115 protein-coding genes, 5 tRNA genes and 1 pseudogene (2 of these 121 running past the window's edge) are annotated in these 113,274 nt (G+C 65.6%); 92 read left to right on the top strand and 29 right to left on the bottom strand.

Annotated features, from left to right (window positions below):
• Window positions 1-315: the 3' portion of a cytochrome C oxidase subunit IV family protein gene (locus ACOQPH_RS15060; protein ID WP_420622160.1), read on the top strand. Its footprint begins 54 nt before the window's first position; 315 of the gene's 369 nt are visible here — the last part of the coding sequence; its start codon lies off the left edge, out of view; the stop codon is at window positions 313-315.
• Window positions 316-354: 39 nt separating this feature from the next.
• Here the strand turns inward: ACOQPH_RS15060 and ACOQPH_RS15055 are convergent, their stop codons facing one another.
• Window positions 355-2,076, bottom strand: a complete 1,722-nt coding sequence (locus tag ACOQPH_RS15055) for a UGSC family (seleno)protein (protein ID WP_420622159.1) — start codon at window positions 2,074-2,076, stop codon at window positions 355-357.
• A 72-nt stretch (window positions 2,077-2,148) separates the two neighbouring features.
• Between ACOQPH_RS15055 and serS the strand changes: the two genes are divergently transcribed.
• On the top strand, window positions 2,149-3,402 hold the full coding sequence (serS, locus tag ACOQPH_RS15050; protein WP_420622158.1) for a serine--tRNA ligase: 1,254 nt from the start codon (window positions 2,149-2,151) through the stop codon (window positions 3,400-3,402).
• Window positions 3,403-3,423: 21 nt separating this feature from the next.
• On the opposite strand, the gene ACOQPH_RS15045 is transcribed toward serS, so the two are convergent.
• From ACOQPH_RS15045 to orn, 10 genes are all read right to left on the bottom strand, one after another.
• Window positions 3,424-5,301: a hypothetical protein gene (locus tag ACOQPH_RS15045; protein WP_420622157.1), complete on the bottom strand. Its 1,878-nt coding sequence runs from the start codon at window positions 5,299-5,301 to the stop codon at window positions 3,424-3,426.
• A 42-nt stretch (window positions 5,302-5,343) separates the two neighbouring features.
• On the bottom strand, window positions 5,344-5,673 hold the full coding sequence (locus ACOQPH_RS15040; RefSeq protein WP_420622156.1) for a CrcB family protein: 330 nt from the start codon (window positions 5,671-5,673) through the stop codon (window positions 5,344-5,346).
• Entirely contained in the window at window positions 5,670-6,083 is a 414-nt protein-coding gene (locus ACOQPH_RS15035; RefSeq protein WP_420622155.1) for a FluC/FEX family fluoride channel, read from the bottom strand. The genes ACOQPH_RS15040 and ACOQPH_RS15035 overlap by 4 nt, the downstream gene beginning before the upstream one ends.
• Window positions 6,084-6,093: 10 nt before the next feature.
• A complete protein-coding gene (locus ACOQPH_RS15030; protein ID WP_420622154.1) occupies window positions 6,094-6,792 on the bottom strand; it encodes a poly-gamma-glutamate hydrolase family protein in 699 nt (232 codons plus the stop codon).
• A 6-nt stretch (window positions 6,793-6,798) separates the two neighbouring features.
• Window positions 6,799-7,716, bottom strand: a complete 918-nt coding sequence (locus ACOQPH_RS15025; RefSeq protein WP_420622153.1) for a cytochrome c biogenesis CcdA family protein — start codon at window positions 7,714-7,716, stop codon at window positions 6,799-6,801.
• Window positions 7,717-7,797: 81 nt separating this feature from the next.
• Window positions 7,798-8,601 (bottom strand): TlpA family protein disulfide reductase, encoded by an 804-nt coding sequence (locus tag ACOQPH_RS15020; RefSeq protein WP_420622152.1) that lies wholly within the window; start codon window positions 8,599-8,601, stop codon window positions 7,798-7,800.
• 217 nt (window positions 8,602-8,818) lie between these two features.
• Window positions 8,819-9,163 (bottom strand): WhiB family transcriptional regulator, encoded by a 345-nt coding sequence (locus ACOQPH_RS15015; RefSeq protein ID WP_420622151.1) that lies wholly within the window; start codon window positions 9,161-9,163, stop codon window positions 8,819-8,821.
• 128 nt (window positions 9,164-9,291) lie between these two features.
• Window positions 9,292-9,537: a hypothetical protein gene (locus ACOQPH_RS15010; RefSeq protein WP_420622150.1), complete on the bottom strand. Its 246-nt coding sequence runs from the start codon at window positions 9,535-9,537 to the stop codon at window positions 9,292-9,294.
• 168 nt (window positions 9,538-9,705) lie between these two features.
• A complete protein-coding gene (locus tag ACOQPH_RS15005) occupies window positions 9,706-10,794 on the bottom strand; it encodes an MBL fold metallo-hydrolase (protein ID WP_420622149.1) in 1,089 nt (362 codons plus the stop codon).
• Between the two features lie 31 nt (window positions 10,795-10,825).
• Window positions 10,826-11,449, bottom strand: coding sequence for an oligoribonuclease (gene orn / locus ACOQPH_RS15000; protein WP_420622148.1), 624 nt, complete (start codon window positions 11,447-11,449; stop codon window positions 10,826-10,828).
• 51 nt (window positions 11,450-11,500) lie between these two features.
• On the opposite strand from orn, the gene ACOQPH_RS14995 reads away from it, so the two are divergent.
• Window positions 11,501-12,565 carry a potassium channel family protein gene (locus tag ACOQPH_RS14995; RefSeq protein WP_420622147.1) on the top strand — a complete coding sequence of 355 codons (1,065 nt, stop codon included), beginning with the start codon at window positions 11,501-11,503 and terminating at the stop codon, window positions 12,563-12,565.
• Between the two features lie 88 nt (window positions 12,566-12,653).
• On the opposite strand, the gene ACOQPH_RS14990 is transcribed toward ACOQPH_RS14995, so the two are convergent.
• The 3 genes from ACOQPH_RS14990 to ACOQPH_RS14980 all read right to left on the bottom strand — a co-directional run bounded on the left by ACOQPH_RS14990 (window position 12,654) and on the right by ACOQPH_RS14980 (window position 13,644).
• On the bottom strand, window positions 12,654-12,947 hold the full coding sequence (locus tag ACOQPH_RS14990; RefSeq protein ID WP_420622146.1) for a hypothetical protein: 294 nt from the start codon (window positions 12,945-12,947) through the stop codon (window positions 12,654-12,656).
• Window positions 12,948-13,086: 139 nt separating this feature from the next.
• Window positions 13,087-13,521, bottom strand: coding sequence for a dUTP diphosphatase (gene dut, locus ACOQPH_RS14985; protein ID WP_420622145.1), 435 nt, complete (start codon window positions 13,519-13,521; stop codon window positions 13,087-13,089).
• A gap of 50 nt (window positions 13,522-13,571) precedes the next feature.
• Window positions 13,572-13,644: transfer RNA gene (locus ACOQPH_RS14980), tRNA-Lys, on the bottom strand.
• 80 nt (window positions 13,645-13,724) lie between these two features.
• Between ACOQPH_RS14980 and ACOQPH_RS14975 the strand changes: the two genes are divergently transcribed.
• A complete protein-coding gene (locus tag ACOQPH_RS14975) occupies window positions 13,725-13,907 on the top strand; it encodes a hypothetical protein (protein ID WP_420622144.1) in 183 nt (60 codons plus the stop codon).
• A gap of 39 nt (window positions 13,908-13,946) precedes the next feature.
• Here the strand turns inward: ACOQPH_RS14975 and ACOQPH_RS14970 are convergent, their stop codons facing one another.
• Complete coding sequence (locus ACOQPH_RS14970; RefSeq protein WP_420622143.1) at window positions 13,947-14,651, bottom strand: histidine phosphatase family protein; 705 nt, start codon at window positions 14,649-14,651, stop codon at window positions 13,947-13,949.
• A gap of 51 nt (window positions 14,652-14,702) precedes the next feature.
• Between ACOQPH_RS14970 and ACOQPH_RS14965 the strand changes: the two genes are divergently transcribed.
• From ACOQPH_RS14965 to hemL, 11 genes are all read left to right on the top strand, one after another.
• Window positions 14,703-14,945, top strand: coding sequence for a MoaD/ThiS family protein (locus ACOQPH_RS14965; protein WP_420622142.1), 243 nt, complete (start codon window positions 14,703-14,705; stop codon window positions 14,943-14,945).
• Window positions 14,942-15,955 carry a hypothetical protein gene (locus tag ACOQPH_RS14960; RefSeq protein WP_420622141.1) on the top strand — a complete coding sequence of 338 codons (1,014 nt, stop codon included), beginning with the start codon at window positions 14,942-14,944 and terminating at the stop codon, window positions 15,953-15,955. Before ACOQPH_RS14965 ends, ACOQPH_RS14960 begins: the two co-directional genes overlap by 4 nt.
• A gap of 87 nt (window positions 15,956-16,042) precedes the next feature.
• Window positions 16,043-17,362: a glycosyltransferase gene (locus ACOQPH_RS14955; protein WP_420622140.1), complete on the top strand. Its 1,320-nt coding sequence runs from the start codon at window positions 16,043-16,045 to the stop codon at window positions 17,360-17,362.
• A 19-nt stretch (window positions 17,363-17,381) separates the two neighbouring features.
• Window positions 17,382-17,858 carry a YbjN domain-containing protein gene (locus tag ACOQPH_RS14950; protein ID WP_420622139.1) on the top strand — a complete coding sequence of 159 codons (477 nt, stop codon included), beginning with the start codon at window positions 17,382-17,384 and terminating at the stop codon, window positions 17,856-17,858.
• A gap of 229 nt (window positions 17,859-18,087) precedes the next feature.
• Window positions 18,088-18,879, top strand: coding sequence for a pyrroline-5-carboxylate reductase (gene proC, locus ACOQPH_RS14945; RefSeq protein WP_420622138.1), 792 nt, complete (start codon window positions 18,088-18,090; stop codon window positions 18,877-18,879).
• A 31-nt stretch (window positions 18,880-18,910) separates the two neighbouring features.
• Window positions 18,911-19,735: an SAM-dependent chlorinase/fluorinase gene (locus ACOQPH_RS14940; RefSeq protein WP_420622137.1), complete on the top strand. Its 825-nt coding sequence runs from the start codon at window positions 18,911-18,913 to the stop codon at window positions 19,733-19,735.
• 140 nt (window positions 19,736-19,875) lie between these two features.
• The gene (locus ACOQPH_RS14935; RefSeq protein ID WP_420622136.1) at window positions 19,876-21,189 is read left to right on the top strand and encodes a glutamyl-tRNA reductase; all 1,314 of its coding nucleotides are present in this window, start codon (window positions 19,876-19,878) and stop codon (window positions 21,187-21,189) included.
• Between the two features lie 11 nt (window positions 21,190-21,200).
• Entirely contained in the window at window positions 21,201-22,088 is an 888-nt protein-coding gene (gene hemC / locus ACOQPH_RS14930; RefSeq protein ID WP_420622135.1) for a hydroxymethylbilane synthase, read from the top strand.
• The gene (locus ACOQPH_RS14925; protein ID WP_420622134.1) at window positions 22,081-22,848 is read left to right on the top strand and encodes a uroporphyrinogen-III synthase; all 768 of its coding nucleotides are present in this window, start codon (window positions 22,081-22,083) and stop codon (window positions 22,846-22,848) included. The genes hemC and ACOQPH_RS14925 overlap by 8 nt, the downstream gene beginning before the upstream one ends.
• A 137-nt stretch (window positions 22,849-22,985) precedes the next feature.
• Complete coding sequence (locus tag ACOQPH_RS14920; RefSeq protein ID WP_420622133.1) at window positions 22,986-23,363, top strand: clan AA aspartic protease; 378 nt, start codon at window positions 22,986-22,988, stop codon at window positions 23,361-23,363.
• Between the two features lie 162 nt (window positions 23,364-23,525).
• A complete protein-coding gene (gene hemL / locus ACOQPH_RS14915) occupies window positions 23,526-24,806 on the top strand; it encodes a glutamate-1-semialdehyde 2,1-aminomutase (RefSeq protein WP_420622132.1) in 1,281 nt (426 codons plus the stop codon).
• A gap of 288 nt (window positions 24,807-25,094) precedes the next feature.
• Here hemL and ACOQPH_RS14910 read toward each other — a convergent pair whose 3' ends face one another.
• Window positions 25,095-25,343 (bottom strand): hypothetical protein, encoded by a 249-nt coding sequence (locus ACOQPH_RS14910; protein ID WP_420622131.1) that lies wholly within the window; start codon window positions 25,341-25,343, stop codon window positions 25,095-25,097.
• Window positions 25,344-25,364: 21 nt separating this feature from the next.
• Between ACOQPH_RS14910 and ACOQPH_RS14905 the strand changes: the two genes are divergently transcribed.
• The 7 genes from ACOQPH_RS14905 (at window position 25,365) to ACOQPH_RS14875 (ending at window position 32,043) form a co-directional block, all read left to right on the top strand.
• Complete coding sequence (locus tag ACOQPH_RS14905; RefSeq protein WP_420622130.1) at window positions 25,365-26,414, top strand: UvrD-helicase domain-containing protein; 1,050 nt, start codon at window positions 25,365-25,367, stop codon at window positions 26,412-26,414.
• Between the two features lie 87 nt (window positions 26,415-26,501).
• A complete protein-coding gene (locus ACOQPH_RS14900) occupies window positions 26,502-27,410 on the top strand; it encodes an IS982 family transposase (RefSeq protein WP_420622129.1) in 909 nt (302 codons plus the stop codon).
• A gap of 45 nt (window positions 27,411-27,455) precedes the next feature.
• Window positions 27,456-28,178 (top strand): UvrD-helicase domain-containing protein, encoded by a 723-nt coding sequence (locus ACOQPH_RS14895; RefSeq protein ID WP_420622128.1) that lies wholly within the window; start codon window positions 27,456-27,458, stop codon window positions 28,176-28,178.
• Between the two features lie 6 nt (window positions 28,179-28,184).
• Window positions 28,185-28,790 (top strand): 3'-5' exonuclease, encoded by a 606-nt coding sequence (locus ACOQPH_RS14890; RefSeq protein WP_420622127.1) that lies wholly within the window; start codon window positions 28,185-28,187, stop codon window positions 28,788-28,790.
• Between the two features lie 166 nt (window positions 28,791-28,956).
• Window positions 28,957-29,181 (top strand): antitoxin, encoded by a 225-nt coding sequence (locus ACOQPH_RS14885; RefSeq protein ID WP_419551246.1) that lies wholly within the window; start codon window positions 28,957-28,959, stop codon window positions 29,179-29,181.
• Between the two features lie 2 nt (window positions 29,182-29,183).
• Window positions 29,184-29,576: a TA system VapC family ribonuclease toxin gene (locus ACOQPH_RS14880; protein WP_420622126.1), complete on the top strand. Its 393-nt coding sequence runs from the start codon at window positions 29,184-29,186 to the stop codon at window positions 29,574-29,576.
• Between the two features lie 313 nt (window positions 29,577-29,889).
• Window positions 29,890-32,043: a 3'-5' exonuclease gene (locus ACOQPH_RS14875; protein ID WP_420622125.1), complete on the top strand. Its 2,154-nt coding sequence runs from the start codon at window positions 29,890-29,892 to the stop codon at window positions 32,041-32,043.
• A 189-nt stretch (window positions 32,044-32,232) separates the two neighbouring features.
• Here ACOQPH_RS14875 and ACOQPH_RS14870 read toward each other — a convergent pair whose 3' ends face one another.
• From ACOQPH_RS14870 to ACOQPH_RS14860, 3 genes are all read right to left on the bottom strand, one after another.
• Entirely contained in the window at window positions 32,233-32,460 is a 228-nt protein-coding gene (locus ACOQPH_RS14870; protein WP_420622124.1) for a type II toxin-antitoxin system HicB family antitoxin, read from the bottom strand.
• Between the two features lie 51 nt (window positions 32,461-32,511).
• Entirely contained in the window at window positions 32,512-33,783 is a 1,272-nt protein-coding gene (locus ACOQPH_RS14865) for a geranylgeranyl reductase family protein (protein WP_420622123.1), read from the bottom strand.
• An 88-nt stretch (window positions 33,784-33,871) separates the two neighbouring features.
• Window positions 33,872-34,645, bottom strand: a complete 774-nt coding sequence (locus tag ACOQPH_RS14860) for a c-type cytochrome (RefSeq protein WP_420622122.1) — start codon at window positions 34,643-34,645, stop codon at window positions 33,872-33,874.
• Between the two features lie 331 nt (window positions 34,646-34,976).
• Between ACOQPH_RS14860 and ACOQPH_RS14855 the strand changes: the two genes are divergently transcribed.
• The 25 genes and pseudogenes from ACOQPH_RS14855 to ACOQPH_RS14735 all read left to right on the top strand — a co-directional run bounded on the left by ACOQPH_RS14855 (window position 34,977) and on the right by ACOQPH_RS14735 (window position 60,258).
• Complete coding sequence (locus tag ACOQPH_RS14855; protein ID WP_420622121.1) at window positions 34,977-35,411, top strand: hypothetical protein; 435 nt, start codon at window positions 34,977-34,979, stop codon at window positions 35,409-35,411.
• Window positions 35,412-35,423: 12 nt separating this feature from the next.
• A complete protein-coding gene (locus ACOQPH_RS14850) occupies window positions 35,424-35,840 on the top strand; it encodes a 4Fe-4S dicluster domain-containing protein (protein WP_419551238.1) in 417 nt (138 codons plus the stop codon).
• Between the two features lie 148 nt (window positions 35,841-35,988).
• The gene (gene extP, locus ACOQPH_RS14845; protein ID WP_419554789.1) at window positions 35,989-36,705 is read left to right on the top strand and encodes a selenite/tellurite reduction operon b-type cytochrome ExtP; all 717 of its coding nucleotides are present in this window, start codon (window positions 35,989-35,991) and stop codon (window positions 36,703-36,705) included.
• A gap of 28 nt (window positions 36,706-36,733) precedes the next feature.
• Complete coding sequence (locus ACOQPH_RS14840; RefSeq protein ID WP_420622120.1) at window positions 36,734-37,498, top strand: menaquinol-cytochrome c reductase cytochrome b subunit; 765 nt, start codon at window positions 36,734-36,736, stop codon at window positions 37,496-37,498.
• A gap of 12 nt (window positions 37,499-37,510) precedes the next feature.
• Window positions 37,511-38,398, top strand: coding sequence for a ubiquinol-cytochrome c reductase iron-sulfur subunit (locus ACOQPH_RS14835; protein WP_420622119.1), 888 nt, complete (start codon window positions 37,511-37,513; stop codon window positions 38,396-38,398).
• Between the two features lie 67 nt (window positions 38,399-38,465).
• Window positions 38,466-39,533, top strand: coding sequence for a c-type cytochrome (locus tag ACOQPH_RS14830; protein ID WP_420622118.1), 1,068 nt, complete (start codon window positions 38,466-38,468; stop codon window positions 39,531-39,533).
• A complete protein-coding gene (locus ACOQPH_RS14825; RefSeq protein ID WP_420622117.1) occupies window positions 39,530-40,357 on the top strand; it encodes a hypothetical protein in 828 nt (275 codons plus the stop codon). The genes ACOQPH_RS14830 and ACOQPH_RS14825 overlap by 4 nt, the downstream gene beginning before the upstream one ends.
• A 69-nt stretch (window positions 40,358-40,426) precedes the next feature.
• A complete protein-coding gene (locus tag ACOQPH_RS14820; protein ID WP_420622116.1) occupies window positions 40,427-40,972 on the top strand; it encodes an NADH-quinone oxidoreductase subunit A in 546 nt (181 codons plus the stop codon).
• Window positions 40,973-41,019: 47 nt separating this feature from the next.
• Window positions 41,020-41,478, top strand: a pseudogene (locus tag ACOQPH_RS14815) (NADH-quinone oxidoreductase subunit B); the annotation flags it as partial.
• A 143-nt stretch (window positions 41,479-41,621) separates the two neighbouring features.
• Complete coding sequence (locus tag ACOQPH_RS14810) at window positions 41,622-42,152, top strand: NADH-quinone oxidoreductase subunit C (protein ID WP_420622115.1); 531 nt, start codon at window positions 41,622-41,624, stop codon at window positions 42,150-42,152.
• A complete protein-coding gene (locus ACOQPH_RS14805) occupies window positions 42,149-43,522 on the top strand; it encodes an NADH-quinone oxidoreductase subunit D (protein ID WP_420622114.1) in 1,374 nt (457 codons plus the stop codon). Before ACOQPH_RS14810 ends, ACOQPH_RS14805 begins: the two co-directional genes overlap by 4 nt.
• Entirely contained in the window at window positions 43,523-44,161 is a 639-nt protein-coding gene (nuoE, locus tag ACOQPH_RS14800; RefSeq protein WP_420622113.1) for an NADH-quinone oxidoreductase subunit NuoE, read from the top strand.
• Entirely contained in the window at window positions 44,161-45,597 is a 1,437-nt protein-coding gene (gene nuoF, locus ACOQPH_RS14795) for an NADH-quinone oxidoreductase subunit NuoF (RefSeq protein WP_420622112.1), read from the top strand. Before nuoE ends, nuoF begins: the two co-directional genes overlap by 1 nt.
• Entirely contained in the window at window positions 45,590-48,085 is a 2,496-nt protein-coding gene (gene nuoG, locus ACOQPH_RS14790; RefSeq protein ID WP_420622111.1) for an NADH-quinone oxidoreductase subunit NuoG, read from the top strand. The genes nuoF and nuoG overlap by 8 nt, the downstream gene beginning before the upstream one ends.
• Window positions 48,082-49,356, top strand: coding sequence for an NADH-quinone oxidoreductase subunit NuoH (gene nuoH, locus ACOQPH_RS14785; protein WP_420622110.1), 1,275 nt, complete (start codon window positions 48,082-48,084; stop codon window positions 49,354-49,356). Before nuoG ends, nuoH (ACOQPH_RS14785) begins: the two co-directional genes overlap by 4 nt.
• Window positions 49,356-50,057, top strand: a complete 702-nt coding sequence (nuoI, locus tag ACOQPH_RS14780) for an NADH-quinone oxidoreductase subunit NuoI (RefSeq protein ID WP_420622109.1) — start codon at window positions 49,356-49,358, stop codon at window positions 50,055-50,057. The genes nuoH (ACOQPH_RS14785) and nuoI overlap by 1 nt, the downstream gene beginning before the upstream one ends.
• Complete coding sequence (locus tag ACOQPH_RS14775) at window positions 50,057-50,665, top strand: NADH-quinone oxidoreductase subunit J (protein ID WP_420622108.1); 609 nt, start codon at window positions 50,057-50,059, stop codon at window positions 50,663-50,665. The genes nuoI and ACOQPH_RS14775 overlap by 1 nt, the downstream gene beginning before the upstream one ends.
• Window positions 50,666-50,676: 11 nt before the next feature.
• Window positions 50,677-50,976, top strand: coding sequence for an NADH-quinone oxidoreductase subunit NuoK (nuoK, locus tag ACOQPH_RS14770; protein WP_420624362.1), 300 nt, complete (start codon window positions 50,677-50,679; stop codon window positions 50,974-50,976).
• Between the two features lie 4 nt (window positions 50,977-50,980).
• Window positions 50,981-52,903, top strand: coding sequence for an NADH-quinone oxidoreductase subunit L (gene nuoL / locus ACOQPH_RS14765; protein ID WP_420622107.1), 1,923 nt, complete (start codon window positions 50,981-50,983; stop codon window positions 52,901-52,903).
• A complete protein-coding gene (locus ACOQPH_RS14760) occupies window positions 52,900-54,519 on the top strand; it encodes a complex I subunit 4 family protein (RefSeq protein WP_420622106.1) in 1,620 nt (539 codons plus the stop codon). The genes nuoL (ACOQPH_RS14765) and ACOQPH_RS14760 overlap by 4 nt, the downstream gene beginning before the upstream one ends.
• On the top strand, window positions 54,519-56,063 hold the full coding sequence (locus tag ACOQPH_RS14755) for an NADH-quinone oxidoreductase subunit N (protein WP_420622105.1): 1,545 nt from the start codon (window positions 54,519-54,521) through the stop codon (window positions 56,061-56,063). Before ACOQPH_RS14760 ends, ACOQPH_RS14755 begins: the two co-directional genes overlap by 1 nt.
• Before the next feature lie 89 nt (window positions 56,064-56,152).
• Window positions 56,153-57,838 carry an RNA-binding domain-containing protein gene (locus tag ACOQPH_RS14750; protein ID WP_420622104.1) on the top strand — a complete coding sequence of 562 codons (1,686 nt, stop codon included), beginning with the start codon at window positions 56,153-56,155 and terminating at the stop codon, window positions 57,836-57,838.
• 79 nt (window positions 57,839-57,917) lie between these two features.
• Window positions 57,918-58,175: an antitoxin gene (locus ACOQPH_RS14745; RefSeq protein ID WP_420622103.1), complete on the top strand. Its 258-nt coding sequence runs from the start codon at window positions 57,918-57,920 to the stop codon at window positions 58,173-58,175.
• Window positions 58,172-58,597 (top strand): type II toxin-antitoxin system VapC family toxin, encoded by a 426-nt coding sequence (locus ACOQPH_RS14740; RefSeq protein WP_420622102.1) that lies wholly within the window; start codon window positions 58,172-58,174, stop codon window positions 58,595-58,597. The genes ACOQPH_RS14745 and ACOQPH_RS14740 overlap by 4 nt, the downstream gene beginning before the upstream one ends.
• Before the next feature lie 1,382 nt (window positions 58,598-59,979).
• The gene (locus ACOQPH_RS14735) at window positions 59,980-60,258 is read left to right on the top strand and encodes a hypothetical protein (RefSeq protein ID WP_420622101.1); all 279 of its coding nucleotides are present in this window, start codon (window positions 59,980-59,982) and stop codon (window positions 60,256-60,258) included.
• Between the two features lie 14 nt (window positions 60,259-60,272).
• On the opposite strand, the gene ACOQPH_RS14730 is transcribed toward ACOQPH_RS14735, so the two are convergent.
• A complete protein-coding gene (locus ACOQPH_RS14730) occupies window positions 60,273-61,001 on the bottom strand; it encodes a recombinase family protein (RefSeq protein ID WP_420622100.1) in 729 nt (242 codons plus the stop codon).
• Window positions 61,002-61,220: 219 nt separating this feature from the next.
• Here ACOQPH_RS14730 and ACOQPH_RS14725 point away from each other — a divergent pair, with 219 nt between their 5' ends.
• From ACOQPH_RS14725 to ACOQPH_RS14620, 22 genes are all read left to right on the top strand, one after another.
• A complete protein-coding gene (locus ACOQPH_RS14725) occupies window positions 61,221-62,441 on the top strand; it encodes an NADH-quinone oxidoreductase subunit N (protein ID WP_420622099.1) in 1,221 nt (406 codons plus the stop codon).
• Between the two features lie 173 nt (window positions 62,442-62,614).
• Window positions 62,615-62,845, top strand: a complete 231-nt coding sequence (locus tag ACOQPH_RS14720) for a CopG family transcriptional regulator (protein WP_420622098.1) — start codon at window positions 62,615-62,617, stop codon at window positions 62,843-62,845.
• Window positions 62,842-63,234 (top strand): type II toxin-antitoxin system VapC family toxin, encoded by a 393-nt coding sequence (locus ACOQPH_RS14715; RefSeq protein WP_420622097.1) that lies wholly within the window; start codon window positions 62,842-62,844, stop codon window positions 63,232-63,234. Before ACOQPH_RS14720 ends, ACOQPH_RS14715 begins: the two co-directional genes overlap by 4 nt.
• 48 nt (window positions 63,235-63,282) lie before the next feature.
• Complete coding sequence (locus ACOQPH_RS14710; RefSeq protein WP_420622096.1) at window positions 63,283-63,603, top strand: hypothetical protein; 321 nt, start codon at window positions 63,283-63,285, stop codon at window positions 63,601-63,603.
• A 134-nt stretch (window positions 63,604-63,737) separates the two neighbouring features.
• Window positions 63,738-64,316: an HAD family hydrolase gene (locus ACOQPH_RS14705; RefSeq protein ID WP_420622095.1), complete on the top strand. Its 579-nt coding sequence runs from the start codon at window positions 63,738-63,740 to the stop codon at window positions 64,314-64,316.
• A gap of 73 nt (window positions 64,317-64,389) precedes the next feature.
• Window positions 64,390-67,464, top strand: coding sequence for a hypothetical protein (locus tag ACOQPH_RS14700; protein WP_420622094.1), 3,075 nt, complete (start codon window positions 64,390-64,392; stop codon window positions 67,462-67,464).
• Between the two features lie 139 nt (window positions 67,465-67,603).
• Window positions 67,604-67,969, top strand: coding sequence for an NADH-quinone oxidoreductase subunit A (locus tag ACOQPH_RS14695; RefSeq protein WP_420622093.1), 366 nt, complete (start codon window positions 67,604-67,606; stop codon window positions 67,967-67,969).
• 13 nt (window positions 67,970-67,982) lie between these two features.
• Window positions 67,983-68,564 (top strand): NADH-quinone oxidoreductase subunit B, encoded by a 582-nt coding sequence (locus ACOQPH_RS14690; RefSeq protein WP_420622092.1) that lies wholly within the window; start codon window positions 67,983-67,985, stop codon window positions 68,562-68,564.
• Window positions 68,565-68,566: 2 nt separating this feature from the next.
• Window positions 68,567-69,289 (top strand): NADH-quinone oxidoreductase subunit C, encoded by a 723-nt coding sequence (locus ACOQPH_RS14685; RefSeq protein ID WP_420622091.1) that lies wholly within the window; start codon window positions 68,567-68,569, stop codon window positions 69,287-69,289.
• Window positions 69,286-70,500 carry an NADH-quinone oxidoreductase subunit D gene (locus ACOQPH_RS14680; RefSeq protein ID WP_419551214.1) on the top strand — a complete coding sequence of 405 codons (1,215 nt, stop codon included), beginning with the start codon at window positions 69,286-69,288 and terminating at the stop codon, window positions 70,498-70,500. Before ACOQPH_RS14685 ends, ACOQPH_RS14680 begins: the two co-directional genes overlap by 4 nt.
• A gap of 5 nt (window positions 70,501-70,505) precedes the next feature.
• On the top strand, window positions 70,506-71,543 hold the full coding sequence (gene nuoH, locus ACOQPH_RS14675; protein ID WP_419554788.1) for an NADH-quinone oxidoreductase subunit NuoH: 1,038 nt from the start codon (window positions 70,506-70,508) through the stop codon (window positions 71,541-71,543).
• Entirely contained in the window at window positions 71,544-72,188 is a 645-nt protein-coding gene (locus ACOQPH_RS14670) for a NuoI/complex I 23 kDa subunit family protein (RefSeq protein WP_420622090.1), read from the top strand.
• A gap of 9 nt (window positions 72,189-72,197) precedes the next feature.
• The gene (locus ACOQPH_RS14665; protein WP_420622089.1) at window positions 72,198-72,692 is read left to right on the top strand and encodes an NADH-quinone oxidoreductase subunit J; all 495 of its coding nucleotides are present in this window, start codon (window positions 72,198-72,200) and stop codon (window positions 72,690-72,692) included.
• A gap of 16 nt (window positions 72,693-72,708) precedes the next feature.
• Window positions 72,709-73,008, top strand: coding sequence for an NADH-quinone oxidoreductase subunit NuoK (gene nuoK / locus ACOQPH_RS14660; protein ID WP_420445516.1), 300 nt, complete (start codon window positions 72,709-72,711; stop codon window positions 73,006-73,008).
• A 10-nt stretch (window positions 73,009-73,018) separates the two neighbouring features.
• A complete protein-coding gene (gene nuoL, locus ACOQPH_RS14655; RefSeq protein ID WP_420622088.1) occupies window positions 73,019-75,238 on the top strand; it encodes an NADH-quinone oxidoreductase subunit L in 2,220 nt (739 codons plus the stop codon).
• Between the two features lie 56 nt (window positions 75,239-75,294).
• Window positions 75,295-76,857 (top strand): complex I subunit 4 family protein, encoded by a 1,563-nt coding sequence (locus tag ACOQPH_RS14650; RefSeq protein WP_420622087.1) that lies wholly within the window; start codon window positions 75,295-75,297, stop codon window positions 76,855-76,857.
• 2 nt (window positions 76,858-76,859) lie between these two features.
• Window positions 76,860-78,497 carry an NADH-quinone oxidoreductase subunit N gene (locus tag ACOQPH_RS14645; RefSeq protein ID WP_420622086.1) on the top strand — a complete coding sequence of 546 codons (1,638 nt, stop codon included), beginning with the start codon at window positions 76,860-76,862 and terminating at the stop codon, window positions 78,495-78,497.
• A 42-nt stretch (window positions 78,498-78,539) separates the two neighbouring features.
• Window positions 78,540-79,565, top strand: a complete 1,026-nt coding sequence (locus tag ACOQPH_RS14640; protein ID WP_420622085.1) for an SAM-dependent methyltransferase — start codon at window positions 78,540-78,542, stop codon at window positions 79,563-79,565.
• Between the two features lie 141 nt (window positions 79,566-79,706).
• Entirely contained in the window at window positions 79,707-81,710 is a 2,004-nt protein-coding gene (acs, locus tag ACOQPH_RS14635; RefSeq protein ID WP_420622084.1) for an acetate--CoA ligase, read from the top strand.
• 6 nt (window positions 81,711-81,716) lie between these two features.
• On the top strand, window positions 81,717-82,220 hold the full coding sequence (locus ACOQPH_RS14630; RefSeq protein WP_420622083.1) for a hypothetical protein: 504 nt from the start codon (window positions 81,717-81,719) through the stop codon (window positions 82,218-82,220).
• 38 nt (window positions 82,221-82,258) lie between these two features.
• Complete coding sequence (locus tag ACOQPH_RS14625) at window positions 82,259-83,362, top strand: hypothetical protein (RefSeq protein WP_420622082.1); 1,104 nt, start codon at window positions 82,259-82,261, stop codon at window positions 83,360-83,362.
• A 119-nt stretch (window positions 83,363-83,481) separates the two neighbouring features.
• On the top strand, window positions 83,482-84,336 hold the full coding sequence (locus ACOQPH_RS14620; RefSeq protein WP_420622081.1) for a zinc metalloprotease HtpX: 855 nt from the start codon (window positions 83,482-83,484) through the stop codon (window positions 84,334-84,336).
• Window positions 84,337-84,397: 61 nt separating this feature from the next.
• Here ACOQPH_RS14620 and ACOQPH_RS14615 read toward each other — a convergent pair whose 3' ends face one another.
• On the bottom strand, window positions 84,398-84,853 hold the full coding sequence (locus ACOQPH_RS14615) for a YajQ family cyclic di-GMP-binding protein (RefSeq protein ID WP_420624361.1): 456 nt from the start codon (window positions 84,851-84,853) through the stop codon (window positions 84,398-84,400).
• A 135-nt stretch (window positions 84,854-84,988) separates the two neighbouring features.
• Here ACOQPH_RS14615 and ACOQPH_RS14610 point away from each other — a divergent pair.
• A tRNA-Tyr gene (locus ACOQPH_RS14610) sits at window positions 84,989-85,073 on the top strand.
• Window positions 85,074-85,080: 7 nt separating this feature from the next.
• Here ACOQPH_RS14610 and ACOQPH_RS14605 read toward each other — a convergent pair.
• Complete coding sequence (locus ACOQPH_RS14605; protein WP_420622080.1) at window positions 85,081-85,857, bottom strand: SDR family NAD(P)-dependent oxidoreductase; 777 nt, start codon at window positions 85,855-85,857, stop codon at window positions 85,081-85,083.
• Window positions 85,858-85,925: 68 nt separating this feature from the next.
• Window positions 85,926-86,438 carry a MaoC family dehydratase gene (locus tag ACOQPH_RS14600; protein WP_420622079.1) on the bottom strand — a complete coding sequence of 171 codons (513 nt, stop codon included), beginning with the start codon at window positions 86,436-86,438 and terminating at the stop codon, window positions 85,926-85,928.
• Between the two features lie 75 nt (window positions 86,439-86,513).
• Here ACOQPH_RS14600 and ACOQPH_RS14595 point away from each other — a divergent pair, with 75 nt between their 5' ends.
• Window positions 86,514-87,422: a phytanoyl-CoA dioxygenase family protein gene (locus ACOQPH_RS14595; protein WP_420622078.1), complete on the top strand. Its 909-nt coding sequence runs from the start codon at window positions 86,514-86,516 to the stop codon at window positions 87,420-87,422.
• A 77-nt stretch (window positions 87,423-87,499) separates the two neighbouring features.
• Entirely contained in the window at window positions 87,500-87,904 is a 405-nt protein-coding gene (locus ACOQPH_RS14590) for a DUF1330 domain-containing protein (protein ID WP_420622077.1), read from the top strand.
• A 48-nt stretch (window positions 87,905-87,952) separates the two neighbouring features.
• On the opposite strand, the gene ACOQPH_RS14585 is transcribed toward ACOQPH_RS14590, so the two are convergent.
• A complete protein-coding gene (locus ACOQPH_RS14585; protein ID WP_420622076.1) occupies window positions 87,953-88,078 on the bottom strand; it encodes a hypothetical protein in 126 nt (41 codons plus the stop codon).
• Window positions 88,079-88,189: 111 nt separating this feature from the next.
• Here ACOQPH_RS14585 and ACOQPH_RS14580 point away from each other — a divergent pair, with 111 nt between their 5' ends.
• Together ACOQPH_RS14580 and ACOQPH_RS14575 are read left to right on the top strand one after the other, a co-directional pair.
• Window positions 88,190-88,807, top strand: coding sequence for a hypothetical protein (locus tag ACOQPH_RS14580; RefSeq protein ID WP_420622075.1), 618 nt, complete (start codon window positions 88,190-88,192; stop codon window positions 88,805-88,807).
• 99 nt (window positions 88,808-88,906) lie between these two features.
• Window positions 88,907-89,683, top strand: coding sequence for an enoyl-CoA hydratase-related protein (locus ACOQPH_RS14575; protein ID WP_420622074.1), 777 nt, complete (start codon window positions 88,907-88,909; stop codon window positions 89,681-89,683).
• Between the two features lie 25 nt (window positions 89,684-89,708).
• On the opposite strand, the gene ACOQPH_RS14570 is transcribed toward ACOQPH_RS14575, so the two are convergent.
• The 3 genes from ACOQPH_RS14570 to ACOQPH_RS14560 all read right to left on the bottom strand — a co-directional run bounded on the left by ACOQPH_RS14570 (window position 89,709) and on the right by ACOQPH_RS14560 (window position 92,744).
• On the bottom strand, window positions 89,709-91,007 hold the full coding sequence (locus tag ACOQPH_RS14570; protein WP_420624360.1) for an FMN-binding glutamate synthase family protein: 1,299 nt from the start codon (window positions 91,005-91,007) through the stop codon (window positions 89,709-89,711).
• Between the two features lie 89 nt (window positions 91,008-91,096).
• Window positions 91,097-91,831 (bottom strand): hypothetical protein, encoded by a 735-nt coding sequence (locus tag ACOQPH_RS14565; protein WP_420622073.1) that lies wholly within the window; start codon window positions 91,829-91,831, stop codon window positions 91,097-91,099.
• A gap of 13 nt (window positions 91,832-91,844) precedes the next feature.
• On the bottom strand, window positions 91,845-92,744 hold the full coding sequence (locus tag ACOQPH_RS14560; RefSeq protein ID WP_419551191.1) for a hypothetical protein: 900 nt from the start codon (window positions 92,742-92,744) through the stop codon (window positions 91,845-91,847).
• 163 nt (window positions 92,745-92,907) lie between these two features.
• Between ACOQPH_RS14560 and glnT the strand changes: the two genes are divergently transcribed.
• Genes glnT through ACOQPH_RS14545 form a run of 3 tightly spaced genes read left to right on the top strand, consistent with a single transcriptional unit; the run spans window position 92,908 to window position 96,241 of the window.
• On the top strand, window positions 92,908-94,287 hold the full coding sequence (gene glnT, locus ACOQPH_RS14555) for a type III glutamate--ammonia ligase (RefSeq protein WP_420622072.1): 1,380 nt from the start codon (window positions 92,908-92,910) through the stop codon (window positions 94,285-94,287).
• 11 nt (window positions 94,288-94,298) lie between these two features.
• A complete protein-coding gene (locus ACOQPH_RS14550) occupies window positions 94,299-94,931 on the top strand; it encodes a cysteine dioxygenase (RefSeq protein WP_420622071.1) in 633 nt (210 codons plus the stop codon).
• 41 nt (window positions 94,932-94,972) lie between these two features.
• Window positions 94,973-96,241, top strand: coding sequence for a rhodanese-like domain-containing protein (locus ACOQPH_RS14545; protein WP_420622070.1), 1,269 nt, complete (start codon window positions 94,973-94,975; stop codon window positions 96,239-96,241).
• A 166-nt stretch (window positions 96,242-96,407) separates the two neighbouring features.
• Here ACOQPH_RS14545 and ACOQPH_RS14540 read toward each other — a convergent pair whose 3' ends face one another.
• Window positions 96,408-97,286, bottom strand: a complete 879-nt coding sequence (locus ACOQPH_RS14540; protein ID WP_420622069.1) for an LLM class F420-dependent oxidoreductase — start codon at window positions 97,284-97,286, stop codon at window positions 96,408-96,410.
• Between the two features lie 115 nt (window positions 97,287-97,401).
• Between ACOQPH_RS14540 and ACOQPH_RS14535 the strand changes: the two genes are divergently transcribed.
• The gene (locus tag ACOQPH_RS14535; protein ID WP_420622068.1) at window positions 97,402-98,316 is read left to right on the top strand and encodes a 1,4-dihydroxy-2-naphthoyl-CoA synthase; all 915 of its coding nucleotides are present in this window, start codon (window positions 97,402-97,404) and stop codon (window positions 98,314-98,316) included.
• 23 nt (window positions 98,317-98,339) lie between these two features.
• On the opposite strand, the gene ACOQPH_RS14530 is transcribed toward ACOQPH_RS14535, so the two are convergent.
• Window positions 98,340-98,855, bottom strand: a complete 516-nt coding sequence (locus ACOQPH_RS14530; protein ID WP_420622067.1) for a GNAT family N-acetyltransferase — start codon at window positions 98,853-98,855, stop codon at window positions 98,340-98,342.
• Window positions 98,856-98,939: 84 nt separating this feature from the next.
• On the opposite strand from ACOQPH_RS14530, the gene ACOQPH_RS14525 reads away from it, so the two are divergent.
• The 14 genes from ACOQPH_RS14525 to fusA all read left to right on the top strand — a co-directional run.
• Window positions 98,940-99,012, top strand: a tRNA-Thr gene (locus tag ACOQPH_RS14525).
• A 23-nt stretch (window positions 99,013-99,035) separates the two neighbouring features.
• Window positions 99,036-99,112 (top strand) — tRNA-Met (locus ACOQPH_RS14520).
• Window positions 99,113-99,300: 188 nt separating this feature from the next.
• Window positions 99,301-99,374, top strand: a tRNA-Trp gene (locus ACOQPH_RS14515).
• An 82-nt stretch (window positions 99,375-99,456) separates the two neighbouring features.
• The gene (secE, locus tag ACOQPH_RS14510; RefSeq protein WP_420445489.1) at window positions 99,457-99,765 is read left to right on the top strand and encodes a preprotein translocase subunit SecE; all 309 of its coding nucleotides are present in this window, start codon (window positions 99,457-99,459) and stop codon (window positions 99,763-99,765) included.
• 21 nt (window positions 99,766-99,786) lie between these two features.
• The gene (gene nusG, locus ACOQPH_RS14505; protein ID WP_420622066.1) at window positions 99,787-100,569 is read left to right on the top strand and encodes a transcription termination/antitermination protein NusG; all 783 of its coding nucleotides are present in this window, start codon (window positions 99,787-99,789) and stop codon (window positions 100,567-100,569) included.
• A gap of 61 nt (window positions 100,570-100,630) precedes the next feature.
• On the top strand, window positions 100,631-101,083 hold the full coding sequence (rplK, locus tag ACOQPH_RS14500; protein WP_420622065.1) for a 50S ribosomal protein L11: 453 nt from the start codon (window positions 100,631-100,633) through the stop codon (window positions 101,081-101,083).
• A gap of 23 nt (window positions 101,084-101,106) precedes the next feature.
• Window positions 101,107-101,793, top strand: a complete 687-nt coding sequence (gene rplA, locus ACOQPH_RS14495; protein WP_420622064.1) for a 50S ribosomal protein L1 — start codon at window positions 101,107-101,109, stop codon at window positions 101,791-101,793.
• 369 nt (window positions 101,794-102,162) lie between these two features.
• Window positions 102,163-102,684 (top strand): 50S ribosomal protein L10, encoded by a 522-nt coding sequence (gene rplJ, locus ACOQPH_RS14490; RefSeq protein WP_420622063.1) that lies wholly within the window; start codon window positions 102,163-102,165, stop codon window positions 102,682-102,684.
• Window positions 102,685-102,722: 38 nt separating this feature from the next.
• Window positions 102,723-103,073, top strand: coding sequence for a 50S ribosomal protein L7/L12 (gene rplL / locus ACOQPH_RS14485; RefSeq protein ID WP_420624359.1), 351 nt, complete (start codon window positions 102,723-102,725; stop codon window positions 103,071-103,073).
• Between the two features lie 257 nt (window positions 103,074-103,330).
• On the top strand, window positions 103,331-106,960 hold the full coding sequence (locus ACOQPH_RS14480; RefSeq protein ID WP_420622062.1) for a DNA-directed RNA polymerase subunit beta: 3,630 nt from the start codon (window positions 103,331-103,333) through the stop codon (window positions 106,958-106,960).
• 54 nt (window positions 106,961-107,014) lie between these two features.
• On the top strand, window positions 107,015-110,959 hold the full coding sequence (gene rpoC, locus ACOQPH_RS14475; protein WP_420622061.1) for a DNA-directed RNA polymerase subunit beta': 3,945 nt from the start codon (window positions 107,015-107,017) through the stop codon (window positions 110,957-110,959).
• 159 nt (window positions 110,960-111,118) lie between these two features.
• Window positions 111,119-111,490 (top strand): 30S ribosomal protein S12, encoded by a 372-nt coding sequence (gene rpsL, locus ACOQPH_RS14470; protein ID WP_419554762.1) that lies wholly within the window; start codon window positions 111,119-111,121, stop codon window positions 111,488-111,490.
• Window position 111,491: 1 nt separating this feature from the next.
• Window positions 111,492-111,962 (top strand): 30S ribosomal protein S7, encoded by a 471-nt coding sequence (rpsG, locus tag ACOQPH_RS14465; RefSeq protein ID WP_420622060.1) that lies wholly within the window; start codon window positions 111,492-111,494, stop codon window positions 111,960-111,962.
• Between the two features lie 25 nt (window positions 111,963-111,987).
• Window positions 111,988-113,274 carry the 5' portion of an elongation factor G gene (gene fusA / locus ACOQPH_RS14460; protein ID WP_420622059.1) on the top strand. Its footprint extends 798 nt past the window's final position, so only the first 1,287 of its 2,085 coding nucleotides appear in the window; its start codon is at window positions 111,988-111,990; the stop codon falls past the right edge of the window.

Genomic DNA, 113,274 nt, shown 5'->3' with positions numbered 1-113,274 from the left:
CACGAACACGGCCTGAGCGACTTCGGCTACATCAAGGTCGCCCTGCTGCTGGGTGCGCTGACGGCAGCGGAGGTGATGACGTACTTCGTGGACTTCGGTCCGGTGGAGGTTCCGGCGCTGCTCATCCTGATGGTGGTGAAATTCCAGATCGTCGTCGCTTATTTCATGCACCTGCGGTTCGACAACAAGCTCTTCACGTGGCTGTTCGTGGGGGGCTTGGTGCTCGCCGTCGCCGTCTACGCGGCGATGGGCACCTCGATGGTGTTCTGGACCGACCCAGCAGGCTGCGATCTCAGCCCCAACCCGAGCTGCTGATCGTCGTCCAGCGACGCGGGTCCCTATACGGCCGCCTCGTCAGACGCTGTTGAGCCGCTCTATCGCCGAAGCGGTGTAGTCGCCATGGGGCCCGTCGTGGCTGAACACGTACGCGTTCGTGCGGTTCGCATCGCCCGCCACGGCAATCACGAATTTCGACGGCTCTGACACGATCGGCACCAGCCGATCCGGATCTTCTGAGGTTGCAAACTGCGGCGGCAGCTTGCCGGCGGCGACGACGTCGGTGAGCCGGGGACGACCTGCAGTCAGGTTCGTCCACTCGCCGATGAGCTTCTCGAAGCGCCACGCCGGGATGCGGGCGTGGTCGAACAAGGCCTCAGCCAAGCGCGCCTTGGTCCACCCTGCCGCAGCACAGGTGCGTGCCAAGATCGGTGAAAGCACCAGCAACGGCCGGTAGTGCAGGTGGCCAAGGCCGTACAGGTGGCCGAGATCCCAGCCGGTGATGCGAGCCAGTCCGTCGCTCAGGTAGGGCACGATCTCGTCCGGTGTCGAGCCGAACACGCTGCCGACGATCGCGCCGCTGTTGAAGCGGGCCATGGTCAGCACGTCGTCGTCGGGGCCAAAGCCGAACTCGGAGCTGACGGGTTCCCAGCCGATGTCCGCCAGCGTCGCGGCGTCCTCGCACAGCACGACGCGGAATGTGTTCCCGAACGTGGACTTGTCGTGTTCGGTGGCGGTGAAGCCGAAGACGTTGCGCTGGTACAGCCGCAGCCACCGTCCGACGCTGGTGTTGGAGCGCACGCCGTCGCGCAGCGCCCCGACGCCGGAGTTGAAGCCGAGTTCTGCCGCCCGCGGCCCGTCGAGGATCATCAGCGCATCGGCGCCGGTCGTGTTGCCCGAGTGCTCGGCGCCGTAGTGCGAGTCCGCCAGGATGCGGGCCGCGGCGAGCAGCATCGGAAGGTGCTGCGGTTCGCAGCCCGCCATGACGGCGTTCGTCGCCACTGACCACACGGTCATGGCACGGCCGGCCGTGCGAGCGAGGCCCAGCGACTGCTGTGGATCCAGGCCGGTGCCAGCTAGGAAAGCCTCCACGCGGTCGCGTGTCGGCGGCACGATCGGCAGGCCGTCGGACCAGCCTCGGCTGGCAAAGACGTCGTTGATCTCGTCGATGGATCCGCTGGCCACTGGGTCGTAGGGGAGCGGATCGATGCGGGAGGCCGCGCCGTTCGTGCCGTTGCTGACCGCCGACTCGCCGGTGAGGCCCTCGATAACCGCGTCGACGGTGTGAGCAATGAAATTGGCCGCCATCTCGGCGGCGGACTGGGCATCGACGTGCCCCACGGTGAGGGCCACTGGCAGTCCGTCGAAGCCGTGTCCTCGCGCGGTGGCGATGGCCTGGCCGTCGAAGCTCTCGCACACGACCGAGACCGACGGCACCCCGGCGGCCTCGGCCACCACTGCTGCCCGCGCCACGGCGGGCGTGCAGCTGCCTCAGCAGCCCATTCCCGACACCACCGCGTCCACGGCTCGTGAACGCAGCGAATCGGGCAGGCGGTCGATCACCTTGGCTTCATCGGGGCCGTGGGTGTTGCCGAATGTGTCGTAGCCGATGAACTCCACGTTCTCGAAGCGGTTGGCGAGCTCGCGCTCGAGGATCGGGAACAACTCGTCGCCCCGGAACAAGTAGTCCCACAGGAACCCGATGCGCTTGCCGGCCAGCGTGTCGAGCCGCGGCGCCAGTTCCCGGTGTTCGATTCCCGAATGGGATCCAGGCCAGACGACGTCGTAGGAGGGTTCCATGGATGTCCCTTCGCAGTGGGTGAATGCCACAGTTTGCAGTGTGGCTCGTGTCCCTGGGTAGCTTCACCCGGCGTGATCGATCTTCGGCGGCTCCGTGACGACGCTGCGTATCGCGACGGCGCGATTCGCAAGGGCGCCGAGCCCAGTCTTATCGACGAAGTGCTCGCGGCCGACGAGACGTGGCGGTCGGTGACCCATCAGGCCGAGCAGGTGCGTGCCGCCCAGAATGCCGCCTCACGCGAGATCGGCCGTGCGGCACCCGACGATCGCCCGGCCAAGATCGCCGAGGCGGGGCGCCTCAAGGAAGAGGTGGAGCGCCTTGAGACCGAAGAGCGCGCAGCTGCCGAGCAGCGCACCGAATTGGCGCTGCAGGCTCCGAACCCTGCGGCGGCCGATGTGCCGTCGGGTGGCGAGGAGGATTTCGAGACGGTGCACGAGGTGGGGGAGTGCGGCGAGCCGCCTGCCCACGATCACGCCGAGATCGGAGCGTTGACCGGCCTCGTCGACTCGGAGAGCGGGGCCCGCAACAGCGGTTCGCGGTTCGCCTACCTCAAAGGCGCCGCAGTGCGGTTGGAGTTCGCCCTCGTGCAGTGGACGATGGACTTGCTGGAGCGAGACGGTTTCGTCCCGGTCGCGCCGCCGGTGCTGGTACGCGAGGAGATGATGATCGAGGCCGGGTTCTTTCCCGCAGACCGTCATCAGGTGTACGAGATCGCCGGCGATGATCTGTTTCTCATCGGGACATCTGAGGTTGCGTTGGCTGGCCTGCACCGGGGCGAGCGCCTGGGCCGGGCTGAGCTGCCGCTGCGCTATGCCGGGTTCTCGTCATGCTTCCGCCGCGAGGCCGGCACCTACGGCAAGGACACCCGCGGCATCTTCCGGGTGCACCAGTTCGACAAGGTCGAGATGTTCTCGTTCTGCGATCCGGACACGAGCTGGGACGAGCTGGAGGCCTTGCGCACCATCCAGGAGGAGATTGTCGGTTCGCTCGATTTGCCCTACCGGGTCATCAACGTGGCGGCCGGCGATCTGGGTGCAGCAGCCGCCAAGAAGTACGACCTGGAAGTGTGGCTGCCATCGGAGCGGGCGTACCGCGAGGTCACGTCGTGTTCTAACTACACCGACTACTCGGCTCGTCGGCTGGCCACCCGCTGGGTGGACGATGACGGCACCGGCCTGGTCCACACGCTGAACGGCACGGCCTGCGCCATCGGCCGCACCCTCGTCTTCATCATGGAGAACCACCAGCGCCCCGACGGCTCCATTGCGGTGCCCGAGGTGCTGCACCCATGGCTCAACTTCACCGAGATCGGTGCGCCTGCGTAGGTCACCGACCAGCGACAACCCTCAGGGCGTCTTGGCCACGAACCACATGGGATCGCCCTCCGATGGCGTGACCGATGCGATCACGAAGTCGCGGCCCACAGCGATTTTGACGTTGCCTGGCTGCGTCTCGAGCCCGAACGCGTCCGTCGCGTCCTGCCAGTTCCAGTCGACGCCGTTATTCGACCAACCCATCCACTTTGTTCTTGACGCATCCTCGTAGTGGAAGTGACGTGCGCGCATCGCCCCCGACACGACGGACAGATCCTCCATGGTGAACGTGACCAGATCCTCCCCGGTATCAGGCGCTTCGAATGTCACTTGGTACGCCTGATCGGCGCCGGTCTCGCGAACCCCGGATGGTGTCTTCCCGGAGTACGCATCAGCCCACACATACACGGGCGCATTCTCGGCGCTATCCCACAGCGTTATGCCCCCCATGGGTTCGCCAAGACGCAACTCGTAGATCCCTTTCGCGACCGTTCCAAAGGGACTGCCGACGGCGTTGACGGGGTCGATGCCGAACAGCAACCGGAACTCTTCGACGGGTTCTGCTACTGCAGCGAAACCTGCTCGCCCGGCGTGAATTCCCGGGCCGGACACATGTGAGAACTGGATGCCGTCGAGCGTGGCTACGGGGGTTGGCGCTTGACCGCACCGCATCTTGGTCAGCACGTTGCGAAAATGGACTTCCGAGAGCACGGCCCAGGCTTCGCCATTGGCGTCGATTCCCGAAAGCGGGAAGCCGAAGTTCGGGCTGGCCGGGTACAGCTCGCCCCACTCGCGAGCATCCGGTGATGCGAGGTAGCGCCATCCGCCTGGTTCGTCGCGATCAACAGCGACAACGAAACCGTCTCTAGTCGCCACTCCGTGGGCCGATCCGCTGTTGAGCTCAGATGCGACTTCGAGACCGTCCTGATCGCCTGCGTACAGACGGATGTAGCCAAGGTGATTGGCGTCGATGTGCTCCCAACGATCAATGATTTCCTTCTCCCGGTCGGCCAGGTCGAGATCTTCAAGAGAGAGCTCGACGTGCACGTAGTTGCCCTCCGCATCCGAAGACCGGACCAGTGCCATCACCGTGTCTTCCCGGAAACCGCCGAAGACAACATCGTCACCGGGTTCGGCAAGGCCATGTTCGACGAACGGATCGCGCACTTGCATTTCGGGCCGTACGACGGACATGAGCACAATGCGATTTCCCGACACCATGAGATCGACCGTGGCGATGTGCTTGTCCCGGAAGAGGGGCGGTGTCTGTGGATCGATGGGTACCTCAGTCCAGGTCGCGCCCCGATCGTCGGAAACGACCACGCGGTCAAGATCAAACCGGTTCTCGTCACCGACCTCGTCACCGACCTCGTCACCGAGTGCGCGTCCGGCGATCACCCAGCGATTGCCAGAGACACCGATGTGCTGGGGCTGGACGTTTGGCGGTAGGGAGAGTTCTTCCCAGTCTGTGCCGTTCGATGTCACCAGCAATCGTCGGCGTCCGCCGTCGTTCACCCTGACGAAAACGAGTCCGTCTGGCGCGGTCATGAAAGCCGAGACGAGGTTGGTGCGCCACAGGGTGCCATCGTCTCGCGTTCGAGTTCGGTAGAACTGATCGACTGGTGGATCGATCTGCGTCCACTGCAGCGCTGGTTCGGGTGACAGGGTTTGGCGCATTCCTGCTGGGGCGGCGGATTCGATCGATCCGGCTGGAGTCTCTACGCCGCAAGATCTTGGCCCCGAATCGAAGAATTGGAATGCATCGTCGCCTGCGGCCAACACGGTGGCACCGATGAAGACGGCGACGACGATGAGCGCGGCCACGATCGTCCGCAGGCGCGACGGCCGCTGCTGTGTATCCGGCGGGTCTGTGGCACCGCTGGACGCTTCGTGAGCGGTGGCGTCGGCCATACGATCGAGCCTAGATATGCACTGCTGGCTGGTTGATCTCCGTTAGGTGAGGCTGAGACCGACGAAGGCGGCGGCGGTTGCGCCGGTGATGGTCAGCGAGACGTAGCCGAGGGCGAGCAGCGGGCTGGCTCGGCTGAGGCGAGCGCTCTCAGAGAGGATGCCTGACACTGTGGTGAGGGCGCCGAGGCCTGCCGTCCCGACGATGGTTGCAGCCGCGCCTGCGGTGCTCGCGAGCAGGCCCAGCGCGCAGGCTCCGGCGATGTTGACGATCAAGGTCCCGCCCGGTCCGAGCGTGGTGCTCGCCCGCCAGCGCAGAAGCGTGCCCACGGCCGCTGCGACGCCGAAGCCGACCGCCACGGTGAACGCGGTCATGATTGTCTCCACCTGGCGACGACAACGACGCGGCATCCCACGAATGCCGCGGTGCAGGCGGCAATCGCCAGGCCCAGCCATGCTCCCGCGGTCCCGATGCGGCCGTCGTCGAGGTGCTGGGCGAGCTGCAGCGCGAGCGCCGACATGCTGGTCAGCGCCCCGCAGAAACCGGCTGTCAGCCACGGCGACGGGCCGGCTTCCCGCCCGCCGGCGGGGGAGGGTCCATAGCGAGCATGCCGGTGGAGACGGATCCCTTCGTGACGAGCTGTGGCCCAGCCGACGACGCCGCAGCCGATGACGTTGACGATGAACAGCGCCCAGTTCTCGTTGACTTGAGTGGCGACGCCCCACCTGATGCCAGCACCGACGATTCCCGCCGCTGCCACCGTGGCCGCGACGCGCCTCACCATCGGGGATGCCTCAGTCGGCGATCGAGGACACGGCCGCCGGCTCGCGGCTGTCGCCAGCGTGATCCTGCGACAGCGTCCACGCGCGAGCTGCCGCTGCCAGGCCCTCGATGAGCGCTTCGTGATGGGGTACCCGGCCGGGCCCTCGGAATCCCGTCCACATCGGGCTCTTGCCGCGGATGCGTGGGGGCAGCTCGATCTGCACGCCGCCATCGCGGGGCAGGTTGCAAGGGTTGCGCGGATGCTGCCCTGCCAGGGAGCGGGGGATGTCGTCGAGACGGTGAAGGATCTCGTAGTGCGGCAGCCGTCCGATCAAGTGCACGGCAACGTGGGACGCCAGCGTGCGATTGCGGCCGCCCAGCAGCACCGCTCGCAGCAGACGTGGGCTGCCGAAGCCATGGACCGCCACCACGACGTCCACATGGTCGAGAAACTGTCGCAGCACCGGCGAGTCGGTTGGATCGAAGCAGTGGCTCGGCAAGTGCCACTGGTCGTCGGGGCCTTGGAGGCAGGCATATACCGAGGCGCCGCTGCGCTCGGCGGCGGACGTGGCGATGTCGTCGGTGATCTCCTCGAGCCATCCGCCATGGAAGGCCATGAAGCCGAATCGCGAGCGCAGTCGCAACACCTCGGTCACACCTGGCCGGCCGAGAAGCTCAGCAAAGGGCCGCTCGGCATCGAGAAGCGTGCGGTCGGCCAGGTGCAGTGCCACAGTGGCTCAGTTCAGCATCTCGGCGGCACTGCCCGCTTGGTCCGTCCCAGACAGTTCATCGATGTCGGCTGTCGCCGTATCAGCGCCGTCGCCGCGACCCGTCATCAGCATCGCCATACCTCCGACCGCAAGCACGATGCTCATGACAAGGCCCAGTCGCACGCCGCCCACCGAGGCGACCCAGTTGCTCAGGCTGCTGCTCCAGCGCTCGACGGTCACCACGAGTCCGTCACCGCTGCGGTCAGTCAGATCGTTGATCCAGTACCAGATCGTGAAAGCACCTGCTGCAATCATCAGCACCGCGGCGATGTTGTCGGTGTGGCGCATCAGCACGCGCAGCTTGCCGAGCAGCCAGCCGCGAGCCAGCGCCAGGCTGACTGCCAGCGAGGTGAGCACCATGCCCATGCCCAGCGCATAGAGCACGAACGACACGAATCCGCCCACGAAGCTGTCGTTTCCAGCCGATGCGGTGACCACGACCAGGAACGTCGCCAGCCCGCACGACACTGAGGCCACGGCGTAGCTGACGCCGAACAGGAACAGCGAGCGCACGTCCCGACCGGAGGCTCCGCGCTCGAATTTGGGCAGATACGCCGTCAATCGGAACCCGGCGAGTATCGCGACACCGAGTGCGATGAGCCCCACGCCGATGACGATGGCCGCCCACGGCACGTAGTCGCGCAGGGCGCTCAACCCGGCCGACAGAGCGATGCCGACGATGCCGAACACTGCGACGATGCCGGTGGTGACGACGGCGCCGGTCGCCAGCGCCCGCCCGACGCCGGCGCGGGAACTGCCTTCGGAGGCCCGGCGGTCGATGCCCAAGAAGAACGACAAGTAGGCGGGCAGCATCGCAAAGCCGCACGGGTTGACCGTCGCGACGATTCCGGCCGTGAAGGCGAAGGTGAGGCGTGCGCCGTTCACAAGCCACCGTTGGGGTGTGGGAGAGACCTGACTGCCGTCACTGCTGCCATCCGACTCATCATTGTGCCTCTCACGACGTCCTTAGAGTCCGAAGTGTTCATCGGCACGGCTCGTGATGTCGTCGAGGGTCAACAGGCCGCTGTGTGTCTCGAGAATCTCGCCGTCGGGCGACACGAAGACCGTCGTGGGCATGCCCAGCCCGCCGAAGTCGATGAACAACTCGCCCTCGTCGAGCCCGGTGGGGTAAGTCACACCGCGCTCGACCACCGTGGCGATGGCGTCTTCGAGCCGATCGTTCGCCGCGAGGCCCAGCACCGCAACCGTGGCGCCGTGAGTATTCCAGAAGCGTTCGAAGTCCGGCATCTCGGTCACGCACGGCGCACACCACGACGCGAAGAAGTTCACGATGAGTGGGCAGCCCGCGTAGCCAGCGAAGGCGGCCGGTCGTTCATCGAGCGTCACGAAGCCCAAGGCGTGAACGCCGCCCAGGCTCGAGTCGACACTGTGTTGTGAGGGGTCGGTGTCACTGCACGCCGGAGGCGATTCCGCCGCGGCGGCCACGGTCGAAGGGGATTCAGTCGCGTCGAGCGCAGCTCCCTCGAAGATGGCTGAGTCGTCCGGGCCGGTCCGATCGGTGTCGTCCCCGGTATCGCCGCTTTCCACCTCGGCTTCCATCGCTACCAGCGAGGTCATCGCGGGCCGAGCGCCGCCCGCGAGCAGGAACACCGTTGCACCCAGCGCGTACGCGCTAAGCACGCCAAACAAGATTCCGCGCCATTGATTCTTGATGAAGAGGCCGATTCCCCGCTTGGAGCGATAGCGGACTGGTGCTGCGAGCAAACGTGTCAGTCTTGTGCGCCAACGCGGCTGCGGACGTGACTCCATGCAGCGGCGAGGCTACTTGCGCTTGTTGAGGCGCCAGTTTCAGGACAGGTGACCGTGGGGCCACTCAGTCAGCAGCCGTAATCGCCGCCGGCTGACGGCCTGCCCCGGGGCTGCCAGCCGCCCATTTCGGGCAACCTCAGTCCACCGGGACAGGCCGTGTCTGATGGGCCTGTCTGGGGACAGGCCGTCTCGAGGACGCGCCTGAGCGGGGGAAGACTCAGGCGCGAACCAGATCGGGAGGCAGTGGCACCTCCTCGATGATCAGCTGCGGCCGCGGCCGTTTGGGCGGTCTGCCGCGTGGGCGTTTGTCTCTGCAAACTCGGCCGTTCTCGAAGAGCTCGCCGCCCCACACGCCCCATGGCTCGTGGCGCGCCTTGGCGGCCTCGAAGCACTCGTTCATTACTGGGCAGGCCGAGCAGATGGCCTTGGCCCGAGCGATCTCGTAGAAGTTCTCCGAGAAGAACAGCGGCGTCAGGGTTCCCACGAGGTCGCGGCAGCGGCCCCGAGCGCGCCAGGCCTCATTGGTGAGGCTCGGTGGGTTGTCGACGATGAGTTCCAGCATGTGTGTGCTCCTCTGTGATGCCGGTTTGGCGTGGTGGTCGGTGGTGGATTTCGCGCTAGCGCTGAGAACGCAAAACGGCCGCCGGGTTGTCCCGGCGGCCGTTCGGAGAGTTCTGGTGTCTCAGTGGACTACATCAGACACTCCGAAGGCCGCAGGCGGTGGCGCTTGTTGGTTGCCGTCGGGTGGGTACCGCAAACGCGCACGACGTGCCGGAACACCGTCGGCATGGGGCCCGTCGCAATGCGAACGCCCATGGGCATGCCGCGCTCGCGACGCCACATGACGGGCTGCTGGTCGCAGCGCGCGCCGAGTGCAGGCACCCGTACGCGGCCGTTACAGGCACGCGCCGTGTTGTAGGTGCCGAAGTCGGACATCCGGAGATCCAATCGAGCCAATGGTCGGGGCAGGTGATCAGCTGCGGTCACCCGACGATACGCCGCAGCGCCGCCAAGAGCACCACGTCGCTGCGGGTCGTGTCAAGTTATTTTCGGCCCGTCGCGCAGCGTCGCCCGCGCCTAGCGGGCTTCGCCATGCGCGGGCGCTCAGCTGAACTCGTATTCGAGGACGTTGTCGGGTCGGCGGGAAACCTTGACTTCGCCGATGTAGCGGAGGTGCTCGAGATGGGCGAAAGTCTCTGACTCGGCCATCGGACCCCACGAGCGCTCCTTGAACAGCTGTTTCATGTAGTCCTGCACGGGGGCACGTCCGAGCCGGTCAGATGAGGTGCGGAGCAGGTCCAGGCGCTCGTTGTGGTGGCGCTTGATGTCGTCAACGCGACTCGCGAGATCGGTGAAGGGCTGGCCGTGAGCCGGCAAGCCCATCGTGACGCCGTCGAAGGTGGCGACTCGATCGAGGCTGGAGAAGAAGTCCTTCAGCGGATCACGCGCCGTCGTGATGCCTGAGATGTGCGGTGTGATCGTCGGCAGCACATGGTCGCCGCAGATCATCAGCCCGCCCTCAGGATCGAACAGGCACAGATGGTCGATGGTGTGCCCGGGCGTGTGGATCGCCACGAATTCGCGCCGCGCCAGCTTGATCCGGTCGGCGTCCTCCACGCGATGGGTGGGATGCGGCGTGGCGAACCAGCGACCGCCCCAGCCGTTGCGCATCGCGAAATACCCGACCTTGGCGCGCAGCGGCATTTTGTAGCGCTGACCACCCCAAGGTGTAGGTCCGGCCGGACCGGTATCGCGCCCGCTGTACACCGGGTCGGCGACAAGTTCGTTGTTCTCGCCGTCGGACGACACCGTTTCGAGCGCTTCTTCGTCCTCATCGGCCGTGTCCCACCACAGCCGAAACCGTCGATGGGTCACCAGGTCCGCTCCGAACTCGCGAGCGAAGCGCCCCGCTGCTCCGAAGTGGTCCGGGTGGCTGTGGGTGACGATGATCGAGTGGACTGTCTCGGGCGGAACTTCGGCTTGCGCCAGCCCAGCCATCAGTGCCTTCCAGTTCGCCGGACCGGGCAGGCCCGGATCGACGAGAGCGGCGCCGCGGTCGTCGTCGAGGATGTAGCAGTTGACGTGCCCGAGGCCCGGCATCGTCATGGGCAGCTGCAGCCGGCGCACGTCCGGTGCGAGCTCGGCGATCTTGCCGTCGGGCGGCATCTGCTCCTCGCGGGTGGGACGCGACACGGGCTGCAGGCTAGCGAGCTATTTGATCCTTCTAACGAGCGTTCGATTCTGGGTCAGGACCCCGAACCGATCCGGCGACTGATCCGGCGGCAGGCTCGGTCACGTCCGATCTCAGCCACTGCTCGCGGTAGAAGCGGAGCTCGTCAATGCTCTCGAGCACATCGTCGAGGGCCCGATGCTTGGTCGTGCCGGCACGGGATCTGCTCAGATCGGCCCACGCCTCGGCGACCTCGGGCCGCCAGCGCTTTGCGAGCTCCTTGACCGACGACACGTCGATGACTCGGTAGTGCAGATGTTGTTCCAGCGCGGGCATGTACTGGTCCAAGAAGCGGCGGTCGGTCCCGATCGAGTTGCCGCACAGCGGCGTTGTGCGGGGCTCGGGAACGTGCTCGGTCACGAACGCGAGCGTGCGTTCTTGCGCTTCGGCGACGGTGATCTGCGATGCCCCGATCTCATCGAGCAGCCCGGTGGCCGTGTGCATCTTGTGCACCTCAGGGTCCATCGCCTCCAGGTCTGCCCGCGATGCTCCGATCACCAGCGACGGACCCGTGGCAACGACGGTGAGCTCGTCATCGGTGATGACCGTCGCGATCTCCACGATGCGATGGCGGCGATGATCCAGCCCGGTCATCTCGAGGTCCAGCCAGACCAGCACGGCTGCATCGTAGGCACGACCTGGACCGCTGACCGCAATAGCGTTCAATCGATGAAGGGCGTGTATCGCAGGAGGTTGTCCCGCCGCGGTCCACGTGGGCGGCTCACGTCGCCAGGTCTCGAGCCCAGCGAGCGACTCCTCGCAGGACTCGCAGTCCTCTTCGCGATCCTGGTCGCCGGCACGACGGGATATGTGCTGCTGGGCCTCGACGTGCTCGACGCGCTCTACCAGACCGTCATCACCATCTCGACCGTCGGCTACGGCGATCCCGAGAACGTGGGCGGCCGCTATCAGCTCTTCACCATTGTGCTCATCCTGCTCGGCACCGGAACGTCGCTCTACACCGTCGGCGTTGTCATTGAAATGCTGTTCGAGGGACGGCTCGACGACCAGCTCAGGAGGCGACGCATGCAGCGCTCCATCGACAATCTTTCCGGTCACGCGGTCATCTGCGGTTACGGCCAGGTCGGCCGGGCCATCGCCGCGGCCATGGTCGACGCAGGAACCGAGGTGGTGGTCATCGACCGGGACCCCGGCGTCGACCCCGGCGATCGTTTTCTGGTACGCGGCGACGCCACCGACGACGGTGCGTTGCGCAATGCCGGGATTGAGCGAGCCAGTTCGTTGGTGCTGGCCCTGGACTCCGACGTCGACAATCTCTACGTGTCCTTGAGCGCCCGCGCGCTGTGTCCAGGGCTGTTCATCGTGGCACGGGCGAATTCGCTCAGTGCGCTGCCGAAACTGCACCAGGCAGGCGCGAACCGTGTCATCAACCCGCACCACATCGGCGGGTCGCGCATGGCCGCAATCGCCCTGCAACCAGGCGTATCCGACTACTTCGAGGAGGTCACCCGCCGGACTGATCAAGATGTCCGCCTGCTCGAACACCAAGTCCCCCAAGGCAGCCCCTATGCGGGCAGGCCGCTGTCAGAACTCGAGCTGGCTCAGAAGACGGGCTGCGCGACGTTGGCGATCCGTCGCGGCGGACGTTGGTTCACGAATCCGCAGGGAGGTCACCAGCTCGCAGAGCACGACCTGTTGGTGGTACTTGGCACCGAGGAGCAGCTGAGCCTGGCACTGGCACTGTTCGAGAGCGAGTTGTCGTCAGGCGGTTGATCGTCAGGTGGGTAGCGCGCCGAACCTCGACCCTCCACGTTCCCGACGCAGCGCGCTCGTCCAACGTTGCTGGCTCAATCGGCTTGGCTCAGTCGGCCACGAGGTGCAGCCCCCGGCGGGCTTGCTCGATGCGTTCGTAGCGCTCGGTGTCGGCGAGGTACCGACGCTTCGCCAATCGTGCCCGTGCACGCTGCCGGCGGGCCTTCGCCGCAGCGACGTTCGTACCGACCCTGCGGGTAGCAACAGCGGCGGCAAAGCCGCTGACCTGTGGACTCCGGGCCGCAAGGCGAGCCGGCGTCTTCGTGTCGCGATGAATCTCGAACTCGAACTGCGAGACATCGAACAACGTGAGCGGCGGCTGTGTCGGCGGGGTCGTCGTCATGCCGTCATGACTACCGATGGGGTGTGACAGACGCTCCCTCGTCAAGCGGCGAGTGTGAGGGCTGGTGTTTGCGGTCGGGTCGGGCGCCACTCACCGACGACGCGGTGACGCGTCGAGCCGGGAGCACTCCCGGCCGGCTTCAGCGCCCCGAGTGTCCGAAGCCTCCGAGACCACGCTCAGTCGCATCGAGCGCATCCACCTCTTCCCACTCCGCCCTCTCGATGCGCTGTATGACCAACTGCGCGATCCGGTCGCCGCGCTGGATCTCGTACGGCTCGGTGGGATCGGTATTCAGCAGCAGTACGCGCAGCTCATCGCGGTAGCCGCTGTCGATCAGGCCGGGCGAGTTCACGCATGTGACCCCGTGCCGCATCGCCAGCCCGCTTCGGGGCTGCACGAAGCCCGCATAACCGGGCGGGATCGCCACGGCGATGCCCGTCGGGACCATGGCCCGGCCCCCGCCCGGAGCGAGCGTGACCGTCTCGGCGGCAAGCAGGTCGCATCCCGCGTCACCCGGCTTGGCATAGGCCGGCAGCGGAAGGTCGGGGTCGAGGCGTCGAATCGGCACAGCCACCACGGCGAGCACTGTAGGTGAGGCTCCAGCTACTGCCGTGGTCGTTGCGGTAGGCCGCCCGGGGCTCGAACCCGGCACCTTGGGATTAAAAGTCCCCTGCTCTACCCGATGAGCTAGCGGCCCGACGTCCGCAGGCACCGATGCGGCGCTCCGGCACTCGTGTCGAGGCTACTGGCGAGGATTCTCGCTCTAGCCTGACGTCGGTGCCCGAAGAGTCGTCTCCACTGGTCTCTGCGCAGACTTCGCCGACAGGGTCGGAGCTGCTGAACGACGCTGAGCTCGACGCCATGGAGGACGACCTTGCACGAGCTGAACGGACCTTGGGCCTGCTGGCGGACGCCAATGTCGACCCCGCAGCTGCAACGTCCTGGCTTGTTGAGCGCTGACGACAGGTCCCGAGCGCGCGCCGAAGCAAATGGGCGCAGCTACTCGATCATGAGGTCGACGTCGGAGGACACCAACTCGACTCTGTTGCGGGGCTCGAGCTGATCCCACGACCACTTCGCATCTGCAGCGGCTCCGTCAAGCCAGAACCACCGTCCTGCCAGATTCGGCATCCGCTCGTCGCCGAGACCGACGCGGGCATCGATGGTCTTGAGCACGCCGGCGTGTCCGACGAGCAGCACTCGGCCGCAGACCGACAGGTGTCGCTGCAGCGCGGGCAGCAGGCGTCGGGCGATGCTGTCCTCGGACTCGAAGCCGGGCGGCCACCGCCGGGCAGCGATGTCGCCGGGCCAGCCTTCGTCGATCTCGGTCCGGGTGAGGCCCTCCCACGGTCCGGCACTGCGCTCACGCAATGCTTCGTCGGCCACGACGTCGCTGACGCTGAGCTGCTTCGCGATGATCTCGGCGGTCCGGCGTGCCCGCTGCAGGTCGCTGGACACGATGAGGTCGAATGTCGGCAGATCGAAGGCCCCTCGACCGGTGTGCAGGTCGCGACCACCCATCACCGGGGTGCGCCAACTGTCGTCCTCAGCTGCGAGCGCTGTTGCCAGGGCGTCGGCGGCAATCTCCGCTTGCCGCTCTCCGAGACCTGTCAGGGGCGGGTCGGCCTGTCCCTGCCAGCGACCGCGCAGATTCCACTCGGACTGGCCATGGCGCACCGCCAGCAACTCTGAATGCTGTGTCACGGCGCCTGACCGTAGCGGGCCGTCGCAGAGACGATCGGTAGCATCGCGGCGATGCCGACGGTGACGATCCGCCTTTTTGCGGGGGCGCGCGAGGCAGCCGGCGTCGGCCGCACCCAGACCGAGGCGTCGTCGGTTGCCGACGCGCTCGACTGGGCCAAGGCGAACTTTGGCGAAGGTTTCAGCGCCGTATTGGCAGCCAGCCGCGTCTGGCTGAACGGCGAACCCGCAGATCCCGAGTCGCGTCTCAGCGCCGGCGACGAGATTGCCATTCTGCCGCCGGTGTCGGGCGGTTGAGCGGCGGCGACACGGTGGCGACGCCTCACCGAGCACCGGCGCACATCCCGGCAGCCGTGCTGTGGCTCGGTCCCGCAGCGGCCTTACGTGACGCCAGCATCGGTGCGGGAATCCTGTGGTACGCCGCGCAAGTGGCAGCCATCTGGGCAGGGGCGTTGACGTTTGGGCTGTTCATGACGGCGATTGCCGTGCTTGGGGCCTGGCAGGCGGCAAGCGTTCGCGGCCGTGCCGACGCAATGTCCCAGCCGCACGGCGATGACACACGTGCCGCGCCGGCCACGCTCGAGGTGAACCATCGATTGCCGGCTGCCGCGCTCGCTGGTGCAGTTGGATTCGCGGGCGTCCTCGACACACGGCTCGCGGGCGCGGTGCTCGGAGCGGCGGTCATTGCCAGCTTCATCGTGGTCGGGGCGTTGCGAGCCAGACGCGGCGGCGCCGACGCAACCGCCAGCGAAAATGCACTGCCACCGGCTGTTCTGGCTCGTGCAGGGCTGTTGATTCGCACCTGGATGCACGTCGGGGTCGCCGCCGCGTGCTCGGCAGCGATTGCTCGGTACTCGCTCGGTGCGGTCCTGGTGCTGGTAACTGCTGCGGCTGCCTACGACGCGGCCGCTCACCTCACCGCGGCGGGGCGGCCACCGGGAGTGCGGGGCCCCTTTGTGGGACTGGTCGCGGCCGTGATCGCCATCTTTGCGCTGACCGGTCTGAGCGTGCCGCCGTTCGCACCCTCTGACGTCATCGAGTTCGGTGCTCTTGCCGCGCTGACACTGGCGATCGGACCCGCCGTAGCCCGGCCCATCACGGCTTTCGCGGCGCGGCCGCGGCGCCGGCCGGCGGATTCGCCGAACTCCGCGAACCAAGCACCGGCCGATTCCCGAGCAGGCCAGCGCCCCCGAGCGCGTGAACGGGCGTGGCTGCGACTGAGTGGGGAGTGGGCAGTGCGCAGGATCGATTCGCTGAGCGTGACCGCGCTGGTTTGGATGTGGGGGCTGGGTCTGCTTGCCATCTGAGCATTCGAATCGGCGCGAACCGGGCGAGACCGCTAACACTGCCGACCCGTTAGTGCTGGACGGACGATCTGCGTAGCGTTGTCGGCTGTGGCCCCCACCGCATCGGACGATTCCGGGTATCCGGCGACTCGGCTACCCCGCAGCGATGCCCCGGATCGGCGGGCATCTCGCGAACCTGGACGCGTCTCATCGGTAGCGGTGCTGTGCATGCACACCTCGCCGTTGCACCAGCCCGGCAGCGGCGATGGCGGCGGTTTGAACGTCTACGTGCGTGAACTCACCGCGGCGTTGGCGCATCTCGGCGTCGAGTGCGACATCTACACCCGGCGCACCGATCCGTCACAGCCCGATGCGGTGGATGTGGAACCTGGGGTGCGCGTCACCCATGTCGATGCTGGCGCTCCCTCGCTCGACAAGGACGACATGCCAGCGGTGGTCGCAACGTTTGTTGACCAAATCGCCGAGCATCTCGTTCGCCGACCGGTCGATGCCATCCACGCGCACTACTGGCTGAGCGGCATGGCGGGACACGAATTGAAGCACCGCCTCGACGTGCCCCTCGCGGTCACCTTTCACACATTGGGGCGCGTCAAGACGAGCACCGGTGATGCCGAACCGCGCCACCGCGGCGATGCAGAACAGCGCATCATCGACTGTGCCGACGCCGTGTTCACCTCGGGAGACGCCGAGGCCAGCCAGCTGCAGTCGCTGTACGACGTTCCGTTTGAACGGGTCCATGTGCTGACCCCCGGCGTAAACCGGGCCATGTTCGCGCCCGGTCAGCGCCACGCGGCGCGGGCGGCGATCGGGCTTCCGCCCGGACCGGTGCTCCTGTTCGTCGGCCGTCTCCAGCCGCTCAAGGGCGCCGAACTGGCCGTCGAGACCCTTGCAGCCACAAGAGTCGCTTCTTCCGACGGAGCCCAAGCCCAGCTGGTCATCGTGGGAGGACCCAGCGGTCCGCAAGGCGAGTCCACGCTGGCTCGGTTGAGGGCCATGGCTGACGATCTGTCGGTCGCTGACCATGTGCGGTTCGTCGAGCCGCTCCCGCATCACCTGCTGTCGACCTACTACCGAGCAGCCGATGTGTGCCTGGTGCCGAGCCGCTCGGAATCGTTCGGCCTGGTTGCGCTCGAGGCCGCTGCCTGCGGGACACCCGTGGTCGCGTCCGATGTGGGCGGCCTGCGCGACAACGTCGTCGAGAGCCAGACCGGGTATCTCATCGCCGGCCGTGACGCCGACGCGTACGCCCGCCGGGTCACCGACATCCTCACCGATCCGCTGCTGGCGCTGCGCCTCGGCGATGCCGGCTCTCGCCGCGCGGAACGCTTCAGCTGGCGCGCGAGCGCGACTGCGGCTCTCGAAGCACTTGACACCGCGGCGCGCCGCGAACTCGTTGCCTGCGTGTGAGTCACCCGGGCACCAACTCATGACCCGTCGCCCGGCCACCGACGCCGAACTTGATCAGCTCGAAGCTCGCATGGATGCCTGGCTGGCGCAGTGGGCTCGCTCACAGGCCGAAGGCGCTCCCGACGAGCGCCCCATGTTGATTGACGTGACCCGGGACGATGCAGTGCCGCGCCGCTGGTACGTGCGCCTGGCGGGGGAGTCCCGTGACGTGATTGCCATTTGGCTGACGCTGCGTCAACGCACGTTGGCCTACGAGTCCTACGTGCTCCCAGCTCCTCCGCAGCGACCAGACCAGGTGGCCGACTTCGTCCTGCGCCGCAATTACGCGCTTGTGGGCGCCCAGTACGGCATCGGCGCCGAAGATGCGCTGTACCTGACGGGTGAGCTGCCGACGCATTGCGTCGACGAGGACGAACTGGATCGGATCGTCGGGTCACTCTGGGCGTACATCGAGCGCGACTTCACGACGCTGCTTCGCCTGGGCTTCCAGAAGTAGATCCCGAAATTCATTTGACGGCTTTCATTGTCTTCTGATTGATTTAGCCCTTGCCGGGGCATTCGCCAGCAGGCATGCAGGGAAGTGCCCCACTCACGGCGAGTGCCCCGGCACCGTGTGTTCAGGCCCCTCGTGAGATCCCGGAGATCGCCTGAGCCCGACATTCGATGCTGACGACATCGGAAACCTCGGCGGAAGAGGTTCGGATGCGGTCCGGTACCTTGATCCCATGGCTGAGGTGGTCGAACTGCTCATCGTGGGTGGCGGCAAGATGGGCGAGGCGCTGCTCGGCGGACTGCTCGCGGCTGGTCGCAGCGCTGAGACAATCTGCGTAGTCGAACCGATCTCGGCTCGCCGGGATGAACTGGCCGGCCGCTACGGCGTGTCGACCTCGGACGACGTCGTGGCTTCGACCGGTGCCATTCTGGCAACCAAGCCCGACGTGATCCCGGCTGTCGCGGGTGCCGTCACTGCTGTCGGCACCGACCGCATCCTCTCGATTGCCGCCGGGGTCACTCTGAGGTCGCTGGGCAATGCTGCTGGCAGCGACACCCCCATCGTGCGTGCGATGCCCAATACGCCTGCGCTGGTGTCGCAAGGTGCGGCGGCAATCTGCGGAAACGATCAGGCAACCGATGCGGACTTCGCATGGGCCAGCGAGATCCTCGGCTCAGTGGGCAGCGTCGTGCGAGTTTCGGAGCACTTGATGGACGCTGTCACCGGCCTGTCTGGCTCCGGTCCGGCGTATGTCTTCCTTGTCGCCGAGGCGATGATCGAAGCGGGCGTGCTCATGGGCCTGACCCGCCCGGTGGCGGCCGAGTTGGCCAACCAGACCTTGCTGGGCGCTGCGACGTTGCTGGCCGAAGGGCGTTCGCCTGCCGACCTACGGGCCGACGTGACCTCGCCTGGCGGCACGACTGCGGCCGGGCTCCGGGAACTGGAACGCCATGGCGTACGGGCCGCGTTTGCTGCGGCCGTCGAGGCGGCGACCCGCCGGTCGGCCGAACTCGGCAAAGCGTGATCGAAGGCCGAACGAGGACCGGCGACCCGAGATGACGGGCTTCGACACCGTCACCTGCCTGAGCGATCTGGGTACCACAGACGAATCGGTGGGCGTCATCCATTCGATCCTGCGCCAAGCCGCGCCTCACGCGGCTGTCATCGACCTGTGCCACGAGATCGACCCGGGCGACACGCGCACGGCGGCGTTGATGCTGGTGCGCAGCGTGCAGCATCTCGCCCCGGGCGTTGTGTTGGCATCTGTGGGTCGGCTGCTGGACCGACCCGCAATAGCGGTATCGGTCGGCGGCGGCCAGTCGATGCTGGTCGGCCCTGACAATGGCGTGCTGGCTGCAGCCACTGCAGCGGTGGGCGGCGCGGACGCAGCAGTCCGGATCTCCGATGGCGGCGACGCGGACCACCAAGCGGTGCTGCACCCGGCCCGTGACGTGCTTGCACCCGCAGCGGGCCGGCTCGCAGCAGGGGAGCCCATCGAGGCGCTGGGATCACCGGTCGACCCGGCGTCGTTGCTGCCCTCGCTGGTTGCCGTGCCACGCATCTCCGACGACGGTTCGGTGGCCGCAGAGGTCCTCGCAGTGACGCGCTGGGGCACGGTGCAGCTCAATGTGGACCGCGACACGCTGGCACCCCTCGGCCAGCAGCTCGTCGCGGAATGGATTGCCAGCGCCAGCGTCGGGGTTTCGGCGGCGGCCAACTCCCAATCGGTCGAGCTGGCTGAGCCGGGCACCGCAGGCACGGGCAGCCTTGCACTGTCGGATGATCCCTACGGCCTGCTCGAGCTCACCGTCGCGGGCGGGAGCGCACACCATCTCGGCTTCGATGTGGGAACCGAAGTGCGTCTGCGGAGGGTGACATGAGACCCCGCACCGCCCTCGTGCTGGCCATGCTCGCTGCACTCATCCTGCTCACGGCCACGATCCGGTTGGTCTTTTTCTTTGCCTGAGCGCCCCAGATCCATATTTCTTACGCGACATTTGCCCGATCGCGTGGAAACGGGGTGTCTGATCGGCGAGACTGTGCAGGCCGCATTCCCGACCCCGGGGTAGTCCTCGTGTCCATCGTTGTCATGGGCGTGAGCCACCGCAGCGCACCTCTCGAACTGTTGGAGCGGTGCACGGTTGCCACCGCCGACGTGCCGAAACGACTTGGTGATCTCGCCGGCTGCCCCAACGTCAGCGAAGCCGTCGTGGTGTCCACCTGCAACCGCACCGAGGCCTACGTCGTTGCCGAGAAGTTCCATGCGGCCTTCGGGGAACTGCGCGACTTTTTTTGCACGCTGTCGGGCGCGGCGCCCGCCGAGCTGTCCGACCATCTCTACGTCCTCTACGACGACGACGCAGCGCGGCACCTCTTCCGTGTGGCCAGTGGCTTGGAGTCGGCGGTGCTCGGCGAGCACGAGATCTTGGGTCAGGTGCGCACTGCGTGGGACACGGCGCGTGCTGAGGGCACCGCAGGCACGGTGCTCAACCAGCTGTTCCGTCACGGCATCAGCGCCGGCAAGCGCGCACGCACCGAGACCGGGATCGCACGGGGCACCGCTTCGGTCAGTCACGCAGCGGTCAGCATGGCTATCGAATACCTCGGCACGCTCGAGGACTGCCGGGTGCTCGTCGTGGGAGCGGGCGAGATGGCCGAGGGGATGATCGTTGCCGTCGCAGCCGCGGGCCCGGCGGCGGTGCAGGTGGCAAATCGAACCCCGTCGCACGCCGAGGCCCTGGCCGCGCGTGTCGGCGGTCACCATCTGCCGCTCGGGAACCTCGAAGACGCCCTCGTCGAGGTCGATCTGCTGCTGACCTCGACCGGAGCGACGTCGGTCATCGTGGACCACGCCAGCGTGGGAGAGGTCATCGAGCGACGTGCCGGACGCCCCCTGCTGATCGTCGACATTGCCGTGCCACGCGATGTCGACCCGGCCGTGGCTCGCATTCCGGGTGTCACCCTGCTCGACATGGACGACCTGTCACGCTTCGCCGACGCGGGCCAGATCGGCAGGCAAGCGGAGGTGGCGGCGGTCGAGTCCATCCTGGCCGCCGAGACGGAGCGCTTCTCGGGGGATCGCACCGCCCGAGAGATGGCGCCGCTCATCGAATCGCTGCGCGGCAAGGCAGAAGCGGTGCGCAAGCGGGAAATCGAACGTGCGCTGGCCGCGCACCCCGAAATCGACGACGACGCTCGCGAAGCGCTCGAACGTGCGACAACGGCCCTCGTCAACAAGCTGCTGCATCAGCCCACCGTCGCCCTGCGGTCTGCGGCGGGCAGGGCCAAGGGCGACCGGCTCGCCGACTCAGTGCGCGACCTGTTCGATCTGTAGAACCTGACCGCGTGAGGATCGCGACACGATCGAGCCCGCTGGCACTATGGCAGGCGCGCGCCGTCGCGACAGCGCTGACGGCAGCCGGATCATCCCCTTCCGACATCGAGCTCGTGCCGGTCTCGACGAGCGGCGATCTGGATCTGTCCACACCAATCTCGCAGATGTCCGGTCAGGGTGTCTTTGTGACCGAGGTGCAGACGGCGGTGCTCGATGGACGGGCCGACGTGGCGGTGCACAGTGCGAAGGACATGCGCTCAGAGCCGACCCCGGGCTTGACGCTGGCGGGCTGTCTTGGCCGAGGCGACGTGCGCGATGCGCTCGTGGGTCTGGCTCTCGACGCGATTCCCCGCGGGGGAGTCGTCGCGACCGGATCACAACGACGCGAGTGCCAACTGGCGGCGCTGCGGCCCGATCTGCGTTTCGCCGGCCTGCGCGGGAACATGGCCCGCCGCATCGCCGCCGCGGAAAATCCAGACATCGACGCCGTGATCGTTGCCGCAGTGGCGCTGGAGCGTCTCGGCGAGTCACACCGCATTGCGCAGCGATTCAGTCCCGATGAGCTCGTTCCCCAAGTCGGGCAGGGCGCCATCGCAATCGAGCATCGGGACGGCGACGTTGCCACCGCTGCCGCAGTTGCGGGGATCATCGACCAGATCACGACACGTTGCGTGCATGCAGAACGCTCCTTTCTGCGAACGCTCGGCGGCGGTTGCGAGCTGCCCACCGGGGCCTACGCCACCACCGGCGCTGACGGGAGCATCGAGATGACGGCACTACTGGCAACACCCGACCACTCCGAGATTGCGCGCGCCTCTGGCAATGACCTCGACGGCGAAGCGCTCGGCGAGGCGCTCGCACGCGAGCTGCTCGCTCGGACAGGGACAAGCGGTGACTGAGAAGCGCCTCGACGTGCTGGCCGACCGCACGGTCGTCGTGACGCGGGCGTCGCACCAGGCCAGCGGGTTGGTTGAAGCCCTTCGCCGTCACGGCGCACGTCCGGTGGTTGCCCCAGCCATAGCGGTGGTGCCGCCGCTCGATGGCGGCCAGCCGCTCGACGACGCTCTGCTGCGGCTCGAGCAATTCAGCTGGGTCGCTTTCACGTCACCGAATGCGGTCGCAGCAACGCTCGCCCGTGCCGATCGTCGCGGTGTGCGGAAGCGCTTCGCACGGGTCCGCGTCGCGGCGGTCGGACCCTCGACGGCAGCGCGCATCGAGGCCGAGCTGGACCGTCCGGCCAACCTTGTGCCCGACCGCAACGACGCAGTCGGGCTTGCCGCGGCCTTCGGAGATCCACGCCCGGGCGATGCGTGCTTCGTGCCGCACTCCGCGCAGGCCCGCCCTGAACTCGTCGACGGCTTGACAGCCCGCGGCTGGAATGTCACGGCGGTGAGTGCGTACCGCACGGTCACACCGACGCTGTCGGACCACCTCATCGCCGATGTGGCCACCGCAGATGCGGTGATCTTCGCCTCGCCGTCTGCGGTGCAGGGCCACCTGACCCAGATCGACGGTGAGCCGGTGAGAGGTGCGGTGGTGTGCATCGGCAGCACGACTGCCGCTGCGTGCACCGAGGCTGGCCTGCCGGTCGCCGCAGTCGCCGCCCGCCCCTCCGACGACGGTCTCATCGAAGCAGTGATTGCTGCTGTGAATGGCTGATAAGAGCGCTCTGCAACACTGGTGCCGTGACTCGCACACCAGAAAACCATTCGAACCCCATAGACGCCGCGCGTGAGACTCCCCGCCGCGGACGACGGATGCCGTCGTTCCGCGTTGCAAACAAGAGGAGGCTCACCGTGGGCGCAACACATGTGTCTGTCATCGTCAAGAACCCGGCCGAACCCGATCGGACGTGGGAAGGCGAGTTCTTGGTGGACACGGGGGCCATAGATTCCCTTGTGCCGCGCCAGCACTTGGAGGCCATCGGCATCACGCCGAGAATCAAGCGCACCTTCGAGCTCGCCGATGGCACCTCGAAGGAGTTCGATGTTGCCCACGCTGAGTTCGAGTTCATGGACCAGACCGTCTGGGGCTCGGTGATCTTCGTAGACGACGACACAGAGCCGCTGCTCGGCCTGACAGCGCTCGAATCCGCCGGCATCGAGGTGGACCCGCGGAACCAGCAACTGAAGCGATTGTCCGCGGTACGGCTCAAGTCGCTCGCGCCTGTCTGAGACCGGCGCGCCCGGCGGGCGGGTGCCAAACCGGTCAGCAGACTGCGGTAGACGCGGCGAGTCACAGTACGTTTGGTGCGCTTCTGAATCCGTGATTGTTCGTTGCTCGCCCCATGATCAGCCGGTGATTGCGTGCTGAGACATGGCCTACGCTGCGGGGCCGTGACGCAGCCGCACCCGACGAATGCAGCACTGTTCGAGGCTGCGCAGCGGGTCATTCCCGGCGGGGTGAACTCGCCAGTGCGAGCCTTCGGGGCTGTCGGCGGCACCCCGTACTTCGTGGCACGGGCCGAGGGGCCGTATGTCTTTGATGTCGAAGGTCGCCGGTATCTGGACTTTGTGCAGTCCTACGGGGCGATCATTCTGGGTCACGCACACCCGGCGGTCACTGAAGCGATTGCCGCGGCGGCTGCTCAAGGCACGTCGTATGGCGCGCCGACCGAGCGGGAGGTTCGGTTGGCGAGCCTGATCGCCGAGGCTGCACCCGGTGTGGAGCAGGTGCGGCTGGTGAACAGCGGCACCGAGGCCACGATGACTGCGGTGCGTCTGGCTCGCGGGTACACCGGACGACCTCGCATCATAAAATTCGCCGGCTGTTATCACGGCCATGCAGATGCGCTGCTGGCTGCGGGCGGCAGCGGAGTCGCCACGCTCGGGCTGTCGGGTTCAGCCGGAGTCCCGCCGAGCGCGGTGGCCGACACGGTCGTCGCGCCCTACAACGTGGTGCCCGAGCTCGACGACCAGATTGCTGCCGTGGTCGTCGAGCCAGTGGCGGCGAACATGGGCTTGGTGCCCCCGGCTCCTGGCTTTCTGGAGGGCCTGCGACAGGCCTGCGACGAAGCGGGAGCGCTGCTGATCTTCGACGAGGTCATCACCGGATTCCGTCTCGGCCCCGGCGGCGCAGCCGAGCGGTACGGGGTCACGCCCGACATCTCGTGCTTCGGCAAGGTCATCGGCGGCGGCTTGCCCATCGGCGCGCTCGGCGCGCGTACCGAGATCATGGAAACGCTGGCGCCGACCGGTCCCGTGTACCAGGCAGGGACACTGTCGGGGAACCCATTGGCGACTGCAGCGGGGCTGGCAGCTCTCGAACAGCTCACGCCGGCGGCCTATGCAGAGCTGGAAGCGCGGGCCAGCCGATTTGCCGACGGCGCGCGCGACGCGCTGGCTGACGCTGGCTTCGATGCCGCGGTGTGCCAGGTCGGCACACTCGTCGGTCTGTACTGCGGCGCGGGGCCCGAACCGGGCTGGGTGCCGGCGGACTACGACGACGCTCGCACCACCGACGAGCAGGCCTATGCACGGCTCCACGCCGAGTTGCTGACACGCGGCGTGGCGTTCGCCCCTGGTGCCTACGAGGCGATCTTCGTCAGCCTCGCCCACACCCCCGACATCATCGAAGAAGCCTTGGCTGCCATCGCCGCTACTGCTACTCCAATCTAGGGTTGGGATCGCAAGCAAATGGACACATTCGAATCAACCGCGTCCAAGTTCGAGTCGTTCATTCGGCAGAATTGGAAGCCCGGTCAAGCTGAGCAGGCAGAAGAATATCTGCAACATGTGATACACAATCTCGAAAGATTAATCATCGGGAGTGTAGTTGGTAGCTTCTTTCGGTACCTAAAGCAAAACCTCACGCCCGCCGAGTATGCTTCATTGCCGTCACTTGGCCGCCAAGTGTTGCAAGGAAGATCGATACATTTCCGTAGCGATGACGAGCGAAGGCAATAACTAGAGGTAGAGCAGCAGGAACGGCACCGACGGGAAGCGATCAGACGCCGAGAAGCAGAGGAGCAGGAACGACTGCAGCAACAGCGACGCCAGCGAGAGTTCGAGGATGCAGCAGCACGGCTGGCTGAGGTTCGGACATTGCGAGGTAAGCTTGACGCTCTTCGTGGTGCTAGCAACGGCCATATTCGTTCGCTGGAGTGCGCAATCGAGAAACGGGTCCACGATGACTTTCTCGAATTCGATAAACATGTAAGCGAGAATTGGTCGTCGTTGCCGCTCATTACTCGGTTCTATCGACGCGAGAGGGCGAACTTCGTTAGTCGTTGGGCGGAGCGGAGCCATGGTCTGTCGCTGGACAATGAGCAGGGAGCGGCTGTCGGTGCAGTAACTGGCAATGTTCTGGTGACGGCGAGGGCTGGCTCCGGAAAGACACGGGTACTGACTGCGCGTGCGCTGTTTCTGCACAAGCACTGCGGAGTGCCGGTACATCGCATCATGTTGTTGGCGTTTAATCGTCGCGCGGCATCGGAGATGGAGAGTCGTTTACGGGAGTGGCTTGGTGATGACATTCCGCATGTGATGACGTTCCATGCTCTTGCGTACGCTTTGGTACACCCGTCGGAGAAGCTGTTGTTTGATGACAAAGATGAAGGCAAGCAGCATTTGAGCGAAGTGACTCAGCAGGTCATCGACGAACATGTTAGGTGCCCAGATTTTGCGAATCGTATCCGGGATTTGATGTTCGAGCACTTCAGTGCAGACTGGTCTCGAATCTTGACTGGTGGTTATCATCTATCCGGACAGGAGTTTCTCGATTATCGGTACTCGCTGCAGCATGAAACGCTCCGAGGCGATCGTGTCAGCAATTTTGGTCAAAAGGCCATAGCGAATCTGCTTGCCGAGCACGGCGTGAAGTATTGGTTCAAGCGAACGATTCGCTGGGGAGGCCGGCGGCTGCGAGCCGATTTCTCCGTTCCACGCGACGCACAACGGGATCTGTACATCAGATTTGCCGATTCGACACACAGCGACGACGATGCTGCTTGGAAGAAGCTCGCCGATGCGGTCAAGGCCGGCAAGTTCAAGGGTGCGCTGCTGGAGTACGGTCCCAGCGAACTGCAAGCGCTGGGCAAAGCGGGATTCGCCCAGCGTTTGTGCGATGATCTGCGAGAGCACGGCCTGAAGCCCCGACGCCTCGACGCAGACGAGCTGTGGAAAGCAGTACGCGATCGCGCGGTCGACAGCTTCACTCAGGCCATGGTCAATTTCGTTGGGCGGTGCCGGCAGCGTGCATGGTCCCTTGAGGAACTAGATGATTAGTTCCAAGGGGTCGGGTCCACCGGTTGTGGGGTGAGGGTGTCCAAGCTCGGGGTGTGTATTCACGCTTCGATCTTGGAGGTTCTCAGCATGGGCCCGGACTTGGACACCCTCGCGACCGCACTGTATGTGAGGATCGATGACCTGTTGGCGCAGAACCCTGGGTGGGCTCCGCGGCGGCCTGTGGTGGGGTTCGCCCCGAAGCTGTCGGACGCGGAGCTGGTCACCTTGGCGGTGATCTCGGCGCTGCTGGGCTATGACAACGAGTCGCAGTTCGTGCGCTACGCGAGAGCGCATCTGGGGCCGTGGTTCCCGTATCTGCCCAACCGCGACGGCTACAACAAGCGGCTGCGGCGCAGCGCCGAGATGATCGCTCGTGTCATGGGATGGCTCGCACGCGAGTGCGAGTCGTGGCACGACGACGTGTGGCTGGTGGACTCCACCCCGGTCGAGTGCGGCACCAGCCGCGAGACCCAAAAGCGCTCTGACCTCGCGGGATGGGCCCAATACGGCTACTGCGCGTCGCATTCCCGCTGGTTCTGGGGCTTGCGGCTGCATCTTGTGGCCACCCCGGCGGGGCTGCCGATCGCGTTCGCTCTCGCCGGCGCGAAAGCCGACGAACGCGACGTCTGCGCCGACATGATCGACGCCGCCGGGATCGCCCGGCCGGGCCAGACCCTCATCGCCGACAAGGGCTACCGCTCTGCTGCGTTCGAAGCCGACCTCAACGACGTCGGCATCACCGTGCTGCGCCCCGCCACCCGATCCGAGGCCCCACGGCCCGGCGCCAGATTCCTGCGGCCCCTGCGCCAGATCATCGAATCGATCAACCAGACCCTCAAAGGTCAGCTCAGCCTCGAACGCCACAAAGGCCGCACCAAAGCCGGCGTCGCCGCGCGCATCGGCGCCCGGCTCCTCGCCCTCACGGCCGCCATCTGGCACAACGAGACCTACCACCGAACACGCCCCAGCCGCTCACTCACCGCCTACGACCACTAAACCCTTGGAACTAATCATCTAGATCAGCATGCCATTCAGCGCAAGATGAACGAGGACCCATCAGACTACGAAATCGAGTTCTACCGTATCGGACGGCATGTGTATGCGGCTTACTTGGCACGGCTGGAACGTGACGAGCTGGAAGACTTCAACGGCCTCATGCTGAAGGCAGCGGAGAAGGTCAAGGGCGGGACGACCCGGTTCGAGCGCAAGGGAAATGCCGGCGACATCAGGGACATCGATCATCTGCATATCGATGAGTACCAAGACTTCTCGCGATCGTTCTACGAGCTCACGTCTGCCATGCGCCAGGCAAATCCCGACATGACGGTCTTCGCGGTCGGAGACGATTGGCAGGCGATCAACGGCTTCGCAGGATCTGATCTCGCCTACTTCCACAATTTCGACGAGCATTTCCCCCATGCTCAGCACTTGTCGATCACGCAGAATTATCGCTCGCAGAAGCAGATCGTCAACGCCTCGAACGCTCTGTTGGCCGACGATGACGAACTCGCCGAAGCTGTCAACAAAGATGATGGACTGGTGGGAGTTTGCAACTTGGACAAGTTTGACCCAACGCCGTTGGAACGTGAAGCTCTGCGTGCGCGTAAACGCAGTAGCAGTTCGGGAGCTGACGAGCACGAGATCGCTGTGGCGAGAATTGCGCAATGGCTTGCCCAAAAAGGCGAAGTCGCGCTGCTGAACCGGACCCGAGACCCCGATGCGCTCCCCGGCCGGACACCGAAAGCAGCCCAGGTGGCGCTCTGAGAGTCCATGATCGAGGAGCTGCGTGATCACATCATTGTGGACACAGCCCACAGCTACAAAGGACTCGAATGCGATTCGGTGGTCATCCTGGATGCAGTCGCGAATCACTATCCCCTCATCCACCCACATTGGATATTCGGCCAGATTTTCGGCGACACGCTGGAATACATCGAAGCGGCTGAACTGCGTCTCTTTTATGTGGCAGTCAGTCGCGCAAAAGATCGGCTGATCATTTGCACACAAGACTCCAAGCGAAGCCCATTTCTTGATACGATCCGATCGGCGCGCGATGTCCCGACGCTTGACCTCAACAAACTGCCTTCCGTGGTACGGAAGGACTCGCATCGCTACGAGGTGCGAGTCCTCAACTCATACGAAGTCCGGAAACTGTTGAAGGATGATGGCTTCACCTTTGTCCCTGAGTCGGACTCCCGGCTGCCCTACTGGTCAAAGGTGATACCCGCTGAAGAGGTATCGGCTGACTGGATCGATAAGGCCCTGTGGAACGACGGCAACGTGATCATTGAGGTGTACGACCAAACCAACAAGCGCATCTGGTCGTCAACAGATGGTGGTGATGCGTCAGCATTGGCGCCCGCCGACCCGTTCTGATTTACCAGTCCCCGTGTCGCTCGACAATGGCGCCCGCTTCGAGGTCGTTACCTTCTCAGTCGTGACGGGCGAGCCTGTGACGCTCGTGGCGGGGAGCAGGGTGGCTGTCCGTCGCTGTTGCGCAGCGGCCTTGCGTATCATTGCACATCGATGTTATGATGCGGTGATGCGCACCACCGTCGATTTGCCCGACGACCTGCACGCTCTCGCCCGCGAGCTGGCCCATCAGCAGCACAAGACCCTCAGCGGGGTCATCGTGGAGATGCTCCGTAAGGCCACCGGAACCGGAAGCGCCACCCGTGACTCATCCCACGAAACTGGGTGGCCCACGGTAAACCTCGACCGACCGATCACCATCGAGGACGTCAGGTCGCTCGAGGACGAATGGTGAACGTGGCGCTGGCGGACAGCAATCTGCTGATCGCACTGACGGTGCCGAGTCATGTGCATCACGGCATGGCGCACTCGTGGCTCGCGCAGCATCAAGGTGTGGTTGCCACATGCCCGATTACCCAGGGAGCGCTGTTGCGACTGTTGATCCGAGAAGGCAGATCCGCAGAAGCTGCTCTCACGGCACTCGAAGCCATCTCACGGCAACCGAATCATGTCTTCTGGCCCGACAACCTCGGCTACGGGGATGCGTCACTGCGTGGGGTCATCGGCCACCGGCAAGTCACCGACGCCTACCTTGCGGCGCTGGCCGAGCACCACGGCGGCGTTGTCGCGACCCTTGATCGCGGCCTCGCGCTGCTCCGCCCCGACGCGACGCTGCTGATCGGGGCCTGAGCGCACGAACCGAAATCCTTGCCGCATCGAGCACGGCTGGCAACAACGGGTGGGCCTAGCCTCATCGCTCGTGTCGAGCACGACTGTGCATGTCGCACGCGATCTGCGACTCGCGCCTGGGTTTCGAGACTCGGTGCACGAACTCACCAGGAACGAGCAGACCAGCGTCTGGGATGCAGTGGGGCAACTCGCCGAGGACCCATCGCATCCCGGATTGAACCTCAAGAAGCTGAACGTCAGGAGTTCAGTCGATTGGCTGTGGTCCGCGCGGGCATCTAAAGATCTGCGCATTTTGCTCCGGCGCCTCGGAGCAATGAGCGAGCTGGTTCACGCCGGTCATCACGACGCGGTCTATGAGCGGGCCGAGCGCATCAGAACCCTGCCGACTGCGCCGCCACCGAGCGAGGCGATGCCTGCAAGCGAGCCGGCTGAAGACGGCCTTCCGTCGACAGAACGCCACGCCAAGCCAGACTCGTACGTCCACGAGCGTCGAGAGCAACTGTCGACGAAGGACGAGCCGCAACGACCGCTGCTGTGGATGTGGTCTGCCGCAGACGTGCTGGACATGTTGAAGGTGCGAGACGAATTCGGTGGCGTGAGCGCCGATCAGGTGGAGGCGCTGGTTCGTGCGACCGACCTTGACGGGGACGACGTGCTGCTGCGTCATTGGCCGGGCGACGACAACATCGCCTTGCGACTTTCGCTGCTCGAACTTTTGTTTGAACTGCACGAGGTTCATCCTGACCAATGGCGCAGCGATCAACTGACCACAGCAGAGCAAGCGGCTGTCGAGCAGTTCGCTCGAGATATCACCGAGCGTGGTGCCGCGGCCGCGCTGTCGATCACGCTGAACGCCGACGAAGTCAAGCGCCTCGCCGAAGCTCCGATCGAGGACTGGATGATCTTCCTGCACCCCTCGCAGCGCGACATCGTCGAACGCGACTTCACTGGCCCTGCCCGGGTAAGCGGATCAGCGGGTACCGGCAAGACCACCGTGGCACTGCATCGAGCGGCCTGGCTGGCCAAGCGCCCGTTGCAAGAAGAGATATTCGGCGAGGAACTCCGGCCGATCCTGTTCACGACCTTCATCCGAAGCCTGCCGCCCGTGCTCGAGAGTCTGTATTCGAGGCTGCCCACGTCCGTCTCGGGATCGGTCGAGTTCGCGAATATTGACCAGCTCGCGGACCGCCTGTGCCAAGTGATCGACGAGCATCGCCGTGGCCCTCAGGCGAGCGTCAACATCGCGCAGTCGAAGAGCACGTTCGCGCGGGCGAAGCGCGACGTGGTTCGCCCCGGTTCGCCGTTGCACGCGCTGGGACTCTCCGACGACTACCTCATCGACGAGGTGACCAAGGTCATCATCGGGCGTGACATCGGAGACTTGGAGACCTATCGCAAGATCAGGCGCCATGGCCGCGAAGTTGCGTTCCAGCAACCCGTGCGCGACCAGATGTGGGACCTCCATCTCGCATGGCGCGAAATGATGGCGGATAAGGGCCTCGAACACTTCGATGACCGCATCCGCCGAGCGCGTGACTACGTGCGATCGCTCCCGCAGCCTCGATACCGCGCCGTGCTTGTCGACGAATCGCAGGACCTGACCCAGATTGGCCTAGAGCTGCTGAGCGCGTTGGTGGCCGAACGCGTCCCTTACGAGACCGGCGAAGGGCACGGCTTCGTGCTTGGCCACAACTCGCTGCTGATTGTCGGCGATGCCGCCCAGCGTGTCTATCCCGGAGGCTTCGCACTGAGTGATGCGGGCATTGAAGTTCGAGGCCGCAGCGAAGTGCTGGTCGTCAACTACCGAAACACGCGTCAGATCATCGGGGCAGCCATGGCCTGTACCGGCGCGCAGGAAATTGGCGATCTCAGCGACGAGACAGACGACGAACCGTCTGGCTCAGCATCTGCGGTGCCGACATCAGCGCGGCCGCGGCGACGCGCTGATGCGCAATGGGAAACTCACCGTGACGGTGTGACGCCGCGCCTCGTGATCGCCGCAGATCAAGGCGATGAGCGCCGGTACGTGGTGGAAGAAATCACCTTGCTCGCCGCAACGAACCCAGCGCTGAGTCTGGGTGACTTCGGCGTCTTTGCGGTCACGAACAGCCAGGTCGACGCCGCGATCTCAGTACTGGAGCAGGCCGGCCTGAGCTGCATCAACCTGAAGGAATTCGCCGGCAAGACGACCGAAGAGGTCAAGGTGGGGACGTTCGATCGGGCGAAGGGCCTGGAGTTCAAGGTCGTCTTTCTGCTCGGCGTGTCGCACGGCGCATGGCCGTTCACGGCCTCCAACAAGTTTCCTCCCGCCGAACGCGCGGATGCTGAGGCGCTCGCCGCCACGAAGCTCTTCGTGGCTATGACACGCGCCCGGGACGCGCTCTACGTCGTGTGCAGCGAGAAGCCTCATTCGCTGATCGACGCAGGCCGCGATCACTTTGAGGCCATCCGCGTCCCGGCCACCTAGAAACTCAGCTGTCAATCGCTTGGCAGGCCGAGCTGCTTGATGATCTGTCTGGCTAGTCGCTCATTGATCTCGTTATGGCGCACCGCCTGATACGCGCCGATATTGGGGCGCGATACCAGTCGTGTCTTGAGCCATGCCGAACCAAGATCGACCCTGTCGCGCGAATTCGCCTGACCAGCTCAGCCCGCTTCACGCCAGCGTGAGATCGGCGACGCGGCGCATTCCGGACAATTCACCGCTCGTCAGATCCGCGTGGAGATAGCGCAGATGCTCCTCGAGGTCGTCCAACGTCTTGCCTTGCGTCCAATAGTCAGGGAATTCCTCGAGGTAGCCGAGCCACCACTCGTCCTCTTGCCAGTAGACGATCTTCGTGGTCCGCACGCCCACATCTCCCAGCTGGCCGTTTGCGTTGAACATAGCGCTCGTGGAGCGCTAAACCCGGCGCGGAATCGGCGTCGGCCGCGGGGCTCAGGTGCGGTCTCGCCAGAGCCGCGCCACCGAGGAGGCAAGCCGGTAGATCTGCCTGTCCGCACGGGGTCCATTGGGGCTCGCCAGCAGGTCGGTCGAGACGCGCATGGCCAGGTTCCCCATCCGGGGGGAGCGAATCGCTAGCTGCGTCAACTGCCGCATCAGTCCGGGCTGGCCGAGCGCGCGCGTCGCCAGCCGGCCGAGGTGGTGGTACCGCTGCCAGCGGGCAGCCAGTGCGGCCTCGTAGTGCCGCAGCTCGAGGCCGTCGTCGGCGTCGAGTGCTCGGCCGATCACCTCAGCAGCCAGCCGACCCGTTGTCAGCGCCGGGCCGATGCCATCGCCGCTCCAAGGGTTGACGCTGCCGGCCGCATCGCCGGCCACCACCCAATTCGGCCCCGAGCGCGGCCGCACCGATCCTCCCATTGGCAGCCTGCCACCCGCCGGCGCGCAATGCGGTCCTGCGGGGTCAATCTCCCAACGATCAGGAATTTGGGTGGTCCACTGCTCGAAGAGGCGTTCGAGCGAGATGGCCTCGTTGCCGTAGTGATGGCTGAGCAGGCCCACGCCCACATTCGCGGTGCCATCGCCGACCGGGAACACCCAGCCATAGCCCGGCAATTGACCGCCTGCATGATCGGTGAGTGCGAAGACCGACTCGATCCACGGCTCGGCATGACGGGGCGTGGGGTAGTACGCGCGCATCGCCCAACCCTGCGCGTACGTCCGGGTTCGCACGGTGCCGAGCGCCCGGCCGAAGTTCGAGCGCGGCCCGTCAGCGATCACCACATAGCGGGCATGCGCGACCACCGGCCCTTCGGGCCCACTGCCCGCACCGGTGGCGATGGCAGTGCATCCCCGCAGGTGACCATCGGTGATGAGCGGCGCTGTGACCTCGGTGCCCGTCAGCACGCGTGCCCCCGCAGCTTGCGCTCGGGTCGACATCAGCGCGTCCAGCCTCGGTCGGCGCACGACGACGCCATAGCCAGGCCACTGCTCGCCTTCGGGCCACGGCACCTCGAGGCTCTGACCGTGGGCGGTGATGCGCAGCCCACGGTGCCGGTGCCAGCGCGCGGCGCCGGGATCGCAGCCCATGTCGATGAGCTCGCCCACCGCGACTGGAGTGAGCGCATCGCCACACACGCGCTCGCGTGGATGGCTCGCGCGCTCGATGAGCACGACGTCGCGCCCCGCGCGTGCCGACCAGTAGGCGGCAGCACAGCCAGCAGGTCCGCCGCCGACGACGAGCACGTCGCACGCCAGTGTCTGGGTCAAGGTGTCTGGGTCACGGTGTCTGGGTCACGGCCACAACGTCCGGCGGAACGGGGCCCGGCAGGTGCGCCGCAGCATTGGGAACTGGGCCTCAGTGGCCGCCGCCCTCACCGGAATCAGAGCCTCCGCCGCGGTGTTCCCACTCGGCGTCACGCTCAGCCGCGACTTCATCGCTGATTTCTTCACCGCCGATGACCTCGCGGACATAGCGCGCGACCGAGTACAGCTGGTGCTCGCTGAGCACATCGCCAAATGCTGGCATGTTGGCCGCGTTGTCGCTACCGCCGGCTATGTGTGCGCCGCCGGGGCGGTTCGAGTCGCCATAGGCCTGCCCCAAGCCGGTCCCCTCAGAGCCGACCGAGATCCACTCGATGAACGAATCGTCCAGGCTCGGGAACGTCAGCAGCACCTCGCCGTTCCACAGCGGTCGGCCCACGGCACCGCCTTCGGAACCGGAGCCATCGCCGCGATGACAGCTCGCGCAGCGCACTGAGTATGTGGTTGCGCCTTCGGTAATCGCCGTGATCGGCTCGGGCGGCGGCTCGGTCAGCTTCACGTATACGAACGCCCACAGCGGCAGGCAGAACAGCACGGGCAGCACCCAGATCGGAATCCGGTGACGGGTCTGGGCCGCGACCACCCATGCAGCATCAGGCGGCGGTGCGGGTTCAACTTCGAGCTTCGCCGCTTCGCGCGCCGCAGCGATCATCTCAGCCTGGCCTGGCGTTGCCGCCGGAACTCCACCGGCCGCCGGCGCCGCCGCAGCAGCGGCGCCACCGTCCTCGCTGCCGTCGTCCTCGAGCACCCCTAAGGCAATGCGACGTTGTCGCGAGCGCTCCAGCAGGTACTCGGGAACATCGGTCACGGGATCCTCCGCGGGGTTTCCCCCAGGGGTTCTGGCATTGCCGGCGGGGCCAAGTTCGCAGGGCACGATACGCGCCCGAGCGCACCGAGGCGCAAGTCTGCCACGCAGTCACTCCAATGGCGCAGTAGAAGTCAACTCGGATTGCGATGACGGATTGCGGTGACACGGTGGCGACCGCAGGCTGTCGTGCTAGAACATCACGCGCCATAGCCGGGGTGCCGGTAATCTTTGCTCCGGTCTCGTTGCGGCTGACGCACTCGGTACAGCATCGAAAGCGTCAGCTTGCGGCAGTCCTGACACGCCGACGACCGAACGCGGGAGGAACGAAAGAGTGGTTGCACTCATCACCTCGATCCTCGTCACCGCGCTGATGGTTGCGGGCTTCATGTGGTACGGCAAGCGCCGTCCCACTGACCGTCCCACCACTTGGGGCGAGGCCATGTTGGGGGCGGCCTACGTGTTCATGATGATGCTGCTGGTCTTCGGGATCGTGCCCGACCGCTGGGTCCGCCTCACCGACAACGAATGGGGCTGGTCGGTCGAGCGTTTCCTGGTCACTGAGGGGCAGTTCATGACGTCTCCGATCACGTTCCCGCCGATGCGCATCGACCTCAAGAAGGTCAGCGACACAATGGTCGTGATCGAGCACCTTGCGGCCCTCGTCGCCATTCCGCTGCTGTCGAAGTGGTGGCAGCGGCGCGACAAGGCCCAGCCCACCGCCGAGGCGACCTCGGACTACGGCCGTCCCCTCATCAAGGGCAACTGAAAGCGCGAACCCATGGCTGCGAACGACGCAAACCCACCGATGCCCAAGTTCCGGGACGACTACGTCCTGCATCAAGTCGATGCCGCGTACCTCGACGCCGCGGTCAAGCCGAAGCAGTTCATCAATATCGACCAGTCCGAGTGCATCCAGTGCGAGGGCTGCGTAGATATCTGCCCATGGAAGTGCATCTGGTACGTGTCCACCGAGGCGGTCGACGAGGCCGTCGGCGTGGACCTGCCGGGGCTGGATCCCACCGACAACGCCATCTTCATCATCGACGACGACGTGTGCACCCGCTGTGCGCTGTGTGTCGACCGCTGCCCGACCGGCGTGATCACGCTCGGCAGGGTCAGCAACACCCCTCCGCCGTCGGGCGATGTCCACGGCCGGACCCACACCCACGGCTACGCCTACGGAATGCGTCTGTAGCGCGAGCCCCGATGCTTGAACTGCTGCGACAGCGAAGGACCCGGTCTAGGTAGACCGAACACATATGGCGAACACTCTCGAGTCCCCCAAATCCAAGCCGAACCTGCCGCAGCGTCTGCAGAACGCGCAATCGCAGGCGGCCGATTGGATGCAGGACAGCCAGTTCTGGACGTCGGTCTTCCGCCCCGGTTCGATCTTCCGCAAGGGCTACACCGACAGCCCCCGGAACCGCTCGTACGTAGTCATGAACAGCGTCCTGTACCACCTTCACCCGGTGAAGGTGAAGCGGCACGCGGTGAAGGTCAGCTACACGCTGTGTCTGGGCGGTCTCAGCTTCTTCCTGTTCATCCTGCTGACGATCACGGGCATCTTCCTGATGTTCTTCTACCGACCCACCGACACGGCGGCTTGGGCGGACATCGAAAGCCTCCACACGCAGGTTGCGTTCGGCCTGCTCGTACGAAACATGCACCGATGGGCCGCGCACCTCATGGTGCTCACGGTCTTCTTGCACATGGCCCGGGTCTTCTACCACGGTGCCTACAAGGCACCCCGGGAGTTCAACTGGGTCGTCGGCGTGATGCTGCTGCAGCTGACATTGCTGCTCAGTTTCACGGGCTACTTGCTCCCGTGGGACCAGCTCTCACTGTGGGCGGTGACGGTGGGCACGAACATGATGGGGTTCACGCCCGTCTTTGGTGACCAAGTGCGCTTTGTGCTGCTGGGGGGCCAGCAGATCGGAGCGGAGACGCTGCTGCGGTGGTACGTGCTGCACGTCTTGATGCTTCCTTTTGTGATCGTCATCTTCATGGCGATCCATTTCTGGAGAGTGAGAAAGGACGGAGGTATATCGGGACCCCTGTAGGAACCCTGAACGTCCCGCAACGAACAGCATGACCGAGATTCCAGAACACCTCCTGAGGCGCAGCGCCGAAGCCAAGGCACGCGCCACCGGCGCGCCCACGCCTGGCGACGCCGCGTCCTCGGCTGCCGCGCAGCCCGATGACGACGACGGTGTCACGATCCCGCGCTCACTGCTGGAAGCCAGCCAGCAGCCCGGCGGCGCGCCCGCTGTTGCGGGCATGGCCGCGGACGGCCCAGCAGCTGCCGGCGGGGGCGTGGCCACCACGCTGCCGCCGCTCATGGCGGGGCCGGCGGGAAACACCCACCGCCTGCTGACGGTGGTCAAGTCGGGCTCGATCCAGGATGTCAAGGCCAGCCCGGGCGACAAGGTCCATGTCTGGCCGCACTTGCTGGCAGCAGAATTCACCGCCGCGCTGTTCATCACGGCCTTCACGCTGGTCTTCTCGCTGTTCATCAACGCGCCGCTGCTGGAGCTCGCCAACCACAACGAGACGCCCAATCCCTCTAAGGCCCCCTGGTACTTCCTGGGCCTGCAGGAACTGCTCACGATGTTCGATCCGATGATCGCCGGTGTGACGATTCCCGGCGTCGCTCTCGTGCTGCTGGCCTTCGCTCCTTACATCGACAAGAACCCGTCCATGCGGCCGGAGGACCGCAAGTTCGCCATGTCTATCCAGACGATCCATCTCATGTTCTGGGCGGTGCTGGTGATCATCGGCTCGTTCTTCAGGGGGCAGGGCTTCAACTTCACCTACCCGTGGGACACCGGTCTGCACGGCATCTTCCACCTGTAGGAGCACGTCGGCATGTCCACCGGAACGATTCTCGCGATTGCCATCCCGGTCATCGTCGTGCTGGGTGCGGTGGTCGCGTTCGTCTCCCTGAGTCGCCGGGATGCCACCGGCCTGGGGCACCTGTCGCGCGAGACACGTCGGCGTGACGAACTGGCGGCCGCCGCGGCGGGTGAGGCCGCTGCGGGCGATGACGCCGGCGCGTTCGGAGTCAGCTCACAAGCCCGGGAGCTGGAACGCTCAGTTGCACTGGAGCGCCGCCCGGCACCCGTGGCGGTCGACGAGCCTGAGCTGCCGCAGGACTGGGCACCGCCGCCTCCCAACGAGGTGGGCGTCACGCGCCGGCAGTTCCTGAACCGGTCCTCGGTCATTCTGATGGCGACCGGTCTGGGCACCTTCAACGCCGCCATGATTGCCTTCCTGTGGCCTCGTCCGACGCGCGGCTTCGGCTCGAAGGTCAAGATCGGCACGATTGCATCGGTGGACGAGGCCATCGCCTCGTCGACCCCGGCGGCCAACTTCTCGTACTTCTCCGAGGCGCAGAGCTACATCCAGCCGTATCCGACTGACTCCGCAACGCAGTCCAATGCCGAGGCGACCTATGGGGGTGTGGTGCTCGAGGGCATAAGGCTGGGGTACGTCGCACTGTGGCAGAAGTGTCCGCATCTCGGCTGCAAGGTGCCGGTGTGCGGCAGCTCGCAGTGGTTCGAGTGCCCCTGCCACGGCTCGAAGTACAACCGCGTCGGCGAGAAGAAGTCTGGCCCAGCGCCTCGTGGCATGGATCGGTTCCCGGTGACCATCGAGGAGGGCAACGTGTACGTGGACACTGGGAGCGTGTCGCAAGGTCCTGCAATCGGCACCGACACCACGGGGCAAGGCCTCGAGGGCCCGCATTGTGCTTGACGTAAGCGGGCCCGGAGCCCTTCAGTTGCTGGCCGCCAGTACGGAGCGGTCGATCGCGATCGTACTCATGGCCATCGTGGTGATCGGCTGGGCGATCTATGTCTTCGTCAACATCCGTCAGGCAAAGGCGGAGGTGGGCAGCGAGATCGAGCTGGCGCCGAACCGCGGCGTCATGCCCGACGACGAGGAGCTCGAGGGCCGCCGGCTGGAGAAGGTGCAGGCCTTCGGTGTGCTGATGCTGCTCATCATGGCGCTGGTGCTCCCGGTGTACTGGATGCTCGAAGGCGGTCGCCGTTCGGGTGCGGAGACGGCATTTTCCGAGGCCGCCGAGAACCGCGGTGAAGCACTGGCAGCCGAGCAGGAGTGCACCGACTGCCATGGCGCTGACCTGGGAGGTGCGCGCTTTGCACCGGTGGTGCTCGACATCGGCCACCAGTTCTCGGACAAGGAGTCCTACGTCATCAACACGACGTGGGAGGCCCCGTCCCTCGACGACGTCTTCACTCGATTCGATACTGATGCCGAGACGCTCGACGAGGTCAGCGAGGTGCGGCAGATCCTCGTGTACGGCCGAGGCGTGATGCCGGCGTGGGGCCTCGACGGCGGTGGCCCCCTCAACGACCAGGAGATCGACGACTTGGTGGCCTGGCTGTGGCGGGAGCGCCTCAGCGACGAAGAGGCGCAGGAGCGCGCGGCGGCGCGCCTCGCCATCGAGTTGGCCGCGAACCCCGACAGGTCCGAAGGTGCAGTCCTGTTCGATTTGCACTGCGCGCGCTGTCACACGCCTCGCTGGCCAGGGCGTGGTCCGGCGCAGCTTCCGAACAACGGCGGAACGGTCGAGGTATTGCCCGGTCCCGACGGCGCCGGTCGCTACGGTCCGCCCCTCAACAGCGTGAGCCTGGAACGGCTGTTCCCCGAAATCGAGGACCACATCTCGTTCATTTCCGACGGCGCGGCCGACAATGTGCCCTTTGGCGAGTTCGCTCGGCTGGGCAACTACGGCATGCCGGGCTTCGGCCGGGTTCTGGATGAAGACGAGATCCGGGCCATCGCAGAATATGAGCGCAGCCTCGACCAGGAGAGCCAGGCTGCGGTCGGCTTCGAGCTGCTGGACGAAGCGGGAGATGACGAATGACCGCCTCGAACCTTCTCGGGATCGTCCGCTGGGATCCGGTTCTCACCGGCTACCTGGCCGTCATCCTCGCCGTGTCCGTGCTGTGCGGTTCGGTGTACCTGCTGCTGGCCACCAACCTCGGCGTACGTCTCGGATTCCTCGTCGCTTGGACCGGCCTGTGGGGCTGGATGCTGCTGATGTCCATCGTGTGGTGGGTGTTCGGCATTGGGTGGATCGGCAGCCAGCCGGGCTGGAATGTCCTGCAGGTGGCGACCAATCCAGCCGTCGTGCCCACAGAAGAGGTGCAGCAGTTGTCGGCGTACGGGCTCGATCAGATACCCCCCGACTGGACCGTGGTCGACGAAGCCGACGCCCGCTCGGCGGCCGACAGCCATGTCGTCTGTAACGACGCCGACCCTCGGCGCTTGCTGGCCGTGAACTCGTGCCTCTTCTCTGCCGCCACCGACTACTTCACCCACCGGGTAGTCGTGACCGGGGGCGAGCGGTATCGCCCGCTCAGCATTCCCGACAACGTGATCACGCAGTACTTCTTCCCGAGTCGTGGACGGCCCAACTACGCGGTCGTGCAGATCCAGCCATTCGCGCCGGTCGCCGACATCGACCCGAACCAGCTCAACGAAGAGGGCGAGGTCATCCTGCCGCAAGCCGAGATTGACGACGACGCGCCGGTGTACTCGGTCGTGATGGTGCGCGATCACGGCAGTGTCCGGCTCCGCCCGGCCTTGCTGTCGATCTTCGCCGCGCTGCTGTTCGGCTTGGGCTGCTATCACCTGCATCGACGGGACCAGGCGATCTGGGCGGTACGCGAAGCTGCGGGCCAGTGACCGGCTGGCCTTTCTTGGGCCAGACTGGGACCGGCATCGAATCGACGACACGCTGAGGGGGTCAGGGGCATGAACAGCGGCTTGGCGGAATACCTGCCGGTGTTGGTGCTCGGCGTTCTCGCTGTCTTGTTCGTGCTGCTCAGCATCGTTGCGTCGCGCTTGCTGGCACCGCAGCGCAGCACTAAAGCCAAGCTGGCGCCGTACGAGTGCGGCATCGTCGACCAGGCCGCCATCCCGGAGCGATTTCCCGTCCGCTTCTACCTCGTGGCGATGCTGTTCATCATGTTCGACATCGAGATCGTCTTCCTGTACCCGTGGGCGGTCGCGAACGCCAGTCTCGGTCTCTTCGGCTTTGTAGCGATGCTGATCTTCGTCGTGATTTTCTTCCTGTCGTTCGTCTACGAGCTGGCAATGGGCGGGCTGGAATGGGGCCCGCGCAAGCGCCGCGTCCTCCCACTGCCCCCGGCGACTCGCAGCGGGGTGACCGCCGTGCGCACCGTCGGGCTGACGGGACGTGAGCACGTGCCGGCTGGCGCCGCATGGAGCGGCGCCCCGCAGCACGGCGCCGCATGGAGCGGCGCAAGCCAACACGGCAGCGGGACGGGAGCGGGCTGATGGCGGGCATCGACGACCTCAAGGCGAAACTTGGCATCGACGACGGCCTGGCAGGACTCGGGCACAACGTCTTCACCGCACCGGTGGAAGAACTGGTGAAGTGGGCGCGGCGCCGCAGCCTCATGCCCGCCACCTTCGGGCTGGCGTGCTGCGCGATCGAGATGATGGCGACCGGTACGGCTCACTACGACCTGGCTCGCTTCGGCATGGAAACGTTCCGAGCGTCGCCCCGCCAAGCCGACCTCATGATCGTGGCCGGACGCGTCAGCCAGAAGATGGCACCGGTGCTGCGGCAGATCTACGACCAGATGATGGAGCCCAAGTGGGTGCTGTCGATGGGTGTGTGCGCATCCAGCGGCGGGATGTTCAACAACTACGCCATCGTGCAGGGCGTCGACCAAGTCGTGCCGGTCGACATATACGCGCCCGGCTGCCCGCCGGGTCCTGAAACGCTGCTGCACGCCATCCTTGCCCTTCATGAGAAGATTCGCACCGGCGAGCTGACCCAGCGACGCGCCGACCGCGGTGGCGGAGCTGCAGTGGCCCTGGCGGCACATGGAGTGACGCAATCGGCTGCGGCGGCACATGGAGTGCCGCAATCGGCGCAGGCGCATGGGGTTGGCCAGTCGAGCTCCGTGGAGACGCGCTGATGGCAGACGAAGGCGTAGAAGCCGACGACACCGCGCCGCCCGCAGGAGCGGCTGAGCAGCCGACGATGTTCGGCGTGCCGCGCACTGACGAGCGCGGCCAGCAGGTCGTGCATCCGAGCCGTGACGAGTACCTCGATGTAATGGGCATGGCCGCTGCCGACGGTTTCGAGCTGTGCGTCGACGTGTGCGCCACCGATGGGCTCACGAACCGCAGCCGGACCCTGCCGCCGGGCGTTGAACCGGAGCGTTTCGAGGTCGTGGTGAACCTGCTGGATCTCCGGGACCGTCGCCGGTTGCGCGTTCGCACCCAAGTGCCTGCAGACGACCCGCAGGTGCCCTCGGTGGTCGGTCTGTACCCGGGGGCCGAGGCTCCCGAGCGAGAAGCTGCCGACTTGTTCGGCATCAGCTTCAGTGACCACCCCGATCCCAGCCGCATCCTTATGCCGCCGGACTGGGAAGGCCACCCGCTGCGCAAGGACTACGCCATCGGCGCCATCCCGGTGCAGTTCAAAGCGGTCGAAGGCCGATGAGCGCCACGACGGAGACCGCCATCCGCCGGCCGGCCGATGCCGTGCTACGCATATCCGAGGAGGCGGCTCTGGCTGCCGCCGATGTTTCATCGGCGCAGGCAGGCACAGCCGATGTTTCGTCGGCGCAGGCAGGCACAGCCGATGTTTCGTCGGCGCAGGCAGGCACAGCCGATGTTGACGAGGGCACTGTTGTTGCCCAGAGCGGCGACGAGCCGATGCTCATCAACATGGGCCCGCAGCACCCGTCCACCCATGGCGTGCTGCGCATCGCAATGGAACTGCAGGGAGAGACCGTGCTGCGGTCCAAGCCGATCATCGGCTACCTGCACACCGGGATGGAGAAGACCGCCGAGGACCTCACCTACCTGCAGGGGCCGACGAACGTCACCCGCATGGACTACGCCTCGCCGCTGTTCAACGAGTTGGTGTTCTGTCTCGCTGTCGAGGATCTGCTGGGAACGGAGATCCCACCGCGAGCCACCTGGATCCGCATGCTCATGTGCGAACTGAACCGCATGAGCTCGCACCTGCTGTTCCTGGCGACGAATGGCATGGACCTCGGCGCAGTCGGGATGATGCTCTATGGCTGGCGCGAGCGCGAGGAGATCCTTCGATTCTTCGAGAGCGTCACCGGCTTGCGGATGAACCACAACTACATCCGCCCTGGCGGTGTGGCGGCCGACCTGTCCGACGGCTGGCAGGACGACGTGGAGCGCATCTTGACGGTGCTGCCCGGACGGCTCTTGGAGTTCGACACGTTGATGACCGGCCAGCCGATCTGGCGAGACCGCACTCAAGGCGTCGGCGTCATCACTGCCGACGAGGCCATCGCCATGTCGGCCACGGGGCCGCTGCTGCGCAGCACCGGCGAGGCGTGGGATCTGCGCCGCACCATGCCGTACTTGGCCTACGACGAGGTGGAGTTCGACGTCGTCGTAGGTGCCTACGGCGACACGTTCGACCGCTTTTCGATCCGCCTGAACGAGATCCGCGAGTCGATGCGCATCGTCGAGCAGTGCCTCGACAAGATGCCGAAGGGTCCCTACCGCACCGAGGACCGCAAGATCACGCCGCCGCCTCGGGCTCGCATCGACGAGTCCATGGAAGCGCTGATCCACCACTTCAAGCTCTTTACCGAGGGCTTCAAGGTGCCACCCGGAGAGACCTATGTGGCGGTCGAGTCGCCGCGCGGCGAGCTGGGCTGCTACCTGGTGTCCGATGGCGGGCCCAAGCCGCAGCGGGTGCACATCCGGGCCCCTTCGTTCGTCAACCTGCAGAGCCTCCCGCACCTCATGTACGGCGGCCTGCTCGCCGACGCCATTGCCGTCATCTCCTCAATCGACCCGATCATGGGGGAGGTCGACCGGTAAATGGGTTTCTTTAGTGAGGAGAATCGCTCGCTGGCGCGCGAAATCATCGGCCGCTACCCGAAGCGTCGCTCGGCGATGATCCCGCTCCTGCATGTCGCGCAGGCACAGGCCGGCTGGGTCTCCGAAGAGGCAATGGTCGAAGTCGCTGAACTCGTCGACACCACGCCGGCCGAGGTGCTCGGCACCTGCTCGTTCTACGAGATGTTCAAGCGTGAGCCCGTCGGCAAGTACCTCGTCAACATCTGCGCCACGATGTCGTGTGCACTCGCCGGTGCTGCCGATCTCATGGAACATGCGGAGGAACGCCTAGGCGTGCGGATCGGCGGCACCACTCCCGACGGCATGTTCACGCTGGCCTCTGCAGAATGCCAGGCCGCCTGCACCGAGGCGCCATGCCTGCAGGTGAACTACCGGTACCGCTATCGGTTCGACGCGGCGCAGTTCGATCAGCTGATCGACGATTTGGCGTCGGGTGCCCTCGATGACGAGATCCCGTCGCACGGCGTCACCGCACGCATTCGGCAGCGCATCCCGGCCGAGCGAGCGGTCAGGGCCGTGCCGCCAGACGAAGTCCACGAAGCACCCGTATGGCTGGCGCCTTCAGCAGCAAATGGAGCGTCCGGCGGGGGAGCGGGCTGATGGCGTCGTACACGATTCCTCATGCACCCGGATTCGTGGCGAACGACGCGCCGCGCATCGTCACCGAGCGCTTCGACCATCCCGACAGCTACACGCTCGAGCGCTACCTGGCCACGGGCGGCTACGAAGGTTTGCGTGCTGCGCTGGAGCGGGCGCCGGCCGATGTCCACAGCGAGGTACGCGACGCGACCTTGCTGGGCCGTGGTGGTGCTGGCTTCCCTGCGGGGGTGAAGTGGGGCTTTTGTCCGCCAGGCGTGTGGCCCCGCTACCTCGTCGTGAACGGCGACGAGTCCGAGCCAGGGACCTACAAGGACCGCCTGCTCATGGAGCTCGATCCGCACCAGCTCATCGAAGGTTGCTTGATTGCCTGCTACGCAGTGGGACTGTCGCAGTGCTTCCTGTACATCCGCGGCGAGATGGCGCTGGCGCAAGAACGTGTCGCGCGGGCTCTCAACGAGGCCTACGACGCCGGCTGGGTGGGCCGCAACATCTGCGGCACCGATTTCTCGGTGGACATCGTGCTGCACTCCGGCGCCGGTGCGTACGTCGTGGGCGAAGAAACCGCCCTCATCGAGAGCCTCGAAGGCAAGCGGGGCATGCCGCGGCTGAAGCCCCCGTTCTTCCCGGCCGCGATCGGGCTGTACGGCCAACCCACCATCGTCAACAACGTCGAAACCCTCGCGAACCTGCCGTGGATCCTGCGCAATGGAGCGGCGGCTTTCACCGCCATCGGCACCCCCACCTCGCCCGGCACACGGATGGTGGCCGTGAGCGGGCACGTCCAGCGCCCCGGCGTCTACGAGATCACTAACGGCACCACCACGTTCCGCGATCTCATCTATGGCCCCGACTACTGCGGCGGTCTGCGCCCGGGCAGGGAACTGAAAGCCTTTGTGCCCGGCGGCGGTTCCGCGCCGTGGTTCACGCCCGCGCAGCTGGACCTGCCCTTCGAGGCGTCCGAAGTGGGTCCGCAGGGATCGATGCTGGGTTCGGGAGCGGTGATGGTGATGGACGACACCACCGACATCTGTGCCGCGGCGCTCACGCTGACGAAGTTCTATGCCCATGAGTCATGCGGCAAGTGCGTGCCGTGCCGGGAAGGAGCGACCTGGTTGGAGCGGGTGCTGCGGCGAGTCTGCGACGGCACAGGCACGCCACGCGATCTCGACCTGCTGTTCGAGGTCGGAGCCTCGATCTCCCCCGGCGATTTCCCGCACGCTGCCGTGCCTGAACGCGGCCTCGAACCGAAGCCGTTCCCGTACCAGATGACGACCATCTGTTTCGTGGGCCCGTCGGCATTCGCACCGGTGCACTCGGCGATGACGCTGTTCCCGGAGGAATTCGAGGCCCGGGTGGCGCCGAACGCCCACCTCGACGCTGAGTTGTCGGGCAGCCCGCAATCGAACTCAGTCTCGGAGGTGGCCATCCGTGTCTGACGCCACTGCTGCCCGAGCGGCACCGAGCACGGTCGAGGTGACAATCAACGGCATCGCCGTCGATGCGCGGCCCGGCGAACTCGTCATTGCGGTTGCGGACCGCGCCGGGGTGCACATCCCGCGGTTCTGTTACCACGAGCGGATGAGCCCGGTGGGCATGTGCCGCATGTGCCTCGTCGAGATCGACACCGGTCGTGGGCCCCAGCTGCAGGCCTCCTGCATGGTCCCGGTCTCGCCGCAGATGGTGGTCGACACCACCAGCGAGCGCACGCAGCGAGCGCAAGAAGGCGTACTGGAGCTGCTGCTCATCAATCACCCGCTGGACTGCCCGGTCTGTGACAAGGGCGGCGAATGCCCGTTACAGGACCAAACCATGGCCTACGGCCCGGGCGAGTCCCGCTTTGTTGAGGAAAAGCGACACTTCGAAAAGCCGATCCCTATCTCCGACCTGGTGCACCTGGACCGGGAACGCTGCATCCTGTGCGACCGCTGTACCCGCTTCGCAGACGAGGTGGCGGGCGAACCGCTCATCGATTTCACCGAGCGTGGCAACGAGACCCAGGTGCTCACGTTCCCCGGCGAGCCCTTCTCGTCGTACTTCTCGGGCAACACGGTGCAGATCTGTCCCGTCGGCGCGCTGACCGCAGTGCCGTACCGCTTCAAGGCGCGGCCGTGGGATCTGGTCCAAACCGAGTCCACCTGCACGACGTGCGCAGTCGGCTGCCGGATTGCGGTCCAGTCGTCGCGAAATGAACTGGTGCGCTATCTGGGGGTTGACATCGACCCGGTGAACCATGGCTGGCTGTGCGACAAGGGCAGGTTCGGCTACGGCTCGGTCGCAAGCCCCGATCGGGTGACGACGCCGCTGGCTGCCCGTGCGCCATCGGCTGCCGGTACTTCCGAACTCGCCGATGCTGAGCCGCTGCGTCGCTTTCAGCCGACCGACTGGGCGAGCGCCCTTGGCGCTGTGGCCGCCGCCGTGACCGCCGCCCGACCCGGAACGATTGCCGTTCTCGGCGGAGCCCGCGGCACCAACGAGGACGCGTACGCATGGTCGAAGCTGGCACGCACGGTGCTGCGAACCGATCACCTCGACGCTCAGCTGGGCGACGGTTTGCCCGCGGAGCTTGTCGTCGGCCTGCCGGGCGCGACGATCGACGACGCATGCAGCGCTGACACCACGCTGCTGGTGTGCGGCGACCTTCGCGAGGAGCTGCCGGTGCTGCACCTGCGGTTGCGCGGCGCAGCACGAGCGGGCACGACTCGCCTGGTCGAGATTGCTCCGACCGAAACCGGTCTGACCCGCAATGCAGCGCGGAGCGAGGAGTGCCGCGGCGGCGAGGCCGCATCGGTGCTGCGGGACTTGCTCGACGGCGACGATCCGTTGGCTGCCGAGCTGGCGTCGGGATCGGTCGTGGTGGTGCTGGGCCGCTCGTCGGTCGCGGAGTCCGCCGAGGCAACGGCCGAGGCGGCTTCGGTCATCAGTGCTCGCGTCCCCCACGCCCGCTTTCTCGTTGCTGCACGCCGCGGGAACGTTCGTGGCGCGCTCGACATGGGCCTGGCGCCAGGGCTGCTTCCGGGGCGCACGCTGAGCACTAGCCCGTCGCCGACTTTGACGGCGGCGTGGGGCGAGCTGCCCACTGAACGCGGGCACGACGCAGCGGGGATCCTCTTGGCGGCCGCTTCAGGAGAGATCGACGTGCTCTTCCTGCTCGGCGCGGACCCCCTGACCGATTTCCCCGACAGCATGCTGGCGCGCCTCGGCGTGGCGGGCGCGGGCACGGTCGTGGCGGTGGATTCGTTTGTGAACCAGTCCGTAGCAGAAGCCGACATCGTTCTGCCTGCCGCTGTGTTCGGAGAGAAGTCGGGCACTACGACCAACCTGGAGGGACGCGTCTCGGCCGTCGGCGAGTTGGTGACTGCACCCGGCTCGGCCCGTCCCGACTGGATGATCGCCGCCGAGCTGGCGGTGCTCTGCGGGGGGGACCTGGGCTTTTTGTCCACAGAGGACGTCACCGCCGAGATTGCCGCCCTGTGCGCCACGCACGCTGGAGCGACCGGCGCTGAGCTTGGGGCTGACGGCGTGGTTGCATCGGGAGCGGCTTTCGAGCCCGAGTTCCCGGCTGAACACGTCGCACCACCTCGAGACGCATATGGCCTCCGATTGGTGTGCGGCCGCAAGCTCTACGACGGAGGGGTGGCTGTCAACCAGACGCCGGCGTTGGCGTCGCTGCAAGCCGACACGGTCCTGCGCGTGCACCCGGTCGACTTGGAGCGTGTCGGCGTCGACTCGGGAACTGAGGTCGAAGTTCACTCTGAGCGCGGTGCGCTGCGGTTGCCGATCGTGGCTGATTCCGGCGTCGCCCGTGGGAACGTCGTGCTGGCGTTCCCCTCGTCTGATGTCGACGTGGGCGCTCTGATCGACGCGACTGCTCCGATCACCGACGTGCGGGTCGAGACCCGAGCGGACGGTGGGGCCTTGCGATGACGGGTGACCCTCTGTTCGCGGACGGGGTCGACTGGGGCGACATCGCCGTCATGGGCGTCAAGGTCCTGGTGGCCTTCGGTGCCCTGCTGGTCGCCACCATGTTCATGATCTGGTTCGAGCGCAAGCTGATCTCGGACATGCAGCACCGCATCGGTCCCAATGTGGCCGGACCGTGGGGCCTGCTGCAGGCCTTCGCCGACGGTGTCAAGTTCTTCTTCAAGGAAGATTTGCACCCCGCCAACGCCGACCCGCTCGTGTTCCGGCTGGCGCCCTACATTTCGGCGGTCACGGCGTTCGTTGCGTTCGCGATCGTGCCCGTTGGCGGCGTGTTCGTTGACACTGGATCTTCAGCAGGTGAGGTCCGCACCGGCACGGTCACGCTGTTCGGCAAGGAAACGATCCTGCAGGTGGCCGACCCGCCAATCGGCATCCTGCTGTTGCTTGCGATGTCCTCCGTCGCCGTCTATGGCGTGATGCTGGCGGGCTGGTCGTCGGGATCGAAGTACCCGCTCATCGGCTCAGTTCGCGCGTCGGCGCAAGCCATCTCCTACGAGGCGGCGTTGGGCATGGCGGTAGTGGCGGTGGTGATCGGCGCAGGGACGCTCTCCACCCAGGGAATCGTGGCGAAACAAGCCGGTGGTGTGAACACCTGGTTCGTGATCTCCAGCGGCATCGTGCCGTTCGTGGTGTTCCTGATTGCTGCAACTGCAGAGCTGAACCGCCCGCCGTTTGACTTGGTCGAAGCCGAGCAGGAACTCGTCGGCGGATTCCACACTGAGTACTCGTCGATCCGATTCGCCCTGTTCTTCCTTGCCGAGTTCATGAACGTCATCACGATGTCGGCGATCATGGTGACGCTGTTCTTCGGCGGACCGGCCGGACCCGTCTTCTTCGGCTGGACCTGGCTGTGGCCGACAGTGTGGTTCTTGGTCAAGGTGCTGGCGTTCCTGTTCATGTTCGTCTGGTTCCGAGCCACGCTGCCGAGGCTGCGTTACGACCAGCTGATGTCGCTGGGCTGGAAGGTGCTCATCCCCGTGATGCTCTTCTGGCTGATGTTCCTGGGTCTGCGACAGCTGGCGAGCGTCGAGGGCTGGAACCAGGTCTGGACATTGATCGCGGGTGCGATCGGATTCGCGATCGGGTGGGCGCTGCTGTCGGCGGCACTGCGGGCCGCCAAACGCAGAGTCGGCGACATCGATGAACCCTTCGACGTCGACGTCGGCCCAGCGCCGCAGAACGGCGCGCCAACCAACACGGCAGGGAGAGGCTGATGGGCTACCTCGACGGTTTCATCGTCACGTTCGGCAAGCTCTTCGGTGAGCGGGTCACCACCGAATACCCACACGAGAAGCGACCGAAGCCGCCGCGCTTCCACGGGCGTCATGTGCTCAACCGCTATCCAGACGGCATGGAGAAGTGCATTGGGTGCGAGCTATGCGCTGGTGTGTGCCCCGCCCGGTGCATCTACGTCCGCGGCGCCGACAACTCGCCCGATGACCCGGTGTCCCCGGGAGAGCGCTACGGCTACGTCTACGAGATCAACTACCTGCGATGCATCCACTGCGACTTGTGCGTAGAGGCTTGCCCGACCGAAGCGATCACCGAGACAAAGGTCTTCGAGTTCAGCTTCCCCACCCGGCGCGACGCCATCTACACGAAGGACGAACTGCTCACCGACGACGACGGTCGGCCCCGCCGCCAACCGTGGGAGCTGTGGCACGACGGGGAAGACGAGCACACCTCCGGCTGGATGCGCGCCACGTCCCCTTCGGGCCAACCCGAATACGAGGGTCGCGTCGGGTGGAGCGGTGAGCTGGGGTACGGCGTGAGGGCTCCCGAGCAGGGCCAGCACGCTGACTACGACGACCCCGATGACGACTCGATCGATCCCGACAACGAACCCTCCGACACCGACGGGCCCTCCGACACCGAGGGGCCCAGTCAGACCCATACAGCGGGAAGTCACCACTGATGGTTGAAGTGGTCGTGTTCGCGGTGGCTGCCGCCGCGTGCCTCATCGGCGCGATCGGCGTGGTGCTGTCGCGCAATCCGGTGCATGCGGCGCTGATGCTGGTGATGACGCTGTTCGGCATCGCGGTGCTGTTCGTCGCCCAGCAGGCGCACTTCATTGCCGCCGTGCAGGTCATCGTCTACGCGGGTGCCATCGTGGTCCTGTTCCTCTTCGTCATCATGTTGCTCGGCGTCGACAGGGCCGCCGGGCTGTCGCTGGGGGCACTGCCTGCCCAACGCTGGACTGCAGCTGCATTCGGCATCGGTGGGGTCGCCGTCTTGGTCTGGATGGTGGCAGCAGTCGACCGGATGTTCAAGGGTGCCACCTCGCTCGCTCGCGAATCAGCGGGCCAGATCGGTGGTGTCGCTGAGCCAGCTCCTACGAGCTACGCCGCCGATGTCGGCGACATTGCCCGGTCACTGTTCTCCGACTACGTGTACGCGTTCGAGCTGACGTCGCTACTGCTCATCGTGGCGGTCATCGGCACGGTGATCTTGGCTCGGCGCAGCTCGTATGGCGACACGGCGAACTTCGAGAACGCCGAGACGTCGCAGGAGGCTCGTCGGTGAATGGCCTCGAGGTGACGACCAGCTGGTACTTGATTCTCGGCGCGATGCTCTTCATCATCGGGGGCACCGGTCTGCTGGTGCGACGCAACCCGCTGATCATGCTCATGTGCGTCGAGCTGATGCTGAACGGTGTCAACCTCAGCTTCATCGCTTTCGCCGATCGTTTCGGCGATGTGCATGGGCACACGGTGGTGCTGTTCGTTCTGGTCGTCGCTGCCGCCGAGGTCGTCGTGGGTCTCGGCTTGGTGGTTGCGGTGCTGCGAGCCTCCCCACGCGCGACGGCGGATGATCTGTCGGCTTTGAGGGGCTGAGGCAATGGTCTCGTTGGTGTGGCTTATCCCCGCGCTGCCCCTCGCGGGGTTCGCAGTTCTCTTGCTGGCAGGCCCGCGCCTCGGCGAGCCTCGGGCTGGCTGGATGGCCACTGCAGCCAGTGCCGGGTCATTCCTGCTCACCCTCATCACGTTCGGCGGGCTGCTCGGTCTCGATTCCGCGGCCAAGGGCGGTGCCGGTGGGCACGGCGGGCGCTGGTTCATCTCGACGTTGTTCGAGTGGATGCCGATCGGGGGTCTCGAGGTAGACGCAGCGCTGCTGGTGGACCCACTGTCGATGACGATGGCGCTGTTCGTGACCGGTGTCGGAACGCTCATCCACCTCTACTCGGTCGGCTACATGGCGGGCGACCCGAAGTACTCCAAGTTTTTCCTGTACCTGAACCTGTTCCTGTTCTCGATGCTCATGCTGGTGCTGGGCGAGAACCTCGTGGTCACCTTCCTGGGCTGGGAAGGGGTCGGCACCTGTTCGTACTTGCTGATCTCATTCTGGCACGAACGGCCCACGGCGGCCACAGCCGGCAAGAAGGCGTTCGTCACCAACCGAATCGGCGACTTCGGCTTCATGATCGCCACGTTCCTGCTGTGGACCACCCTCGGCACGGTGTCTTACGCCGGGCTGACGGCGGCTGCTCCTGGGCTGGCCACCGGGACCGCTACCGCTGTGTCGCTGCTGCTGTTGCTGGCCGCTGCGGGCAAGTCGGCGCAGCTGCCGCTGTACGTCTGGCTGCCTGATGCCATGGAAGGCCCCACACCGGTCTCCGCGATGGTGCATGCCGCCACGATGGTGACCGCCGGCGTGTACCTGCTGGTGCGGCTCAACCCGGTGCTGACCGATACGGCACTGCTCATCATCGCCATCGTGGGTGCGGCCACAGCGCTCTTTGCTGCGCTGGCCGCCGTGGCTCAGCACGACATCAAGAAGGTGCTGGCGTACTCCACCATCAGCCAGCTGGGCTACATGTTCCTGGCGATCGGCTCGGGCGCGTACGTGGCGGCGATCTTCCACGTGGTCACGCATGCGTTCTTCAAGGGGCTGCTGTTCCTGGGCTCCGGCTCGGTCATCCATGGCCTCGGAGATGAGCAGGACATGCGCCGCATGGGCGGCCTGCGGTTAGCCATGCCCATCACCGCGGTCACGTTCATCGTGGGCTGGCTGGCGATTGCCGGTGTGCCGCCGCTGTCGGGCTTCTGGTCGAAGGACGAGATCCTGCTTGCCGCGTGGGAGCAGCCCGACATCATCGCCGGACCGCTGCGCGTCGGACATCTGCTGTGGGTTGTGGGCCTGGTCACCGCCCTGCTGACCGCCTACTACATGAGCCGCCAGACCTTCCTGGTGTTCTTCGGCGGCCAGCGCTGGGACGACAGCGTCCACCCTCACGAGTCGCCTGCCACCATGACGCTGCCGCTCGTGGTGCTGGCCGGTGCGGCGGCCATCGGCGGTGTCGTGAACCTGCCGCTGGTGGGTGACTGGCTGGTGCTTGAGCACTTCTTAGAGCCCGTGCTGGCTGACCCGCTTCACTTCGATTCCGGTACCGGCACCAAGTGGCGTCTCGCACTCGCGGCGATCATCGCCGCGCTCTTGGGGATTGCCGTGGCGGTGGGGGCATGGCTGCGATCGCGCATCCCGACGGACCGGCTCGAGCCTGCATTGCTCGAGAACGTCTTCTACGTCGACGCCACCATCTCGAACTTCGTGGGCGGGCCCGGTACCGCTGCGTTCGAGGCCGCAGCCACTGTTGACCGGAAGGTCGTCGACGGCGCCGTCAACGGCGTTGCCAAGCTCGTGCGGCAGCTAGGTCAGTCGGTACGGCCCCTGCAGTCGGGCTACCTGCGGCACTACGCGTCGGGCGTGGCGGTCGGCGCGATCATCCTTGTTGTCTGGCTGGCGCTTCGGGGCGTCTCATGAGCGCTGGCCCTCTGCTTGCGGCCGCCGAGGTGGCACCTGGGTTCCCGATTCTCAACGCACTTATTTTCGTGCCCGTTGTGGGCGCGTTGGTGGTTGCGCTGTTGCCGCGCAATCGGCCCGATCTCGCCCGACCGTTGGGCACGCTCTTCGCTGCGATCGGCGGGGCGCTGGCGCTGGCGTTGGCGTGGCAGTTTGACACTGCCAACCCTGGGTTCCAGTTCGAGAGCACTGTGTCGTGGATCCCAGCGCTCGGCATTTCGTGGAAGGTCGGCATCGACGGCATCTCGCTGTGGCTGGTGGTGCTGACCAGCGTGATCGTGCCGATCGTGCTGGCGGGTGTCGATCCGCACCACGATCCCAAGCCCTACACGGCGTGGCTGCTGCTGCTGCAAGCAGGTTCGGTCGGTGCTTTCGTGGCGCTTGACCTGTTCCTGTTCTTCGTCATGTTCGAAGTGGTGCTGGTGCCCATGTACCTGCTCATCGCAGGCTGGGGCTACGAGGGGCGCCGCTACGCCGCCACGAAGTTCTTCATCTACACGATGGCGGGCTCGGCGCTGCTGCTCGTGGCCATCGTGGCGACTGCCGTGCTCGGCAAGCCCGACAGCGGCATCACGTTCGATATCCAGACACTCGCCGAAGGGCAGCATCTGACTGAGAACGCGGCACGCTGGTGTTTCGTGGCGTTCGCGCTCGCCTTCCTGGTGAAGGTGCCGGTGGTGCCGCTGCACACCTGGCTGCCCGATGCGCACACCGAAGCATCAACGGCCGGATCGGTCGTGCTGGCGGCCGTGCTGCTGAAGCTGGGCACCTACGGCCTGCTGCGGTTCGGCCTGTATCTGTTCCCAGAGGCCTCCCACTGGGCGGCGCCCGTGCTGGTCACTGTCGGCGTGGTGGGTGTCATCTGGGGTGCGATCACCGCTGCCATGCAGCGTGACCTCAAGCGGCTCGTGGCGTATTCCTCAGTGGCGCACATGGGCTTCATCGTCCTGGGCATCTTTGCCTTCACCACCCAGGCAGTCGGCGGTGGGGTCATCTTGATGGTCAACCACGGCATCAGCACCGGCGCCTTGTTCCTGCTGGTCGGGATGCTGTATGAGCGGCGCCACACGCGGCAGATCGACGAGCTGGCGGGCATCCAATCGGCCGCTCCGGTCTATGCCGGTGTGTTCACGCTGATGATGCTGTCATCAGTCGGCGTGCCGGGCCTGAACGGCTTCGTCGGCGAGTTCTTGATCCTGATCGGCTCGTTCGAGACGCGGCGCTGGTGGACGGTCGTCGCTGCGACTGGAGTGATCCTCGCGGCGCTGTACCTGCTGTGGGCCTACCAGCGGGTGTTCCACGGCCCGCCCGCCGCGGCCGATCGCACGACAGCCGACCTGCGCCGGGGCGAACTGGCGACGCTCGCACCGTTCGTCATCGCCGTGGTGGCCCTCGGCGTGTACCCGAAGCCGTTGCTCAACGCCGTGGAGCCGGCGTCCGACAAACTGCTCGCGCACTTCGCCCAGCACAGCGGGTTCGAGCTGCCCGCGCCCGATGACCCGGTCGAGGTTCGTGCTTCGAGCGAGCACTCTGATGCTGAGCATCCCGATGCTCCCCACGACGAGGACCGTCACTGATGACGTCGCTCGAAGAGCCGTTCGTCTCTCCGGCGGTCGACTGGTGGGTGCTCGTCCCGCAGATCATCCTCGTCGGCGCCGCGCTCGGACTGCTGCTGGTGGCCTCTCTGGCGCCACGCGCGCTGCCCGGCTGGGTGTCCACCATCGCCTCGATCGCCACCGGTGCCGCCGCAGCCATAGTGGCGGCCGTCCAATGGGCTACGTGGGGCGCCACGCCTCGCCCCACGTTGGCGGGTGCATTCGTGAGCGATGGCTTCAGCCTGCTGCTTACCGTGCTGGTAGGCGCAGGTGTGGTCATGACTGCGCTGGTCGCGCATTCAGCCCTCGACCGCTACGGCATGGCGCCACCGGAGTTCGCAGCGCTGCTGCTGGCGTCTGCTGCCGGTGCCGTCGTGATGGCTGGCGCAAACGATCTCATCGTGCTGTTTCTGGGCCTTGAGTCGCTGTCGATCGCCCTCTACGTGCTGATCGCGCTGGCGGGCCGGCGAGCTAGCGCACGCGAGTCGGCCATGAAGTACTTCGTACTGGGGGCGTTCAGCTCAGCGTTCTTCCTGTACGGCGTCGCGCTGGTCTACGGCGCCACCGGCAGCACGAATCTCAGCGGGATCGGGGACTTCCTCTTCGGAACCATCCGGCAGACCGACTACTTGCTGCTCGCTGGCGTCGCGTTGTTGCTGGTCGGCTTGGGGTTCAAGGTGGCCGTTGTCCCGTTCCATTTCTGGGCGCCCGACGTGTACGAGGGTGCGCCAAGCCCGGTCACCGGCTACCTGGCGTCCATCGCCAAAGCAGCGGGCTTCGCGGCGCTGGCGCGTGTGCTGTACGTGGCCGTCGCGGAGCAGAGCACCGCTTGGACGCCGATCCTCGTCGGGCTTGCGTTCGCCACGCTGGCAGTCGGCGCGGTGATGGCCATCTGCCAGATCGATGTCAAGCGGATGCTGGCGTTCAGCTCGATCAGCCATGCCGGATTCGTGCTCGTCGGATTGTCAGCAGTCGAATCGGGAGACGGGGTCTCGTCGGCCGTCTTCTACCTGGTCGCCTATTCGTTCATGGCGTTGGGCAGCTTCGCCGTGTTGTCGGTGTTCGGTACTGAAGCTCGATCGCTGGAACCCGACTCGAGCCCCCATTCCCTCAGCCACTACAGCGGGCTGGCACGTCGCCGACCCGTTCTGGCACTCGCCTTTGCGGTGCTGCTGCTGGCACAGGCAGGTGTTCCGCTGACTGCGGGCTTCGTGGCGAAGTTCGAGGTCATCCGCGCAGCGATCGGCGCTCGTGGCTACATCCTGGCTGCGGTTGCCATGGTCACTGCCGTTGTGGGCGCCTTCGCCTACCTGCGCGTCGTGCTGACCATGTACGCCCCTGAGGGACCGGTTGATGACGGCGACAGCATTCCCGCCGCCCGCGCCAGCCGACCGCGCTGGGGAGGCCTGCCCCTCACCTCTGTGTTGGCCATCACGCTTGCTGTTGCAGTCACCTTGGTTGTCGGCGTCCTTCCCCAGACGCTCCTTGAGTGGAGCAGCGATGCCGTCCTGTCGATCATCCCGTAGAGCGCACCCCGCGACAACCTCGTTTGCAAAGTTTTGAACAAGACTTCAAACCCTCAGCAAGTTTCAAAACTTTGAACTAGCCTGCTGCCATGAACACTGCGGAACTGCGCACGGCCATTGTCGGCGGCGAGACGCTGACGGTGGAGTTCAAGTCCAAAGCTGACGCCTCGGAACTCGTCGAGGCTGTTGTCTGTCTCGCCAACACGGACGGTGGCCAGGTGTTGGTGGGCGTCGACGAGAAGACCGGCAAGATCGTCGGCGCAGAGCCGTGGCCGAAGATGGGTCTCGATCCGGTGCGCATCGAGGCCCACATCGCCGCGAACACCGAGCCGGCGGTCCGGGTGTCTGTCGAAGTTGTCGACAGCGGCACAGCCTTGGTCGTTGTGATCGCCGTGCCCGCTGCGGACACGGTCGTCGCGACCAGCAAAGGCAAGTTCGTGCGGCGGACGCTTGATGTTCGAGAGAAGCCACAGTGCCTGCCGATGCGGCCGAGCGAGGTGCTGTCGCGGGCCGGAAGCACCGGCGAGCGTGACTTCACACGAACACCGGTGCCCGACCTCAGCACCAACGACTTGGATCCTCTCGAAATCGATCGCTTCCGCACATTGGCGACGAGCGAGCACGGCGACGCGGTGCTGGCGTCCCTCAACGATGACGCATTGTTGCGAGCGTTGGAACTCGTCGACATGGGAGGACAATTCAACCTTGCCAGCGTCTTGCTGTTCGGCCGAGAAGCCGCGCTGCGCACCCATGTGCCCGGCGCCGAAGTGGCATTTCAGCATCTCGGTGCCCATCTGACTGTGCTCGCCAATGACATTGGCCATGTCCCTGCGTTGCGCGCCATGTCGGAGCTGCATGAGCGAGTGCAGGCTCGCAACACCGAAGAAGAGCTCGACATGGGCATGTTTCGGGTGCCGATACCGCGCTTCGCCGAGGTGACAGTGCGCGAGTTGATCGCCAACGCTCTGACGCATCGTGACTACACGGCACTGGGTCAGACACAAGTCGTATTGACCGACGCGGGTCTTGAGGTGTCGAACCCCGGAGGCTTCCCCGTCGGGGTCACGCTGGCCAATCTGCTGGTCACCCCGCCACGGCCCCGGAATCCACTGCTTGCTGACGCATTCAAGCGTGCAGGTCTGGTGGAGCGCACGAGCCGTGGAATCAACCTCGTGTTCCGGGGCCAACTGCGGAGCGGGCACAGGCCGCCGGACTACAGCGGCAGCACCTCGGAAACGGTCATGGTGCGCGTCGTCGCAGGAGGGGCCGACCGGGAGTTCGCGGGCTATGTGGAGGAGGCTCGCCGGGAAGGCAATGAACTCGAGCTCGATGAACTCCTGGTGCTGCATGAGGTGCGCCGCGAGCGCATCGTGTCCACCCGGCGCGTGGCCGAGCTGGTCCAGCGTGATCAAACCCAGGCCCGCGGATTGCTAGCGACGCTCATCGAGAAAGGGCTCATCGAGCCTCGCGGTCGCGGACGCGGCCGCGAGTATCACCTGTCGGCCGCTCTGTACCGACGCTTTCATGAGGAGCCGCGCTATGTGCGCACGCGCGGATACGACCGACTCCAGCAGGAGCAGATGATCCTGACCTACGTCCGTGCCCACGGGTCGATTGCACGGCGCGAAGCCGCTGATCTGTGTCAGATCGATTCGGCGAGCGCTGCTCGGGTACTTCGCCAGATGCGCCAGGCGGGTGTTCTAGACCTCACCGGCGAACGCCGTACTGCGCGTTATGTCGCCTCACAGCCTGAACAGGGATCAGGCGCCGGGTAGGAGTTTCCGCACCAGGCAGTTCAGCAGTTGTCGGTGAGACATCTTGACATCATCTAAATCAGACATCATGATGTCTTAAATGCGGACGACGTTGACGCTTGACGATGACGTTGCCGATGCCGTGCGGGAACGGGCGCGGTTGCTGGACCAGCCGTTCAAGCGGGTGGTGAATGAGGCCTTGCGGCGCGGCTTGGGGCCGGCAGCGTCGGTTGAACGGCCCGTCTACCGGGTCAAGCCGCATCGCAGCGCGTTGCGTACCGGAGTCGATCCGCTCCGGCTGAACCAGCTCAACGACGAGATTGACGCAGCGGCATCATTGGGCGAGACGGGCGGGTGATCGTCCCTGATCTGAATCTGCTCGTCTACGCGCATGCCGATGGAATGCCATTGCACGAGGGGGCTCGGCGGTGGTGGGAAGACCTCGTCAACGGCTCTGAGCGCATCGGGGTTCCGTGGATCGTGACAGCGGGCTTCGTACGCCTGCTCACGCACCCGAGCCTCCTGACGGATCCAGCCCCACCCGCCGCGGCAGTGGAATTCGTCCGTGAATGGTTCGGTGCCCCAACAGTCACCGCATTGAACCCTGGTGCGCAGTACTTGGAAATCTTCGGGCGCTTGTTGGGCGATGCTGGTGTCGGGGCGAACCTCGTCACCGGCGCGCACATCGCAGCGCTGGCCATCGAGCACCAAGCCGAGGTGCATTCCAACGACACCGACTTCGCTCGATTCGCAGGCCTGCGCTGGCGCAACCCGCTCTGACGGCCCCGGATCTCTGAAAGATGCATGCCTTTCGAGCCTTCGACGGGCGTCACCGCGTCAGGGGATGCTCCCTCGTCTCGGCTTGTTCCGAACTGCTGATTCTCGGAGCGTGATCAGCCCATAACCGCAGGTCAGAAGCGGTTTATTGCTGTCTAAGAAACGTTCGTATCGTAGACACCTCATCTGAGGCTGTCAAGTCGGAAAATCGGTCGGGCCGCACAGCTTCAGCGGCAATGCCGAAATCGGCCGCAAACCCGCGTACTTGCTGAGCATGAGCACGTTGTTGATGCTCCGCGGCGAATCCACTCGCATGTCCGTGCACCGGTCCGGTCCAGGGCATCCCTTCTGTCGATGAAACGAACGATTCCTAGACAGAAAGGACTGGATTCATCCATGAACGCATTACCCCCGACATCAAGGGCTAAGAGGCTCATCGCCGCTTCGCTCACTGCTCTCATGTTGGCATTAGTGGGAGCTGTTGTTCTTGCAACAACTCCCGCGTCGGCCGACACGCGCTATGAGCGGGCGCTGGCGGACACGAACTGTCGATACGAAACGCAGTACGCCAAGGTTCAAACTCCCGAGCAGGCCGCTAGTGGTCAGTACACAATGAAGCCGACTCTGGTGTGGACTTGCGACCGGGTGTACGTGGACCGCCCTTACCGACACTCGCACTGGTATCACGCTGCGTGTCCGACGTTGACCGTCGCAGGCGCGCTGACAGGAGGTGCCACCCTCGCTGGGCAAGCCGTTGTCGGTGCCGCTGCTACGTCGTGCGTCTTCACGTACTCCCACATATAGGCTGATCTTGTGCACCGGTTCTTTTGCGAACGACGTCTCGGCGCCTTGAGTCCAGCGGGCTATTGGGCGTGTGTGTTGCTCGTCGTCGTTCAGGGCATTCTGCTTCTCAGAGCCTTGAACTTGGGTCTTGTGTACCTGCTCGCCTTCCTTGGGATGGTGGTGCTCGCGGTGTATCTACGCGAGCCAGCCACGAGGGTGCTAACTCGCGTCGCACGCGGCGTGTCGAAGGCACCCACCGCTGGAGAGGCGCGTGCTGAGGCGGATCGTAGGGCTTTGGCTACGGGGCATCTCCCGCGTGGCAACCCGAGCGATCCTGCTTCAGTCGCCTGACGCCGGGCTGAGTTCCAATGTCAGACATAGAGACCATTCGACGGTTGAAGTCTGCGCGTGCTGACTATGGGGAGTGGAGCGGCGCGGCAGAGGAGTTGCGGCGTATCTTTCCCCCAACCGGCCGGCACAGGATCAACCGTGACGGGCGGCGCATCGGGCGCGACGGAAGGATCAAGCCACGCACGAAGATCAAGTCACGCAAGTTGCCACGACGGGCGCGTCGCGTAGTGCGGCGGGCCGCGTAGCTGTCAATGCGACGGCTGACCGCAGCCATGATGGGTCTTCTGGTAAGCGGCTGCACGCTCGTCGATGGAGGATCGGTCGGGTGTGAGTCCGCGGCGTGGGCACAAGCCGACGCTGAGCAACGCTGGGGCCAAGCGATAGAAGCACACGATGCGGCGCACCAGACTGCAGAGGATCACGCTGGAGAACTCGATGGCCCTGATCACGACGCGAGTGCCGAATCCATCGTGGCGGCACGGGTTGCCATGATCATCGCGGAGGCTGAGACGCGACGGGAGTGTGGTTGAGCTGTCCAAGCGATTCAGCTCGGCGAGTCCTCGGGTCGAGAATGCGCCAGAGCTTGCTCGCCCGCATCTGACAGCTCATCAGTGCTGCGCAGGAGGGCGGCGACGCTGGAGTGGTGCCAGGTGGTCTTGCCGGTGGCGGTGAGTATCCCTGCGGCTTCGAGCGCTGCTGCGATGTCGCGGAGGCTGAAGCCCTCGGCCTGGAGCTGCGCGGCGAGCACCCGGGCGGATTCGGGCTGGCGGCTGGGCCGGCCGAGGCGCTTGCCGTTGCTCTGAGCGGTCCGGAGGGCCGTCTTGGTGCGGGCCCGAGCCATGCCGGCTTCGTGAGTTGCGATCATCGCAAGCACTTCCACCAGCAGGCGCCCGTTGTGCGTTCTCACGCCGTCGGGAGCGTCGAGAGTGAGGATCTCCCAACCGGATCGCTCTGCGCGGTCGAACAGCAAGAGCGTCTCCAGTGTGTCGCGGGCGAGGCGGTCGACGCGCGTAGCGAGAAGCGCATCGGCGTCGCCTCGTTCGAGCTGCGCGAGCGCGGTACTCAGCCCAGGGCGTTCGCCGACGGGCACGGATCCCGACACCGCTTCGTCGGTCACGCATGCGATCACCTGCCATCCTCGAGCGGCTGACGCGTCGGCGACGGCTTGGTGCTGGGCGGTGATGCTGAGCCCGGAGGCTGCTTGGACGCCCGTGGACACGCGGGCGTAGGAGATGATCCGCCTTGCTTCTGTTGCATACATTCGTTCATTCACACAGCGCAACGTAGTGGATGCGAACGAGTGATTCAAGGATCAATGTTCGCGAGCGGCAGGTCGGCGCGGGGACGTGTGTGGCCCTACGGAGGCATTTGGGTGTCTCGCCGTGGTCGGAACCAGTGCCTCGCAACTGCCGCGAAATTCGTTGCGCTCAGCCGTCTGACCTGCACTCGACAACCGGGTCGGTGATTCGGCGTAGTTCGAGCGAGCGCTCCGATGCTGAGCATTCCGACACAGAGCACGGCGAGGATCGTCACTGATGTCGTCGCTCCCGGTGCCGTTCGTGTCGCTGGCCGTCGACTGGTGGGTGCTCGTTCCGCAGATCATCCTCGTCGGCGCCACGCCTCGGCCCACGCTGGCGGGTGCATTCGTGAGCGATGGCTTCAGCCTGCTGCTTACCGTGCTGGTAGGCGCAGGTGTGGTCATGACTGCGCTGGTCGCGCATTCAGCCCTCGACCGATACGGCATGGCGCCACGGGCAGCACGAATCTCAGCGGGATCGGGGACTTCCTCTTCGGAACCATCCGGCAGACCGACTACTTGCTGCTCGCTGGCGTCGCGTTGTTGCTGGTCGGCTTGGGGTTCAAGGTGGCCGTTGTCCCGTTCCATTTCTGGGCGCCCGACGTGTACGAGGGTGCGCCAAGCCCGGTCACCGGCTACCTGGCGTCCATCGCCAAAGCAGCGGGCTTCGCGGCGCTGGCGCGTGTGCTGTACGTGGCCGTCGCGGAGCAGAGCACCGCTTGGACGCCGATCCTCGTCGGGCTTGCGTTCGCCACGCTGGCAGTCGGCGCGGTGATGGCCATCTGCCAGATCGATGTCAAGCGGATGCTGGCGTTCAGCTCGATCAGCCATGCCGGATTCGTGCTCGTCGGATTGTCAGCAGTCGAATCGGGAGACGGGGTCTCGTCGGCCGTCTTCTACCTGGTCGCCTATTCGTTCATGGCGTTGGGCAGCTTCGCCGTGTTGTCGGTGTTCGGTACTGAAGCTCGATCGCTGGAACCCGACTCGAGCCCCCATTCCCTCAGCCACTACAGCGGGCTGGCACGTCGCCGACCCGTTCTGGCACTCGCCTTTGCGGTGCTGCTGCTGGCACAGGCAGGTGTTCCGCTGACTGCGGGCTTCGTGGCGAAGTTCGAGGTCATCCGCGCAGCGATCGGCGCTCGTGGCTACATCCTGGCTGCGGTTGCCATGGTCACTGCCGTTGTGGGCGCCTTCGCCTACCTGCGCGTCGTGCTGACCATGTACGCCCCTGAGGGACCGGTTGATGACGGCGACAGCATTCCCGCCGCCCGCGCCAGCCGACCGCGCTGGGGAGGCCTGCCCCTGACATCGGTCTTCGCGATCAGCCTCGCGGTTGCAGTGACGGTTGTTGTCGGCGTATTCCCGCAGCGACTCTTGGAGTCGAGCGCCGACGCCATCCTGTCGATCATTCTCTAGAGCGCGCCCCGCGGCAGCTCCGCTTGCAAAGTTATGAACAAGATTTCAAACCCACAGCAAGTTTCATAACTTTGAATTCCGCGCTCGGCGCACCTGCGCAGCGCCGGCGCTGTTTGGCCGTCGGCCGCCACTTGCAACGGACGCTCGGCGAGTAATAGGTGTATATTGCAGATATGCGGCGTATACAGCTCTATATGGAGCCTGACATCGACGAAGCGCTGACGGCAGCGGCGGCGAAACAGGGAGTGTCACGCTCGGCGCTGATGCGAGATGCTGTGCGCGCATTGCTGAGCGCAGAATCCGATGAGTTCGCGGATCCGCTGGACGCCTTGGTCGGCCGCTTCGATGTTGAACCAAACGATGACATAGATGCGGTCATTTACGGCTACGACACGGCGCCGTGAGATTTGTTGACTCCTCGTTTTGGATAGGTCTCGCGGTCCCGAGAGACCGGCGCCATGATGACGCCGCTGTCCTGTGGCGTGATAGCGGGCCGTTGCGGACCTCCAACTTGGTGCTGGGCGAAACGTGGACGTGGCTGCGGCGCCGTGTCGGTCATACAGCGGCGCTCAGCTTCGTCGAACTCGCAAACGAGTCGCCCAGGCTCTCGATTGCCATGGTCGATGCGGCCATAGATGCGCGGGCGTGGGAGTGGCTGCATCGGCACGACGAGCGCGCCTATTCCTACGTCGACGCCACCAGCTTCGAGATCATGCGCCGTGAGCGGATAACCGAGGCGCTGGCATTCGACGGCGACTTCAGCGCAGCCGGCTTCATCGAAGTACGCCCATAGCCCATGACGAAACGCTGCACTGTGACGAAGATCCGTGCAATTCTCCTCGTGCCAGCGGCTCTTGCGATTGCATTCGCTCTGCTGTCTGCAGCGGCGAGTCCCGCCGGAGCGCATCCGATCGAGCGCTGTTTCTTTGGTTGGATGGAAGAAGATGGCGTCCCGGTGAACGGCAGCCCCGAGAATCCTCGCTACATCTGCCACGACGAGTTCCATCGTCACCCGTGGCGCGACGGGGTGATCATCGGGAGCACCTCGGCCGCTGTGGCCGCGGCGTTGTTTGCACTGATCATCACTCCAGAGGCGCTGGTGGCCAGGCCGTTCTTGGAGTGGGCGTTCCCGCCGGTCAGCAACGTCGCCTTGGCGGCCTAGGTGGCCGTGGCCGGCGGTGTCACTCTGCTCGGCTTGCGCCTCGTCGTTCACAAGCGGCGTCAAGGTGATCTGACAGCAGCGCAGCACTCCTCGTCCTGATGCCTCGCGCTGTCCGTTGGCTTGTGCTTGACGCGATGGGCGTCATCTATCGCGCTGGCGACGATGTCGCTGAGCTGCTCATTCCGTACCTCCGCGACAAAGGCTGCCGACTCTCGGACGCGGAGATCGAGGCTCTCTATCACGCAGCGAGTCTCGGCCGGATGACCAGTTCGGAGTTCTGGCAGGGGTGTGGCGTTGATGGCGATGACGCCGACTACACCGCCGGTCACTCGCTTTCATCTGGCCTCAAGGACCTGCTCGCAGACGTGACAGCTCGTGGCATATGCGTCGCGTGCCTTTCAAACGATGTGAGCGAGTGGGCCGCCCCTCAACGCGATCACTTCGGATTGGCAGAATTCATCGATCCCTGGTGCATCTCCGGCGACATCGGCGTTCGCAAGCCCGACGCCGAGGCTTTCCTGACGCTGCTCAGCATGATCGGAGCTGATCCCGGCGAGTGCCTGTTCGTCGACGACCGCCAGAAGAACGTTGATGCTGCACGTGCAGTCGGTTTCGAGGCAGTGCTGTTTGAGACCGGGTGCTTGGCGTCGCTGCTGCGACCGAAGCGGCAGCATCCTCGCGGGGTGCGCAATGCGTCGGGTGACGTTCCATAGAGTGAGCGGCGAATTCACAGAAGCAACCAAGACGCAGTGTTCGCAAGCCGTCCACAACGAGCGGAATGCTTCGATGCCTGAAGGAAGACTCCACGAGCACGACTTCAATGCCGCACTAGCCGAGGCGATGAAGCGGATGCACGCCGACAAGCGCATCGATTTCAGTCACGAACGCGTCGGCGTGCTCAAGCCTGTTTCTGGGGGCAGCTCGGGTCGTGTGGATGTCCTGGTGAGCGCCGCAGGTCTGCTGCCCGTAGCCGTCGAGGTGGAGTACAACCGCGCCGGCAGTCAGCCGGACAAGGACGCCGTCGCGAGGCTTGGCCTCGAGCTCAAGCGTGACGGCCGCGTCATTGAAGCGGCGATGTCGGTCTTGGCGCCACCGCTTGCCGAGCAGTGGAAGGACCACGAAGAGGCCGTGAGCCGGCTCGTAGGTGGTGCACAATTGCACTACGCCGTCTTCTCACGTTCAGAGAGCTCTGCTGAACCCATCCGTTGGCCGCGAACCGGTTGGCTCACCGGCACGGCTCAATCCCTTTCCGAACTCGCGGTCATGGTCTCGGTTCCGCCTGGACAAGTCGAAAAGGTTGCCTCGGACGCCGCCGACAAGATGCGTGGTATCTCAGAGGATCTCGACGCCAGCCTCAGCGATGACGCCAAGCTCCGGCTGGCGATCGCCATGGGGCGGCCGTCAGGCTCGGACAGCCTCAATGTTGTCGGCGTCGTCTGGCTGAATGCCTTCCTGTTCCAGGACCGGATCGCGCAGTCTCACACGGAGGTGCCGAAACGGGCTGAGGCGATTCTCGACTACAACCCCCTTCCCGAGCTTGTGCAGCAGGCGTGGGAAACCATTCGCGGCATTGACTACCGGTCAGTGTTCGACCCGGCGACCGAGGCACTGCAGATCGTGGAACGCAACGCCGGCACGGCCGTGACTGCGGATCTGCTGGGCCGGGCGGCGCGGATGGCCAACCGTGTCGAGGCAAGCGTGCTCGGCTTGTTCGACATCGGAGGAGAGTTGTTCCAACGCCTCATTTCGGACAGGTCCGAGGCGGCGAGCTACTACACACGCCCAGAAGTCGCGGAATTCCTCGCCCACATCACGGTCAATGAGGGTGTGCAACTTCCGCGGCCTGCTCGCGCACTCGCGCTCGGCGAGTCGGATCACTTGGGTGAGACTTTCCGAATCGCCGACTTCGCCTGCGGCACCGGGACGCTTCTTCGGGCTGCCTACCGAAGAGTCCGCGCGCTTGCACGAGCCGCGGGAGCGCAGCCCGAAGGGTTGGCGGCACTGCACACGCACTTGATGCAGCAGGGCTTCTGCGGTGTCGATATCTCCCCGATCGCCGCTCATCTGACTGCATCGGGCCTCTCGAACATCGAGCCTGGTGCCGATTACCGCCATACCAATATCGGTGTCGCGCAGGTATGCGGGCCGGCGGGCAAGACTGGCTCCGTCGAATATCTGGCCACTGAAGAACTAGCCGACCTGTTCGGCTACGAGGCGTCGACGACGGGGTCCGCGCCGCGCCCTGGTGCCGAAGCGGACGCTCAAGGCCTGTACGCCCCCGACGAGCGCTTCGACATCGTGATGATGAACCCGCCGTATTCACGTTCGCGCGGTGGCCAGGCGCTCTTTGACATCGCCGGGGCAACCGACAGTGAACGGACGCGCGCCCAGAAGCGAGCAGCGACTTTGGTTCGCGACACGCCTGCCAATCTCAAGGCGGGACTTGCTTCGGTGTTCTGCGAACTCGTGCGCTGCAAGCTCAGCCCCGGGGGCCGGGCCGGCATCGTGCTGCCGATCACTGCTGCTGCGTCGCCAGCGTGGGCGGGCATCCGGGCCATGTTCGAGACGCATTTCGACGACTTGCTACTCGTCGCATTCCCGGGTGCGACCCGTGGCGGCGACAGGACGCTCTCGGCGGACACCGCCATGGGCGAGATGATCATTGCAGCCACCAAGCGCTCGGAGCCTCGCACTGACCTCTCGGCAGCCGACATCATGACGGTGGCGCTCGATGAGCCGTTCAGCAGCATTGCCGTAGCTGCGGAGACTGGACGATCTGTCGATGCCGCGCTTCGCGGCCGGGAGGAGCAGCGGGAAGGCAACGTCACCGTAGGATCCGCCGTGACCGGTCGTTGGACGGTGCTGCCGGCCGCCGATGGAGGACCATGGGCTGCAGTCGGGGCGGCGAGCTTCGGCGCGGTGACAGTTGCGGAACGACTCACGCGGCGAGGCGAGTTCATGCCTCTTGATGCGCACGAGCCCGTGTGCTCGGTCGCCATGACGACAATCGGTGAGTTGTTCGAGGTGGGTCCGACGCACCACCGCATTGGCCATGTGGCGGGCAACGAACCGATCGGGGAGTTCGAGCTATGGCCGATTTCCGACGATCAGGTACGAGCGGATGTTTCGCTGTGGGCATCTGACGCGGACGCGCAGACCATGTTGACCGTCGATCCGACTCACTACGGCCTCGCCGTAGGTCCACGACTCGGCGCTGCGCGTGAACGCGCCCTCGTACAGCTGCAACGCGAGCTGTCTCGCTCCGATGGCGGCAATCCCAGCGACGCAGCAGTCGCTGAGGCTCAGGCCGAAGCTGAAGCCAATGAACGAGCTCGTTCCCACAACGCCCTCGCCGAGATGCGCAGATGCCGATCCATACTCTTCTATCAGCGCGGCATCTTCTGGCCGTCACAGGTGGCGCTTGCGGCGATTACGGACAAGCCCGTTATGGGTGGGCGAGCATGGTGCGCGCTCCTACACGACGACCCAGTCGTCCGCTTCGGTTTCGCGATCTGGGCGAATTCGACACTTGGGATGGTGGTCCACTGGTCACGCGCGCAGCGCCAGCAGCATGGACGTAGCAGCGCGCAACTGGAAGGCATCCGGCAGATGCCGTGCCCCGACTTCAACGAAACGTCGACGTATGCCGCAGCCCGCGAATTGCTGGAAACCAGGCTGGAACTCCTTCGTACGACACTCATGCCCGCTCGTGATGCTTACCGCGACCCTGCGCGCGCGGCAGTGGATGAAGCGGCAGCTCACTTGCTGGGAATTCCCGATTCTGAACCTCTGCGCGATCTTACCCGTGACTGGTGTCGCGAACCGTCCGTCCACGACGGAACACCACCGGTGTTTCAGTGAGTGTCGCAATCGGTATTTGTCGGCACGCGATATCGAGAATGAATGGCGAGAACGCATCGGCAGCGGGTGCTCTGGCGATGTTTGACAAGCAGGCCGAGGTTCGGCGCAGGCGGTCCCGCAGTCGCTAGCGTTGCGGTCCGTGTCCGATCTCTTGCGGAGCTATCTGACCGTCGCAATCTTCGGTGCAGCGGCAGTCCTGATGGCCTTCACGATGTTCGGCGTCGCCCGGATCCTGCGGCCGCAACGACCGACACCTCAGAAGCTGATCGCGTATGAGAGCGGCGTCGACCCGGTCGGCAGCGACTGGACCCAAAGCCAGATCCGCTACTACGTCTTCGCGGTTCTCTTCGTCTTGTTCGACGTGGAGGCCGTGTTCATTTTCCCCTGGGCGACGCGGCTCGACGTCTACGCCCTGTTCGGCCTGGTCGAGATGGCGATCTTCATCTTCATCCTGATCCTTGGCCTGTTCTACGCATGGCGCAAAGGCGTCTTGCGCTGGGTGTGAGCGGGAGCGCGTAATGGCACTGGTCGACAAGGTCAAACTGCCCAAGCCGCTCACCTGGCTGCTGAACTTCGGCCGGGCCCGCTCGCTGTGGGTGTACCAGTGGGGCTTGGCTTGCTGCGCCATCGAGATGGGCGCCGCGTTCGGCTCGCCCCGCTACGACGTCATGCGCCTGGGCGTCATCCCGTTCCCCGCCAGCCCCCGCCAGGCCGATCTGGTGGTGATCTCGGGCACGGTCACCGACAAGATGGCGCCGGTCATCCGACGCCTGTATGAGCAGATGCCCGAGCCCAAGTACGTGATCTCGATGGGCTCGTGTGCGAACTGCGGCGGCCCGTACTGGGACAGCTACTCGGTCACGAAGGGCGTCGACCAGATCATCCCCGTCGACGTGTACGTACCCGGCTGCCCTCCTCGGCCTGAGGCACTGCTTGAGGGCATCGTGCTGCTGCAGGAGCGCATCCAGCGCGAGGACATTCAAGAACGCTGGCGAGGTGAGCCCATCGTGGTGCCGCCCTCGGCACCAGCATCGACACGGGTGCCGCCCTCGGCACCAGCGCCGGCGTTGCAGGCCAACCCCGCTCGGGTGCCGGCGTAGCCATGGCGGACGACACCGACGACGGCACCGAAACGCCTGGCGACGAGGCCCGCGAAGCCCTAGCTGCGGAGCTGGCAGAGCTGCTGGGTGACGCCTTGGTCGAAACCCACATCGAAGCGGGCCAGAACCTCTGGCTGCGCATCGAGATCGAGCACTGGCGCACTGCGATCACTGCGCTGCGCGACGCCGGCTTCGTCTATTTCGGCTTCCTGTCGGCCATCGACTGGACAGATGCGCCTGAAGGCCGCTACGAGGACACCGAGTTCGACGGCGCTGGTGTCGGCCAGGACGAAGAAGAGACCACGAGCGCCACCGCCTCCGAAACGGTGCGCCTAGGCGGCGGCGACACTCGCTTCCAGCTGCTCGCACATCTGCACGCCCCGGCACGGCACGTCGCCGTCATCCTCAAGGCCGACGTGACCGATGTCGACGGTGCCCCGGCATCAGTGCCGTCGATCATCGACGTGTTTGCCGGTGCCAACTGGCACGAGCGCGAAGCCCACGAGATGTTCGGCATCCGCTTCGAGGGTCATCCGAACCTGGAGCACATCTACCTGCCGAGCGAGTTCGAGGGTCATCCGCTCCGCAAGGACTTCCCCCTGCTGGCGCGTGCGGTCAAGCCGTGGCCCGGTGTGGTCGACATCGAAGAGATCCCGCCGGAGCTCGAAGCCCAGCTCGAGGCCGAGGTGATGGCCTCCTTTGAGGCGTCGGGAGCGGGCGCATGAGCCCCGCAACTGCGTCCGATGGTGCTCGCAGGTTCGCATCCGGAGCCGCCGCGCTGCGCGAACAGCAGGCCTACGTGGCAGGGCAGGCTGCCGATGCTCGTGTCAACGTCGAACTCGACACGGGCGACATGACGCTGAACATCGGACCGCAGCACCCCGCCACCCACGGGACGCTGCGCATCGCCTGCCGGCTCGACGGCGAGCAGGTCATCGCAGCCGAGCCGTTGATGGGCTACATGCACCGCGGCTACGAGAAGCTCTGCGAGGTCCGTACCTACCCGCAGTGCACCACGCTGATCAACCGCATCGACTGGCTGGGCAGCTTCGCGAACGAGGTGCCGTTCATCCTGGCCGCGGAGCAGCTGATGGGCGTCGAGGCCCCGCCGCGTGCGCAGTGGATCCGAACCATCCTGTTCGAGCTGAGCCGCATCGCGAATGTGTCGCTGTTCCTCGGCGACATGGGTGTGCAGATCGGCGCCCTCACCCCGGTGTTCTTCGCCTTCCGCGACCGCGAGCGGGTGCTCAACCAGATCGAAGAAGTGACCGGCGGTCGCTTCCACCCCAACTTCGACCGCATCGGCGGCCTCAAGGACGACCTGCCACGGGGCTGGATCGCCGAAACCCATGCTGTCATGGCCAAGATGCGCGGCTTCTGTGACGAAATGGAAGACCTGCTCATGGGCAACGAGATCTTCCAGACTCGCTGTCGAGGCGTCGGCGTGATCCCCAGTGATGTGGCTCTGGGCTATGGCCTCTCGGGCCCCAACCTACGAGCCAGCGGCGTCGACTGGGACCTGCGTCGCGACGCCAACCCGGGCCTTGCCTGGGATCAGATCGACTGGCGGGTGTGGACGCACCCCGACGGTGACTCGTTCGCCCGCTACTGGGTGCGGATGCAGGAAACCCGCGAGGCCACCAAGATCGTCGACCAACTGCTCGACGCCATCCCGTCGGGGCCGATCATGGCCAAGGTGCCGCTCATCATCAAGGTGCCAGCCGGCGAGGCCTATGTCTCCACCGAGAACCCGCTGGGCGAGATGGGCTACTACGTGATCTCCAAGGGCGGCCTGGGGCCGTTCCGGGTGAAGATCCGCACGCCCAGCTTCAGCAACATCTCGATCGTGCCCTGGGTCATGCGGGGCACCTACGTGCCCGACATCATCACCATCTTGGGCTCGCTGTACTTCATCCTCGGGGACATCGACCGGTGAGCGCGATGGGAGACCTGAGCGCCCTGCTGGGATTGGCGTACTGGGCGGAGACCAGCATCAAGCTCGGCGTCGCGCTCATCGTCATCCCGACGGCTGCGCTGATGCTCGGCTACCTGTTCCTGCTCAAGATGATGGCCTTCATGCAGAGCCGGCTGGGTCCCCAGGACGTGGGCCCTTCCGGCTCGCTGCAGCTCATCGCGGACGCGATCAAGTTCCTCCAAAAGGAAGACATTCACCCCGCCGCCGCCGACCGGCGCGTTTTTCGTGCAGCACCGGTGGTGGTGCTTGCCTCGTCGTTCCTGCTCTTCGTCGTGCTGCCCACCGGCCCCGACGCTGTCGTGGAAAGCCTCGACACGGGCATCTTCTACGCGCTGGCGGTCTCGTCGCTGTCGGTGCTGGGCGTGCTGATGGCCGGCTGGGCCTCAGCCAGCAAGTACGCACTGCTCGGTGGCCTGCGAGCTGCTGGCCAGCTCATCGCCTATGAGCTGCCGCTGATCCTCGCCGTCATGGGCGTGGTCATCCAAGCCAACTCTCTCAACCTGCAAGAGATCGTGCGGGCACAGGCCACCGGCGAGATCTTCGGCTTCGGCCTCATCGGAAACCCGTTCATCCTGACCCAGTTCATCGGCTTCTTGATCTTCATGATCTCTGCCCAGGCCGAGCTGACCCAGACGCCGTTCGACATGCCAGTGGCCGAGACCGAGCTGGTCGGCGGCTTCCACGTCGAATACACGGGCTTCCGCTTCCTGCTGTTCTTCATGGCCGAAGTGGCCACGGCCTTCGCCTTCTCGGCGTTGGCCACCGTCATGTTCCTGGGTGGTTGGTGGATTCCTGGGTTCGACATCGACGCTCCGATACTCAATGTTCTCGGTCCGGTCGTGATGCTCGTCAAGATCCTGCTGGTGGCCTTTGTCATCTTCTGGATCCGCTTCACCTATCCCCGCCTGCGCGAGGACCAACTCCAGAAGTTCGCTTGGAAGGTCCTCATCCCGCTGTCGCTCGCCAACATCGTCGTGACCGGAATCTTCAAGGTGGTGCTCTAGATGCCGCAGCTCCCCGGATTGCTGAAGGGCCTCGGCGTGACCGCGCGCACCGCAGTGCGCACGCTGTTCCCCAAGCGAGGCATGCGCACGCTCATCCCCGCGCCGCAGCAGGGCTCGGTCACCGTGCAGTATCCGCACGAGAAGGAAGCCCCGCCCGACCGCGCCCGGGGCGTGATTGCACTGCACGAGGAGAACTGCACCGCCTGCATGCTGTGCTCGAGGTCGTGCCCCGACTGGTGCATTTACATCGAAGGCCACAAGGTGAAGGCTCCGCCTCGCCGAGCCGGCGGCAAAGCTCGGACGGTCAACGTGGTCGATCGGTTCGACATCGACTACGCGCTGTGCATGTACTGCGGCATCTGCGTGGACGTGTGCCCGTTCGACGCACTGTTCTGGACGCCCGAGTACGAGTATTCCGAACCGCACATCGCCGACCTGCTGCACGACCGGATCCGGCTCGGCGAGTGGATGGAGACCGTGCCCGAGTTCTTGGCCTACGAGCCGGGCTCGGAGCAGAAAGTGCGCACGGTGCCCGACTTCGGCCCCGACGACATGGCGCCGGTGCGCAAGCTCGGCGCCCCTGTGTCTGATCCCGCCAGCGGAGCTGGCGGCGAGGCCAGCACCGCTGGCGGAGCCGGCGGCTAGGCGGGCACCATGATTGCGCAGAACATCGCCTTCGGCCTCATCGCGGCAGCAACCGTGCTGGCCGCGCTCGGGATGGTGACGACGCGCAACATCGTGCATGCGGCCCTGTTCCTGGTGGCCGTGCTGGGCGGTCTGGCAGCGAACTACATACTGCTGGCGGCCGAGTTCATCGCCACGACGCAGGTGCTCGTCTACATCGGCGCCGTGATGGTGCTGTTCCTGTTCGGCATCATGCTCACCCGGGCGCCGATCGGGCGAATGCCCCAGATGACCGGGGCCACGTGGCCGGTAGCGGCCCTGTCGGCGCTGGCGCTGGGCGGGGTCACCGTCTACGCCCTCATTGACCGCTTCGGCACCGACTCGCTGGCTCAAGACAGCCAGGTCTTTCGGACAGCCGATGTGTCGGACTCAGTCTTCTCGCAATACATCATCCCGTTCGAAGCCATCTCGGTGCTGCTGTTAGCCGCGCTGATCGGTGCCGTCGTGCTGGCGCGGCGGGACTGAGGCAGGAGACGGGTCGATGCTGCTGAACCAGTTCCTGCTATTGGGCGCGCTGCTGTTCGCCGTGGGCGTCTACGGCGCGCTTGCACGCCGCAACGGCGTCATGGTGCTGATGTCGATCGAGCTGATGCTGAACGCCGTCAACCTCAACCTGGTGGCGTTCGGGCTGCAGCACGACGTCGTGTCTGGGCAGGTCTTCGCCCTGTTCATCATTGCGGTCGCAGCCGCCGAGGTCGGCGTGGGCCTGGCCATCGTGCTGCTGCTGTACCGCAACCGCCGATCGATCGCGGTCGACGAGTTCGACCTGATGAAGGGCTGATCGCACGCGCATGCGGATCCTTGAGAACGCCTACCTCATCCCGCTGATCCCGGCGATTTCTTTCGTCGTCATCCTGCTGTTCGGCCGCAGCATCATCGGCATCGAGCGGGTCCAGAAGGTGGGCATCACCGCCGTGGGCATCGTGTGGGTGCTGTCGATGATCGCGGCAGTGTCGTGGATCACGCGGGTGGAGGATGGTGCGTCCTCATCGAAGTCGAACGACGCCGAGCACGCGCTTGTCGAGGTCAATGAAGGGCTGAGCGCGTCGAGCTCGAGTGCCGGCCTCGACGGTGAGCTGCATCTCGCCGCCGAAGACGACGGGCACGCCGAAGACGACGGGCACGGCGCGGCGGGCCCCGAGCCGGTCATCTCCACGTTCACCGGTTGGTGGTCGACTGGCGGCGTCGACTTCGCCGTGGGCACGCTCGTGGACGGCCAGACCGTGCTGCTGCTGGTGGTGGTCACGTCCATCTCACTGCTCGTGCACATCTATTCCAGCGAGTACGTGAAGGGCGACAGGCGCTTCGTCCACTATTTCGCCTTCTTGAGCCTGTTCACCGCCGCGATGCTCTTCTTCGTCATGGCCCAGAACCTGATCCAGATGATCGTGGGCTGGGAGCTGGTGGGCGTCTGCAGCTTCGTGCTCATCGGGCATTGGTGGGAGGAACGTCCCAACTCCGATGCCGCGGTGAAGGCGTTTCTGACCAACCGCGTCGGCGACATCGGCCTGATCGTCGGCGTCATCATCCTGTTCGGCACGTTCGGCACGTTCGGCATTCACGACATCAACGTGAAGATCGGCGAGGCGAGTCGCGTCGCGAGCGAAACCGGGACCGTCAACCCGTATCACTTCGCCCTCCTGATGGCGTCTATCGCACTGATGGCAGCAGTCGCGTCCAAGTCGGGCCAGTTCCCGCTGCACACCTGGCTGCCTGACGCCATGGCCGGACCCACGCCGGTCTCAGCGCTGATCCACGCGGCAACCATGGTCGTAGCCGGCGTGTTCATGATCGGCCGGCTGTACCCGGTCTTCTACGAGGGTTTCTCCATCGGCACCTCGTCGATCAACCTCATGGCGTTCATCGGCGGCTTCACGGCCCTCGTCGGTGCCGGTCTGGCGTTCGCCCAGTGGGACATCAAGAAGGTGCTGGCGTACTCCACGGTGAGCCAGCTCGGCTACATGGTGATGGCGCTGGGCGTGGGCGCATGGACCGCCGCCATGTTCCACCTGTTCACGCACGCCTTCTTCAAGGCCTGCCTGTTCCTGGGGGCCGGATCGGTCAGCCACGCAGCGCATCACACCTTCGACATTCGCGAGATGGGCGGCCTGCGTAAGTACATGCCGCACACGTACAAGACGTTCGTGATTGCGACGCTGGCGCTGGCGGGCATCTTCCCCTTTGCGGGCTTCTGGTCGAAGGATGAGATCCTGCTCGGGGCGCTCGCGGGTCAAGAGAACGCCTACCCGCTCATGCTGATCTTCGGCTGCGTCGTGGCGCTGCTCACCGCCGCTTACATGACCCGGGTCATCTGGTACACGTTCTGGGGCGAGTACCGGGGCCTTGGCCACCCCCACGAGTCACCCAAGGTCATGACCGTCCCGCTGTGGATCCTGGCGGGCATGGCTGTGGTTGCGGGCGTGTTCAACCTGCCCACCGGGGTGCTCTCGCCCTTCGGGCTCGAGGGCTTCGCCCACCGTGTCCAGACCTACTTCGAGCCGTCGCACTACCTCAACGCCATCGGCCTGTCACATCCGGACCCGTCGCTGGTGTTGGCCCTCGTGGGCCTGGCGCTGGCGCTGGCCGGCATAGCCATCACCTTCATGTACTTCTGGCGCAACGCCGGACCGCACGGGCTGACCGAGCGCAACCGCTACGCCAAGGCCGGCTACACGTTCCTCGAGAACAAGTACTACCTCGACCACCTCTATACCGACATCGTGGTGGGCTCGATCAAGGCGCCCATCGCTCGTGCCGCCAACTGGGTCAACGACAACGTGATCGACAAGGTCGTCAATACCGCAGGTGAGTCAGCCCGCGACGGCGGCAAGTGGGTGTATCGCTGGATCGACCAGGGCACCATCGACAACACCGTCAACGCGCTCGGCACCGGTGCCGATGCCGGCGGTCAGGGTCTGCGGGTGATGCAGACCGGCAAGGTCCAGGACTACGGCTCGCTGCTGTTCGGCACAGCGGCCGTGGTTGCCATCGTGTTCGTGATCGTCCTGTGACCAGTGAAATGACGCAGAGACATGTATCAGGGTCGTAAGCAAGAGGGAGCTTCGTAGTGGACGCAACTGGATTCGACGCTTGGGCGCTGAGCCTTGCGGTGTTCCTGCCGGTCGTCGGCGCGCTCGTGATGATGCTGGTGCCGCGTGCGCGCGAGCTCGAGCTGAAGCTGATCGCGCTTATCTCGTCGCTGGCAGCACTGGCCGTCGGGGTGTACCTGCTGTTCACCTTCGACTACGGCAATGCGGGGTCGCTGCAGTTCGTCGTGGAAAAGGGATGGATCAACGCGATCGACGCCGACTACATCCTGGGTCTCGACGGGCTGTCGATGCCGCTGCTGATCCTGTCGATGGTGATCATTCCGCTGTGCGTCATCTACTCGTGGGAGCACATCCCCGAGCCGGGTAACGCCAAGGCGTTCCTGATCCTGATACTCATCCTGGCGTCGGGCATGAACGGCACCTTCGTGGCGCAGGACCTGATCCTGTTCTTCGTCTTCTTCGAGGTCGTGCTGTTGCCGATGTACTTCATGATCGGCGTGTGGGGCGGCGAGAACCGCCGCTACGCCTCGCTGAAGTTCTTCCTGTTCACGCTGTTCGGCTCGGCGCTGATGATTGTCAGCTTCGTGGCGCTGTACTTCGTGTCGCGCAACGACAACGGCCTGCTGCTGCATACGTTCGACATGCGCGAGCTGGCCGACGTCGCCGGCGTCGGCTTGACCCGGGGCACGCAGGCGATCATCTTTGCCGGCCTGTTCATGGGCTTCGGCATCAAGGTGCCGATGTTCCCCTTCCACACCTGGCTGCCCGATGCGCATACCGAGGCACCCACGGTGGGCTCGGTGATCCTGGCGGCGATCTTGCTGAAGCTCGGCACCTACGGCTTCGTGCGGATTGCGCTGCCGTTCCTGCCCGAGGGTGCCGCAGCGTGGGCGCCGTGGATCGGCCTGCTGGCGGTGATCGGCATCATCTACGGCGCGTTGGGATGCCTCGCACAAACCGACATGAAACGGCTCATCGCGTTCAGCTCGGTGGCCCACATGGGATTCGTGATGCTGGGCATCTCCACGCTGACTGACTTCGGCATCAACGCCGCAGTGTTCGGCATGGTGGCCCACGGGATCATCACCGGGATGCTGTTCTTCCTGGCCGGTTCGGTGAAGGAGCGGTACCACACGCTGGAGATCAGCCGCTTGGGCGGGCTGCTCAAGGCGGCGCCCCGGATGGGCTGGATCCTGGGCATCTCCGCCATGGCATCGCTGGGCCTGCCCGGCCTGGCCGGATTCTGGGGCGAGTTCCCGGCGATCCTGTCGGCCTACAACCCCGGCGCAGGCCTGCCCGAAGAGACCTTCCGCACCTACATGGTGATCGCGGCCTTGGGCACGGTGTTCGCCGCCGGCTACCTGCTGTGGCTGTTCCAGCGCAGCGCCTTCGGCGAGCCGCAGGCCGAGTGGGAGGGTCACACGATTGCCGATGTAAACCGCTACGAGTGGGCGGCGTGGGCACCGCTGATCGTGGCGATGGTGCTGTTCGGCATCTTCCCGGGCCTGATCTACGACATGGTCGATGACGTGTCGGTCAACATCGTCGACAGCATCAACGCTGCCGTGGCGCGGAGCTGACGATGGACCTCGGGGCGATGCTCGCGTTTGTACGGCCGACACTTGACTGGCACGCGCTCGCACCCGAGCTGACCCTGCTTGGTGTCGGCACGCTCGTCACGGTCGCCGACATTGCGTTCGACGACCGGGCGAAGCGCATCATGCCGACGCTGACCGGCATCGGCCTGCTGGTCACGCTGATACCGATCCTGACCCTCGCGGCCGACGGTGCCGAGCGGTCCATGTTCGGCGGGGCCTACGTTGTCGACGACTTCTCGCTTGTGGTCAAAGCGCTGTTCATCGTGGTCGGCTACATCGTGGTGCTGATGTCAGTCGACTACGTGCGTGACGGCGACTACTACGAGAACGAGTACTACACGCTGCTGCTGACGTCACTGCTGGGCATGGTGATGATGGCCAGCTCGCGCGACTTGGTGAGCGTGTTCGTTGCGCTGGAGCTGCTGTCGATCCCCGCGTACATGCTGGCGGCGTGGCGCAAGGGCGGCCCGCGCTCCAACGAGGCCGGCTTGAAGTACTACCTGATGGGGGTCTTCGCCTCGGCGGTGATGCTCTACGGAATGTCGCTGCTGTTCGGCGTGGCCGGCGACACCGACTTCGGGACGATTGCAGAAGCGCTGAAGGGCGAGGGCTCGAGCCCGATCGTCATCGTGGCGATCCTGTTCGTGCTGATCGGCTTCGCGTTCAAGGTGTCGGCCGTGCCCTTCCACACGTGGGCGCCCGACACCTATGAGGGTGCTCCGACGCCGGTGACGGCGTTCTTGTCGGTGGCATCCAAGGCGGCGGGCATGGTGGCGCTGCTCGGGCTGGTGTTCGTGGCGTTCGAGGGCGCTGCCGATGTCGTCCAGCCGTTCTTCTGGGCACTGGCTGTGGTGACGATGACGGTGGGCAACCTGATTGCGCTGCGCCAAACCAACATCGTGCGGATGCTGGCGTACTCGGGTGTGGCACAGGGCGGCTTCATGCTTGTGCCGTTTGCGGTTGCCTACGAAGAGAGCACCGCGGGCACCCTGGCGAGCGCCCGCGAGGCCGTGATCGTCTACCTCATCATCTACGCCTTCATGAACCTGGGGGCGTTCAGCGTGGTGCTGGCGGTGTCTCGTCGCACCCGCTCTGGCGCGATCGACAGCTACGCCGGACTGTTCAGCTATGCGCCTGGCATGGCGGTGCTCATGACCCTGTTCCTGGCGGCACTTGCCGGCATCCCGCCGGCAGGCGGATGGTTCGCCAAGTTCGTCGTGTTCCGGGCACTGGCTGATGCGAGCACACCTGCGGGCTGGGTGCTCGCCGCGATCGTGGCCGTGAACGCAGTGATTGCCTTCGGCTACTACGCCCGGGTGCTGGTGCAGATGTGGATTCAGCCGGTGCCCGAAATGGTGGAACTCGGCGTGGACACGCGTGACGACACCGATGACGAGCTGGCTGTCGAGTTGCCAGCCGAGACAGGTGCCGACGAGGGTGGCCTTGTTGCCGTCGAGACTCGCCCGGCCACGATGGTGAGGTTCCCCCCAGGACCGATACCGATGACTGGGGCCCTGGCGGCGGCACTTGCCATCACCGCGATCGCCACGCTGGCGCTCGGGATCTTCCCCGGGTTGGTCAGTCACTTCGGCGATGTCGCAACGTTCGACTTCGGCGGCTGAGCGCTGGCGGAGCGTTGTGCTCCGCTGTACAGACTGATGTCGATGGCTGGGGCTCAGCGCTTCGACGCGTACATGGACGAAGCGCTGTATGGCGATTCGGGCTTCTACGTGCGAGGGGGTCATCCCGGAGCGCGCGACGGCGATTTCACCACCTCGGTGGAACTGGGATCGCTGTTTGCTCGGTGCCTGGCTGGATACTTGGACCGCACGTGGCATGAGCTGGATCGCCCCGACCCATTCGTCGTGGTCGAGGGAGGTGCCGGCCGCGGGATGCTGTGCAGCAATGTGCTCGCCCATCTTGGCGAGTGCCGTGAAGCGCTGCGCTACGTGATGGTCGAGCGCGTGGGCTCTCAGCGTTCCGAGGCTGAGGCGCGGGTCGGCGCCCAGGATGTCGAGCAGCCGGTAGCGGCGGTGCCAGATCTTCCGTCGGGTCCGCTGGTGGGTGTGGTGCTTGCTAACGAGCTGCTCGACAATCTGCCGTTCCGCCTGCTCGAACGGTCCCACGACGGGTGGCAGGAAGTGCACGTGCAGCGCAGCGAGTCTGCTGCCGTCGAGGTGCTTGTTGCCGCCGGGGCGGACGCCGTCAACATGGCCGCTGCACTGGCTCCCGAAGCGGGCGTCGGCGCACGAATCCCATTGCAGCTGCGGGCAGCTGTTTGGATGCGACGTGCGCTGGGCCTGCTGAGCCGCGGTCGCGTGTTGATCTTCGACTACGGGGTGCGCAGGACTGTCGAACTGGCAGCGCGGCAATCGGGCGACTGGCTGCGGACCTACCGCTCCCAACGCCGAGGGCACGACCCGCTGCGCGAGCCCGGCACTGCAGACATCACCTGCGAGGTGGCCTTCGATCAATTGCCGCCCGGTGCCGCATTGAGCTCCCAGGCCGACTGGCTCAGCGCAGCCGGCATCGCCACGCTGACCGCCGGGGCACGGGCACTGTGGGAACGCAGCCGGACGGCCCCCACAGCCGAAGCCCTTGCTGCGAGGGCCCTGCTTGACGAGGCATCGGCGCTGACCGATCCCGATCGCTTCGGCGCCTTCTGGGTTGCTGAGTGGCGCACCGGCTGACCAGATTTGGGATATCTCTCATGCGTTGCGTCTCGCTGTGGGCCGCTTGGCGGGCGGCAACTACTCTGCGAATCTGGCTGCGCAGCCCGGGCGTTGCCGATCCGGGTCATTCGGTTGCAGCACGACGAGACAGGGGTACCGATGGCTGACGCAACTACTCAAGCGACGATCGAGGACTACTACGTCGAGGACCGCGTCTTCGAGCCCGCCGGGGAGTTCCGATCCGCTGCGCTTGTGGCAGACCAATCGCTGTACGACGAGGCAGCCGCTGACCGGCTGGCGTTCTGGGCGCGACAGGCACGCGAGCACGTCACTTGGTTCCGCGATTTTGACACCGTGCTCGAGTGGGATCTGCCCTTCGCTAAGTGGTTCATCGGCGGCACGCTGAACGTCTCGTACAACTGCCTGGACCGTCACGTCACCGCCGGCCGCGGCGACAAGGTGGCCTACTGGTGGGAGGGCGAGCCAGGGGATACACGCACCATCACCTACGCCGACCTGCTCGACGAGGTGTGCAAGTTCGCCAATGTGTTGAAGAGCCTCGGTGTCGAGCGCGGCGATCGCGTGTGCATCTACATGCCGATGATCCCCGAGCTGCCGGTGGCGATGCTGGCGTGTGCCCGCATCGGTGCGGCCCACTCGGTGGTATTCGGCGGGTTCTCGGCCGACTCGCTGTCGGACCGGATCGACGACGCCTCGGCGAAGCTGCTCATCACCGCCGACGGCGGCTACCGCCGCGGCGAGCCATTCGGACTAAAGGACACTGCCGACGCCTCGGTGGCCGCGACGAACTCCATCGAGAACGTGGTCGTCGTGCAGCGCACCGGCCAGGACGTGTCATGGAACGGCGACGTCGACCACTGGTACCACGACCTGATGGCCGGTGCGGGGGACGAATGCCCGCCCGAGCACATGGACTCAGAGGATCTTCTGTACCTGCTGTACACCTCGGGCACCACGGCCAAGCCGAAGGGCATCATGCACACCACCGGGGGCTATCTCACTCAGGTGGCATTTACGCATCGCTACGTGTTCGACCTCAAGCCCGACGCCGACGTGTTCTGGTGTGCAGCCGACATCGGCTGGGTGACTGGCCACAGCTACATCGTCTACGGACCACTCGCCAACGGTGCGTCGTCGGTCATGTACGAGGGCACGCCGGACACGCCGCGCCCGGAGTTCCGCGACGACGACCGGGCAGCCTGGCCGAAGGACCGGCTGTGGGACATCATCGAGCGCTACGGGGTGACCCAGCTGTACACAGCGCCGACAGCCATCCGCACGTTCATGAAGTGGGGCTCAGCAGAGGTCGAGCGGCACGACCTGTCCAGCCTGCGGGTGCTCGGCACGGTCGGCGAGCCGATCAATCCCGAGGCTTGGATGTGGTACCACACCCACATCGGCGGGGGCACCTGCCCGATCGTGGACACCTGGTGGCAGACCGAGACGGGTGGTCACATGATCACCCCGCTGCCGGGCGTCACCACCACCAAACCCGGTTCAGCCACTCATGCGCTGCCCGGCATCTCGGTGGAGCTGGTGGACGATGCCGGCAATGTCGTGGAGCGCGGCGGCGGCTACCTGACCATCACCGAGCCGTGGCCGTCGATGCTGCGTGGCATCTGGGGCGACCCCGAGCGCTACCGCGAGACCTACTGGAGCGCGTATGAGGGCCGCTACTTCGCCGGGGACGGCGCCAAGATCGACGATGACGGCTACCTGTGGCTGCTCGGGCGTGTCGACGACGTGATGAACGTCTCTGGCCACCGGATCTCGACCACCGAGGTGGAATCGGCGCTGGTCGACCATCCGTCGGTTGCCGAGGCCGCCGTGGTCGGCGCGACCGACGCCACCACCGGCCAGGCCATCGTGGGCTACGTCATCCTGCGCGGCGGCCACGACGCCAGCGATGAGCTGCGGGAAGAGGTGCGCCAGCACGTCTCCACCAAGCTGGGGGCCATTGCCAGGCCTAAGGCGGTGGTGCTGGTGCCGGACTTGCCCAAGACCCGCTCGGGCAAGATCATGAGGCGTCTGCTGCGCGACGTGGCCGAGGGACGCCAGCTCGGTGACACCACCACACTGGCCGACGCGGGCGTGGTGGACGAAATCCGCGCCCGCGCCGCTGACGCCCCGAGCGAAGACTGAGCCAGCTTGGCTTCCTCCGACGGCGACTGGCCGTCGTACTGGTGGTGGCGGGCCGGGCCGGTGCCGCCCGGCGACTGCGTCATCGTCGACATCGACGGCGTGCTTGCAGACGCTGCCCACCGCCAGCATCACCTGGACGGCCCCTGGCGCGACTGGGACTCGTTCTTCGCCGACGTGGGCGACGACGATGTCCTCGAAGAGGTGGCCGAGTTGCTGGTGCTGCTGTCCCCCGACCTGGTGGTGGTGGCGCTCACGTCACGGCCGACGTGGGTGTCCGACGCCACCCTCACCTGGCTGGTGAAGCACGGGCTCCGCTGGGACCTGCTCATCATGCGGCCCATGGGCGATTTCCGGCCGTCGCCCATGTTCAAGAGCGATCAAACCCTTGCGTTGCAGGAACAAGGCTTCACCCCCCGCCTTGCCATTGACGACGACATGCGCAACGTGCGCATGTACCGCGACCTTGATCTGCCGACCCTCTACATCGACAGCGGCTACCACCCCCACTGACCCGGGTACGACGGCCTCGGACCTGACAGCATGAGCCGATGGCATCTACGGCGTTGGTGATCGGAGGCACGGGGCCGACGGGTCCCGGCGTCGTCAATGGCCTGATCGAACGCGGATACGAGACGAAGATCCTGCACACCGGGCGCCACGAGGTGGACACGATCCCGCCGAGCGTGGAGCACATCCACACGAACCCATTCCGCGCCGCCGAGGTCGAAGCAGCACTCGACGGTGCCACGTTCGATGTCGTCTATGCGATGTACGGGCGGCTGCGCGACTTGGTGCCATTCTTCGCCGGTCGCTGTGGGCAGTTCATTGCCGTCGGAGGAGTGCCGGCCTACAAGGGCTTCGCCCGCCCCAAGCTCAACTGGCCGCCCGGCATGCTCGTGCCGATCCGTGAGACAGCCGAGCGCGCCGTCGACGATTCCAACGACAAAGTGGCCAAGATCGTCGCCACCGAGGACATCGTCTTCGACCATCACCCCAGCGCCACCATCTTCCGCTACCCACTCATCTACGGACCGGGCCAGATCAACCCTCGCGAGTGGCTGATTGTTCGGCGCATCATCGATGGTCGCAGGCGGGTCATCATCGCCGATGGCGGTCTCACCCTGCGCACCGCCGCCTACGGCCCGAACGCCGGGCATGCGCTCACCCTGGCCGTGGACCGTCCCGAGGTGGCTGCCGGCAAGGCGTACAACATCAGCGACGAGCACGTCCTCACGGCTCGTCAGACGGTCGAGATCATCGCCGCCGCGCTCGATGTCGAACTCGACATCGTGAACCTGCCCGAAGAACTCGCCACTCCCGTACGTCCCTTCCTGGGCGGCGAGCACTCGCTTCACCAGATGACTGGCCCCGATCTGCTCATCAGCGACTTCGGGTACCGCGACCTCGTGCCTGCCGTCGAAGCGATCGGCGTGACGGCCCAGTACCTGCGCGACAACCCCATCGAACGAGGCAGCATCACCGAGATGCGCCTGCAAGACCCGTTCGACTACGACGCCGAGGACGCTCTCATTGACGCCTACCGGGCTGCGATAGGGTGCGCCAGCGAACTCGCAGCCGACTATGACCCCGAGTTCCGGGACCGCTACGCCCCGGGCTCGGACGACTGGCGCCTCGTCGAAGCCAAGAACTGACGATCACCCACAGCGGCTCCGGCACTGTTGCTCGTGACCACCGCGAAGCTGGTCGTCATTAGCCTGCATCCCGACCGGCACATCTACTGTGGAGCGACGGAAAAGGGGCAGCGAACAAAGTGCGCAACACGGCCAAGACCACCGTTCTTCTGGCAGGCCTCGCTGGCCTGATTCTGTGGATCGGCAGCTTCTGGGGCCAAAGCGGCCTCACCATCGCCGTGATCATCGCTTTGGTCATGGTGGGCGGCAGCTACTGGTTCAGCGACAAGCTCGCGATCCGCTCCGCCCGGGCTCAGGAAGTCCAGCCGCATCAGCTCCCTGAGTACTGGACGATCATGCGCGAGCTCACCGAGCTGTCCGGCCTGCCCATGCCCCGGCTCTTCGTCTCGCCCGACCCGCAGCCCAACGCCTTTGCCACCGGCCGCAATCCGAAGAACGCGGCGGTGTGCGTCACTGAAGGGCTCATCCGCCACCTCAGCTGGTACGAGATCCGCGGCGTGCTGGCCCACGAAATGGCCCACATCCGCAACCGGGACATCCTGATCGGCTCGGTGGCCGCAGCAGTGGCCACTGCGATCACGTTTGCAGCCCGGATGGCGTCGTTCGCTCTGATATTCGGAGGCGGCGGGCGCGACAACGACCGCAACGCGTTCAGCGAGATTCTGCTCATCATCCTTGCGCCGATCGCCGCCATGCTGTTGCAGATGGCCATCAGCCGCAGCCGCGAGTACCAGGCAGACCGCACCGCAGCCCGGCTCATCGGCGACGGGGAGCCACTCGCGCAAGCGCTTGCGAAGCTGGACGTGGCCTCGAAAATGGTCCCCAGCCTGGCCGACCCAAATCAGGCCCAGATGTACATCGCGAACCCGCTGGCCAGCCGCCGGATGGGCTTCAAGGGGCTGTTCACCACGCACCCGCCGATGGAAGAGCGCATCCGCCGCCTGCGCGACGGCTCCTGGCAGGAAGCGATCTGAATCGGCTTTCTCGACCGGCGAGCTGAGACGGCGAGCTGAGACGGCGAGCTGAACTCGGGCGTCAGTCCCGGAAGTTCTCGAACTGCAGCGGCACGTCGAAATCGCCAGCCTTGAGCTCGGCGATGACCGCCTGCAGATCGTCCCGCTTCTTCGACATCACCCGCAGCTGATCGCCTTGGGTCTGCGACTGCACGCCCTTGATGCCCAGCCCCTTGATGAACTTGTTCAGTTCCCGGGCCCGGTCCGATGAGATGCCTGCTTGCAGAGCGGCTTCCTGGCGAACTGTCCCACCGGAGGCCTCCTCGACGTTGCCGTAGTGGATGGCCTTCAAGCTGACCTGGCGGCGCACGAGCTTCTCTTCGAGCACGACCCGCATCGCCGTAAGCCGATCTTCAGTGCTTGAGCGCATGGCGATTGCGCCTTCGCCCAGCTCCACGGCACTGCCGGTGTTGCGGAAGTCGTACCGGTTGGCGACCTCGCGGGAAGCCTGATCCACGGCGTTGCGGATCTCCTGCATGTCCACTTTGGAAACGACGTCGAATGAAGGCACAAGCGCAAGCTACCGACGCGAATCAGGCAGCAGACCGTGGGTCTTGTGGTGCTCTGGGCCTTACCGACGGTGTCGCGTGCGCCGGTAGCCTGCCCACCTCTGGGGTCGGTGCCCGAGCGGACAAAGGGAGCGGGCTGTAAACCCGTCGGCTACGCCTACGGAGGTTCGAATCCTCCCCGGCCCACCAGCGTGATTCAGCGGCCGGCGGTGAAGCCGCCGTCGATGGGGTAGAGGCTGCCGGTGATGTAGCTGGCTTCGTCGGAAGCCAGGAACGCCACCAGCGCAGCGACTTCGTGGGGTTCGCCGTAACGCTGCACGGGCAGGCGTTCGGCGAATCTCTTGCGGATGTCGTCAGCGTCGTCGCCACCGATGTAAGCCTCCAGCGACCGCATCATGCGCGTCTCAATGGGCGCAGGGCACACGGCGTTGACCCGCACGCCAGAAGTCGCCAGTTCCAGCGCGGCCGACTTGGTGAGCCCGGCGACAGCGTGCTTGCTCGCCGAGTACGGAGAGATGCCCCGGGAGCCAAGCAGGCCAGCCACCGATGCCGTGTTCACGATGGACCCGCCGCCGCTTGCGATCATCGCCGGGGCGGCGTACTTGATGCCGAGCCACACGCCGCGCACGTTGACCGCAATGACCTGGTCAAAGGACTCCTCGGAGTACTCGATCATCGGGGCGTAGGTGCCCTCGATGCCTGCGTTGTTAAACAGGACGTCGACGCGTCCGAAAGCCTCACGGGCAGCGTCGACGTAGCCGGCGACTTGGGCGGAATTGGTGACGTCGGCGGGCACGGACAGCGCTGTGCCACCAGCGCCTTCGATGGCCCCCACCGCGGCGTCGAGGTCGGCCGACGCCAGGTCCACCGCAACCACCGACGCTCCCTCCGAGGCAAACCGGGCACAAGCCGCCAGCCCGATTCCCCCGGCCGCTCCCGTCACAATCGCCACCCGACCCGTGAACCTGCTCATCAATTAGCTCCCTGCCGTCGATCCAAGAATCCCGCCGACCGTACTGCCGCTATCAGACCCGCGTTGGCCTAATCGGCGTGACGGCCGAGGACCATGCGTGTGGGGGAATACACCATCACGAGCTTGCCGTGCTGGTTGAAGACCTCGTTGCGCGTGGTCACGATGCCGCGGTCGCCCCGTGAGGTGAGTCGGGCCGCGGTGACCTCGGCGACCACCTGCAGGGTGTCACCGACGAACGTGGGCCCCTTGACTTCGACAGTGGCGCCCAAGTAGGCCACTCCGGTGTCGGCAATGGCGCCGCCACTGATGATCAAGCCCTCAGCTAGCGACATCACCAAGCTGCCCGGCACAAGTCTCCCGTCATAGCCGGCACGCTCGGCGGCGGTGGCATCCAAGAAGAGCCCCTCGGCGAAGCCGAACTGCGTGGCGTACACGACTAGGTCGGTTTCGGTGATCGTTCGGCGGCTTGTGCTCCAGCGCTTGCCGACGGGTTGCTCGTTAAAGGTCCAGCCCCGATGCGGCCGAGGCGGGAGTCCGGGGATCGCCCCCGAACCACTGCTGCTGCTCTGATCGTCGCTCATGTCGCCTCCTCGCCATGAGTCTGGCAGTGCGGTGCACCCATCGTGTTGACTTGGTGCTGACGACAGGGGACGACGATGAGCGACACAGTGCTTGATCGATCGGGGCTTGATCAACCGAGGCTTGATCAACCAGGGCTTGATCGACCGGGGCTTGATCGACCGGGGCTTGATCGACCGGCACAACCGATCGTCGATGACGACACGGTCGAGCGGTTTCGCGCCGATGGTGTCGTCGTACTCCGCAATGTTGTCGACGCCGAATGGGTGGAGCGACTGCGCGAGGGCGTCGCCGAGGAGATGGCGAACCCGAGTCCGACTGCACACGCCTATGAGTCGACCGGTTTCTTCGGTGGGCTGGACCTGTGGCGTTTCCGTTCGGTGTTCGAAGAATTCGTTCTCCACTCGCGTTTGGGCGAGTACGCGTCGGCCATGTTCGGCTCGCCGACGGTGCGCATGTACTACGACCAGCTCTTCGTCAAGGCCCCCGGCGCGAGCCAGTCGGTGCCGTGGCACAACGATCAGCCCTACTGGCCGATCTCGGGACGCCAGGTGATGTCGTTCTGGATCGCCCTCGACGAGGTGGACGCCACGAACGGCAGGGTCGAGTACGTGCGGGGTTCGCATGCCTGGGACCGTTGGTTCCAACCGCGCACCTTCGCACCGACCAACGCTCACGACTACAAGCAGAACCCTGACTACGAGCCGGCGCCCGATGTCGAGGCTGACCGCGACGCCTACGACATCGTGTCGTTCGATCTCCAGCCGGGTGACGCCGTCGCGTTCTGGGCGATGATCCTCCACGGTTCGCGGGGCAACTCGAACCCCGGCCGCGCCCGCAGGGGCTACGCCGCGCGCTACATCGGCGACGACGTCCGCTACGACCCCCGCATCGGCACGGCCGACGCGCTGCACTATGCCGAATTGGTGCCTGGCGCGCCGATGGAGACCGACCACTACCCGATCGTGTGGCCCCGCCCGGCCTGAGCGGCCACGCCGTCAGTCCAACGGCGCTCGGCGAGCCGCCGGATTCCACCCCTTCCACGAACTGAACAGGAGCTCTCGTGCACAAACACGCTTCGACCGCCCAGATTGACGCCGTTGCGGAAGGCGACCCCGACGAGCCGGTCGTGATGCTCAACCTGCTGCGCTACCGCGAGACCGCCGAGTCGGGCTATGGCGTCGACGGCCTGTCCGGACAGGCCGCCTACCGGGAATATGGACGCCGCTTCGCCGAGCTGCACCCTCGATTCGGCGGCGAGCCGATCTGGATGGGGTGTGCCGGGCACACGGCGGTCGGCCCGACCTCGGAGCAGTGGGACATTGCCATCCTGGTTCGCTATCCCACGCGCGCCCAGTTCCTTGCGATGTTCCGCGACCCTGACTACTTGGCCATCGCGCCTATCCGAGCGGCAGCGCTGGAAGATTCCCGCATCATCGAGACCACCCAGCTTCTGCCAAGGGTCTGAGCGCGACGGCAGCTCCGCCGACCCTGGGCTGTCAGCCGATGCGGCCTGCTACGCGTTGACTAGAGCGCTGTTGTGGCTGCCGATGGTGCCGGACTGCATCGTCACGGCGACCTGAAGCACCGCGTCGCTGCCGCCGGCGAAGTTCTCACCGAGACCATCACTCATGGCGAACATATCGATCCCCTTGGCCCCGTAATCACGGGTATGAGGCCGAAATGAGTGCGGGCGCGATGCCGCTCAGCATGTCCGCGGGCACGCGTTGCTCACAGGGTCCAGAATGACGAAATGGACGATGCGAATGAAGCGACGAGCAGTGCACTGACACCGTCCGACGAGACGCTGATCGACCGATTGGGGGCTCGCGGCATCGAGCCGATGGAACCGATCATCGCCAGCGTCGCCGTGGTGGCCCCGCCTGCCGACGTCTGGGAGGCCATCAGCGAGTCCGGCAACCTCACCAACATCCACCCGTTCTGCGAGCGCAACGAGGTGAAGCGCTGGGACGGTGCACGCAGCCGCGATCACGTCTACTACTACAGCGGCGTTCACTACCAGCGCGAGTTCCTCGACTGGTTCGACGGCGCCGGTTACGACTTGGTGCTCGGCCCGCCACAAGCCCGCACTGCGCTCGTCCGTTGGCGCATCACCGAGCCTGCGGAGAGTAAGACGTCGGCGGACAGCGCCGGATCACCCGGGTGCGAGTTCACCATCAAGGTCGTGGCACTGCTGCGCGACGACGTGCCGGCCGCTGAGCGAGAGCACTATGCCGAGCATATGATCCGGCGAGCGCTGCCGTCATATCTCGACTCGGTCGTGCGCGGCACGGCGTTCTATGCCGAGACCGGCACACCCGTCACGAAGAACCAGTTCGGCACCCACCCCATCTACTCGCCAGCCGACTGATTGCGCCGGTGCCCCGCAGCGCCACCAAACCGACCCGCGCCGAGAACGCGCCGGCCAACGCTGAGCGAAGCCGAGAGGGGACTACTAAGTTCGCCCGGCATGGGTGAATTCTGTTATTCGGAACGCGACGGGCACCTGTTCGTCGTGACGATCAACCGGCCGGAGCGGATGAATGCACTGCACCCGCCGGGCAATGCCGAGATGTCGGACCAGTTCGACGAATTCCAGAACGACCCGGATCTCTGGGTCGCGATTGTGACCGGCGAGGGTGACCGGGCGTTCTCTGCAGGCAACGACTTGAGGTACCAGGCCGAGGGTGGTGATCGTTCGGCTATGCCGTCGTCGGGTTTCGGCGGATTGACGTCGCGCTGGGACCTCGACAAGCCAGTGATCGGAGCCGTGAATGGCGTAGCGATGGGCGGCGGCTTCGAGATCGCGCTGGCCTGCGACATCATCGTCGCATCGGAGAACGCGCTGCTGGCGTTGCCAGAGCCGAAGGTGGGCCTGGCTGCGCTTGCGGGTGGAGTTCACCGGCTGCCGCGACACATCGGGCTGAAGCGGGCCATGAGCATGATGCTGACCGGCCGTCACGTGCCCGCAGCTGAGGCCAAGGAGTTGGGCATCGTCGCCGAGGTGGTCCCCAAAGGCGAGGCGTTGGCATGCGCCCGTCGCTGGGCCGAGATGATCCTCGAATGCTCGCCGATGTCCATCCGCGCGACCAAGCAAGCTGCGATGCAGGGCCTCAACGAGGCCAGCGTGCGAGCAGCGCACGAAGGCCGCTACGACGCGGTGCGAGCGATGAACAACAGCGCCGACTTCATCGAGGGCCCCCGCGCATTCTCCGAGAAGCGCCCACCCCAGTGGCAGGGCCGCTAGCGGATGTTCCCAGGCCTGGGCCGAGTCAATCGGCTCCAGGCACCCAGCTCGTGCCGGCCAGCGGCACCTTGGCCATGGCGGCAGCCTCGACTGTGAGCGCAGCGAGGTCTTCGGGTTCCAGGTTCAGGACGTGGGACTTGCCGTTCGCGCGGGCCAGGATCTGCGTCTCGATAGTGAGCACCTGCAAGTAGTTGGCCAGGCGCCGCCCGGCCAGCACCGGGTCGAGCCGGGCCGACAGCTCAGGGTCTTGGGTGGTGATGCCGGCCGGGTCAGTGCCGGCTTGGAAGTCCTCCCAGAAGCCCGCTGAGGTTCCTAGCGCCTGGTATTCGGCCTCATAGGCGGGGTCGTTGTCGCCGATGGCGATCAGTGCAGCAGTGCCGATCGACGCAGCGTCGGCGCCCAGCGCCAGTGCCTTCGCCACATCCGCGCCTGAGCGGAAGCCGCCTGCTGCGATGAGCTTCACCTCACGGCGGTGAACGCCGAGCTCGCGCAGGGCCCGTACGGCTTCGGGAATCGCAGCGACCGTCGGGATGCCGACGTGCTCGATGAACACGTCTTGTGTCGCGGCGGTGCCCCCCTGCATGCCGTCGACCACCACGGCGTCGGCGCCGGCCTTCACCGCCAGCGCTGTGTCGTAGTAGGGGCGTGCGGCACCCACCTTCACGTAGATCGGCACCTTCCAGTCGGTGATCTCGCGCAGCTCGCCGATCTTGATTTCCAGGTCGTCGGGACCGGTCCAGTCAGGATGGCGGCACGCCGAGCGCTGGTCGATCCCGGTGGGCAGCGTGCGCATCTCGGCCACCCGCTCGGTGATCTTCTGGCCGAGCAGCATCCCGCCGCCGCCCGGCTTGGCCCCCTGGCCCACCACCACCTCGATGGCATCGGCCACCCGCAGATGGTCGGGGTTCATGCCGTAGCGAGACGGCAGGTACTGGTAGACGAGCACCGAGGAGTGCTCGCGCTCCTCGGTGGTCATGCCGCCGTCGCCGGTGGTGGTGGAGGTCCCCGCCGCCGACGCGCCCCGGCCGAGCGCTTCTTTGGCTTGGGCCGACAGCGAGCCGAAGCTCATGCCGGCGATGGTGACCGGGATCTTCAGGTGCACTGGCCGCTCGGCCCGGTCCTCGCCGATCACCACATCGGTGCCGCAGGCCTCGCGGTATCCCTCCAGCGGGTAGCGCGACATCGACGCCCCGAGGAACACGAGGTCGTCGAGGGTGGGCAGGCGGCGCTTGGCCCCCCATCCCCGGATGCGGTAGATGCCGGTGTTGGCAGCCCGACGGATCTCGGCGATCACGTTGCGGTCGAACGTGTACGACTCGCGCAGGTGCCAGTAGTCAGGGTCAGTGTTGGCGAGAGGCGCCGAGTTGCCGGTCGGTGTGGGGCCGCCGTTCGGTGTCCCAGCCGGTGTCCCAGTCATCGGATGGCCGTCGCCGTGCCGGCTGCGGCGGTCGCTTGCAGTGCGTCCACGTCGTCGATGGTGAAGTTGTAAAGGCGCCGGGCCGAGCCGTAGCGGCGAAAGTCGCCGGCGTTAGCCCCATCAGTCGCCCCGCCAGCCGCGGCCAGCAGCCGGGCCAGCGTGTCGAGATGTTCGGGCCGCATCTCCTTGGGTACACAGTCCGCGCCCAGCGACTCTACGTCGCCCCGTACAAAGATCTGCGCCTCGTAGATGGAGTCGCCCAAGTCCGCCGCAGCATCGCCACACACCACCAGGTTCCCGGCTTGGGCCATGAACGCACTCATGTGGCCGACGTTGCCGCCTACCACGATGTCGACGCCCTTCATGGAGATGCCACACCGGGCGCCCGCATTGCCCCCCACAACCAGGAGGCCACCGCAGCCCGTCGCGCCCGCTGACATGGTGGCGTTGCCGGTGATGCGCACCACCCCGGACATGATGTTCTCGGCCAGTCCAGTGCTGGCATTGCCCTCCACCAGGATCCGGCCGCGCTGGTGCATGCCAGCGCAGTAGTAGCCCACCGAGCCGCGCACCACTACGTCGATCGCGGCAGCGATGCCACACGCAACCGCATGGGCGCCGCGGGGATTGACAATGTTGAAGGACTCTCCGTCGGGGGCGTTGTGCAGTGCCTGATTGAGTTCTCGCCGGCTCACCTCGGCGAGATCGAAGACGCGCGCGGCCCCGCTCATGCCGCTCGGCCCCTCACGCCGCCAGACTCCACGCGTAGATGCGGGCCGGCTCCGGCTCCCATATTTCGGCATCGGTCGCGCCGGGCAGGCGCGCAATGGCTCGGTACTCCGACGACATGGCCACCCAGTCGTCCGTCTCGGCCACCACCGCAGGCTTGCAGGCGATGGGGTCGCGCAGGATGGCGAATCCGTCGGCCACGCCAATCGCAAACGTGTAGAAGCCGTCCAGGTCGCCCAGCGCACCCTCAAGTGCCTCGGAAATGGTGTTGCCCGAGCGCATCCGCCACGACAGGTAGCCGGCCGCCACCTCGGAGTCGTTCTCGGTCTGGAACGATTCGCCCTGGGCCTCCAGGAATCGCCGCAGCCGGTTGTGGTTCGACAGCGATCCGTTGTGCACCAGGCAGGTGTCTGCGCCGGTGACGAACGGGTGCGAGCCGTTGGTGGTCACCGCCGATTCGGTGGCCATGCGGGTGTGGGCCAAGGCATGGGTGCCGGTGCGCCCCGCAAGGTCGTAACGCTCAGCCACCAGGTGCGGGTCGCCCACCGCCTTGTACAGCTCGATCTGGTCGCCGTAGCTCAGCACCGACGCGCCCGCCACGTTGTCGATGATCCATTGGCGGACGGTGCGGCCATCGCCGCCGGTGGTGAACACGGCGTGGTCGTGCACCGCCCGTACCGTCACCTCAGCGTCCAGCACCACTTCCAGCGCGGCCGCAACCGGGCCCCAGTCCACCTCGCGCCCCTCGGCCAGCACGGTGACACGGGTGCGACCGTCGGTGCCCGGGTCGTATACGGCGAACCCGGCACTGTCGGGGCCGCGGTCGCGCATTTCCCGCAGCATCACTGCCGTGAGCCGGCCCAGCTCGTGCCGGTGGGTCTCGGTTTTGCAGAACAGGCCCACGATGCCGCACATGGCGCTCCTCCGCCCGACGGTCCTCGTCGCCGTCAGTCCAGCCCCGAACCGTAGCGCCCAGCCAAATTCGGCCACGCCGTTGAGTACTGTCGGCGGCGGGACAGCGCTCAGGTCGGGCCGATGAGGGCTCGGACAGTGAGGGCACGATCACAGGGGGAACGCCATGAGCAACGGCACTGACGCAGTCGACGAGATCCGCAGCCGGGCCGAGGCTGACGGCGTGGAGTTCATCTACGCCATGTTCGTGGAGATGCACGGAAAACCGTGCGCCAAGCTGGTGCCGATCAGCGCCTTGGACGGTTTGATGAGCGACGGCGCCGGCTTTGCAGGCTTTGCGGCTGGCCCGATGGGCCAGGATCCCTCCAGCCCCGACATCCTGGCCCTGCCCGATCCGGCCTCGTATACACAGCTGCCATGGCAGCCGAACGTGGCCGCAATGCAGTGCGATCCCACCGTGGAGGGCGAGCTGTGGCCATATTCGCCCCGGGTGATCCTGCGCCGGGCGCTTGAAGCGGCGGCCGAGCGCAACCTCGTGCTGAAGTGCGGCGTGGAGGCCGAGTACTCGCTGGTGGTGCGCAACGACGACGGCTCCATCTCAGTGGCCGACGAACGCGACAACATGACGCTGCCGTGTTACGACGCCAAGGGCCTCACCCGGATGCTGCCGCACCTGGTGGCGGTGTCGAAGAACCTCGACGTGATGGGCTGGGGCAACTACGCCAACGACCACGAGGACGCCAACGGCCAGTACGAGCAGAATTGGCTGTACTCCGACGCGCTCACCACTGCCGATCGGCTGATCCTGTTCCGGCTGATGGTGCACACCCTGGCTCAGCGCGATGGCCGCTACGCCACGTTTATGCCTAAGCCCTTTGCTGACAAGACCGGCAACGGACTGCATACCCATCTGAGCCTGTGGACCGCCGACACCGACGAACCGCTGTTCATCGGCGGCAGCGGCGGCGGGCCCGACACCAAGGGACTGGGCCTGAGCGACCTCGCCTACAAGTTCGTGGGCGGGATCACCCGCCACGCCCGCTCCCTGGTGGCGGTGGTCTGCCCGATCGTTAACTCCTACAAGCGCATGGGGGTGGGCGCGCCCACCTCAGGAGCCACCTGGGCACCGGCGTACGCGGCGTACGGCGGAAACAACCGCACGCAGATGATCCGCATCCCCGAGCCCGACCGGATCGAGATACGTCTGGGTGACGGCGCCGCCAACCCGTACCTGATGTTCGCGACGTACCTGGCCTGCGGACTCGACGGCATCGACAACGACATCGACCCGGGCGATCCGAACACCGACAACCTGCATGCCCTGTCTGCCGAAGAGGTGGCAGCCAAGGGGATCGAGGTGCTGCCGCCCACCCTGCTGCACGCCGCCGAGGAACTCGCTTCCTGTGACGTCATCGGCGCCGGACTGGGGGACACCGCCGAGGGTCCCTATCGCGACTATTTCGTGAAGGTGAAGAAGGACGAGTTCCTGGCTCACCACAGCGTGGTCACCGCCGGAGAGGTCGACCAGTACCTCACGTTGTTCTAAGAGGGGGAGCCATGAGCGCACCAGATATGGCGGCAGAACGGGCCACCGAGCGCGCTGTCGCGGTCGCTGACGCGATGGAGGACATTGCGAAGATCGACGCGCACGGCCGTGAGCACGGCGGTATCGACCGTGGCGGGGTTGAGCGCATCCGCGAACGGCTGCTGCAGCTGGCCGAGCGCGACGACCTGTTCCCGCTCGAGGACTTCCCGCCGCCGGCCGAGGGGCGCAGCACCCGCATGTACCGGATCGCACAGAACGACGACGACGAGCTGGCGCTGTATGTGCAAAGCGTGCGCGACGGCACCGCCGCGCCGCCGCACGAGCACACTACGTGGGCGGTGATCGTGGGCATGCGAGGCCAGGAGCTGAACCGCTTCTACGACCGGTGCGCCGACGAGGGAGAACCACAGGCCGTTCGTGAGGTCATGGTCGAACGCTGCACCGGCGTGGCAATGCTGGGCCACGATCTGCACTCGATCCATATCGAGGGCGCGTCGACCAACTTCCACTGCTACGGCCTGGCGCTCGAACGGCTCAAGGAGCGAAGGTTCTGGCACGCCGACGACAGCGAGTGGCGCGTGTACTACGACGTCGGCCACATCGTCGAAGCCCGCCCGGGCCACCCCGCAACCGCCGTTGCCTGAGAGACACCTGCGCCCCGCGCATCACCGACCAGGAGAGTTTGATGGCTGACGTCCGCGCCGTGACGGCGGCTGAGCTGATGGAGCGGCACCGCGGGTTGCTGGGCCGCGACGGCACTGAGTTGGCGCTGGTGGATGCCCGCGAGCCCACGGAGTTCACCCGCCGGCACCTGCTCTATGCCGCCAACCTGCCGCTGAGCCATGTGGGGCTCGAAGTTGCGGCGCGCATCGGGCGGCCAGGCACATCGGTGGTGGTGTGCGACGACGGTGGGGGAGAGGCCGCGGCGGTGGCGCTGGAGCTCACCGTGCTCGGTTACACCGACGCCGCGGTGCTCGACGGCGGCATCGACGCCTGGGCGGCTGCAGGTGGCGAGCTGTACTCGGGCATCAACGTGCCGTCGAAGCTGTTCGGCGAGTTGGTCGAAGGACACTTCGGTACTCCGCATGTGACCGCTGAGGAGCTCTCGGGCTGGCTGGTCGACGGTCGGGACTTGGTGGTGGTGGATTCGCGCACCCGCCGGGAGTTCAACCGCATGAGCATTCCGACCGGTCGGTCGTGCCCGGGCGGCGAATTGGTGCGCCGGGTCCACGAACTGGTCGACGACGGCACCACGGTGGTTGTCAATTGCGCCGGGCGGACCCGCAGCATCATGGGAGCGCAATCGCTGCGCTCGGCTGGGCTGGAGCGAGTCGTGGCGTTGAAGGACGGCACCATGGGATGGGAGCTGGCTGGGCTGCAGCTGGAGCATGGCTGCGACGAGTTGGTTCCCGAGCCGGGCGTTGGCGGGCGACAGCAGGCGCTCGCAGCGGCTGGGGCAGTGGCCGAACGGTGCGGCGTGCGCACGATTGACCGCGACCAGCTGGGGGTCTGGCTGGCCGGCAGTGACCGCACGACGTACTTCATGGACGTACGCACACCCGGGGACTACGCCGCCGGGCACCTGGCGGGAGCGCTGTGCGCACCGGGCGGCCAACTCGTCCAGGCCACCGATGAGTACCTGGTGACCCGAGGGGCGCGGGTGGTATTGGCTGACCACGACGGCATCGGCGCCACTATGTCGGCCTCGTGGCTCATCCAGATGGGCTGGGACGCCTGGGTGCTCGAGCCCGATTGGCTGGACGAGCCAGGGTTGGTAGCCGGCCGCAATGACGACGCTGAAGCAGCGCGCCGCTCACGTCAGCCGCCGCTGCCGTACGACCCCGAAGACGCCGAAGTGGCCCGAGCCGCCATGCAGGCCTACCTCGACTGGGAAGTGGCCCTGCCCGACCAGTACGCCCGCGACGACCTGGTCGAATTCCGTTTCTGTTCGTGATCCGTCCGCGTCTACGCTGGCGTCATCGCGCGATGCGAGCGGGACGGCCCCGGGCGCACGGCTCTATGAGATAGCCCGGGTCCGTCCCGCCGATCGCGCAACGTAGTTCTTGCGCACTATTGGTGAATTTCGATTTATTTCGAGCTACCCCAAACAGCGGCGGCTCTTATAGTCCCGCGTAGCGCTGGATGGTCTCGGCCCACGAGCTGGCGTCGTCGGGCGTGGCGATCACGGTCTGCAGACCGGCCATTGGTGACACCGGCACCGCAATCCGGCTGACCCCCCGACGGGCGAGCTCCGGTATCTCGTCGAGGTCCGCAGGCACCGACACCGTGATCTCCAGCGCATCGGGATCCCGTTCGTGCTCTACGACGGTCTGGCGGGCCAAGTCGATGAGGTCCCAGGGCGCACCGCGGGCGGGGAAGTAGCCGTCGCCGAGCCGCCCCGCCCGTCGCGCAGCAACTTTCGAATCGCCGCCCACGATGATCGGCACCGAGCCGTTCACCGGCTGCGGCCGGCAGTACGCGGCATCGAAGTTCACGAACTCGCCCCCGAACGTGGGCCGATCGGCTGACCACAGCTCCCGCATGGCGGCCACGTACTCGTCGGTGCGGCGCCCGCGGTCGTCGAAGTGATCGCCGACGCCGATGGCTTCGAATTCCTCACGCATCCAGCCCACGCCGATGCCCAGCAGGACGCGTCCACCGGACATGTGGTCGAGCGTGGCGATCTGCTTGGCGCACACGACCGGGCTGTGCTGGGGCACGATCAGGATGCCGGTGGCGAAGTTGATGGTGGACGTGACGCCAGCCATGTAGGCCATCCACATCAGCGGATCGGGCAGCAGCAGATCCTCCACGCCGCCGGCCATCTTGCCGTCAGGGCTGTAGGGGTACTGCGACTGGTAGCCCGACGGAATCACGGTGTGCTCCACCGTCCACGCCGATTCGAATCCGGCGGCCTCGCCCGCCTGAACGAGCTCTGCCGCCAGCGCCGTGTCGGTGGCGAACTTGCCGGTGTTGCAGTACCTGAGCCCGAACTTCATGTTGCTGTTCCCCTTGTCTGTGCTGCTGCTGCGGCTCGCAGTTTCGCACGCAGTCCTGTTTCAGGACGGGTCTGAGCCAATACCGTGCCTGCACGTCACCGGCCTTGGAGCACCCATGCCGTTCTTGCCTCATGTCTCGGACACCTTCGACTCGTCGCGCTGGGCGGCAGTCGACGGGTTCGACTTCACCGACATCACCTACCACCGCAGCACGGAACACGGGACAGTTCGCATCGCGTTCGACCGGCCAGACGTGCGCAACGCCTTCCGCCCGCACACGGTGGACGAGCTGTACCGGGCGCTCGACCATGCCCGCATGACGCCCGATGTGGGCTGCATCCTGCTGACCGGGAACGGTCCGGCGTCGGCCGACGGGGGTTGGTCGTTCTGCTCAGGAGGCGACCAGCGCATCCGTGGCCGGGACGGGTATCGCTATGCCGACGGCGAGACTGCTGCAGACATCGACCCGGCCCGCACCGGGCGCCTGCACATCCTGGAGTGCCAGCGCCTCATCCGGATGATGCCCAAGGTGGTGATCTGCGTGGCGAGCGGATGGGCAGCGGGCGGCGGCCACAGCCTGCACGTCGTCTGCGACCTGACCATCGCCTCGGCCGAGCACGCCCGCTTCCGCCAGACCGACACCAACGTCGCCAGCTTCGACGGCGGCTTCGGCTCGGCCTACCTGGCCCGCCAGATCGGCCAGAAGAAGGCTCGAGAGATCTTCTTCCTCGGTCGCACGTACTCCGCCCAGGAGCGTTTCGACATGGGCGATGTGAATGCGGTGGCGCCCCACGCCGAACTGGAGTCGGTGGCGCTGGAGTGGGCGGCCGAGATCGTCTCCCGTTCGCCGACGGCACAGCGGATGGCCAAGTTCGCGTTCAACCTCATCGACGACGGGCTCGTCGGCCAGCAAGTGTTCGCGGGGGAGGCCACCCGGCTGGCCTACGGCACTGACGAAGCCGCCGAGGGCCGTGATGCCTTCCTGGAGAAGCGGGACCCCGAATTCGAGCAGTTCCCCTGGCACTTCTGAGCGGGTTGGGCTCCAAACGCGCTCTAGGCAGGGCGCAGACGCTGCATGAGCGTCACATCGAGCCAACGGCCGAACTTGCGACCCACTTCTCGCTCCACGCCGATGAGCTCGAAGCCGTGCTTGACGTGCAGCGCTACTGAGGCCGCACCGGCATCGGCGATGCGGGCGAAGATTGCGTGAAACCCGTGCTCGTCGGCGAGGGCGACGAGGTTGCCGAGCAGCAGGCCGCCCGCACCGCGTCCCTGGTGGTCGCGATGGACGTAGATGGAGTCCTCGACGCTGGTCAAGTACGCCGGCCGAGTCCGGTACGGCGACAGGCACGCCCAGCCCAGCACAGTGTCGCCAATTGTTGTGTCGTCAGTTGTCTCGGGGACTGCCACGATGCACGGGTAGGCACCCGAATGGTCTCGCATCCAGGCCGCCTGCTCGGCAGCAGTGCGCGGCACCATGTCGAATGTCGCAGTGCCCTCGGTGACTTCGCGGTTGTAGATCTCCGCGATCGCGTCGGCATCGGCCATCGTGGCCAGCCGGATTCGCATGGCAGCGAAGCTATCGGGGGTCCACAGCTACACTCCGGACCCCACAAACTTCCGCGCACATCGCTCGGGATGCGCACGGATGTCGCCCCGTTAGCTCAGTAGGTAGAGCACAGCCATGGTAAGGCTGGTGTCGCCGGTTCGATTCCGGCACGGGGCTCGCCGCTACCCTGCGGCGCAGACGGCGGGATAGCTCAGTTGGTCAGAGCGCACGGCTCATAATCGTGAGGTCCCGGGTTCGAGCCCCGGTCCCGCTACCACCGGCAGCGGCGGCCGCTTGCGGTCGCCGCCATGAGCGCAGCATCGTGAGGTTCCGCTGCGCCGCAGCTTTGCTGCGGGCATTGGGCACAGTGAGCCCCGGTCCCGATACTGGATCTGGACGCGACCCAGATTGCTGCCGGTAGCGTGTTGCGGCGGACATTCGCCCAGAAAGCCCGCATCCTCGCTGAGGGCAGTAGCTCAATTTGGTAGAGCACCGGTCTCCAAAACCGGCGGTTGCGGGTTCAAGTCCCTCCTGCCCTGCGCTTCCGCCGTCCTGTTGACCGTCAGCCGGGCGGACCGACCATGCCCAAGCCCCTGAAATTCTGAGCCGGAGACTTTCCCGATGGCCATGAACCGACGGACACGCCGTCACCTGCAGCGTCAGGGCGAGATGACGGCTGACGGCGCGCCGGCGGCGAGGCGCGAACGGCGTCAGCCTGCGTCAGCGTCGCCGACCACAGAACGGGCCGGGCCTGCGCAGTTCGTGGGCGAGGTTCGTTCCGAGCTCAAGAAGGTGATCTGGCCGACTCGGGCCGAGATCGTCAACTACTCGATTGTCGTGTTCATCACCATCGTGATCCTGACAGCGATCATTGCCGGCCTCGATTGGATTCTAGGTGAAGGCGTCCTCCGCCTTTTTGACGTGAACTGACGAAGATCTGAACTGACGAACATGAGTGACCCGACCGATACCTCCGCAGAGCCCGACACCGACCCGATGGCGACCGCTCGCCGGTTGCTGAGCTCACAGACGGCCACGACCCTGATGGGACCGGGCCCCGAAACCGCCGAGGCAACTGAGACCGCAGACACCGTCGAGGGAGCCACCGATGAGGCGGGCTTTGCCGACGTGCTCACCGAGGACGACCTGCTCGCTGCCGACGAGCCCGAGGCGAAGCGTGTCTCTCCCTATGACCGGCCGGGCCGCTGGTTCGTCGTGCACACGCAGTCGGGCTACGAGAAGAAGGTCAAGCAGAACCTCGAAGCCCGGATCGGCACATTCGACATGGAGGAACAGATCCTCGAGGTCGCGATCCCGATGGAGGACGTGATCGAGTTCAAGGCCGGCCGCAAGGTTGTCGCCAAGAAGAAGGTTTTCCCCGGCTACCTGCTTATCCGTTGCCGCCCCAGCGACGAGGCGCACCACATGATCCGCAGCACGCCCGGCGTTACCGGGTATGCGGGCCCAGGTGGCAAGCCGTCGTCGCTTCGCCGCCGGGAAGTAGAGGCCTTCCTCGCCGAGCCCGACGACGGGCCCGAAATGCCACGCCGCACCAAGCCGTCGATGATCTTCGAAATTGACGAGAGCGTGCGCATCAAGGAGGGTCCGTTCTCGGACTTCCAGGGTCAAGTGATCGAGATCAACGAGGAGCAGCTGAAGGTGAAGGTGTTGGTGAACATCTTCGGCCGCGAGACCCCCGTCGAACTCGACTTCGTCCAAGTCGCAAAGATCTGAGCCGCGCCAGCGGCCGTCAAAGGCCTGAGCATCCGCGCAGGCAATTTCCGAGGAGCACCCCATGGCAGAAAACCCAGCAAGGTCATCGAGGCGCAAGAAAGTCACCGCGATCGTGAAGATCCAAATTCCCGCCGGGCAGGCTTCGCCGGCACCGCCGGTGGGCACCGCGCTGGGTCCACACGGCGTGGCGATCATGGACTTCTGCAAGGAGTACAACTCCAAGACCGAGAGCCAGCGCGGCACGATCGTGCCCGTCGAGATCACGATCTTCGAGGACCGGACGTTCACGTTCGTGACCAAGACGCCGCCGACATCGGTTCTGCTGCGTCAAGCGGCTGGGCTCGAGAAGGCCGCGAACAATCCCGGTCGGGAGACGGTGGCAGAGGTCACCGAGGCACAGGTCGCCGCGATCGCCACCACGAAGATGCCCGACCTCAACGCCCGTGACCTCGAGGCCGCCAAGCTGCAGGTGATCGGCACCGCGCAGTCGATGGGCATCGAAGTCACCGGCTGAGGCGAACCACAGGAGACCCCCATATGTCAGGAAAGAAGTACGCCGACACCGTCCGTCGCTTTGACCGTCAGATGATGCACGAGCCGAGCCAGGCAATCGACATGGTGCGAAGCTTCGCCACGGCGAAGTTCGACGAGTCGGTCGAGCTGTCGATCCGGCTCGGCGTCGATCCGCGCAAGGCCGACCAGATGGTTCGGGGCACAGTTGCGCTGCCGTCAGGCACAGGCGGCGATGTGCGAGTTGCAGTGTTCGCGCAAGGTGATGCGGCCGCGGAAGCCTCCGAGGCAGGTGCCGATGTGGTGGGCGGCGCCGATCTGGCGGAGCGTGTGGAGGGCGGCTTCACCGATTTCGACGTGGCGATCGCGACGCCCGACATGATGGGCGTGGTCGGTCGCCTGGGCAAGGTGCTGGGTCCGCGTGGACTGATGCCGAACCCCAAGTCCGGCACGGTGACCCCCGATGTCGGCAGGGCCGTGGGCGAGTTCAAGGGCGGCAAGGTCGAGTACCGCACGGACCGATACGGCAACGTGCACCTGGCGATCGGCAAGGTCAGCTTCAGCGCCGAGGATCTGAACGCCAATCTTGATGCAGTCATGGGCGAACTGGCTCGGGCAAAGCCGGCCAGCGCCAAGGGTCGATACGTACGCAAGATGGTGGTCTCATCGACGATGGGCCCTGGCATCCGCGTCGACCCCACCATTTTCAACTAACCGTCGGCAGTTGGACGCGTCCGGGGCTCCCGGTAGCGTTTGGGGTTCTACAACCTGCTCGCCGTAGAACTCCGGTGGCTTCGGCCTGAAATCGGCCCCGTCTGAACGTGTTTCAGGGGCTTGCTCAACACGGGCAAGCCACACGGGTCGGGCCTGATGAGGCGGACTGTCTTCCTGTGCGCGGATGCGCTGGGGCGCGGTTCTGTCTGGTCTGCGGACCGGTGCCCGATCCGGGACCGGGAGCGATCAACCAGCCCTACGACAGCGAATCCCGCAGCACAGGAGATCCCCACAGTGCCTACAGCAACAAGCGGGCCAACAGCAACGGCGGCTGAGAAACATACGCCGCGGGCCGACAAGGTAGCCGTGGTGGACGAGGTCCGCGAACGATTCGGTGAGGCCGAAGCGGTGCTGTTCACCGAGTACCGAGGTCTCGACGTGGCCGCGATGGCCGACTTGCGTGGCCGTCTCATCGATGCCGACTGCCGCTACAAGATCTACAAGAACACTTTGGTTCGCCGGGCGCTGTCTGAAAATGCGCCCCCCGGGACGCTCGACTTGCTCGGGGGACCGACAGCCCTTGCCTTCTGTGGCAAGGATCCCTCCGCCGCCGCCAAAGCTCTCCGCACGTTCGCGACCACCCATGAAGCACTCGTCATCAAGGGCGGCGTGCTGGCGGGCACCCTGCTGAACGATGCTCAGGTGCGTGAGCTTGCAGACCTGCCGTCACGCGACGAGCTGATGGCACAGATGCTCGGTGCATTCGCTGCGCCACTCAATGCACTCGCCTCGATGATGAACAACCTGATCGGCGAAGTGTCCGGTCTTGTCCAGGCGCTGATTGACCGCAACTCCACGGAGAACTCAACAGAAACGGAGAACAACCAGTGAGTACATCCACCGAAGAGATCCTCGACGCCATCGGCAACATGACGGTGCTCGAGTTGGTCGAGCTGAAGAAGGCGTTCGAAGAGCGCTTCGACGTCACTGCCGCTGTGGCCGCACCGATGATGGTGGCTGCCGCTGCCGCAGGATCCGACGGCGACGGCGAAGCCGCCCCCGAAGCCGCCGACGAGGTCACCGTCATGCTGACTGCCATCGGCGACAAGAAGGTGCAGGTCATCAAGGAGGTGCGTTCGCTCACGAGCCTGGGTCTCAAGGAGGCCAAGGATCTCGTGGAGGCCGCCCCGAAGGCCGTGCTCGAGGGCGTGCCGAAGGTAGACGCCGACAAGGCCAAAGAGGCCCTCGAAGCTGTCGGCGCCACTGTCGAGCTGTCATAGTCGCGCGCTGCCATCAACTGGCCGCGAACTCGACGTCACGGTTGTGGCGCACGCTAGGGCTGGGTAGCCTCGTTCTGGCCGTGGCACAGGTGGCCTCTCCCTTCGCGCACCCCACCAGTCCCCAGCATCGAGGCCCAGGGTTGAGGTCACCGTTTGCTGCGGACACCTGCGACTGCGCGCGCTTGTGCTCAATCGTCAATGGCCGTCGGCAGTCGCCTGCGACCCATCCCGCACAACTGAACCGCTAGGAGAGTCCGTTGTCGTCTCTTGTCGGCCGCGAACGCTATTCGTTCGGCAACCTCGACGAAGTCCTGGAACTCCCGGACCTCGTGTCCATCCAAAAGGACTCCTTCCAACGCTTCCTCGACGTCGGCCTCGCTGAGACGTTCGCCGACATCAGCCCCATCAGCGACTTCGGTGGGCACTTGCAGCTGGTCTTCTCTTTTGACCCGCACGACGAGGACCTTCGTCCGCCGCCCAAGTTCTCCGTGGAGGAGTGCAAGGAACGCGACATGACGTACTCGGCGCCGATCTTCGTGCGCGCTGAGTTCAAGAACGCCCACACCGGTGAGGTCAAGGCCCAGACCGTGTTCATGGGCGACTTCCCGATGATGACCCCCAAGGGCACGTTCATCATCAATGGCACCGAGCGGGTCGTGGTCAGTCAGCTTGTCCGTTCGCCCGGGGTCATCTTCCAGCCCGGTGAGCGCTACCGGCTGCGGAACATGTCCAAGCACCAGCTGGTGACCGCAACCATTCACCCCTACCGCGGCGAGTGGATCGAGTTCGACGTCGAGCACAAGCCCGGCAAGGACCCGACCGCCGGCAGCCGTGTGGCCCGAAAGCGCCGGCTCAGCATCTTCTCGCTGCTGCGAGCCCTGGGCTACGGCGAAGACCGCTATCCCGGCTTGCTCGAGCGCTTCGTCGAGCACTTCGACTTTCTCGAGCCGCAGTGGGAGAAGGACCGCCACGTCGCGGTCTCCCAGGAACAGTCGGTCATCGAGCTGTACAAGCGGGTGCGTCCTGGCGAGATGGCCACGGCCGACGCCGCCAACAACTACTTCCAGAACGCCTTCTTCGACGATCGCCGGTACTCGCTATCCAAGGTCGGCCGTTACAAGCTGAATCGCAAGCTTGGCCCCGAACTGGATCGCGTGTCGGAGCTGTTCGGCCTCGACTTCGTCGACCGAGACGACCCGCGGGCGCTTGATCATCCCGAGCTCATCCGGCCCGACCCAGAGTCCACGGTGCTCACCCGCAGCGAGGTCCTGGCCACAGCGAGCTACCTGCTGCACCTGGCAAACGCCGAGCCCGGCTACCGGCTCGACGACCAGGACCATTTCGCCAACCGCCGCATCCGCTCGGTCGGCGAGCTGATTCAGAACCAGGTTCGCATCGGGCTGAGCCGTATGGAGCGGGTCGTGCGCGAGCGCATGACCACACAGGATGTCGAGGCGATCACGCCGCAGACGCTCATCAACATCCGGCCGGTCGTGGCGGCCACCAAGGAATTCTTCGGCACCAGCCAGCTCAGCCAGTTCATGGACCAGGTGAATCCGCTGTCGGGCCTCACCCACCGCCGTCGCCTGTCCGCGCTCGGCCCCGGTGGCCTGTCACGCGAGCGAGCCGGTTTCGAGGTACGTGACGTCCACTTCAGCCACTACGGGCGCATGTGCCCCATCGAGACGCCCGAGGGCCCGAACATCGGCCTGATCGGCGCGCTGGCGACGTTCGCCCGCGTCAACGAGTTCGGCTTCATCGAGTCGCCGTACCGCGTCGTCCGCGACGGTGTCTCCACCCGCGAGGTGCGTTACCTGACCGCCGACGAGGAAGAGGAATACGTCGTCGCGCAGGCCAACGCGCCGCTCAATCCCGACGGTTCGTTCCGCAATCCCCGCGTGCTTGTCCGCAAGAGTCCCCAAGGCGCCAGCCTGGAAGACTTGCGCCTGCAGATGGAGCGCGACACCTACTTCGCTGCCACCACCGAGATCAGCTACGTGCCGGCGTCCGAAGTCCAGCTCATGGACGTGTCGCCTAAGCAAATCGTGTCGGTGGCCACAGCGCTGATCCCGTTCCTCGAGCACGACGACGCAAACCGAGCGCTCATGGGCGCCAACATGCAGCGCCAAGCTGTCCCTCTGCTGCGGGCCGAAGCCCCCTACATCGGAACCGGCATCGAGGGTCTGGCCATGGCCGACGCTGCCGAGATGGTCCTGTCCGACATCGACGGCGTCGCGACAGAGGTAACCGGCGACCAGGTCGTCCTGGAATCCGACGACGGCTATGAGCACGTGTTCCCGCTGCTCAAGTTCCGACGCTCCAACCAGGACACCTGCATCAACCAGAAGGCGCTCGTGCGCCCCGGTGACAAGGTGACCGCCGGTCAGGTGATTGCCGACGGGCCGTCAACTGATCACGGCGAGCTGGCGCTGGGCAAGAACCTCCTCGTGTCCTACATGGCCTGGGAGGGCTACAACTTCGAGGACGCCATCATCTTGTCCGAGCGCCTCGTGAAGGACGACGTGCTCACGTCGATCCACATTCACGAGTACGAGATCGACGCCCGCGACACCAAGCTGGGACCCGAGGAGATCACCCGGGACATTCCCAATCTGGCCGACGACATCCTCGCCGACCTCGACGAGCAGGGCATTGTGCGCATCGGTGCCGAAGTCGAGCCAGGCGCTGTGCTGGTGGGCAAGGTCACCCCCAAGGGCGAGACCGAGCTCACGCCTGAGGAACGGCTGTTGCGTGCCATCTTCGGCGAGAAGGCCCGCGAGGTGCGCGACACGTCGCTCAAGGTGCCCCACGGCGAGAACGGCGTCGTCACCGACATCCGGGTGTTCAGCCGCGACAAGGACGACGAGCTGCCACCTGGCGTGAACCAGCTGGTGCGTGTCTACGTGGCCCAGAAGCGCAAGATCAGCGTGGGCGACAAGCTTGCCGGCCGCCACGGCAACAAGGGCGTGATCTCGAAGATCCTCCCGGTCGAGGACATGCCGTACTTGGCCGATGGCACGCCGGTCGACATCATCTTGAGCCCGCTCGGCGTGCCGAGCCGCATGAACGTCGGCCAGGTGCTCGAAGCGCACTTGGGCTACGCGGCCCGCTGGGGTTGGAAGGCCACCGATGAGGGCGGCAATGAGCAGATGATCGGTTCCGAGCCGGTCAGCAACACCGCCCGCAAGACCCGCCCCACCACCGAGCCGTCGGTGTTCATCGCCACCCCGGTGTTCGACGGCGCACGCTGGGACGAGGAAGAGGCTGCTGGACGGCATCCCACGATCCAGCAGACGCTCGAGAACCTGCGGCCGGAGTCGATCACCGGCGAACGACTCATGACCCCTACGGGCAAGACGACGCTCTACAACGGGCGCACCGGCGAGCGCTACGACGAGCCGATCATGGTGGGCTACAGCTACATCTTGAAGCTGGCGCACCTCGTCGACGACAAGATCCACGCCCGCTCCACCGGCCCGTATTCGATGATCACCCAGCAGCCGCTGGGCGGCAAGGCGCAGTTCGGCGGCCAGCGATTCGGCGAGATGGAAGTCTGGGCGCTCGAGGCCTATGGCGCCGCCTACTGCCTGCAGGAGCTGCTCACGATCAAGTCCGACGACGTGCTGGGCCGGGTTCGGGTGTACGAGGCGATCGTCAAGGGCGAGAACATTCCAGAGCCCGGCATCCCTGAGAGTTTCAAGGTGCTCATCAAGGAGATGCAGGCGCTCTGCCTCAACGTCGAGGTCATGTCGACAGCAGGGCATCAGATCGACATCCAGGGTCTCGACGAAGACGTCTTCCGTGCCGAGGAATCGCTGGGCATCGACATCAGTCGGCCCGAGCGCGGCACCGATGAAGAAGATGAACTGCGCCGTCAGCGCATCTGACCGGCGCAACCGAACAGCAAGAACTCGCACGACACATAGGGCCAGACACACAGCATGATCGACGTCAACGACTTCTCTGACATCCGAATCGGCTTGGCGACTGCCGACGCCATCCGCACATGGTCCAACGGCGAGGTCCGCAAGCCGGAGACCATCAACTACCGCACGCTCAAGCCCGAGAAAGACGGCTTGTTCTGCGAGAAGATCTTCGGTCCCACCAAGGACTGGGAGTGCGGCTGCGGCAAGTACAAGCGCGTCCGGTTCAAGGGAATCATCTGCGAGCGCTGCGGCGTCGAGGTCACCCGCTCCAAGGTGCGACGTGAGCGCATGGGCCACATCGAGCTGGCAGCGCCGGTCGTGCACATCTGGTACCTACGCGGCACTCGCTCGTGGCTGGCGTACTTCCTGACCGGCCTCGATCCCCGCCAGGAGCTCAAGGCCAAGGCGCTGGAACGTGTCATCTACTTTGCTGCGAACCTCGTCACCAAGGTCGAGAGCGACAAGCTGCACACCGACCTGCCGCGGCTCGAGGCCGAGAAGGCCGAGGAGATCGCCGTCATTGACGAGGAACTCGCTGAGCGGCGGGCAGAACGGCTTGGACAGCTCGAAGGCGAGCTCGCATCGCTGGAGACCGATGGCGCTCGTGAACGCGACTTGAGGTCGGCTCAGCGTGAGGCCGACCGCGATCTCGAGGCGCTCGACGAAGCAGCCGACGAAGAAAAGGACCTCGTCGAGCGTGCGTTTGCTGCGCTCAAAGATCTGCACGAGCGAATGATCATCGACGACGAGGATCTCTGGCGCGAGTTGGAGGATCGCTACGGCCAGTACTTCGAAGGCGGCATGGGAGCCGAGTCCATTGCGCAGCTCATGGCCAACATGGACTTCGACACTGAAGAGGCCGAGCTTCGAGCCGCCATCGAGGCCGCCGACGGGCGCCGTCCGCTCTCCGCGCAGCGCAAGCAGAAGGCGATCAAGCGTCTCAAAATCCTGAGCGCCTTCAACCGGCGTGACGAGCACGGTCGTCGCATCAACGATCCCCGGGCGATGATTCTCGATGCCGTGCCGTGCATCCCGCCGGATCTGCGGCCGATGGTCCAGCTTGACGGCGGCCGCTTCGCGACGTCCGATCTCAACGACCTGTACCGCCGGGTCATCAACCGGAACAACCGGCTGAAGCGTCTGCTGGATCTGCGGGCACCCGAGATCATCGTCAACAACGAGAAGCGCATGCTGCAAGAGGCGGTGGATGCGCTGTTCGATAACGGTCGAAGGGGCCGTCCTGTGACAGGTCCCGGCAACCGGGCGCTGAAGTCGCTGTCGGACATGTTGAAGGGCAAGCAGGGCCGTTTCCGTCAGAACCTGCTCGGCAAGCGAGTGGACTACTCGGGCCGATCGGTCATCGTTGCGGGGCCCACGCTGCGCCTGCACCAGTGCGGGCTGCCCAAGCTGATGGCGTTGGAGCTGTTCAAGCCGTTCGTCATGAAGCGGCTGGTCGACTCGGAGATCGCCCAGAACATCAAGTCGGCCAAGCGGATGGTGGAGCGCCGACGCGCTGACGTCTGGGACGTGCTCGAGGACGTCATCAAGGAACATCCGGTGCTGCTGAACCGGGCGCCAACGCTGCACCGGCTGGGCATTCAGGCCTTCGAACCGCTGCTGGTGGAAGGCAAGGCAGTCCAGATCCACCCGCTGGTGTGCGCCGCGTTCAACGCCGACTTCGACGGCGACCAGATGGCCGTTCACCTGCCGCTGTCCTCGGAGGCGCAGGCAGAAGCCCGGGTCCTGATGCTGTCGGCCAACAACATCCTGAGCCCGGCCGACGGCCGTCCCATGACCGTGCCCAGTCAGGACATGCTGATCGGCAGCTACTACCTGACCGAGTTGCGTACGCGCGGCAACAGGGACGATCTCAACGATCCCGACGCTGACAAGCCCATCTTCCGTCACCTGCACCAGATCGAGCGGGCGCTCGAGGGGTCTCAGGTTGGGTTGCACCAGTTCATTGAGTGGCGCATCCCGCAGCTCAGCGACGGCGACGGCGGGTTCATCCCGACCACGCCCGGCCGTGCGCTGTTCAACGCCGCATTGCCCGACGACTTTGAGTACATCAATCGCGCTGTTCGCAAGAGCGAAATGGGCCAGATCGTTCGCGCGCTTTCGGACAACTACAGCACCAGCGACATTGCGACGAGCCTGGACCACATCAAGGACCTCTGCTACTCCTACGCCAGCCGCTCAGGTCTGACGATCTCGGTCGACGACGTGCGCACGCCGCCGGACAAGGCCGAGATCCTCGAGCGACACGAAGGCGAGGCTGAGCGAGTCGAGACCCAATTCCGGCGCGGCATCATCACCGACGGCGAGCGGCGTCAGAAGGAAGTGGAGATCTGGACCGACGCCACCGACGAAGTGCGGCGTTCGCTCGAGGCTGAATTGGCCAAGACCACCTTCAACCCGATCGACATGATGGTCGGCTCAGGTGCTCGCGGAAACATGATGCAGGTGCGCCAGATCGCGGCGATCCGCGGGCTGGTGGCCAACCCTCGTGGCGACATCATCCCGCGCCCGATCAAGTCCTCGTACCGGGAAGGCCTCGCCACGCTGGAGTACTTCATCTCCACGCCAGGCGCCCGCAAGGGTCTGGTCGACACGGCGCTGCGAACCGCAGACTCGGGCTATCTCACCCGCCGTCTGGTCGATGTGGCTCAAGAGCTCATCATCAACAGCGAGAATCCTTTCGACCGCCCTGGTCCGGTGAACGGTCTGTGGATCGATGACATCGCCGCTGACAGGCCGGACAAGCGCACGCACCTTGACACGCGGCTGTTCAGCCGCTGCCTCGCGGCGGAGGTGACGCTCAGTGATGGCACTGTCTTCGAAGCCGGGAGGCTGATCGGCGAGGACGAGCTGATTGCGCTGCGCGACGATCCTGAGGTCACGGGGGTGCGTGTGCTGTCCCCCCTCACCGACGACTCCGAATTCGGAGTGTCGGCCACGGCCTATGGCGGATCGCTGGCAACGGGCAAGCTGATCGAGGTGGGCGAGGCGGTCGGCGTCATTGCCGCACAGTCCATCGGCGAGCCCGGCACGCAGCTGACCATGCGGACCTTCCACACCGGCGGTGTCATCGGCGGCGAGAACATCGCTGGCGGTCTGCCCCGCGTCGTGGAGCTGTTCGAGGCGCGCACCCCGCGCGGCAAGGCTGTCCTGGCCCGCCGCTCGGGCGTGGTGCGCATCGGCGAGGACGACGGTCGGGGCCGCCAGATCGACGTCATCGGTGACGACGGCTCCGAGGACACCTACACCGTCCCGTCGATGTCACGCCTCGCGGTCGTCGACGGTCAGGACATCCGCGCTGGCGACCCGCTTGTGGACGGACCACGCGATCCCAAGGAGCTCATCGAGATCCGCGGTGTGCGCGAAACCCAGCAGTACCTCGTTTCCGAGGTCCAGAAGGTGTACCGCGAGCAGGGCGTGTCGATCCACGACAAGCACATCGAGTTGATCATCCGCCAGATGACCCGGCGAGTGCTCGTAGGCGAGCAGGGCGACTCGCCGTTCCTGCCCGGCGAACAGGTCGACCAGCGGATCTATCGCGAAGCCAACCGCGAACTGGTGGCCCAGAGCAGCCGCCCCGCAGAAGGCCGCCCGATCATCATGGGCATCACGAAGGCGTCGCTGGCGACCGAGTCGTGGTTGTCGGCTGCCTCCTTCCAGGAGACGACCCGCGTGCTGACCGAGGCTGCCATCGAGTCGCGCCGCGACGGCTTGAAGGGTCTCAAGGAGAACATCATCATCGGCAAGCTCATTCCTGCGGGAACGGGCCAGGACTGCTACCGCAACATCGAGACGGTCGCCCCCGAGTACGAGCCGATGGAGTTCTGGTCGTCCGAAGACGCCGAGGATCCGGCCGCATGGCTGGCCTCGATCGGCGACGAGACCGATTTCGACAAGACGGGACTCGACGCGAACGTGGCGTCGATCACCGACGCCAGCTGAGCGGCCTGGTCGTCCCGTCGCTGGCGGTTGTCGTGTCGGGACGCGCTGCCTAGCCTGCTCTCTCAGTCAGGTGCGCTCCCGGTGGGGCTCCCTTCAGACTTGCCGAGCACTGTCCGCAAACCTGTCCCACTTACAGCTTCCCCAGCCACAGAGGTCTTGGTGCCCACGATCCAGCAACTGGTCCGCAAGGGCCGCAAGTCGAAGTCGACGAAGGTTCGCACGCCTGCGTTGAAGGGATCGCCGCAGCGGCGTGGGGTCTGCACGCGCGTGTACACGCACACGCCAAAGAAGCCAAACTCCGCCTTGCGCAAAGTTGCCCGCGTGCGCCTCACCAGTGGTGTCGAGGTGACCGCCTACATCCCGGGCGAGGGCCACAACCTCCAGGAGCACAGCATCGTTCTGGTTCGCGGCGGCCGGGTGAAAGATCTTCCCGGCGTCCGCTACAAGATCATCCGCGGTGCGCTGGATGCTTCGGGTGTGAGCGCCCGCCGGCAGGCGCGCTCGCGCTACGGCGCCAAGCGGGAGTCCTGACATGCCCCGCCGAGGCGCAGCGCCCCGCCGCGAAATAGCTCCCGACCCTGTGTACGACTCCACGCTGGTCAGCCAATTCATCAACAAGGTGCTGCGGCGTGGCAAGCGGTCGCTGGCCGAGCGCATCGTGTACCAGGCGATGGATCTCGTCGGCGAGCGGACGGGCGGCGAGCCGCTCGAGATTCTGAAGCGAGCGGTCGACAACACCCGCCCGCAAGTCGAGGTGAAGAGCCGCCGTGTCGGCGGCGCCACCTACCAGGTGCCCGTCGAGGTGCGACCCCGCCGCGCCACCGCGCTGGCGATCCGCTGGATCGTGGGCTTCTCCCGCGAACGCCGGGAGCGCACAATGTCGGAACGTCTCGCGAACGAGCTGATGGATGCCTCCAACGGCACCGGCTCGGCTGCCAAGCGGCGCGAAGACACGCACCGCATGGCGGAGGCCAACAAGGCCTTCGCGCATTATCGCTGGTGATCTGAGCTACCGGGGCAGCGCTGCAATGGCTCGAACGCAACCTCTCGACCGCGTCCGCAACATCGGGATCATGGCCCATATCGACGCGGGCAAGACAACGGTGACAGAGCGGATCCTCTACTACACCGGCGTCAACTACAAGATCGGTGAAGTCCACGATGGCGCCGCCACTATGGACTGGATGGAGCTGGAGCAGGAGCGGGGAATCACCATCACCTCGGCTGCCACCACCTGCCACTGGAACGATCACATCATCAACATCATCGACACGCCGGGCCACGTCGACTTCACCGTCGAGGTGGAGCGCTCGCTGCGGGTGCTCGACGGCGCCGTCGCGGTGTTCGACGGCGTGGCGGGCGTGGAACCCCAGACCGAGACGGTGTGGCGACAAGCCGACCGCTATGGCGTGCCGCGGATGTGCTTCATCAACAAGCTGGACCGCACGGGCGCCTCGTTCTTCGGCTCCCTGGCCAGCATCGAGGACCGGCTGACTCCCAACACCGCCGTGCTGCAGCTGCCGATCGGACTTGAGGCCGGTTTCGAAGGGGTGGTGGACCTCGTCGAGATGAACGCCGTGGTGTGGAAGGGCGACGATCTCGGCGCCACTTACGACACCGTCGACATCCCTGCCGATCTTGCCGACCAGGCGCAGGAATACCGCAGCAAGCTGCTCGAGCGGCTAGCGGATGTCGACGAGGACATCATGCTGGCCTATCTCGAAGGCGACGACGTCGACGCTGCCACGGTGCGGCGGGCGATCCGGCAAGGCACGATCGACGGCCAGATCGTCCCGGTGCTCACCGGCAGCGCCTTCAAGAACAAGGGCGTGCAGCCGCTGCTCGACGCAGTGACGATGTACCTGCCCTCGCCCGTGGACATCCCTGCGATCTCGGGCAGCTCCCTGAATGGCAAAGATGCGCTGGAGCGCAAGCCTGATGACAGCGAGCCCTTCTCGGCGTTGGCGTTCAAGATCATGACCGACCCCCACGTCGGCAAGCTCATCTATTTCCGGGTGTACAGCGGCCGATTCGAGCGTGGCGGCCAGGTGCTCAACACCACGACGGGCAATCGCGAGCGCATCGGGCGCATCCTGCAGATGCACGCCAACAATCGCGAGGACCGTGACGACATCGCAACCGGCGACATCGTCGCTGGCATCGGTTTGAAGAACACCCGCACTGGCGACACGCTGTGCGATTCTTCGAAGCCGATCGTGCTCGAACAGCTCAACTTCCCCGATCCAGTCGTGCACGTCGCTGTCGAGCCGAAGTCCAAGGGCGACCAGGACAAGCTGGGCAGGGCGCTCACAGCT

Source organism: Candidatus Poriferisodalis sp., from assembly GCF_965221945.1.
Classification (GTDB): domain Bacteria; phylum Actinomycetota; class Acidimicrobiia; order Acidimicrobiales; family Poriferisodalaceae; genus Poriferisodalis.
Note: the sequence above shows the minus strand (reverse complement) of the source record. Positions and strands in the feature narration are given on the sequence as shown.

What these genes read in the sequence shown, in the direction of transcription:
- ACOQPH_RS15010 (WP_420622150.1), bottom strand. Translation starts at nt 9,537, where the DNA reads ATGTCCGACTTCGGCACCTACAACACGGCGCGTGCCTGTAACGGCCGC.
- ACOQPH_RS14725 (WP_420622099.1), top strand. Translation starts at nt 61,221, where the DNA reads ATGCTGAGCATTCCGACACAGAGCACGGCGAGGATCGTCACTGATGTC.
- ACOQPH_RS14680 (WP_419551214.1), top strand. Translation starts at nt 69,286, where the DNA reads ATGAGCCCCGCAACTGCGTCCGATGGTGCTCGCAGGTTCGCATCCGGA.
- proC (WP_420622138.1), top strand. Translation starts at nt 18,088, where the DNA reads ATGGCTGAGGTGGTCGAACTGCTCATCGTGGGTGGCGGCAAGATGGGC.
- ACOQPH_RS14885 (WP_419551246.1), top strand. Translation starts at nt 28,957, where the DNA reads ATGCGCACCACCGTCGATTTGCCCGACGACCTGCACGCTCTCGCCCGC.
- ACOQPH_RS14745 (WP_420622103.1), top strand. Translation starts at nt 57,918, where the DNA reads ATGCGGACGACGTTGACGCTTGACGATGACGTTGCCGATGCCGTGCGG.
- ACOQPH_RS14535 (WP_420622068.1), top strand. Translation starts at nt 97,402, where the DNA reads ATGCCGTTCTTGCCTCATGTCTCGGACACCTTCGACTCGTCGCGCTGG.
- ACOQPH_RS14685 (WP_420622091.1), top strand. Translation starts at nt 68,567, where the DNA reads ATGGCGGACGACACCGACGACGGCACCGAAACGCCTGGCGACGAGGCC.
- ACOQPH_RS14640 (WP_420622085.1), top strand. Translation starts at nt 78,540, where the DNA reads ATGGCTGGGGCTCAGCGCTTCGACGCGTACATGGACGAAGCGCTGTAT.
- nuoL (WP_420622088.1), top strand. Translation starts at nt 73,019, where the DNA reads ATGCGGATCCTTGAGAACGCCTACCTCATCCCGCTGATCCCGGCGATT.
- rpsG (WP_420622060.1), top strand. Translation starts at nt 111,492, where the DNA reads ATGCCCCGCCGAGGCGCAGCGCCCCGCCGCGAAATAGCTCCCGACCCT.
- ACOQPH_RS14830 (WP_420622118.1), top strand. Translation starts at nt 38,466, where the DNA reads ATGGCCATCGTGGTGATCGGCTGGGCGATCTATGTCTTCGTCAACATC.
- acs (WP_420622084.1), top strand. Translation starts at nt 79,707, where the DNA reads ATGGCTGACGCAACTACTCAAGCGACGATCGAGGACTACTACGTCGAG.
- ACOQPH_RS14875 (WP_420622125.1), top strand. Translation starts at nt 29,890, where the DNA reads ATGAGCGAGCTGGTTCACGCCGGTCATCACGACGCGGTCTATGAGCGG.
- ACOQPH_RS14910 (WP_420622131.1), bottom strand. Translation starts at nt 25,343, where the DNA reads ATGTTTATCGAATTCGAGAAAGTCATCGTGGACCCGTTTCTCGATTGC.
- nusG (WP_420622066.1), top strand. Translation starts at nt 99,787, where the DNA reads ATGAGTGACCCGACCGATACCTCCGCAGAGCCCGACACCGACCCGATG.
- ACOQPH_RS14895 (WP_420622128.1), top strand. Translation starts at nt 27,456, where the DNA reads ATGAACGAGGACCCATCAGACTACGAAATCGAGTTCTACCGTATCGGA.
- ACOQPH_RS14750 (WP_420622104.1), top strand. Translation starts at nt 56,153, where the DNA reads ATGAACACTGCGGAACTGCGCACGGCCATTGTCGGCGGCGAGACGCTG.
- ACOQPH_RS14950 (WP_420622139.1), top strand. Translation starts at nt 17,382, where the DNA reads ATGACCCGTCGCCCGGCCACCGACGCCGAACTTGATCAGCTCGAAGCT.
- ACOQPH_RS14560 (WP_419551191.1), bottom strand. Translation starts at nt 92,744, where the DNA reads ATGTGCGGCATCGTGGGCCTGTTCTGCAAAACCGAGACCCACCGGCAC.
- ACOQPH_RS14940 (WP_420622137.1), top strand. Translation starts at nt 18,911, where the DNA reads ATGACGGGCTTCGACACCGTCACCTGCCTGAGCGATCTGGGTACCACA.
- nuoE (WP_420622113.1), top strand. Translation starts at nt 43,523, where the DNA reads ATGGGTTTCTTTAGTGAGGAGAATCGCTCGCTGGCGCGCGAAATCATC.
- ACOQPH_RS14550 (WP_420622071.1), top strand. Translation starts at nt 94,299, where the DNA reads ATGAGCGCACCAGATATGGCGGCAGAACGGGCCACCGAGCGCGCTGTC.
- ACOQPH_RS14690 (WP_420622092.1), top strand. Translation starts at nt 67,983, where the DNA reads ATGGCACTGGTCGACAAGGTCAAACTGCCCAAGCCGCTCACCTGGCTG.
- ACOQPH_RS14835 (WP_420622119.1), top strand. Translation starts at nt 37,511, where the DNA reads ATGTCCACCGGAACGATTCTCGCGATTGCCATCCCGGTCATCGTCGTG.
- rpoC (WP_420622061.1), top strand. Translation starts at nt 107,015, where the DNA reads ATGATCGACGTCAACGACTTCTCTGACATCCGAATCGGCTTGGCGACT.
- nuoH (WP_419554788.1), top strand. Translation starts at nt 70,506, where the DNA reads ATGGGAGACCTGAGCGCCCTGCTGGGATTGGCGTACTGGGCGGAGACC.
- ACOQPH_RS14575 (WP_420622074.1), top strand. Translation starts at nt 88,907, where the DNA reads ATGGGTGAATTCTGTTATTCGGAACGCGACGGGCACCTGTTCGTCGTG.
- ACOQPH_RS14585 (WP_420622076.1), bottom strand. Translation starts at nt 88,078, where the DNA reads ATGTTCGCCATGAGTGATGGTCTCGGTGAGAACTTCGCCGGCGGCAGC.
- ACOQPH_RS14705 (WP_420622095.1), top strand. Translation starts at nt 63,738, where the DNA reads ATGGGCGTCATCTATCGCGCTGGCGACGATGTCGCTGAGCTGCTCATT.
- secE (WP_420445489.1), top strand. Translation starts at nt 99,457, where the DNA reads ATGGCCATGAACCGACGGACACGCCGTCACCTGCAGCGTCAGGGCGAG.
- nuoK (WP_420445516.1), top strand. Translation starts at nt 72,709, where the DNA reads ATGCTGCTGAACCAGTTCCTGCTATTGGGCGCGCTGCTGTTCGCCGTG.
- ACOQPH_RS14530 (WP_420622067.1), bottom strand. Translation starts at nt 98,855, where the DNA reads ATGCGAATCCGGCTGGCCACGATGGCCGATGCCGACGCGATCGCGGAG.
- ACOQPH_RS14775 (WP_420622108.1), top strand. Translation starts at nt 50,057, where the DNA reads ATGGTTGAAGTGGTCGTGTTCGCGGTGGCTGCCGCCGCGTGCCTCATC.
- ACOQPH_RS14565 (WP_420622073.1), bottom strand. Translation starts at nt 91,831, where the DNA reads ATGAGCGGGGCCGCGCGCGTCTTCGATCTCGCCGAGGTGAGCCGGCGA.
- ACOQPH_RS14600 (WP_420622079.1), bottom strand. Translation starts at nt 86,438, where the DNA reads ATGAGCGACGATCAGAGCAGCAGCAGTGGTTCGGGGGCGATCCCCGGA.
- ACOQPH_RS14840 (WP_420622120.1), top strand. Translation starts at nt 36,734, where the DNA reads ATGACCGAGATTCCAGAACACCTCCTGAGGCGCAGCGCCGAAGCCAAG.
- ACOQPH_RS15045 (WP_420622157.1), bottom strand. Translation starts at nt 5,301, where the DNA reads ATGGCCGACGCCACCGCTCACGAAGCGTCCAGCGGTGCCACAGACCCG.
- ACOQPH_RS14755 (WP_420622105.1), top strand. Translation starts at nt 54,519, where the DNA reads ATGACGTCGCTCGAAGAGCCGTTCGTCTCTCCGGCGGTCGACTGGTGG.
- ACOQPH_RS14890 (WP_420622127.1), top strand. Translation starts at nt 28,185, where the DNA reads ATGATCGAGGAGCTGCGTGATCACATCATTGTGGACACAGCCCACAGC.
- ACOQPH_RS14805 (WP_420622114.1), top strand. Translation starts at nt 42,149, where the DNA reads ATGAGCGCCACGACGGAGACCGCCATCCGCCGGCCGGCCGATGCCGTG.
- ACOQPH_RS15015 (WP_420622151.1), bottom strand. Translation starts at nt 9,163, where the DNA reads ATGCTGGAACTCATCGTCGACAACCCACCGAGCCTCACCAATGAGGCC.
- nuoH (WP_420622110.1), top strand. Translation starts at nt 48,082, where the DNA reads ATGACGGGTGACCCTCTGTTCGCGGACGGGGTCGACTGGGGCGACATC.
- ACOQPH_RS14540 (WP_420622069.1), bottom strand. Translation starts at nt 97,286, where the DNA reads ATGAAGTTCGGGCTCAGGTACTGCAACACCGGCAAGTTCGCCACCGAC.
- extP (WP_419554789.1), top strand. Translation starts at nt 35,989, where the DNA reads ATGCAGGACAGCCAGTTCTGGACGTCGGTCTTCCGCCCCGGTTCGATC.
- ACOQPH_RS14825 (WP_420622117.1), top strand. Translation starts at nt 39,530, where the DNA reads ATGACCGCCTCGAACCTTCTCGGGATCGTCCGCTGGGATCCGGTTCTC.
- ACOQPH_RS14720 (WP_420622098.1), top strand. Translation starts at nt 62,615, where the DNA reads ATGCGGCGTATACAGCTCTATATGGAGCCTGACATCGACGAAGCGCTG.
- ACOQPH_RS14625 (WP_420622082.1), top strand. Translation starts at nt 82,259, where the DNA reads ATGGCATCTACGGCGTTGGTGATCGGAGGCACGGGGCCGACGGGTCCC.
- ACOQPH_RS14735 (WP_420622101.1), top strand. Translation starts at nt 59,980, where the DNA reads ATGCGACGGCTGACCGCAGCCATGATGGGTCTTCTGGTAAGCGGCTGC.
- nuoL (WP_420622107.1), top strand. Translation starts at nt 50,981, where the DNA reads ATGGTCTCGTTGGTGTGGCTTATCCCCGCGCTGCCCCTCGCGGGGTTC.
- ACOQPH_RS15035 (WP_420622155.1), bottom strand. Translation starts at nt 6,083, where the DNA reads ATGGTGAGGCGCGTCGCGGCCACGGTGGCAGCGGCGGGAATCGTCGGT.
- ACOQPH_RS14615 (WP_420624361.1), bottom strand. Translation starts at nt 84,853, where the DNA reads ATGCAGGAGATCCGCAACGCCGTGGATCAGGCTTCCCGCGAGGTCGCC.
- nuoI (WP_420622109.1), top strand. Translation starts at nt 49,356, where the DNA reads ATGGGCTACCTCGACGGTTTCATCGTCACGTTCGGCAAGCTCTTCGGT.
- ACOQPH_RS14595 (WP_420622078.1), top strand. Translation starts at nt 86,514, where the DNA reads ATGAGCGACACAGTGCTTGATCGATCGGGGCTTGATCAACCGAGGCTT.
- rplA (WP_420622064.1), top strand. Translation starts at nt 101,107, where the DNA reads ATGTCAGGAAAGAAGTACGCCGACACCGTCCGTCGCTTTGACCGTCAG.
- ACOQPH_RS14605 (WP_420622080.1), bottom strand. Translation starts at nt 85,857, where the DNA reads ATGAGCAGGTTCACGGGTCGGGTGGCGATTGTGACGGGAGCGGCCGGG.
- ACOQPH_RS14870 (WP_420622124.1), bottom strand. Translation starts at nt 32,460, where the DNA reads ATGTTCAACGCAAACGGCCAGCTGGGAGATGTGGGCGTGCGGACCACG.
- ACOQPH_RS14580 (WP_420622075.1), top strand. Translation starts at nt 88,190, where the DNA reads ATGGACGATGCGAATGAAGCGACGAGCAGTGCACTGACACCGTCCGAC.
- nuoF (WP_420622112.1), top strand. Translation starts at nt 44,161, where the DNA reads ATGGCGTCGTACACGATTCCTCATGCACCCGGATTCGTGGCGAACGAC.
- ACOQPH_RS14670 (WP_420622090.1), top strand. Translation starts at nt 71,544, where the DNA reads ATGCCGCAGCTCCCCGGATTGCTGAAGGGCCTCGGCGTGACCGCGCGC.
- ACOQPH_RS14850 (WP_419551238.1), top strand. Translation starts at nt 35,424, where the DNA reads ATGGCTGCGAACGACGCAAACCCACCGATGCCCAAGTTCCGGGACGAC.
- ACOQPH_RS14990 (WP_420622146.1), bottom strand. Translation starts at nt 12,947, where the DNA reads ATGACGACGACCCCGCCGACACAGCCGCCGCTCACGTTGTTCGATGTC.
- ACOQPH_RS14995 (WP_420622147.1), top strand. Translation starts at nt 11,501, where the DNA reads ATGAAGGGCGTGTATCGCAGGAGGTTGTCCCGCCGCGGTCCACGTGGG.
- ACOQPH_RS14760 (WP_420622106.1), top strand. Translation starts at nt 52,900, where the DNA reads ATGAGCGCTGGCCCTCTGCTTGCGGCCGCCGAGGTGGCACCTGGGTTC.
- ACOQPH_RS14545 (WP_420622070.1), top strand. Translation starts at nt 94,973, where the DNA reads ATGGCTGACGTCCGCGCCGTGACGGCGGCTGAGCTGATGGAGCGGCAC.
- ACOQPH_RS14965 (WP_420622142.1), top strand. Translation starts at nt 14,703, where the DNA reads ATGCCGACGGTGACGATCCGCCTTTTTGCGGGGGCGCGCGAGGCAGCC.
- ACOQPH_RS14700 (WP_420622094.1), top strand. Translation starts at nt 64,390, where the DNA reads ATGCCTGAAGGAAGACTCCACGAGCACGACTTCAATGCCGCACTAGCC.
- ACOQPH_RS14820 (WP_420622116.1), top strand. Translation starts at nt 40,427, where the DNA reads ATGAACAGCGGCTTGGCGGAATACCTGCCGGTGTTGGTGCTCGGCGTT.
- ACOQPH_RS14900 (WP_420622129.1), top strand. Translation starts at nt 26,502, where the DNA reads ATGGGCCCGGACTTGGACACCCTCGCGACCGCACTGTATGTGAGGATC.
- ACOQPH_RS15040 (WP_420622156.1), bottom strand. Translation starts at nt 5,673, where the DNA reads ATGACCGCGTTCACCGTGGCGGTCGGCTTCGGCGTCGCAGCGGCCGTG.
- ACOQPH_RS14665 (WP_420622089.1), top strand. Translation starts at nt 72,198, where the DNA reads ATGATTGCGCAGAACATCGCCTTCGGCCTCATCGCGGCAGCAACCGTG.
- ACOQPH_RS14810 (WP_420622115.1), top strand. Translation starts at nt 41,622, where the DNA reads ATGGCAGACGAAGGCGTAGAAGCCGACGACACCGCGCCGCCCGCAGGA.
- ACOQPH_RS14645 (WP_420622086.1), top strand. Translation starts at nt 76,860, where the DNA reads ATGGACCTCGGGGCGATGCTCGCGTTTGTACGGCCGACACTTGACTGG.
- rplK (WP_420622065.1), top strand. Translation starts at nt 100,631, where the DNA reads ATGGCAGAAAACCCAGCAAGGTCATCGAGGCGCAAGAAAGTCACCGCG.
- glnT (WP_420622072.1), top strand. Translation starts at nt 92,908, where the DNA reads ATGAGCAACGGCACTGACGCAGTCGACGAGATCCGCAGCCGGGCCGAG.
- ACOQPH_RS15020 (WP_420622152.1), bottom strand. Translation starts at nt 8,601, where the DNA reads ATGGAGTCACGTCCGCAGCCGCGTTGGCGCACAAGACTGACACGTTTG.
- rplL (WP_420624359.1), top strand. Translation starts at nt 102,723, where the DNA reads ATGACGGTGCTCGAGTTGGTCGAGCTGAAGAAGGCGTTCGAAGAGCGC.